We start from the raw sequence: 96505 nt of genomic DNA, 5'->3' as shown, positions 1-96505 counted from the left end.
CGGTGGATATTCAAGCAAAGCTGGCTGCCGGTAAGGGGCCGGGATATGAACGCTGGGCGAAGGTATTTAACATTAAGCAGATGGCCGCCGCTCTTGCCTATATACAGGACAATAACCTGACCGATTATGAGCAGTTGGCGAAGAAAGCCACCGAGGCGGCAGACCGTTTCCATGTTATTTCCGAACAGGTCAAGCAGACGGAGCAGGCCATGAAAACCAATGCCGGGCTAAAGGCCGCAACGGTTCAGTATGCCAAAACCCGCCCAGTCTTTGAGCAGTATAAGGCGACGAAGTACAGCTGGAAATTCCTTGCGGAGCATGAGGCCGACCTTGAACTGTACCGGGCTGCACAAGCGGAAATGCGCTCTCTGCTGGGCGGGGCGAAGCTCCCTAAAATGGATGTGCTGAAGGAGGAAGGCCGCAAGCTCACAGCAAAGAAAAAACAGCTCTATGGAGAATACCAGAAGGCACGACGGGATATGCAGGAGATCGTCACGATCAAGGCGAACATTGACACTCTGATGGGCTACACCGAGCCGGGAAGAAAGCAGGAAAAGGAGCGTTAAGGTTATGAAAATAAGGAGCAAAGCGACGCTGACACTTCGGGCCATGTTGGCCCGAAGATACGGGTTTGGGGCGAGCCCCAACAAGCCGCCTTTGTGCCACTTGTGGCCACAGAGGCATTGCTTGCCACTTAGCGGCAGCCCCTAAAATGGCGCAAAAAAACAGAGGCCCTTATTCTGGAACCTCCGTTTCTCTGGCTTTCTTAATGCCCTCGGCTGTGGCTTCTATTACGACAAGCTCTTTTTCATTCATGGAGTTTAGAAGCACATCAATGTGCTTTCTGCAAGAACTTGACCTTGCCCCTCCGTCCGCATGAATAAACTGGTCAACTGAAATGTCAAACATGGTAATGAGTTTAACAAAAAGGTCAAAGCTGGGATACTGACCCTTGTTCTCAATATTCATAATGGTACGGGAGTCACGGTCTACTAATTCCGCAACATAGGCTTGTGTCCAGCCCTTTTCTTCTCTGGCTCTTTTGAGAGCCGCCCCGAGGCCGTGAAAGTCAAACCTTCTTTCATCTTGGTTCATTCTCATATCACCCTATATCATTCTACATTTCGTGTTAGATTATGAGAATGTAATGAGATTTTACATTAAGTAGTATTTTATTTCGCTTAGACTTGCATACAAATTTTTATTAAGTTAAAGTTTACAAAAGAGAGCAGAAAAAGCGAGGATTAAATTTCTTATATCAGGTATGATGTCAAAAAGGAGGAATCTGTATGGAATGGTTGAAAAGAATAAACAACGCCATAGATTATATAGAGCATAATTTGGATAGTGACATATCTTACGATGAAGCTGCCCAGATAGCGTGTTGCTCAACTTATTACTTTCAACGGATGTTTTCTTACATTACAGGAATTTCATTAGCTGAATATATAAAACGCCGTAGAATGACACAAGCTGCTTTTGAATTACAACGAACAAATAAAAGAGTGTTGGAAATTGCCTTAAAATATGGGTACACATCTCTATCAGGGGCGGGATGTGAAGGAGGACAAGGACAGGTGCTTAAAAGACCAGATACTTGTTATCGCTCCCCACGAAGCACTCATTTCCTCTGACACATGGCTGAAATGCCGAAAAAAACTTATGGTAAATACCACCTTCCAGCAGGGACGGAAACCGAAAAATACTTGGCTGGCCGGAAAAATCAAATGCGGGCATTGTGGGTATGCTCTGAAAGCCACCCATGTACCAAACAGCACCGGATATTTCCGCTGTACCAAACGGACGGAAAACAAAGGCTGTCCGGGCTGCGGGAAAATCCGCAAAGAAGAATTTGAGCAATTCATTTTCTCGGCCATGCAGGAAAAGTTCAAAGACTTTCAGATACTCCACGGCAGAGAGGAAAAAGTCAATCCGAAACTGACCGCCTATCAAGTGGAGCTGGCACAGGTGGAGTCAGAAATTGAAAAGCTGCTTGATACGCTGACCGGAGCCAATGCGACCTTGCTTGCCTACGCTAACAAAAAAATTGAAGAACTGGACACCCGACGCCAGACCATTTCAAAGGCAATCGCCGAATTGAGTGTTGAAACCATATCGCCCCAGCAGATAAAGAAGTTATCCTATTATCTCGACAACTGGGACAGCATAGATTTTGACGACAAAAGAAAAGCCGCCGATGGTTTGATCTCTACGATCAAGGCCACCAGCGACCGTGTTCAGATAGAGTGGAAAATCTGACATTTCCGCTCTATCGCCCCTCATTTCTATTTTATCTTGTTTGTACCCCTTGTACACCGATGTTTTTCCCAATTTAAGGAAACCGGATATGAATTATTTGATAAAAAATTCCGCCAGAAAAAAACGTTTTGTCTTTCCTGACGGAATTTTCTGGCTATTTTTTAGCTGCAAAATGCTGCAAATGCCAGATATGTATTATAGATATCCAGTTTCGATGCCAGCTCAAATGGGGCATGCATGGATAAAATCGGAACACCCATATCCACAACATCTACATCCATGCCAGCCACAAACAGGGCAACCGTGCCGCCGCCGCCGACGTCTACTGCGCCCAGCTCGCCGATCTGCCAGTATACGCCTGCCTCATCCATGATCTGGATCACTTTCGCCATCGTCTCCGCGCTCGCGTCGTTGCTGCCGGATTTGCCACGCGCACCCGTATATTTCGTCAAAACGACACCCTTATTCAGATAGCAGGAGTTTTTTTCTTCAAATACGCTCGCAAACGTCGGGTCATACGCCGCATTGACATCCGCCGACAGGCACAGAGAATGCTTCAGCACTTTGCGGACATCCACATTTCCTGCCTTGCACAGTCCCTCGATATAATGCAGGGTAAAATCGGAATTTAAGCCGGTATTTCCAACGGAACCGATCTCCTCTTTATCTGCCAGAATCGTAACAGTCGTATATTCCGGGGACTTGACTTTCATCTCTGCGGTCAGTGCCGTGTACGCGCACACCTTGTCATCCTGTCCGTAAGCGCCGACCAGGCTGCGGTCCAGACCGACATCCGTTGCTTTTACTGCCGGCACAAATTCGATCTCTGCACGCAGGAAATCCTTCTCCGTCATGCCGAAGCGCTCATTTAAGATCGACAGCGCCAGCAGCTTGACCGGCTCCTTGATCGAGTCTTCTTCCTCGCACGGGTACGGCAGGGATCCAACAATGATATTTAATTCTTCGCCCTTGATGCCGTCTTTCAGTTTCCGCTCATTCTGCTGTGCGGCAAGATGCGGAAGCAGATCGGTCACGCAGAAGACTGGATCGCCCTCTTTTTCGCCGATGCAAATATCCATCGAGGTGCCGTCCTTTAAAATCACAACGCCGTGCATCGCCAGCGGGATCGTCGCCCACTGGTATTTGCGGATGCCGCCGTAATAATGGGTCTTGAAATATGCCGCCTCTGCCTTCTCATACAGCGGGTTCGGTTTCAGATCCAGGCGCGGGGAATCGATGTGAGCCACGTTAATGCGGACGCCGTCCTCCAGCGGACGTTTTCCGAACGTGCTCATCAGAAGCGCTTTCTTGCGGTTGATCTGGTATACCTTGTCGCCCGGCTGATAGATTTTTCCTTCTTCGAACTCCTCATAACCAGCCTCTTTCAGGCGGAGCACCGCCTCGCGCACAAATTCGCGCTCGGTCTTTGCCGCATTTAAAAACTCCTTATATCCCTCGCAATATGCAAATGCCTTTTCCTCCTGCTCCGGGGCTTTCTTTCCAATATTAGGAAATTCCCAGATCAGTTTTTCTCTCTGTTCTTTCGCTACTGACATATCCTTCCTCCTTTTGCAAATCATTTCTTTTTCACTATCGTATCACTATCCAGCAGAATCGTAAATGGTCCATCGTTTAAAAGCTCGACCTTCATATCTGCCCCGAAAATACCGTGCTCGACCTTCCGCACCTGTCCGGCGCAGCGCGCCAGCGCGTGTTCGTAAAGATGGTTCGCCAGTTCTGGATTTCCCGCACCCGTAAAGCCCGGGCGGTTTCCGTGGCTGCAGTCCGCGTACAAAGTAAACTGGCTGATCAGCAGGATCTCGCCATCCACATCCGCCAGCGAACAGTTCGTCTTGCCGTTCTCATCCTCAAAAATACGCAGCTTGCACATTTTATCCACCATTTTGTCGGTGATTTCCTCCGTGTCGGTGTCGCTGACGCCCATCAGCACCATATATCCACGGCCGATCGAGCCGATCAGCTCGCCGTCTACCTTTACACTCGCGTGTTTGACTCTCTGTAGTACAAATCTCATGTTTTTCTCCTGATTTTTATTTTTCCTGTAATCTTTCTTTACCGCAGCAGCGCCCTCAGCCGCGCCAGCAGATTCTCCGCATTTTCCTCGCCCAGAATGACCTCCCGCGCCAGGATCGGCCGGTCGGTGATGATGTTATCGACGCCGATCATCTTCATTCGCTCCAGTTCACTCTTTTTATTGACCGTCCAGACATGAACCTCCTTACCACAGGCATGGACGCGCTCGATCAGCTTCCGGTTCGCTGAACTGGAGATCAGGCTGATAAAATCGATCGCATCATCCTCGTAATAGCTTCCATATGCTGCCGACAGGATATAGCCCGTATAAATATCCGGATCCGCCGCCTTCACCCGCTTTAAATAAGAAAGACTCGTCGATGTCACGACGCACTGTTCTACGAAATCATTCTCCCGGATACAGTCCACGACCTTTTCCGGCAGATCGCTCGACGCGCCGGCATATTTGATCTCGATGTTCAGCATCATCCGTCCCCTGACATATTCGATAACGTCCTCCAGCTTCGGAATCCGCGTCCCGCTGTACTGCTCCGAATACCAGCCACCGGCATCTACCTGCTGCAGCTCATCCCAGGAAAGCGATCGGATCGTCCGCCGCGTCCCGTCGATCCGCTCCAGAGTGCTGTCATGGAACAATACCAGCACACCATCCCGCGTCTCCTGCACATCCAGCTCTGCAAAATCCGCCATCTGATCGACCGCTGCCTCCATCGCAGGCATCGTGTTCTCCGGTGCGCTCGTCGATGCGCCCCGATGCGCTGTGAGCTGCACTTCCCTCAGCTGATCCGCCGCCAGCACATTGCCCCGGTAAAAAGCGTCGTACATTGCTCCGGCGCTCAATGCCGTCAGAAGTGCCAGCGCCGCCATCCGGTTGCGGCGGCTCATCCACGGAAGACCCGCATGTTCGCCAGCTTCAAACTTCCAGCGCTCTTTGTTCTGACGTTTCCGGTCCAGCTGCACATATAACACCGTCAATGCGCCATAATTGACCGACATCAGCGCGATGCTCATGAGCGGCATCAAAACCATCTCGATCCGGTCGCGCGCCTCTAAAACCAGAATCAATTCCAGACGCCGGTCCGCAAACCAGACAGCAAACACCGCCACAATCACAACCGCAATCAGATAGAGCACCACCGTTACCGCCGTAACTGCCAGATTGCACAAAACAAGCGTCCCAACTACCTGTACCCGATTACCGCGCAGCAGCTCCCTGCTTCGCAGAAATCCGCCCCGAAACGACCGCTGCTCCAGCATACAGCCAAAACAGATAAAAATCGTCGGAAGTGAAATCACAACCGCGCCAACAATCACGCCAACCAGTAAAAGCCGCCCCCAGTTCTCCGCCAGAAGCGCTGGAAGGATAAATTTGACCGCCTTCACATGACATAACATCCGGTAAATCAAAAATGAATGAAGCACCAGGCCGTGAACCGCCAGCACCAGAAACAACCTCAGATTCCGCTTTCGGATCTCTGATACCGTCAGACGGATGCCTGCCGCAAACATCGAAAAAGCGCTCATTTTCCGCGAGAGTGCCGCCGCCTGATATGCCGCCAGAAGTCCCGCCGCCTCGATGGAAACTCCCACCAGTAGGATCGCTGCCATCAAAACCAGAATCGCGATCGTAACCGGCCGCAGCAGGTAGGAAACCAGATTGCTGACCGTCACATAACTGTAGCCAGACGCGCGCACCGACAGCCGGAACAGCGCCGCCACTGCCTGCAAAAGAAGCGGCAGCGTGAGCAAACGGAAAGCCAGCTCAAACAGCAGAATATTCCCCCCATTTACCTGAACAATCTGCTTTGTCTCACCCATCCGCCTGCGTATCTTCATTTTCTTCGTCTCTTACTCTCCGGCTTCTTTCCGGTTCCCGGACGCAGCTTCCCCGCTCCGTTTCCCGTCTTTCGGCTCCTGCTCGTTCCCCGCGGGCACATCCTCCCGCTCTGCTTTCTTCATTTCCTCCGCCACTTTCGCAGCTTCCTTCTCCTTCGCCTGTTCCTCCGCAATCTTCGTGATCGCCTGATTCAGGGAAAACATCTTATTATCCAGCATATCCGCCATATCCGCGCAGGCTTTCAGTTCCTGCTCCAGATAATCCGGCGCATTTCCTTCAAATTTATAATAAATCTTGTGTTCCAGACTTGCCCAGAAATCCATCGCTATCGTCCGTATCTGGATCTCCACCTTCGTATCCACCGGACCATCGCTTAGATAAATCGGGATCGTCACAACCATATGGTAACTCTTGTAGCCGTTCGGCTTCGGATTCTTGATATAATCCTTCACCACCAGCACTGTCACATCCGACTGACGCGCGATCATCTCCGCGATCCGGTAAATATCCGGGCTGAACGAGCAGATAATACGGATGCCCGCAATATCGCTCAGATGCTCAATCATGTTCGGGATCGTCACCTCATGTCCACCGCGTTTAAGCTTCTTGACGATACTCTCCGGTGTTTTCAGGCGCGATTTGATGTGCTCAATCGGATTGTAATTATATAAATGAATAAACTCGTTATTTAGAATTTCAATTTTCGTGTTAATCGCTTTCAGGGCAGAATTGTACAGAAACATGACTGTCGTCCACTGGTCAAGCTGATTATACGTCTCAGGGATATTCAATTTTCCCTCTCCTTTACTGCTATTTAGTCAAATTTAAAGCCCTTTAACAGCTCAGCAAACCCGGTTGTCGCCTCGCCTGACTCATGATAATTAAATACTTCCTCTTCCGGCGCTTCGTCCGGCTCTACCTCTTTCATGCTAAGGCTTAGTTTGCCATTTGCGGTAGACAGGATTTTCACCGTCACTTTCTGTCCCACCTTTACGACTGCACCCGGATTCTCCACGCGCTTTTTACTCATCTGGGAAACGTGTACCAGTCCGCTTAAGCCATTTTCCAGCAGAACAAACGCGCCGTATGGCTTGATTGTCTCGACCGTTCCTTCCATGATCGCGCCGGTCTCACAACGCGCAATCCGGCTCTTCTTCTCCGCATCCTGTTTTTCTCTCGCCAACTCTCTGCCGGACAGGACGAGACGTTTCTTCTCCTCATCCGCCTCAATCACCAGCACCGGAATCTTCTTTCCATTCCAGCTGTCCAGATCCTCGACATACGCTGCATCCAGTCTCGACGCCGGTATAAAGCCGCGCACGCCTTCCACCATCGCAACCGCACCGCCGTTTACGACCTCGGAAATAGTAACCTCAAGCGGTGTGCGCTCATCGAGCAGCTGACGGAAATGTTCCCACGTCATCCTGTCATTCGCCTCCTTGCGGGATAAAACGACATTGCCCTCGCCGTCGTCGGTCTGAATTACCGTTGCCGTGAGCAGGTCGCCCGGCTGAATCTCTTCTTTCATATTAAAATCCGGATCATTGCTCAGATTCTCACGGTCAATCACGCCCTGAGCAAAATATTTCAAATCCACCAGCACCTGGTCGTCCGTCACTGCAACAACCGTGCCAGTCACAATATCGCCCTCATGCAGACGCTTGAAAGACGCCTCCAGCTCCTCGGCATAGTCCTCCATTGTCTCTACCAACTCTTTATTCTCATCCATCCTGGTATTTCTCCTTTCCGTTCCTTCTACACTCTTTTGGGTGGCAAAACTCTATTGACTATTTAACCATATTCCACCCGATATTTCCAGAGTGAATTTGTGAAAATTATCTTAAAATCGATTCGCTACCGCCCGATTCACAGCCTCTGGTTTGCAAACATCCCACCGGAAACAAAAAACATACCTTGCTGAAACCGCACGAAGTTTCCTATGCCACAAAAGACCGCACATGCCTGCGCCTGTGCGGTCTACGTTTACACACACTTCACATCACAGTTTACACGTTATGTAAACTGCAATGCGAATTCATTCATCCAACACCCGTCTCCGCATCTTTCTCCAATCCATGGTTCTTCTGCCAGAATGTCACACCGCCAACCAACACAAGTCCCAGAAGATCCGTCCATGCGCCCGGATCCATCATGCACAGACCGCCCACGATCAAAACCAGCCGCTCTACAACGGACAGCCATCCAAACAGAAAACCGTTAAGCGCCGCCGCAATCCCGAAGATACCGAGCAGCGAGGTGATGCAGATCTGCACAACCTGCAGTGCATTCGTGTCGATGAATACCATCGCCGGGTTAAATGCCAGAATATACGGCACGATAAAAGCGGCAACCGCCAGCCGCGTCGCATTGAGCGCCGTTTTCATCGGAGGCGCTTTCGCGATCGCGGAACCCGCATAAGCTGCCAATGCCACCGGCGGTGTGATATCCGCCACGATTCCGAAATAGAAAACAAAGAAATGCGCGCAGACCAGATTGATCCCGATCTCCGGTGCAATCAGAATCGGCGCACAGGTCGCCGCCATAATACAGTAATTTGCCGTCGTCGGAACGCCCATGCCAAGCACGATACAGCATAACATCGTCAGGAACAGCGCGATCAGCGGTTTTCCCTGGGAAACTGCCACAATTGCCGTGATCAGCTTCGATGCCAGACCGGTCGATGTGATACATCCAGCCACCAGCCCCGCCATCGCACAGGCAACCGCCACCGTGATCGTGCCGCGTCCGCCTGCCTCCAGCGCATCCACAATCTTTTTCAGCGTGATCCGGTTATTCCGGTTCAGAGCACCGACCGCAATCGCGGCAAAGATCGCTACCGACGCAGAAAACTGCATCGTAAATGTATTTGTCGATACCAGCACCACCAGCACAATCAACGGTGCCAGCAGATAGATCTGTTTCATCAGCACCCGCATCTGCGGCAGTTCCTCCCGCGGAATTCCACGAAGTCCCAGTTTCTGTGCCTCCAGATGCACTGCGATATAAATACCCGCAAAATACAGCACTGCCGGAAGAATCGCTTTCAGCGCCACCGTCGCATACGGCACGCCCATATATTCTGCCATCAGGAATGCTGCCGCGCCCATGATTGGCGGCATGATCTGCCCGCCGGTCGAAGCAGCCGCCTCCACCGCTCCGGCAAATTCCGGGCGGTAACCACATTTTTTCATCATCGGGATCGTGACCGAACCCGTTGTGACAGTATTTCCAACCGAAGATCCCGATACCATCCCGCAGAGCGCCGAGGAGATAACCGCCACCTTCGCCGGACCGCCCGCCGAGGAACCGCAGAGACAGTTCGCCAGGTCGATAAAAAAATTCGAGATCCCCGTCCGTTCCAGAAACGCCCCGAAAATGATGAAGACCACAATATATTTTGCACAGACATTGATCGGCGTATTCATAACGCCGCTCGTCGTGTAAAATAAATCATAAATAACCTTTCCAAAGCGCACCGTCGCAAATGTATATACAAGCAGCGCACCGACCACACAGAGAATCGGGATTCCCACACAACGCCTGCAAAGTTCCATCAGCGAGAGCAGCGCCAGAATCGCCATCAGCACCATAACCGGATTCTTCGTGACCCGCGTCGCCAGCTTAATGATCGCATGCGAGTTCGCCGCAAAATAGAAAAATGGAACCGCCCCCACTGCCATCAGAACCCAGTCGTACCACGGCATATGGTTGATGCGTCCGTCTCCCTTCTGAACCGGATAATGCAGATACCCGAGAATCAGAATCATTCCCAGAAACATCGACAACCGGATTTCCGGCAAGGCGGTACTGAAAAGCGTCACATAAATGCTGTAAACGGAAAATAATACCGACAGCCACCGGATGATCGATGCTGGTTTCCCCTGCCAGACGCGCGTGTTGGACTCGCGGTCATATTTTTTCATGACTAACTCAACATCCGCAGCTGTCCCTGTGTCCGAATCGCCCTTTTTCAGGCTTTCACGTTCCAGGTATTTTAGATCTGGTGCCCTGTTTTTCTTTTCCTTCCATTCACCCATTCGTATAACCCCCTTTCATACTTCATTTCTGGGTTTCCCCCTTATTTCACCGGCACCTCCATCCCTTTCTCTGCGAAATAATCCGCTGCTCCCGGATGATACGGAACCGCTGTGACCGAAGTGGCAAATTCAAGGTTCAGCTCCGCTCCCTTCGCATGCGCCGCCTTGATGGAATCCATATTTTCAAAGACGCCATAGCAGAAGTTATAGATATCCTCTGCCGGAACGTCATCGCGCGCCACTACTACCGCACCGACAGCCACCGTCCTGATATCCTCATCCGTTCCATACGCGGACGCTGGGATCGTGTTTTTGCTGTAATATGGCGATTCTTTAATCAGCTGATCCATATGCTCATCGTCCAGGCTGACGAGATACACATCCTTCGTCGCTGCCAGGGAAGTGATTGCGGTCGTCGGCGCACCCGCTACGACAAATGCCGCATCAATCTTGCCATCCTGCAGCGCCTCTGCGCTGTCCCCAAAGGATTGATACGTCGGATTTATATCTTTTTCGATATCCAATCCATATGCTCCCAGCACATCCACCGCATTATAATAGACGCCTGACCCCGCCGCGCCGACCGAAACATTTTTGCCTTCCAGATCGGCTACCGACTGAATCGACGGATCCAGCGTAACAATCTGCACCTGCTCCATATAGAGCGCCGCCACGGTCGAGAAATCAGCAACTTTTCCATATTCTTCAAAGAGATTCGTACCATTGTAGGCATATGCCATGACATCCGACTGCACAAATCCCAAATCCGCATCATGTGCATCCAGCGCCTCGATATTTGCCTGCGAACCGCCCGATGTGATCGCCGTCACCGAAGTGCTGGTCGATTCCCCTATCTTTCCTGCAAGCACGCCGCCAAATCCATAATATGTACCCTGATCGCCTCCCGTCGTGAAAATGAGGCTGGTTCCGCCATCCTTTCCGCCCTTTTTCGTGTCTGTCACCTGCGCAGCGCCAGCCCCACTCTGACTTTCTTCCTGTCCGCCTGCTGTGTTACCGGCAGTATTCCTCCCGGCTTCATTTTTACCTCCCGCAGATGTCTCTGCCGATACTCCTGTCGTTCCGGTACTGCCGCATCCCGTCAGCGCCAGCCCTGCCGCCATCGCCATGGAAATTGCTACTGCCATGTGTCCCTGCATTCTCGTTTTTTTCGTCTTTTTTGTTCTTCTCATTCTCTCATTCTCCTCCCTGCTTGAACATTTACGTCTTAGATAGACTGTCAAAAATTACCATTACTATTTTATGTGTGGGAGGGAAGAATTATTCCTTGGGACGTTAGTGCCTTTTTGCGTAATAGGGAATTCCAAGGAATTTCCTATTACGCAAAAAAGACCGCTGAGCCGGACTTCCTGTCGCCAGGTTGTCCGAATCAGCAGTCTCTTTATGTAACTGCGTTATGCAATTATATTACTTATACATTCACTCCATATGGTATGGGGAACTACTGACTACCAGCAGATACCCTGAGCCATCATAGCATCAGCAACTTTCTGGAAACCAACGATGTTAGCACCAGCTACCAGGTTGTAGCCTAAGCCGTATTTCTCAGCTGCTGCTGCGGAACCGTCATGGATACCAGTCATGATCTGATGCAGTTTGGAATCAACTTCCTCTGCTGTCCAGCTGTATCTCTCGCTGTTCTGGCTCATCTCAAGACCAGATACAAGAACGCCACCTGCGTTAACAGCCTTGGACGGAGCTACTACCATGTTCTTCTGCTCCATTAAGAACTTAAGAGCTTCGTTGGTAGTTGGCATGTTAGCAACCTCGATGTAGTACTTAAGGCCGTTAGCAACCATCTTCTTAGCCTCTTCCATACGAACGTCGTTCTGAGTAGCAGCCGGCATAACGATGTCAGCCTTAACGCCGAACGGTTTCTCACCTGGGAAGAACTGTACGCCGAACTTGTCTGCGTAATCCTGAACTTTGTTACGTCCAGATGCTCTCATCTCCAGCATGTAGTTGATCTTCTCTTCAGTTACAACACCTTCCGGATCATAGATGTATCCGTCCGGACCAGACAGGGTAACAGCCTTAGCACCCAGCTCAGCCAGTTTCTTGCAGATACCCCAAGCAACGTTACCGAAACCAGATACAACAACGCTCTTGCCTTTGATGTCATCGTTCTCATGTTTCATAACTGCTTCTACATAGTAAACAGCGCCGTAACCAGTTGCTTCCGGACGTACCAGAGAACCACCGAAGGACATTCCCTTACCAGTGATAGTACCGTTCTCGAATGCACCACGGATCTTTCTGTACTGGCCATACAGGTAACCGATCTCACGAGCACCTACACCAAGGTCACCAGCCGGGATATCTACGTCCGGTCCGATGTGACGATATAACTCAGTCATGAAGGACTGGCAGAATCTCATAACCTCTGCATCGCTCTTGCCGTTCGGGTCGAAGTCAGAACCACCCTTAGCACCGCCCATCGGCAGGGTTGTTAAGCTGTTTTTGAAAGTCTGCTCGAAGCCTAAGAATTTCATGATAGACAGGTTTACAGAAGGAGCGAAACGTAAGCCTCCTTTGTACGGTCCAATAGCGCCGTTGAACTGTACACGATAGCCACGGTTTACATGAACAGCGCCGTTGTCATCTACCCACGGTACACGGAACTCGATAGTTCTCTCCGGCTCAACCATTCTCTCAAGAAGAGCAACCTTCTCGTACTCCGGATGTGCATCTACAACCGGACCCAGAGTGGATAATACTTCCTCTGCTGTCTGAAGGAATTCGGCTTCATGTGCGTTTTTCTCTTTGAGTTCTGCAAGAACTCTGTCAACATACTTGCTCATTGGATAATACCTCCTGATATGTATATAAGTTTGAATAGTTCACTGAACTATGGTTACCACAAATACTTGACGATGGTTTCATCAATCTTGTACATAATTCCCTCTGGTTCCAAATTGTTTTTGTGAACTTTTCTGTTTCTATAATGTATTATAGATCATTTCTTCGTCAGAATCAAATAAAAATAGTGTTATAGATGTTATTATTATTTGCTTATGGAGTTATATTGTTCCTGATTATAACTCGGAGATGGACAACGAATGTGTCCTGGCACATTCGGGCGTCTCGCGCGGTCGCTTGCGACATATTTCTGCTTCGTGTGAGTGCGCATCATTGGCACGTTAGCGCCTTTTTGTGTAATAGGGAATTCCAAGGAATTTCCTATTACGCAAAAAAAGAGGCCTGCCAAAAAGCAGACCTCTTGAAATTCGCATCTATTAGCCCAGGAAGCTGATGAATCCTGTCAGGATAGTTGCGTTTACAAAGTCGATGAATAAGGAACCTACCAGCGGAACTACCATGAATGCAGTCGGAGCCGGACCATATACGCCGGTGATTGCCTGCATGTTTGCCATAGCGTTCGGGGTAGCACCCATACCGAATCCACAGAAACCACTGGTCATAACAGCAGCATCGTAGGATTTGCCAAGTACGTTGAATACAACGAAGTTTGCATAGAAGAACATAAGTACTGTCTGTGCAAGAAGCATAACTACCATCGGTACAGCCAGCTCAGCTAACTGCCACAGCTTCATATCGATCATAGCCAGACCCAGGAATACGGAAAGGGAAGCACCGCCCAGTGTGCTGATCTCTTCCATCGGGATCTCTTTGTTCTGAACATCCATGATGTTACGGATGATAGCACCAACTAACATTGCGCCGATGTAGAACGGGAATGTCATAAACTTGCCAAGGAACATGGATACGATAGTACCAGCACCGATAGCAACGATTAAGTACAGAAGACCGTCAAGGATTCTAGCGGAATCGATTGCACCAGTCTCATCTGTCTCTACAGTCTCAGTCTTAGTAGCTGCCTCAGCAACTGCGGACAGTTTGTACTTACGGATCTTAGCAGTTGCAATAGGACCACCGATTACGCAGCCTGCAACCAGACCATAAGTAGCGGAAGCGATAGCTACAACGCTCGCATTTGCTACGCCTAATTCCTCAAGTAACGGTCCGAAGGAACCAGCAGTACCGTGACCACCTACCATCGGGATGGAACCGGTTGCCAGACCCAGACGAGGATCCAGACCAAATACGCTTGCCAGACCAGCACCCAGGACGTTCTGAAGAATTACCATAACAGCTGACAGAGCCAGGAATACAACTGTCTGAACGCCGCCCTTCTTCAGCATACGGAAGGATGCTGTAAAACCTACGCTACAGAAGAAAGCTACCATGAATACGTTTTTAAGTGTCATGTCGCAGGAAATTTCCAGAATGCCCATGCCTCTTACGATGGTATGAACAATTGCATAAAGGAAACCACCAACTACAGGTGCCGGAATACAATACCGACGAAGAATAGAAATTTTAGCTACCAGAATACGTCCCAGTAACAGTACAAGTGCCGCAACTGCGGTTGCCTGATACATATCAAGCTCGATTGTCTTCATACAACTACCTCCAACCTATTTTTTTTCTTGCTCGCAGGTGTATAATACTGTAGCCCCGACAAAAAACTACAAGATCCATCATAAAAACATAAAATTTTTATAACATTTTTTTAACTTATGATAAACAGATTGGAAATTTTTGTAAATCTACCCGTTATACCTCACGATCTACCGCCAGCATCAGGCTGTCGATGAACTTTTTGATGCTGACTTTGCCGCCGTAACGGCGTTTACCGCGAATGTGATCCATCTCTGCCCGGATTTCCTCGAATGGGAACAGGGTGCTGGAGTATGCAGTAAAGGTTTCATTCATGAAATCCTCAATACCCAAATGTGCCAGGTTCGACATGCCGACCGCGATCGCACGGCGGACACGCTGCTCCATGTTCTTCGGCGCATCGCTCAAAAGCTCGCAGAGCTGACCGATGCTGACCTGGGAGATCGGGCGTCCGTTGTTGTGCAGATACTCGCAGATCCGAAGGATATCGTCGCCGCCCTTCTCGCCGGACATGCCGAGACGGTTTAAAATGTAAAGCACCTTTCTGCCGTAACCGTCATCTTTTTTCTTCTCCTTCGGCATATCCGCGATCTCTGCCATGAACATTTTCTTAATATTCGTCAGTGTTTTCTCATTCTTGATCTGCTCATCCACATTACGGATGACCGATTTTACCTCAATGATATTGATTGGCTTGCTGATGAAGAACTCAATGCCCGCATCGTATGCCTTGCCGATCAATTCTTTTGCCGCCACCTGGGAAATCATGATGCATTTTGCCTTGCAGCCTCTTTCCCGCAGTTCGCGCATGACCTGAACACCGTCCTTTTCCGGCATCAGGAAATCAATCAGAACCATATCCGGATTCTTTGCCAGGATATCATCCACATCCGCCGGCTGTCCCTCTGAAGTTCCGCAGACAATTCCCAGATCATTATCTTCAATAATATCCTGCAGGACGCTGATCACTGACATATCATCTTCAACAATATAAATCTCCATTTACTCTATTTCCTCCAATTTCGCTATCGGTATCTCAATATGGAATTTCGTTCCTCTTCCCTCTTCCGAATCCACTGAAATACTACCTTCAAACTGCTCCTCTACCGCGTTTTTCACACCGCAGAGCCCGACGCCTCTATATATATTGCCGGTTTTTTCATCAAACTTCGTTGAATATCCCATATTGAAAATCCGTGGGAGATGTTTTTCTGAAATTCCCGGTCCGTCGTCCGCTACTTCAAACACATAATTGCCATCTTTTTTGTACTCCCGAATCCAGATCATCCCACTTTTTTTCGTCGATTCGATCGCTTCCACCGCATTTCCTACCAAATTTTTGAGAATCGTCATAAGCTGGTAGTGTTCCTGCGTCATAAAATTGTCCCGGCAGTCAAACATCAGACGGATATCCAGCTTTTTCTCCGCCATGGTCCGGTAGGTGGATGATTCCAGAATCCGAAGAAGATCCTGCAGGCTCATCGTTTCCTCGTTCGACTCTTCCTCGATCGCCTCCTCAATGCCCTGAATGATGCGGATGTAATCTTTCTTGATCTCATGGACATCCCGCGCTATCTCAAGTCCCATCTGCTGCATTTCCCGTGGAAGATCCTTTTCCAGAATCTGCTCATAGAGCTTGTATGCATTGCTCATGACGCGCTCGATCTCCTCGGTGTTCTTATGCATCAGGTAAATCTCAGTCTTGAGTCCCGTTGTCATAAGAAATAACCGCTGATAACGGCTCTCATGATCCGCTTTCGTAAGAAGAAGCCGGTACTGCTGTTCTCCGATCAGTGCCAGTGCCACAAAAAGTGTGCGGACTGCGGCGATCATAAAAAGCTTTTGAATTATATCCGGTCCCGGCATCGCATTGTTTTTAAGAAGCGCCGCCAGGAAGTTTTCGAATATATTCGAGCATAAGTCACAGAAAAATGCCGCCGCAATCACATTTTCCAGATTCGCGATATGTTTATTCCGGATCTGCAGCTTGAACATCATGCCGTACACGATATAAAAGAATGCTCCGGGCATCGCAAGCTGTACCAGCATCTCGGATGGCATTCCCTGCAGATAATATATCACAATTCGGAATAAAAAAACAATGATCGACGTCACCGTACAGATCGTCATCGTGTGAATCTGGCTTCCGACTGTCATAATCAGCACCGGAAGCAGGATAACCGACGCTGACACACGGAAATTGTTGACAAATACGTTCCAATAAAGCTGCGAAGTTATCGCTATGATAAAGCCTATCGCTAATGTTCGTCTCCAGGATTTCATTTCTGCCTTTCTCCCTCTTTAAATAGTACAATTTCACATAGCTTTTAGCCTGAGTAAAACAGTTTTTGCATATTTATATAGTATACTTAGTTTCATGAAATCTGTAAAGAATTTTATAGCAGATGTGAAACTCTCGTTACTGTTCACACACGTGTGCCCAGCAACGGGATTTTGCCGATGCTACGCATTCCAAATCGGCAAAATCTGCTGCCGGAACTGTATCGTACGGAATTTTCAGTTCAAAAAATTCCTACCTGTGAACAGTTACAAACTCTCCCAGTGACGCTGCCCTGCTTATAACGCCTCTTTACCTATATAATAGCGTCTCCCGGATTCTCTCCGCAAACGCATTCATCCGTTCCTCAATCCCCGGCAGCTGCATCGCTGCCCCGGCATTGTTTGCCGTCTCCATCATCGCAAAGTGCCCCGGCAGATAGAAGGTTTTGTTCATATTTAACGCCGCGATAAGCTGTTCCGCCACGATATCGCTTCCGGAATAGCCCGACACAACCACCGCAAACAGCGCTTTGTCATAAAACCGCGTCGTCCGGAACAGCGAAGTCAGGCGGTTGATGAACGCAGTCAGATTTGCCGACAGCGCATCGTTGTAGTTTGGACAGAGCATCACGATGGCATCCGCCTCGCGGACCGCCGGATAGACATCCTCGACCATCACTCCACCGTAGAAACAGCTTCCCTTCTCGCCAAAATGCAGACACATCTTGTAAGGGCATCCGGCACAGTCGGAAAGCGTACCGTTTCGAAGCCCTATCTCCCGGATCTCCATCTCCGGGAGCTGTTCTTTCACCCGGTTCCAGATCGCGTAGGTGTTGGAGGTCTTGTGGCTTGACGCGTGCAATACCAATACTTTCGGACATTTTTTCCTGACGCAATCCGTTCCCAGTACTTCTTTGACCAGCCCCGCCGCGCTCTCGCGGTATGCCCCCATCAGATCGGTTCCAAGATTATTGGAAACGATCGTGTAATTGGAAAGTGTCCGCGTGCCCTCGACGAGCGGGCGTCCCACGAACGCGCAGCCCGCACAGTTAGCGGCAAATACCAGATCCTTCGCCGCCGATTTGGAATAGAGGTCATTTTCACTGTCCACCAAAAGTCCGCCGACAAAACCGTTCAGAAAATCCGGATGTTCCCGCAGGAAACGAATCAGACGGTAAAGCTCCAGGTTGATGCCAGATGTGCCAAGCGGCACGGCAAACAGGATACGTCCCTGGACTGGATTTTTTCGATTCTGTGTCTTCTCCAGGCGCCTCCATCGGTTTACATAATCTTCAAAAGCACTGATTTCCATCGCTGTCTCGTAGGCGTAGCCGTCCAGCGCATAGGATAACACCTCCGAAAGGCGCGCATCCGCGCCTTTTTCCTCCTCGCGCAGATGGACGAGGAGGAGAGGCATTTCTTCTATATAGATATCTCCTTCTGAATTTGAATGAATCATTTATTTTCGCTTCCTTCCTGCGATAAGACTCATCGATCACACAATCTTTTTCAGATTTTCCTCCGCCGTCACAATCCGCTCATACAGCGCATCCGGCAGTGGCAGGATTTCTGTTTCCAGACCGTATTCAGTATAACGGTTTTTCACGCCCATGAAGATGCCGCCCATGAATACGGAACCGCAGTGCCATTCGCCGCGCATCATCAGAATCAGGGAGATCGCGCCGGAGGAATATGCCGGTGCGATAAACGGCTTGAAACCGATCGCACGCATATGCAGGTTTGCCGTTACCGTCAGCTGGGTCAGTTCTTTTGAAAGCTCGTCGTTGTAATTCTCAATGGAATCTGCGATGACGAGATCCTGTCCATGCGGTCCGAAGGAACGCCCCTCAGTCAAAAACTGTGAAAACCGCCCGTCGCGCTTCGCATAATAAGCCGCACGCGCATTCATAACGCCGAGTCCGAAGCCCTGTACCTGTTCCGGGCGGAGTCCCTTTAAATCAAGGATGCCGTTTTCGTCCTTGTTGCTCTCCAGCCATGCCGTCTTTGCCAGCGGGTCAACCGGATCGGAGACAACGGCAAATAAGCCTTTGAAATGCTCGGTTCTCGCCTGTCTTGCATACTGGGCAACGATCTTGGAGTTGTTTTCAAACTGGTACATCCGCACATCCTTGACACCGGAACCAACCGGCGGGATTCCCTTAGAAGCGACAAATACAAATACATCGCACTTGAAGAGGTCTTCCGGTTTTACCACATCGACCTCCGGCAGCGCGTCATACGCCCACGGGTAGGCAATCTGGTTTTCCTCAAATTCCCAGCGTGCGGTCACTTTATCGGAAATATCACAGATGCCGATCGAACTGATGCAGTCGCCGCCCAGAAGATGAAGCCCGGTCAACAGCGTACTTCCGACGTCGCCGATCGCCAGCACATGGACTCTTTTCTTCGTTTTCTGCGGTTTTTCTGCCAAAATAGCCTCAAAATCCGGATGCAGGCGGTTGACTGCACGCATCACGTCCTGAATGATCGCAGCTTTGACTGCCTCGTCAAGCTCACAATTCTTGTTTGCCGCCTGCAGCTCCAGCTTCCGGCTGCTCAGCCAGGAAACATTCTCTGCCTCCTGGAACAGCAGCAGCGGCGAGTTTACCTTAAAAGAATCTCTTCCGGTTCCCGGCTCGCGCTCGAATAAGAATGTGAGCGGCGTGCCCGGGTGCGGCATTTCTGCCTTTTCGTATGATAAATTTCCATTGAAGGAACAGCAGATTTTATCTCCAATTTTATAATAGTACATATTGCATACCCCCTGCTCTTTTTTGATATCTTATATGATATTATTTTTCTATTCCAGTAATTATCCTTGTGCTTCCACAAATTTCTCACTTCCGCGTCCGATACAGCATCTCCAAATCATTTTCCAGATACACCGACGCTGCCAGATTCGGATCGTAGCTGACGCACTCGCCTTTATCCGGGCAGAGCGGCAGGATGACCGCTTCAGACAGGCGGCTTAAGGTCAGGTTTCTCGCAAACAGCGCCCGATACTCGGATTCGAGCACCAGAAGAATGTTGCGCGCATTGCGGATGCAGCACGCAGAAAACTCAAACGCTGCTTCCGGCGTAGTTCCCTGTACAGGCGGTGCGGCATACGGCAGGATCATATTGATCGACGGCGTCAGTCCCGCCACCTTCACGGTATCGCGGCGCACCGTATCGCCTCCGATGAACGGGTACAGTGTGGACTCAACAAACCAGTTCCGCAGATTCGGAATGTAATAAATACTGTCTACCGGCACGCCCTTCGTCGCCATCGTGTCGCGCCCGTAGCCTGAAATCATACCTAACACCAATTTTTTGATTTCCACGCCCTCTTCGCGCAGCATCGGCTCCAAGGCCTCGAAACGTCCGCCGTGATGCAGCAGATCATCGACCAAAATCACCGGGCGGTCAAAGGACTTGATAGCCTTGATCTGGCTTCGCAGCGGCGAATAGTACGGGAACGCTTCGATCGACTTCTCTTTCAGCTCCGGATCGTATACTTTATCCGTATGCAGCGTCTTCGTCACCGTATTCGGAATGACTTTTCCACGCAGGATCTTGCCGAAGGGCACGCACATCGCCCCGCCGAGGCGTCTCGGCGTCACTGGGTCACGCGGCACACCATTTAACGCCGTGATCCGTTCCACCAGACGGTGGTAAATCACGCTCGCCGACATCGAAAGAACCAGCTGTCCCGGATAGAAGCGCGTCATCGCCATCTGCAATTCCCGATGCGCCTTGTAGATCGCATCCAGAACCCGCGGATTGCTGGAAAATGGTTCTTTTAACGTCGTTTCCAGATTCTGCACTAACACAAGCGGCGCATGCATATCGACCAGATAGAGCGGAGCGTCTTCCGGGGATTCCGGCGCCTTCACAAAGCCCTGGCGGACCACCGCCGACAGCACGCGCTCCGGGCAGTAGCCGTCTGCCGGGAAGAAAAGTGCATAGCCGCATTTATACTCAAAGGACCGTGCGATCGCCTCGGTTAAAAGCAGCTGTTCCGCGTCGTAGATCATCGGATCTCGCTCGACATAGATACCCGAAATCAGAAGAATCTCACCATAGGTATGGCGGCGCACCTGATCTGCCAGACTGACCTGTCCCAGGACGGCAAACAGCTCATCCGGCGCCAGATAACGAAGCCGTGCCACGCCGACCAGCCGGTTTTCCTGCACGGTATTCCTAAGAAGCAGCAGCCGGTCGCCCGACTCCTTCATCGAATTTAACAGGTTCTCGCGATCTTCTTCGTCCCGCAAAACGAAATTCGAAATTTCCGCCAGAAGCATTTCATCCGGCATCTCCACCTCCTCATAGGAGATCGCGCGCGCGCGGATATATGGTTTATATTCCGGCTCCCGCAGATACAGGCCATTGTAATAGATATATTCCTGCACAGACGGGTCAATCAGGTTCGAAATATCCCGGTTCAGATCGATATTTTCACGAATTCTCGTCGAACTGATGTCCTCCAGATGCTCCGGAAGCTCCAGCTCCACAACCTTGCCGCTGATCTGATCCATCATCTGACGGTTGTATTTATTGTCCGACTTGACATCACCCACGCGGCGGAACGCGATGTGGTTCATCGAATGAATCGAATTTTTGACCGGTTTCTTCTTATAAGAAGAGGCATTGGCAATGACATCGCTGCCGACCACGATATACAGCTCTTTTCCGGAAAACACCTCTCTCAGGCGTTTCAGATCCGCCGGATTGGCAATATTGACCGGAATCTCATCCGGGAACAGGTTCACATGGAACTCATTCGCCACCGACATACTCACAATCTGACGGCGGATCAGATGCGGCTGCGCCTTTTTCGACCAGGAAAATTCATCGACCGCCAGAAACACCTCATAGCCGCGGTCGCGAATCTCGCGGACAATCTCCTTGTGCGACAGCGTAAACGGGTCAAATGTGCCTGGGAAGAATGCCACCTGGTTTCGCTCTTTGATCTCTAAATTGCCCTCGGTCATATGGTACTGCGTGATGAACCGGTAAATATTAGAAAGGGACGCCGCACGATAAAATGCCGTCAGCTCATTTCCCTTATTTTCATTGAATAAGAACAGCATCTTGCGGAAGGACAGGGCGAACAGCTCTTTTTTCTCCCGGCACTCCATCCAGGATGAGCCGAAGACGGTCTGCCCCAGCACCAGCATCGCCTCCTGGCGCACCGACTCGCGGTAATTCGCCAGACCGCTGAGCAGGATGCCAAGCAGACGTCCGCGCCGTTCCTCGCATACCTCCTTTTCCTCCGCAAAGCGCTCTGGGTAGCACGAATACCGTTCCAGCAGCACGCCGACCGTATCAAGCGCAACCGAGACTATCTGGTCGTTTGCATTTGCCATCATGCCATGCAGGTAGGAAACGATCTCCTCCAGCTGTTCCGGCGGCAGCCACAGCGCCGCCTGCCCCAGATACTGCGGAATATATTTGGAAAATTCGTACTCACCGACTTCCAGCCCCTTCATCAGCTCAACCACGATCTCATTTCTCTGATCCGGTGTCAAAAGCCCGATGATGCGAAGCAGGGCGGTTCCGGCATCATGGCGCACGATCACGTGCTCGCTGACTTTTACAAGGTTTGAAAGATGCGCTGCGATATGCAGCATATGTTCCTGTTTACCATGCGCAATCTGATCGACGAGCAGCTTGATATTGGCCGACTTGATGACCCACGGCGTCGCTGTTTTGAGGTTATCCAGGAAAATATCGGAGACAACGTCACGGTCGTACAAAAGTTCCTGTTCTCTCGCCGTGTCCTCTCCGAGGTTATTTAACACGCGGTATTTGAGAAAGGTCATCGTGATATTGTCCTCAACCTGCGCCGCCTTCACGCACATGCCGATCTCGGCACAGCACGGATGATCCGGCTGGTACGCCGTCAGAAGCTTGAACGCGCGCCACGATGCAATCCGCACATCCGGTTCCCCGCTCTGCGACTCAATCAGGGCAAATTTTGCGATTTTCCCCAGTTCCTCTTCGCTCAGTTTATCAAACGGCATGAAATGCACCGTATCCAGCAGGGAAAATGCCTCGCCCGGATCCAGCTCCTCCGCCCGGTCATACCAAACCAGAAATGCCTCCAGAAATTCCCGCAGATCACCCGGCGTCGCATGATCAACCACCGATGCCAGCACATTTTTCAGGTGATAACGGATGCGCCGTTTCTGCTGCAGCATCAGCTTGTGATCCGGTCGGATGATCATTTCCAGATATTGCTTCCAGATCTCCATCACCCGCTCCTCGGCAATATCCGGCATGCCCGCCGGGCGCTCCTTGCGGTAACCGGCGTTGAACTGCGCGATCACGTGTCCGATCAGCCTCGCCGCCTGCGCGCGGATGTCGCCCTCACGGTGCATCAGAAGCTCATATAAAAAGCCCAGCGTCTGCTCTTTCTGTTTGTCGTTTGTGTATGTAAAATATTCACGGAAAATGTTTAAGTATGCGCGGACACTCTTCCAATCCTTCTCGCTGCGCGCCGCCTCGAGGAGATTGCCAAACTGGCGTTCTGCCCCCATCTGATGCATGACGCGGATATTATGCTCGATACCCATGAAAACGAGGGACTGCACCGTCTGCTCTGCATTCCGAAGGGAAATATCCGGCAGCACCTCCGGCTTTTTGGGGTGTCCATTCAAATCCACATCCACGCCGAGAGACCGCATATAATCCTCAAAATCATGCAGTTTGGAATAAACAAAGCGGTAACGGTTTAATTTCACCTCATCCACGTTGTCGAGTTTCGAGAGGATGACATTGAACGCCTCGTCCAGATTGGAAATATAGGTAATCTCACGCCCATCATCGCCGCGGCTCTGTTTTACACGGAAATCGGCATAGATCAGCACCAGGGATTCAACCGACAGGTTTTCCGGTTCCAGATCCCAGGTCGAATGGTTCGCCGCGATATGGCCGATGTATTCCATCGAATGGTTGTTGAACCACTGGTTTGTATAATAGTAATGAAGATACGGAACCCGCTCATTTGGCTTGCAGCCGAATTTGCCGAGATCATGACCTGCAGCCGCGCCCGAGGTCAGCGTCAGATCGATCGGAACACCCGCCTCGTAAAGCCCGCGTGCCACCGTCATCGCGACATAATGCACGCCCGCGATGTGCTCCAGCGTCCGAAACGGCGTCACCTCCGCATTGAGGCGCATCATCTCATAGATATATTCCTGTGCGAAAAACTTCTTGAAACGGCTGTATTCTGCCGCGCACTCAAAGCTTGAAGCTTCCTCATCATCCAAAAATGCAAAGTCCTCCATCGGTTTGTACGGAAGCACCGCCCGCTCGCGGTCAAACACGAACTGAAGCACTGCCAGATAGAACTCCGCACCGGCGGAAAAAGCGGCATTTTTCTTCTTAAACTCCGCATCCGGGTAGAGAATATGGCACACATACTGGTAGGTAAACTTCATCCAGCCCTCTTCCGGCTCATGCCCTAAAAGGCTTAACGGTTCCTCACAGATCTCGTAGACCGCCCGGCAGGAAATCCGCTTTTTGATCGGGAAAATATGGGCAAACTGTTCCTCCCAGTGATCCTTGTTCATGAGCATCATGACATTTTTCCGGCTCAGTCCCGACCGGTCTAAAAAGTCTTTTTCACAAAGGCGCTCGGTCAGTTCCGCAGCCGCCTGACGTACCTCTTTTTTACTCATCCACATCCCTCACATTCTCTGGATCTCTCAGATGGTTCTTTGCTATGCAAAAACCATCTGAGTCATTGCAAATATTCTTTTCATATCAAATTTTATAATACTTGAATTATACCACCAGGTGGGGAAGTGCGCTATACAAAATAACGGATAATTCATCGCCATACGGCACAGTAAAACCACAAAAGACGCCTGCAAAAATGCAGATAGCTCATCTACCTTCCATTTCTGCAAACGTCTTTGTTTTTACAAGTCAATCGTTTTATGGCTGCTCTTTCCGAATCTCCGGAATCTCAACTCCCAGCTGTTTCGCCATCGCATCCGCGATCACCTGATGGTCGTCCCAGTGTTCCATGCCGGATACCATCACATAGGCAAACGGACGGCTTCCATCTCTCATGAAAACCGGGATGCAGCCGCCGCACACGAAGAAGTTCTCCTCGCGCACTTTCCAGGATGCTTCCAGTTCTCCGGCTCTCGATGCCGTCAGCGCCCGCAGCGAGCTCATCCCCGTGAGCCGCGATGCTGCCAGCTTATTGGTCATCCACCAGTCTGCTTCCAGCGTCGCGCCCTCCATCTTGTAGGCAAAGACGGTCGTCTCGTCCTCCACGATGCGGACAGCGACCGAACCGTGATATTTTTTCTCCGTGACCTCTGCAATCAAAAGCCCCAGCTCAAGCGCCTGTTTCCGGGTAAATGTGTCGTAGCAAAGTACGGATTCCTGCTGTTTCAGAATTTCATTCCATTGTTCTTCCGTGTAGAAATTCTTCATGTGTTCCCCTCCTGTGTCGGTTTGTTTTCCCCTTGTGAATCAGGTTATGATCCCCCGGGGTTCATTATATCATACGTATTCTCACCCGTCCACTCACGAACCCGCGCTATCGCGCTCTACCGCCCTGCTTCGCATGGCTGTTCGTTCGTTAATGACGCAAGAAAAGAATATGTCTGCTTCGCAGCCGCATTCTTTTCTCCTGCGCTCATTATATTTTTTCATGAATACAGCTGTAAACACATTGGAATTTCATTTTGACTCGGCTTCATAAGGTATTTAGATAGAAGCCGCATCAATCAAACTTCGACCTAAATGTTCTTTTTACTGTCTGTCTTTCCCATCCCACACACCATTTTCATCTACATAGTAGCCGTCCGGTGTCAGACGTCCGACATACAGGATGCCTTTTCTTCCGTCTGAGGTCGGGTGGAAATAGTGCCATTTGCCGTCAATCAGGACCCAGCCGGTCTGCATGCCGTGTTCCGGATCGAGGTAGAACCAGCCGCCATAGTCTTCGTCGCGCATCCAGCCGGTCTTGATATAGCCGCTTTCATCGAACGCCCACCAGTTGCCGTTTACCTGCTCCCATGCATATGCAATGCCATTTGTACCGCGTTTTTCTGCCTTCGGGTAGCTGCTGTCTGCGAAGCGGAGCCACCAGCCGTGTTCATCCTGCATCCAGTGACTCTTTCCGTCATTGGCAGTGCTGTTGGCAGTTCCTGTGAGAATACCTATGCTGCTGTTGATTCTTCCCTTCACCGGATCCTGCCTGGTCGCTCCGCTGCCGGAAGATTTGTCACGTCCGGAGGAAGAGCTCTGGCTGCCTGATTGGTCTGGCTTGTCGGAGTTATCTGGCTTGTCGGAGTCTTCTGGCTTGTCGGAGTCTTCTGGCTTGTCGGAGTTATCTGGCTTATCCTCTGCCGGTGGAGCTGCCTTACTGATTTCAAATGTAAGGGATGCCTGAGCTGGTGTGTTGTATCTGGATTCCCACGTATCAAATTCACCAAAATCAAACTTGGCTTTGATCGAATGAGTGCCTACAAATGATTCTCCCGGCTTTGTCCACTTGAGTACAGCGGTTCCATCTTCTCCTACCGAAACTATATCTGCATCCGGGTTTTCATTATCATAGAAATGAACATAACCCTGCAGCTTGTCCTGGTAAACTCCCTGTACTCTGGCAATGATGTCGAAATCTTCTTTCTCTGTTCCGAGAATTCCTTTCGCAAGCTGTACTCCGGTCGTCCGGTTCACAGCTGTTAAGGTAAGAGTGGGGGTTCCTTTTTCAATGGTTATGGTTTCCTCTGCCGGTGTGCTTGTACCGAGATAATTCGTTCCCCCTGCCATGGTGATGCTTACCTTTGCAGAACCGGTTCCTTTAATGGTCACCTGTCCCTGTGCGTCCACGGTGAGAACCTTTTCATCCGAGCTTGTATAGTTCAGAGCTCCATCTCCCACTACATTCACACCTGTCAAGGAAAAGCTGTCGTCTCCATAGGTTTTTTCTCCGGTCCATGCTTGCGAATCGATTGAAACCAAACCCTGTATCTGATGGATCGTTCCGGTCTGGGCTGGATATATGATACGGTAATTCTGCAGATTCACTGCACTCTCGCCTGTCTCAACCTTTGCCTCTGAGGAATCAATGGTTACCGTCTTATCGATTCCGGCATTGGCATCTTCAAAGCGTCCTTTGAGACCGCTTATGGTATAGTTCTGACCCGGAGTTCCTATCGCTACCGTCGCCGCTAATGCGATGTCGGTATTTTCGTCATAAGGCTTTTCAATAGGTGTCGTAACAACTGCGGTTAACTCTTTCGGAGATATCTCCGGAATCACACTTCTTTTCAAACTATTTCCATACTGCCCTTCCGATGCTCCCTCCGGGCTAAATTCTACCTGATATGCAGTGGTTCCCTTTACCTCCGGATAAATGGAGGAAGCTTGCGTTCCTTTCTGCTCCTTACTGAAGCTCCATTCTCCAGAAACCTCCGTTCCTCTAGAATTAACAACCCGAAATCCATCTGCCAGCTGTACCGGAATCTCTGAAAGTGTCTGTCCATAGGTTCCATTCGCTTCAAAGGATACGTCGCCAGCGGGACCTTGGAACCGTAAGATATCCGGCGTTGTCACAGATAAGCGATCAGCCGACTTCGATGCAAAACTGTTGTCTGTTGCTTTCACACGAAGGGTTATATAATAGGTGTTAGCCGGCTTCCGATTCTTAAACCAAGTCCCTGACTGCCACTGAAGCTCGCCATCCACGGATTCTGAAATTCCGTACTCACAACCGGAAACGGCCGTCCCAGCCTTAATAAGGTAGCTGTCTTTCGTTACATTTGTTATCTGTATCGGATCCGGTTTTGCCGGTCTTACCGGAATCGTTATTGCGGCTGCTTCGCCTGCTGTGGAACCTGCGGCTGCCTTTCGCACATACAGGGTAATCTCTCTCGCATTCTCCGGCTGATTGTCCAGAATTTTCGTCAGAGAAGCTTCGCCTCCTGCCCGGATCTTTGTCCAAGATTCAGAATTCTCGGATTCCGCATATTCCAGATCATACAGAGCCGTATTTTTCAGGACTTCCCTTTGATAATCAATAGAGGTCTGTTTACGCTCCAATACATTTTCATCCGTGTCTGCCTTTACTGTTCCGGTAAATTCCACACCGCCAAAGGAGGCTTTCACTGCCTCCGATTCCGGAAGATACATATAGATCTTTCCGTTGGAATCTGTCCGGACATCCTGAAAGCCGTAGGAGCTTCCTTCACCTTCAATACCTGCTTTTTTAACCAGTGTATTATTCTCATAGATACCGGTCAGATCCGCTGTGGTATAATAAACCGGGTTATCCTTCCCGTCTTTTGCTGTATTCTTCTGCCAATTTCCATCTACCTGTTCCCAACCATAAAGCATAGGGATTTTTATATATGCACCCGCATTGATCAGATGGATCGTTCCTCCCGCAATCGTCACATCAGTTTGTGCCCGTGTAGAATTCGCAGCCCCCTTTCCAATATGGGCAGCGTCCCTACTCCATGCTTCTTTATTATTTAAGCATATAGTGCCGCCGTCAATCAGCACCTCCGATGAACTGTCTTTACCACTTCCGATGCAGGCTCCCTGTCCAGAATAGGCTGTAATCATTCCGCCATGAATCTCAATCTTAGCAGTTATCGCTGGGTCTCCAGGGGCATATCCATAACCGCTTCCAATTCCGGCACCACTCAACGAGCTTGCATTCACCGTTCCGCCTGCTATCACGATTTTGCCGGTTCTTTTCTTGCCAAAAGCACTTCCTGTTCCGATTCCGGCACCATTCGATTTTGTTTCTGCAGTTATCGTTCCTCCGCTAATCCGTATTTCTTTTACACTATTTCTTGCCGAAGCACCGATAGCCGCTCCGTTAGAATCGGAAGTTGCAATTACAGTTCCCCCCTTGATGTGAATGGTTCCTGCATCCTCTCCTCCATTTCCTCCAATTGCTGCACCAGTCCCCTTTACACCTGTATTATTGAGCACCTCGATGGAGCCCTGCTGTTCCGGCTCACTGTCAATCGTAAGCTTTGCATCTTTCGCCACGCTGATACCGGCAGGTGAAACTTTTTCCCCTGATTGATTAATCGAAATCTTGTTTTCCCCTTCCAGATAGGTGGTCACATGGGATTCTCCGTTTATCTGAATCGGTGCAGTAGCCTCTGCCGGTGTAATCGTAAGGCTCTTTAATACGAGCTTTAATTCCTCGGAAGCTGGGGTATCCACAGAGAGATGATAATTCTCTACCAGCTTAGATGAAGTGATCCGATAGCTTTTATCATAGGACTGGTCTATTAACTTTGCTGTAACCACCTTGCCGGAATCATCTGTTTTAGAATATAAAATTGTCAGCTTACCATCTGCCCCGGAAAAAGATATATTTCCAAGGGAAAGATCCAGCTCTCCCTCCAGCGCCTCTGCCTCATTTAATACGGTAATATCCGTTCCGGCAACCTCTGCCTTTACCGTTTCACTGTCCAGAGTAAAGCTTCCGCTGGATCCGCCTAATTCTGCAATACCTGTATTTATCACAAACCGGTAATTTCCGGCCGGAAGATATGCCAGGGCATATGCATGATTGCCTGCTGCTGCATCGATTGTCAGCTTCCCGTCAAAGGCAAACTGGCCTTCTTCCTGCTTCAATTCAACCGGAGTTTCTGAAGCAGCTCCAGCCAGTCGTCTGGCTGTTAGGGATACATTCTCTGCCGCCTGCACATTGGATGAATAGAAGTGGAACCGGACAGGATACAGGGGTTCTCCGATGGTGAGGGAAAGATTCGTTTCCTCCTCTGACTCCATCGTGAGGGATCCGGTTACTTTAAAGCTATCCGTATTTTCTCCTTCCCCTCCTTCTTCCTGTACCTGAACCGATACCGGAACCACTCCGGACAGGGGCGTATACCAGCTGACTGTATCGATCTTTATCTGATAACCGGAAGCTTTTTGAGATGAATAGATTACCACATCCGGTGCAGTACCGCCTTCGCTTGCTTCTTCCCCGATCTGAACCGTCAGTGTATAATTCTTATCATCCTTCAAACGGCCATCATGGATGGTCAGAGCCATTGTCTTCTGGTAAGCGGCTTCTCCAAGCGTGACGGAGATGGTTTCATCCGTTCCTTTGTTTAGAACAACCCTTCCCTCCATCGTCTTAACTGTCCCGCCATCGGAAGGCTTCAGCGCTACAACCATCTTCATATTCCCGGAATAGCCCATCCACTGGGTTATATCCGGTATCGTTCCCCTGAATCCGGAGACATTCATTTCTTCATTTGTTTGATAAACCGGGGTTGCTTTTTCTGTATCACTTTCCTGATACAGGGATATGTCAGCCTGATAGGTTCCATTTGAAAGCTGGTTATCATAAGCGGTGATCTGGAATATTTTTTTCCCGTAGATACATTTTCCCCTGGGCTCAATGGAGCTTTCAACCGGCAGCTCTAACTGCACCTCCTCGGAAATAGTGACACTGCCGCCTTTCATGCTATTTCCAGGAAGAGGCTTTAACACTCCATAACCAATATTTCCGCCCGTTACCTCCACAGATCCACTTAATATCCGGATATCGCCACAGGATAATTGTAAACCATTCACTCCATTCCATCCGCTGCCGATGGCAGCTCCCAGATATCCTGATTCGCCATTATTATAAGAAGATACGGTTATATCGGGAGCTTTGCCCCTCGCCCCGCCGATCACGATCTTGTCTACACTTCCACCAGCTCCGCCTCCGATTCCGGCTCCTGTCTCCCTTCCTCCTGCTGCGGTTATCCTTCCGCCCAGTATTTCAATGGTTCCGCCGATTCCATACAGACCGGTTCCGATTCCGGCTCCTCCATGATAATTATACGCATAAACCCAATAAGCTCCACCTTCAGCTTCGATGGTTCCGCCCTTAATTATAATTTTTCCTGTCCCGTATTCCTCTTTTGCACCTTCGTAACCTGTTGATCCGGCTTTTCCTCCGATACCAGCAGCACCACAGGCACCTCCCACTGCCTTCAGGCTTCCGGTACTCTGCTCCGTAATAACCAGTGTTGCATCTTTTTCCACCCCAATTCCAGCACCGCTGTATGTACCCGCTAATGAATTTTTCCCTTGTACTGTCAAATTTAATTTTGCTTTTCCTTTCAGAAGGATTCCGGCTGCATCATCTATGATATCAGTGCCATAGCCAACATTTACATTTTCAATTGTTAAATTTACTGTAACATTATCAATTACAATACCACCTTCGATTTTTCGACCTTCCGATAATCTCTCCGTCGGATGATAGGTACCAGTGATCGTCTTTCCATCAAGGCTAGACACATTGTCTTTATCAATCACCAGATAATTTCCATTCAAATCATACGGTGCATCTACCAGCAGCTCCACGCCCGCGTCCCCCACCATCACATAAATCTCCGGCAGGTCAGCCGTATCCGCTACTTCAAATTTGCTCAGTTCCTCCGGCAGAACCGGTGTATAGACATAGGCACAGCCGTTGTAGTTCTGGTTTGCCTCCTCATAGCCTGCCCAGGTCTTCGTCGAGGTCTCGACCGGCTCACCGTTTTCGTCAAATTCTTCGAAATAGTCTTTTTCGGAAATGCCGCCGTGGAACTCCGGAAGGTCACTCTGCTCTTCGTCCAGTTTCCAGGTTATGCCGGAAATCTGCCAGACTGCCGTTTCCGCATCTGTATCTTTCTCTGTGCCCTTATCCGCTGCTTCCACCAGATGCACGTTCTGGCTGTCTTCCGCCAGCGTTTCATCCGCCTCTTCCACCTCAACCTCCAGTGTATCCGGCAGGATGATATCGCTTTCTTTGGCACCCAGAGGGAGCTTCTGCACCGCAACTGCCTCATCTAACTCCGAAAATCCGATGATTGCCGGACCTTTTTCCTCCGGCAGCACCGTCACCTCGATGCGCGGCAAAAAGCCGGTATCCAGTTCATAGCGGCTGCTTTTCAATTCCGCATCAAACACATAGGTACCCGGTGTTTCTCCGTCGTATGTATCTTTCTCACTGAAGGTCTCATCCAGAACCCAGCGGACCTTTACTTCCTTCCAGTTTTTATCGGTTTTCGTCCCGTCCGCATCGGATGGGGATGCTTTCTGCTCAGTGTCATCCACCCCCCCCTATTTCCGATTTTTCTGTACCATCTGCCTCAGATGGGGATGCTTTCCGAACTGTACCATCTGTTTCAGATGAAGAAAGCGTCTGAGACTTTTTTTCTGTTTCCACTTTACCGTCTCCGCTTTGAAGCTCCGACGGCGTAGCAATCTTTTCCGCACCATCTTTATCTTCTGCACCGTCTTCTTTATCCGATGCTTCTTCTGCCAAAACCCGCACCTTCAGCTTGTCCGGCAGCTCCAGGTCCTTATATTTCGTTCCATACGGAACCTCCTGATGCAGGATTTCATCCGAAAGCTCCTTCACTTCCTCGATATACTGCACCGAACTGCCTGCCAGCACCTGCGGGTGCCAGTCACAGGTATTCCATATCATCACCGCCGCCAGCGCCGCTGCCAGGGCACGCTTATATTTCTTTTTCATGCTGTTTTCCTCCATTTATTCTGAGCGAATTTTTCTATTTCAGTCTGTTTCCCACTTGAACAAAATACTTTTTCTTCCGAACCAGCAGGCCTTCGCTGCACGCCGCCAGAAGTTCTTCTAATTCTTCTTTTTTCGTCGGAAATACCCCGAATGCAGTCACATGGATCCGCCAGGATTCAAGGGCATTATCCCGGTCGGAAAGCCAGATCAAGGACGCCGCCGGGTTGTTTTCCCGGATTTTTTCTACGATTTCCGCTCCCTGTCTGCCCTGGACGGACGCCAGCATAATGAGGTAGGGATTCCTCTTTACAAAGTGCAGATATGCGTCCAGATCGCTGATATACGTGTGAATCATCGGCCATCTGCGGTTTTCAGTCAATATTTCACGCAGCATCATTTCCAGACCTTCAATGTCGGTCGGCTTTTCTCCATATATCACTACCCGTACCATATCCCACCTGCCTTTTTTGATTTATCTGTAACAACATTTCATTTACATTTCGGGTCATAACTTTTATACTATAAGCATACCAAATGAGCGATTTAATGAAAACCACATCGACGCAAACGGTCAAACCTCGACCTAAATGGTCACGGTTTTGAATAAAGGAGAATATATTAAGTAATCGAATTTATTGACTAATATGATTAAATGTGTTTAAATATACTCAAAGGAGTAAATTATTATGAACACATCAAATATCACAAATTACAAGCCAAAAGATTTCGCTGAACTGTTAGGGGTATCCGTAAAAACATTACAGCGTTGGGATAGAGAAGGAACTCTAAAGGCAAACCGAACTCCAACTGATAGACGTTATTACACTTATGACCAATATCTGCAATTCAAAGGAATAAATACTGAAGATGACCAACGTCAGGTAGTTATTTATGCCAGGGTATCTACAAAAAATCAAAAAGATGATTTACAAAACCAAGTTGCATTTTTACGACAGTTTTGTAATGCTAAAGGTATTATTGTAGACCAGTGCATTGAAGATTATGGAAGTGGTCTTAATTACAATCGTAAAAAGTGGAACGAATTATTAGATGAAGTGATGGAACAAAAAATCAAAACCATAATCGTAACTCACAAAGATAGATTTATCAGATTTGGTTACGACTGGTTTGAAAAATTCTGTACGAAGTTTAATACGACCATCGTGGTAGTGAACAATGAAGAACTATCACCACAAGAAGAACTCGTGCAGGATATTGTTTCAATACTCCATGCGTTCTCTTGTAGGTTGTACGGACTTCGTAAGTATAAAAAACAAATAGAAAGGGATGTGGAAATTGCTAAAGAGCTTCAAAACGGAAATAAATCCGACAGAGGAGCAGAAAGTTAAGATCCGTAAAACAATAGGAACTTGTAGATATATTTACAACTTCTATCTCGCTCACAACAAAGAGCTTCATGACAATGGAAAAAAGTTTATGAGTGGTAAAAGTTTTAGTGTCTGGCTGAACAATGAGTATCTTCCCCAAAATCCAGATAAGCTATGGATTAAGGAAGTCAGTTCAAAATCTGTAAAGCGTTCAATCGAAAATGGTTGTGTCGCATTTACCAGATTTTTCAAACATCAAAGTGCTTTTCCTAATTTTAAAAAGAAAGGAAAATCTGATGTGAAGATGTATTTCGTAAAGAATAATCCAAAGGATTGCCGATGCGAAAGACACAGAATTAATATTCCATCACTTGGTTGGGTTCGTATCAAAGAAAAAGGATATATTCCTACGACAAAAGATGGGTATGTAATTAAAAGCGGTACGGTATCTATTAAAGCTGGTAGATACTATGTATCCGTTCTTGTAGAGATTCCTGATATGCTTATTGATAGCAGTAATAATGATGGCATTGGGATAGACTTAGGTTTGAAAAATTTTGCTATTGTTTCAAACGGAAAGACATACAAGAACATTAATAAATCAGCAAGATTAAAGAAACTTGAAAAACAACTACGAAGAGAGCAAAAATGTCTCTCTCGTAAATATGAATATTTAAAGAAAGGAGAGTCCACTCAAAGAGCAAATATACAAAAGCAAAAGCTCAAAGTACAGAAACTTTATCATAGACTGGATAATATCCATACTGATTACATCAATAAGATAATTGCTGAGATAGTGAAAACCAAACCATCTTATATAACGATTGAAGATTTGAATGTGTCAGGTATGATGAAGAACAGGCATCTTTCTAAAGCTGTTGCATCACAGAAATTCTACGAGTTTAGAACTACACTGAAAAGCAAATGTGATGATAACAATATTGAACTTAGGGTTGTAGATAGATTTTATCCATCTTCTAAACTATGTCATTGTTGCGGTTCTATAAAGAAAGATTTAAAACTTTCAGATAGAATCTACAGATGTGATTGTAGCTATGTTGCAGATAGGGATCTCAATGCGGCACTTAATTTAAAAGATGCTAAAACTTACAAGATTGCATAATGAAAAGCAAATGTAAGTATGTACCGAAGGCTATTTCGGGAATTAACGACTGTGGAGTATACAAGAACTTGTGAGTAGCATATCTGTTTACAGATTGTAAAAGCATATACGATGAAGCAGTAAGTAATGTTCGTGAGAACTTACAACATCTCGATGTGAGTATATTTACACACATTTTGAGTGGCAGGCGGTTGAGCTTTGATGCATTTTGCGATTGTTGAGGACTTGAAAATAGATCAGAATCATCTGATTCATTTGATACAGGAGAACTTGGAGAAGCACGGGGAAACGGCGCACTTTGACTGCTACGAGAGCGGCGAGGCATTTCTGGAAGCGTTCCGTCCGGGACTTTTTAATGCGGTTTTTATGGATATTATGCTGGACCGGAACGGGCGCAATGGCATTGACACGGCGCTGGAGCTTCGCAAGCGCGAAAAACGTCTCCCCATCGTTTTCACCACATCGGAACGCGATTATTCGCTGCAAGGCTACCGTGCCCATCCCCTTGATTATCTCTTAAAACCGGTTGAGGAAAAGGCGCTTGCCTGGTGTCTCGATGAGATCCGGACATTTCTTGCCGCGCCTGCCTACATCGAAATTCAGGCGGCGCTCGGACGGGGACAGTCATCCACGCAGCGGATTCTGCTTGATGATTTTCTGTATGCGGAGACGCAGAACCACCGGCTGATCATCCACACCAGTTCCGGTGACACCGCCACACGGATTTCTTTTTCGGAGCTAATGTCGCTGCTCCCGAAGGGCAGACGTTTTTACATGAGCGGACGCGGGCTACTTATCAATTTTTCACAGGTTGCCTCGGTGGACGAGGACGGTTCTGTCCATCTGAAAAACGGCAGCTGCTTTTTCTGCAGCCGCCGGAAGAAAAAAGAGACAAAAGAAGCATTTGCAACCTACTTGTTTGACACATTGCGGAAGGGAGGTACTCTATGAACTGGTCTGTGTTTGGCAAGGCATTTCTCGTTGAAACCGTCTATTCCATTCCTTTTTTTATTTTATCGATTCTGCCATTTAAAAAGCAGCTTCGATTTCCGATTAAAATCCTGATTCTGTTCATTTTTATCGGTCAGCTGCTCCAGTCCTCCCTGTATACCTACCTGATCAGCCACGGTAAACCGACCCGGGTCACCGACACGGTATTTGCCTTCGTTTCCCTGGCGATCTATTTTTTATGTGTGAAGGCTAATTTCTGGAAACTTCTGTTTCTGGGAAACTTCATCCTGAATTATTTTGTCACAGTCCGGGGCATCTGTTTCTTTCTGGAAAGCCGTCTGTTCTACGATCCCAGCATTACCTATTATTCACTCCGCGATCAAAGCCTGCTGCTCATCTCGATTCTTCTGCTTCTGACGCTCCCCCTCGGGCTCAAATTTATGAAAAATGCCACGGAACGCGTTTTTCAGGTAGACAGCTCCGCATTCTGGCAGAAAGTCTGGTTTATTCCATTTTCATGCACCCTGATTATCTGCGCTTATAACTTTGATTTAAACATTGATACCGTCCGCAAGTTCCGTTTTATCCTCACGCGCCTCTGGCTCTTTGCTATGACAATTCTCATCTACTATGTCCTTTTGGAAGCGCTCAATGCAGTCCGCCAGCAGGCGCAGTTGGAAGAACGCGCGGCACAGCAGGACACCCTCCTGGCGATGCAGTACACACAGTATCAGCAGCTTTCCCGCCACATCGAAGAGGTGCGGGAGGCGCGCCACGACCTGCGCCAGCACTTAAATCTCATCGAGCATTACCTGCAAAGCGGGAAAACGGAGGATCTGAATACCTACATCGAACAATACCGTATGACGCTTCCGCCGGACACTGCGCGGACCTGGTGTGAAAATTATGCGGTCAACACGATTATCAGCTATTACGGCGAGGAGGCACGCAAGGCGTCGGTCGATTTTTCGGTCCGCATCCAGCTTCCGCCCTCTCTCCCGCTGGGTGAGCCACAGCTCTGCTCGATCTTCGGCAATCTTCTGGAAAATGCCCTCGACGCCTGTCGGGAATGTACGGACAGCGCGCCGTTTATCCGCATCTGCGCTCAGGAGGATGCCGGTCACATCGTGATCGCCGTTGACAACACCTGCTGCCATCCGCCGATCGAGGAAAATGGGCGGTTCCGCTCGACCAAACATGACGGCTTCGGCACGGGAACCGCCTCCATCCGTTCGATCGCTGAGCGGTACCAGGGTCTGGTGGATTTCCGGTATGAGGACGGGATCTTTTATGCATCGGTGATGTTGAAATTTGACTCTAAAATTTCTCACGGAAATCTTTGAAAAAAGATTGACTTTCATCGCGTCAGGACGCATAATATAAATAATAATCATTATCAATATTATTTAGAAGGATTGGAGTGTCGCTTATGAAAACCTTAAAATACAGCCGTCAGCGCGAATCCATCAAAGCCTGCCTGATGAGCCGGAAGGATCATCCGACCGCCGACGCCCTTTACACCAGCATCCGGGAACAGTTTCCGAATATCAGCCTTGGAACCGTTTACCGCAATTTAAACCTGTTAGTTGAGCTGGGCGAGATCCGGAAGCTGTCCTGCGGCGACGGCACGGATCATTTCGATTATGATACATCCCCACATTACCACTACGTCTGCCGCCAGTGCGGACGGGTCATGGATATTCCGATGGAAGCAACCAAGGAGCTGGAGACAGCCGCCAAAGAATTTGCGCCGGGAACGATCGATGACCATACCGTGTTTTTCTATGGGATGTGCGATGAGTGTTTGAAAAGGGAAAAACACTAATAAGAATTATTTCTATTTTTTCATTGACAAACACAGGGATCTATGGTATCTTAATATCAGTAATCATTACTGATTTCATTCAAGCCAAATAAACGATTTCGTTTTAAAAGCTCCTATGAAACAGAATGGTTGCAAACAACTTTACTATCTATTTATTGTTTCTATAAAACACGAAATTAAAAATTTATTTTAGAAAAGGAGAATTGACTATGAAGAAATTTGTCTGTACAGTATGTGGTTACGTATACGAGGGTGAGGCTGCTCCGGAGAAATGTCCAGTATGCGGCGCTCCGGCTTCCAAGTTCAAAGAGCAGTCCGGCGAGATGACATGGGCAGCTGAGCACGTAGTTGGTGTGGCACAGGGTGTCAGCGAGGATATTCTCGAAGATTTAAGAGCTAACTATGAAGGCGAGTGCAGAGAAGTTGGTATGTACCTGGCGATGGCACGTGTAGCTCACAGAGAGGGCTATCCGGAGATCGGTCTGTACTGGGAGAAGGCAGCTCACGAAGAGGCTGAGCACGCTGCTAAGTTTGCAGAGCTTCTCGGCGAGGTTGTAACTGATTCCACCAAGAAGAATCTGGAGATGCGTGTAGAGGCTGAGCACGGCGCAACCGAAGGCAAATTTGACCTTGCAAAACGTGCGAAAGCTGCTAACCTGGATGCAATCCATGACACCGTTCATGAGATGGCTCGTGACGAGGCTAGACATGGCAAGGCATTTGAGGGTCTGTTAAAGAGATACTTCAACTAATCTGAGTGAATAAAAGAGAACGGATGAGGGCGTGTGAAAATGGGAAATTCCTTTTTCACACGCCCTGTTTATTTTATGCAGATTTGTTTTATGTCTCTGTTCAAAAAGACGCCAAAATCTTATCTACCGTCTCCTTCTCCATCTCCCCAATCGGAATCATCTCCGCCGGTACGTCCTCATATAGCAGCAGCGCTTTCTCATACCAGGTAACATCGTGCCATTTTCCGCTCTTATAACCGGTATTTTTGCACACGCCCATCGTCCGGAATCCGCATCCGTTATGCATCGCATCGCTCTTCACATTCGGACTTGTCACCAGACTGTAGACGGTGTGGACGCCCTGCGCCTTTAAAAGCTCTAAAAGCACCAGAAGCATCCGTTTGCCGATGCCCTTCGACGTCACCCGACTGTCCAGATATTCAGAAAGTTCCGCATTCCAACGGTACGCCGCGCGCTCAAGCTGCTTATGCCCATATGCATAGCCAATGATTCTGCCCGTTTCATCCTCGCAGACAATCCACGGATATTCTGCCGTGATCGCCCGGATGCGCCCCTCAAATTCCTCCAGGGACGGCAGCTCCGTCTCAAACGTGATCGGCGTGTCCATATATTGTGCATAAATTTCCAATATCGCAGGTGCATCGGCGATAGCAGCCAGACGCAGGCGGCAGGATGTATGGTCCATAAACTGGTTCCTCCCTATCATTTTCGGTCATTTTTCCTTTACAGGCAACTATATATGAATCTTCCCGTTTCGTCAACTATTCGCAACCAGATTCATGCCTGCCCGTGAACCCCCTCAATCCACCAGCTCATTCTGATGCCTCGATAAATGCTCATATGGCAGAATCAGCCGCCCCCGGTACAGCCCGCAGCCGTCATTGATTAGGTCATTGTTGATCGCCGAAAACATATTGACATCCACTTCAGCTAAATTGAGCGATACCAGGCGCTGACAGCGTTCATATGCTTCATCAAAATAAATACATGCACCTTCCGGTATCTCATCCCGCCTGGCCCGCTCGCCCTCCTGGCGCTTTTCATAGCTTAAATGATTGGCCACGCCGATCTCCGCGATATCGTCCATGTGCTTCGTGCGAAGCTGTACCTCCACATAGCTTCTGGAACAATTATCGTAAAACGTAATATGCAGAGACTGGTAATCATCCGAACTATTTCCGCAGACATAATCACGGTAGTACGGCCTTACCTCCTCATCCATCAACGGGGAGGTACTCTCCTTCACCCCGTAAGCCGGTTCCGCCGTAAACCCGCGTTCCTCCAGAAATCCCGGAAGTTCATTCGCAATCTGGTAGAGGTACCGGATATCTGCCTCCTGCTGCGATTCCCCCGGTTTCAGGTAACACTTCGGCAGTGAAATCACGATCCGGTACGCAATCAGGTCGCGGAAACAGCTCAATCTCTGCTTCAAATCGGAGATCGACGGAAATGCCTTATGTTCTGTATAACAGTCATAAATATATTCGACGATATATCCATTAAATTTCGCCTCCGAGCGGATCAGCGACTTGATTCTTCCCTTAAAGTTAAATGCCAGAAGCGGATATTCCTTTGCCATATGAATATAAAATTCCCGGATCTTCTGTGACTGGGTCGTCAGGAAATCATTGTGTTCCAAAAGCTCCCGGATCTGAATCAGAAAATTTGCATGTATCAGGTCTATCTCATTGTTTGTCTGTTTTGCCTCTGCTTTCAAATCCCGGCTGTAATTCTTTAAAATCTTAAACATCGTATCGCCGGAATACAGATAATCGTTTAAGGTCACCATGGTCCTCACCTCCCTGCTTCAGCAAAAAAGGGACGGTGCATAGGATAACAATGCCCCAGATGCACCAGCCCCCTCATTTATAAAATAGAGCTATTTATTTTCCGTAAACCTTCTTGATCCGCTCCATTGCCTCTTTTGTATTCGCAGTCGTACCAAATGCAGTCAGACGGAAGAATCCTTCTCCATTCTTACCAAATCCACTGCCCGGTGTGCCGACCACATTTGCCTTGGCAAGCAGATCGTCGAAAAACTCCCAGGATTTCATGCCGTTCGGGCACTGCACCCAGATGTACGGTGAATTTTCGCCGCCGATGTGCCAGATGCCAAGCTCTTTTAAGGTCTCGGTCATGATCTTCGCATTGGTGCGGTATACGTCCAGGTGCTCGCGGCACTGTGCCATGCCCTCCGGTGAAAGAGCTGCCTCTGCGGCGCGCTGTACCGGGTAGGAAACGCCATTAAACTTGGTTGTCTGGCGGCGCAGCCACATCTTGCGGATGGAAGAACCACCGCGCTCTAATTCAGACGGAACCACGGTATAGCCACAGCGGGTTCCGGTAAAGCTTGCCAGCTTCGAAAGGGAGCAGAACTCGATCGCGCAGGTCTTTGCGCCCTCAATCTCAAAAATACTTCTCGGAAGCGCCGGATCTGCTACGAAGGACTCATACGCCGCATCAAATAAAAGAATCGCATCCTGCTCGTTCGCATAGTCAACCCACTCTTTTAACTGCTCACGGTTGTACACACCGCCAGTCGGGTTGTTCGGGGAGCAGAGATAAATAATATCCGCTTTCTGTCCCTTCGGAGGCATCGGAAGAAAGCCATTTTCCACATTGGCATCCATAAATACGATCTTTCTGCCTGCCATCACGTTCGTATCCATGTAAACCGGGTATACCGGATCAGGGATCAGGACCGTGTTGTCCGCATCAAAGAGATCGAGGATATTTCCGACATCACTCTTCGCGCCGTCGCTGATGAATATATCCTCCGCCGCCACCTCAACCTGGAAGGACGCATAATACTTCTGAACTGCTACACGCAGAAAATCATATCCCTGCTCCGGACCATATCCATGGAACGTAGCCGCCTTGCCCTGCTCCATAGCTGCTTTTGCAAATGCGTCAGCTGCTTTCTGGCAGATCGGAAGGGTTACGTCACCGATACCCATTTTGATTACTTTTGCCTCTGGATGGGCTTTGGTGTACTCATCTACTTTTTTAGCGATAGTGGAAAACAGATAGCTTTCTTCCAGATTTTTATAGTTTTCGTTGATCTTCATACTTTATTTTCTCCATATTTTAAGAATTTTTTTCCTTTACCTCCAGAGCCGCTTTCACAAACTCCCGGAAGATCGGATGTGCGCGGTTCGGGCGGCTCTTGAACTCCGGATGGTACTGAACTCCCAGATAGAACGGATGTCCCGGAATCTCCATCGCCTCTACCAGCGTACCGTCCGGAGACTGTCCGGAGAAGACAGCGCCATGCTCCATATAAACTTCCCGGAACTTGTTGTTAAATTCATAACGATGGCGATGTCTCTCCTCGATCAGACCTTTTCCATAGGCTTTCATCATCAGCGTATCCGGACTGATGCGGCACGGATATGCACCCAGACGCATCGTTCCGCCCATGTCAGCCAGATCCATCTGCTCTTCCATCAGAGCGATGACCGGATGCTTGCTGTCCGGCGCAAACTCGGTTGAGTTCGCATCCTCATAGCCTAACACGCCTCTGGCAAATGCGATCGCCGCGATCTGCATACCAAGGCAGATGCCAAAGTACGGGATATTGTTTCTTCTCGCATAATCAGCTGCCGCAATCATGCCCTCGATGCCTCGGATGCCGAAGCCACCCGGCACGATGATACCGGTTGAACCGCCCAGAATTTCCGGCGCTGTCTCCGGAGTGATCGTCTCACTATCCACCCAGTTGATCTCCACCTGCGCGCCATTTTCCCATCCGGCATGGTGCAGGGATTCTACGATCGACAGATAAGAATCGTGCAGTTTGACGTACTTGCCGACCAGGGAAATCTTGACTGTCTTGCTGCTGTTCTTGATTCGGTCCAACATATGTTTCCACTCCGCCAGATCGCACTCTTGCGGCGCTTTCTCGATGCCAAGTTCGCGAAGCACGATCTTGGCAAGTCCTGCTTCTTCCAGCATGATCGGCGCCTCGTAGAGAACCGGAAGGGTCAGGTTCTCGATGACGCAGTCCTCTTTGACGTTACAGAACAGTGCGATCTTGCGGAAAATGGATGGATCGTCCACCGGACGGTCACAGCGCGCCACGATGATATCCGGCATGATACCAAAGGACTGCAGCTGTTTAACCGAATGCTGCGTCGGTTTTGATTTATGCTCGCCGGAAGATTCCAGATATGGAATCAGGGTTACATGGATGAAGAGGCAGTTGCTGCGTCCCGCCTCGCAGGACACCTGGCGGATGGCTTCCAGGAACGGCTGTGACTCAATATCGCCGGTCGTTCCGCCGATCTCTGTGATAACGATGTCCGCATCGGTCTTTTCCTGCACGGAATAGATAAATGATTTTATCTCATTTGTGATATGTGGAATTACCTGTACCGTCTCGCCCAGATATTCGCCGCGGCGCTCTTTATTTAACACATTCCAGTAGACCTTACCGGTCGTCAGATTAGAATAACGGTTTAAATCTTCATCTATAAAACGCTCATAATGTCCCAGATCCAGATCCGTCTCCGCACCGTCGTTTGTTACGAATACTTCGCCGTGCTGATACGGGCTCATGGTTCCTGGATCGACGTTGATATACGGATCCAGCTTCTGCGCTGCTACCTTAAATCCCCGTGCCTTCAAAAGACGGCCCAGAGACGCTGCTGTAATACCTTTCCCCAATCCCGATACAACACCGCCTGTCACAAAAATAAATTTTGCCATCTGCTTTTCCTCCTCTTCCTTTCTTTAAATATTAATCCACTTTTTCCGTCATATATGATTCTGTCAGATTTTGCCTTCGCAAAAGATTTCAGCCTGCACGGATTCCGCAACCCTCAAAACGCAGAATCCATGCAGACCATCGTTCTTTTTAGTCGTTTTCATGCTCCTGAAGCACATAACCCGGAATCTGGATTTCTTCCGGTTTTTCCATCTGGCTCAGCTCTTTTCTAGCCGCTGCACCATGTGCAATGTGCGCGATATCTACCAGTTCAACGTTGTCCTCGTTGTACTTGCTTTCCAGTGTCAGCGCCAGGACAGCCGCGGTATCAAGCGATGTCAGGCACGGAATACCAAGCTCGACTGCCTTTCTTCTCAGGCGGACACTGTCGCGTCCCGGCTGGCGTCCCGTCTTGGAAGTGGAAATTACGTAGCTTATCTTTCCTTCTTCCAGCAGGGAAATGGTCGTCTCCTCGCCCTCTTTGGCTTCCTTCGGCTTCTTGACTAACGTTGAAGAAATGCCGACGCTGTTTAACCGGCTTGCAGTACCGGAGGTCGCGTAGATGTGGAATCCCATCGCCACGTACTCTTTGACCAGCTCGCGCAGGTCGCTCTTGTCGGTATCGCGGACACTAATTAAGACGCCGCCCTCGCGCTTCATCGTATATCCGGCTGCTATCAGACCCTTGAACAGCGCTTCCTCCATCGTCCGGGCGATACCCAGTACCTCGCCGGTCGATTTCATTTCCGGTCCGAGCTGTGTATCTACGTTGGACAACTTCTCAAAGGAGAATACCGGAACCTTGACTGCGTAGTACGGAGAGCACGGATACAAACCTGTCTCATAGCCCATGTCAGCCAGCTTTTCGCCCATCATGATGCGGGTTGCCAGATCGACCATCGGCACTCCGGTTACCTTGCTGATGTACGGCACGGTACGGGATGAACGCGGGTTGACCTCGATGATATAGATCGTATCCTCATGCAGAACGTACTGGATGTTGATGAGTCCCTTCGTATTCATGGAAAGCGCCAGACGGATGGAATAGTCCACCAGACGGTCTTTCTGGCTCTCGGTCAGCATAAAGGCCGGATATACCGCGATGGAGTCTCCGGAATGGACACCCGCACGCTCGATGTGCTCCATGATACCCGGAATCAAAACGGTCTCGCCGTCGCAGATCGCGTCAACCTCCAGCTCGGTACCCATCAGGTATTTATCAATCAGGATCGCATTCTCAATCTTGTGTGAGAGAATAATCTTCATATACTCATGAATATCGGCGTCGTTGTACGCGATAATCATGTTTTGTCCGCCTAATACATAGCTCGGACGCATCAGAACCGGATACCCCAGATGATTTGCCGCCTGGATTGCCTCATCCTCAGTGTAAACGGTCTGACCCGCTGCCTGTTTCATATTTAATTTTTTCAGCAGGGCTGCGAAACGTCCGCGATCCTCCGCCATATCGATGCTGTCTGCCGGAGTGCCGAGAACCGGAATATTGTTCTCTACAAGGCATTTTGTCAGACGGATCGCTGTCTGTCCGCCAAAGGCCACAACTGCGCCGATCGGCTTCTCGATCCGGATAATATCCAGCACATCCTCCGGTGTCAGCGGCTCAAAATACAGACGGTCTGCTACGTTGAAGTCGGTGGAAACGGTCTCCGGGTTGTTATTTACGATGACAACCTCATAACCGGCTCTCTTTAACGACCATACGCAGTGAACAGAGGCGAAATCGAACTCGATACCCTGACCGATACGGATCGGACCGGAACCAAATACCATAACAACCGGTTTTCCGCTTGCATTCTCTTTAATAAATTCTTCTGCCTCATCTTCCTCGCCGAAGGTGCTGTAGAAGTAAGGGGTACTTGCCGTAAACTCAGCGCTGCAGGTATCAACCATGCGGTAGCATGCCGGAACATGCTTGATTTCCGAAAGCCCGGTCATCTCCTTGATGACTGCATCCGGGAATCCGTTCTGTTTGGCTTCCATATAAAGCGCATCGCTCAGAGCCTCAGACTGCATCCGGCGTTCCAGGGACAGGATATGCATCAGTTTATTTAAGAACCACTCGTCGATCTTGGTCAGCTCATGAATCTCGGCAACGGTCACGCCGCGCTTGAAGCTCTCATAGATTGCAAACAGACGCTCGTCATCCTGCGCCAGAATTTTTTCTCTCAGCTCTTCCACACTCATCGGCGCCAGTTTCTTCATGTTCAGGCTGTTCTGGGAGATCTCCGCGCCGCGGACTGCCTTCATGAGCGCCTGCTCAAAGTTGCGGCCGATCGCCATAACCTCGCCGGTTGCCTTCATCTGGGTACCCAGCTTCCGGCGTCCGTAAACGAATTTATCAAATGGCCATTTCGGGAATTTAACCGTTACATAGTCAAGGGCCGGCTCGAAGCATGCCATCGTCTCGCCGGTTACCTCGTTCGGGATCTCGTCCAGATGATAACCGATCGCAATCTTGGTTGCCACGCGGGCAATCGGATATCCGGTTGCTTTCGAAGCAAGGGCGGAAGAACGGGATACACGCGGGTTTACCTCGATAACGGCATATTCAAAGCTCTCCGGATTCAGCGCAAACTGGCAGTTGCAGCCGCCCTCGATGCCCATCGCCTGGATAATATTCAGCGCTGCGGAACGAAGCATCTGGTATTCCTTATCCGCCAGCGTCACAGCCGGTGCGATAACAATGGAGTCGCCGGTGTGGACGCCGACCGGGTCAAAGTTTTCCATCGAGCAGACCGTAATCTCGTTGCCGATGGCATCGCGCATTACCTCAAACTCGATCTCCTTCCATCCGGAAATACATTTCTCAACCAGAATCTGATTGATCGGTGACAGGCGGATACCCGCCTCCGCGATGTTGTAAAGCTCTTCTTTATTTGCCGCAATACCGCCGCCGGTACCGCCCAGGGTAAAGGCCGGACGCACGATAACCGGGTAAGAAATAACCTCGGCAAAATCAAGCGCATCCTCGATGGTTGTGACAACCTTGGACGGAATGACCGGCTCACCGATAGCTTCCATCGTGTCTTTAAAGCACTGGCGGTCCTCCGCCTTATCGATGGTCTCCGGGGACGCGCCGAGAAGCGTTACATTGTGGCTCTTTAAGAAACCTTCTTTGGCAAGCTCCATGGACAGTGTCAGTCCGGTCTGTCCGCCCAGGGTGGACAGGATGCTGTCAGGCTTCTCTTTTTCAATGATTCTCTTGACAAATTCCAGGGTCAGCGGCTCGATGTATACGTGATCCGCGATGGCGCTGTCCGTCATGATGGTTGCCGGGTTGGAGTTTACTAAAACGACCTCCAGACCTTCCTCTTTTAAAGCCCGGCACGCCTGCGTTCCTGCATAATCAAACTCTGCCGCCTGACCGATGACGATAGGACCGGAACCGATTACCATAACTTTTTTCAGGGATTTATTTAACGGCATGACGCGCCCTCCTTTTCCTTATAATCTCTCATCATCTGAATGAAACGCCCAAACAGCTCTTCCGTATCCTTCGGACCTGCACAAGCCTCTGGATGGAACTGGACGGTAAATGCCGGCATATCGTGGTAGGTGATGCCCTCGCAGGTGCCGTCGTTGACATTGATAAATGTCTCCTCCGCGCCCTCCGGCAGCGTATCGCGCAGTACCTCATAGCCGTGGTTCTGGCTGCTGATGTAGACGCGTCCGGTCGTCAGATCCTTGACCGGCTGGTTCGCACCTCTGTGACCGAATTTCATCTTTCCAGTCTTCGCGCCCTTGGCAATCGCCAGCAGCTGGTGTCCCAGGCAGATGCCGAACATCGGTTTTCCAGCCTTCGTAATCTTTCGGATCTCCTCGATGATCTCCGGGTTGTCCTCTGGGTTGCCTGGACCGTTGGAAAGCATGATTCCGTCCGGATTCATTGCCAGAATCTCCTCCGCCGTCGTACCTGCCGGAAGGTCAGCCACGCGGCATCCGCGCCTGGTCAGCTCGCGGATGATATTTTCCTTTGCGCCAAAATCCCAGAGCACAATCTGGAACTCTTCTTTCTCATCCGCCGGTTTGATCTCACATTTCTTTGGTGTAACGGTTTCAACCGCCTTTGTAATGTGGAAGTTTTTCACTTCCTCCAGCTTTTTCGCATCATACGGCGGCTTCACCTCGGTCAGCCAGCCGTTCATCGAACCGGATTCACGAATGGTTTTTGCCAGCTTTCTCGTATCGATTCCATAGACGCCCGGGATGTTTCTTTCTTTAAAAAAGGTGTCAAGATCCCCACTGCATCTGAAGTTGGAAGGTTCCTGACACCACTCTTTTACGATATAGGCTGATAAATATACCTCTTCATTCTCGAAGTCCTGCGGAATCACTCCGTAGTTTCCGATTAACGGAAATGTCTGAACGACAATCTGTCCAAAATAGCTGGGATCTGTGATCGTCTCAAGGTATCCTGTCATACCGGTTGTGAATACGACTTCTCCGGTCACTTCACGTAAAGGAGCGCCAAAGCTTTTTCCCTCAAAATAGTCGCCGTTTTCCAACAGAAGATATACCGGTTTCTCCATCTGGTCACCATTCCTTTCTCTCTCGTACCCTGCCTTCTCAAACCGCTTCGTCGCCAGACCGCTTTTTCTTGTATTTGGACGATTTACCGCTTCCGTTTACATAGGATGTATGCGGCAGCTGGCTCTTTTTACTGTCTGTTCCGGCAGTTTACTTTTTCATTCTCAATAACCTTACATTTGAGCAAATCTGTTTTCCTCAGATGCTTTTTTTACATCATTACAGACACATTTTATAAATTGTCTGATTATGCAGAAAAAGCGTCCATGAGCCTAAGCCCATGAACGCCCTTGTTCATATTCTGAAAGATTATAGCATAGTAAAGTTCTATGCGTCAAGAGATTTTTTATACATTTTTATGCTCTTTATGCGTTATTTATGTATTTTTATGCATTCCTGTGTTTCTTGCTTTAAATGTAATAGCTGGCTTCCGTATTTTTTTACTGCAAAAAATTAAAGTCTTGATGGGAGTCTTCTCGACTGAAATAAATGCTTGTTCTTATGCCTGTTTCTTTATATAATGATGTTAGGTCAAAAGGAATTTTGGCATTTTTGATTTAGGAGGTATTTTTTCATGGATAAAATCACCAGCTTTACTATCGATCATCTGAAGCTGCTTCCCGGTGTCTATGTTTCCCGCAAGGACCGCGCAGGGGATCAGGTGATCACAACCTTTGATATCCGCATGACACGCCCCAACTATGAGCCAGTCATGAATACGGCGGAGGTTCACACCATCGAGCACCTGGCTGCCACCTGGCTGCGAAATAACGAGGAGTGGAAAGACCGCGTCCTCTACTTCGGACCGATGGGCTGCCGCACCGGCTTTTACCTGCTTCTCGCAGGCGACCTGACATCCGAGGAGATCGTGCCGCTGATGAAAGGGCTCTTTACTTTCATGCGCGACTATAAAGACGAGGTTCCGGGTGCTTGTGCAAAAGATTGCGGCAACTATCTCGATATGAACCTGCCGATGGCAAACTGGCTGGCTGACCGCTTTCTGCGCGAAGTCTTAGATGGAATTGGTCCGGAGAGACTGGTTTATCCGGAATAAAAGACAAGAATAGCAGGCGGTATGCTTTGAAACACAAAACCCCCAGATGCTGCAGCATCTTAGGGGGTTTATTCTATTATTTTCTATTTTCCCTATTTTCTTGCATCCGCAGCCGCTGCATGTCCAGATAATCCTTCTCCATGCGCCATACGCGATACAAGCGGTGCGATCCGCGCGGATGCCTCCGGGGTCATGCTCTGATGGGTACAGGTCTTTAAGAATGTACCAACCCAGACACCGCCGGTATAACGTGCCGCCCGAAGAGTCGGAAGTGTGTGGTTGGTTCCGGAAGCATAATCACCAAATACCTCTGCCGTATTCTGACCGATAAACAGAGAACCGTAATTAACCAACTTCGGAATCAGTGCATCCGGGTCTTCCACGTTGAGCTCCAGATGCTCCGGTGCGTACTCATTCGCATACTGAACCGCCTCGTCCAAGCTGTCTACCACGCCGATCTCTCCAAACGTATCCCAGGACTGTCTCGCAATCTTTGCCGTATCCAGAATCTTCAGCTCTTCCTCTACCGCCTCAATCACGCTCTTTCCAAATGCCTCATCCGTTGTCAGAAGAATGCCTTTCGCATTGACATCATGCTCAGACTGTGCCAGCAGATCGGCCGCCACCACCTTCGCACTCGCTTTTCCGTCGGCGATTACCAGGACCTCGCTCGGCCCGGCTACGAAGTCGATGCCGACCTGCCCGTAGCACTGACGTTTCGCCTCGGTTACGAAGCGGTTACCCGGTCCTACAATAATATCCACCGGCTTGATACTCTCCGTTCCATAGGAAAATGCCGCGATCGCCTGTGCACCGCCCAGTGCATAGATCTCATCCACGCCAGCCAGATCCATCGCTACCAGCGTCCTGGCATTGATATGACCCGTTCCACGCACTACCGGAGAGCAGGCGGTGATACGTTTTACTCCCGCTGCCTTCGCCGGAGTCGCTAACATCAGTGCCGTCGAATACAGTGGATAATTGCCGCCCGGCACATAACAGCAGCAGGACTCCACCGGAATGATGCGGTGTCCTAAAAAGACTCCCGGCTCCGGGCTGAAATTGTCAAGGGGTTTCACTGTCTGCCTCTGCGCGTTCGCAAATGCCTCAATATTGTGATGCGCCGCTTTCAGATCCGCCAGCTCCTGCTCGCCCAGCTCCTTATAAGCCGCATCAATCTCCTCCCGGCTGACCCGCAGCGATTCACGGGTACATCCGTCAAACTTCTCATTGTACTCCTTCAGAGCCGCATCCCCGCGCGCCCGGATCTCACCAATAATCCCTGCCACGGTCTCCCGCAGATTCCGGTTATCTTCCTCGCTTCGAACCTGTGCCTCTTTTATAATCTTGATCATACATTCTGCCTCTCTGTATAAGTTTTATCATTTTTTCCAAGTATAGCACAAGTTTTTTTATTTTGCGATACAAAATAAACCCATTTCCTAACTCTGTTTTCCTTATATGTTACTGTTCTCGCATACGCGACCGGTAACGGAATATGCCGTGGCTTCGCATTTAAATACAGCAAATTCCTGCTGCCACCACGTTTTCTTACGGCACTTTCGGTTCCAAAAGTGCCTACACGTAAACAGTAGCCCTTATATGCGTCCACACATTACACAGACCGCACTTTATTTCGTCCGGGATCACGCTTTTCTCTTAGACAACCGTCTCAATATTCTTAACCACAAATCCCTCTTTTTCAACCGCTTCCTGCAGCTTCGCATCGTCCACGCCATTCTCATAGAACACTCGGGCAATGCCTCTGTCTACGTCCGCATCTGCACGGATGACGCCGTTCTGGGCGGTCAGGGCTTTTTCAACGGATTTCTTGCAGTTTGCACAGTGCATACCCTCGATCCGCATGATCTTGGACGGGGTACCCGCTGTAACCGCTTTCTTGGAAAGATCTTCGCCGCGCGCACCAGCATTCCCATCGCTGCCGCAGGAACCGCAGCTTCCACCGGAGCATCCGCAGCATCCGCCGCCCTTTCCCGTGTAATGACGGATCGCCGAACGTAATGCCAGCAAAAGCAAAATCGCTACTACAATTAAAATTCCAATATCAATCGGTCTCATACGTTATCGTCCTCTCTTCTCTGACTTTTCGATGAATGGCTTCGGAGTATCTTTTTTATTTTATCATACACACGACAGATAAAATATCCTACAAAATAAACTACCAGAAAACCAATCACACCATAAAACATGGATCCAGATGAATCCCCCATCTATGCTTTCTCCTTTTCTTTTTTGAAATCGAATAAAACTGCCTCCAAACAGCAGACTTTCATCCTGCTATCCGAGGCAGCCTTATAAAGGATTAATTTTATCACTTATGATTACAGGCACCTGCCGATGCCCGGTCAGCGGAAACGCAAAACCACCGGCCGGACGGCAGAACCTGTTTTATTTTTCATTTAGAAACTAACTTATGAAGCTGCCTCTACAGAGCTTCTTGTGTAGCTCTTCTGATCCTTGTATGGATCCGGACGAAACAGCATGAACAGCATGAGTACAAGAAGGACTGCTGCCACGATAGTCCATACGTTGAATGCAACTGCGCCAAGTACCAGACCACCTAACTGATATACAATCAGGGATACAGCGTAAGCGAAGAGATTCTGATACAGGATAGCGAACCAGAACCATTTTCTGGACTGGAGCTGCTGTGCCATCGTTGCGATAGCTGCCAGACACGGAGAGTCAAGCAGGTTGAACAGCAGGAATGTAAAGGCTGCGATGGTTGTCGGGAACCATGTCTGGATTGCTGCTGCTACGACATCGGTCTCCTCAGACAGATCCTCGGATACATTTGCCAGAACGCCCATGGTGGAAACGATAGCCTCTTTTGCTGTGAAACCAGTGATGGAAGCTGCAACCGGCTGCCACTCGCCGAAACCAAGCGGACGGAACAGGATTGCGATAGCGCCGCCCAGCATAGCCAGGATAGAATCAGCAGATTCTTCTACCAGACCAAATCCACCGTCTACAAATCCGAAGGAGGACAGGAACCACATAACAACGCAAGCCAGGAACAGGATTGTACCAGCCTTGATGATGAATCCCTTCAGACGCTCCCAAACATGAAGGAGAACGGTCTTAGCGGACGGAATGTGGTACGCCGGAAGCTCCATAACGAACGGAGCTGGTTTGCCGGAGAACGGTTTGGTCTTCTTTAACATGATCGCGGATACAAGAACCGCAACGATACCTACAAAGTACATGATCGGAGCCATCATAGTAGCCAGATCCATGTCGCCGCTCATATAACCAGCCATAACGCCGCCCATCAGAGCGATAACCGGCAGCTTCGCACCACACGGAACGAAGGTTGCTGTCATGATGGTAAGACGTCTGTCGTTGTCCTGCTCGATGGTCTTAGACGCCATGATACCAGGAACGCCGCAGCCAGAAGAAATCAGCAGCGGGATGAAGCTCTTACCGGACAATCCGAAGTGACGGAATACACGGTCCATAACGAATGCGATACGTACCATGTAACCACAATCTTCCAGAATGGAAAGGAAGAGGAACAGGATAGCCATCTGCGGAACGAAACCAAGAACGGCACCAACACCGCCGATGATACCATCCACTACAAGGCTTACAATCAGGTCAGAAGCGCCTGCTGCTGCCAGTGCATCGCCAGCCCAGCCCTGAATTGCGCCAACAAATGTATCATTGGTCCAGTCTGTTACGAATGTACCAACCGTAGTAACGGATACATAGTAAACCGCCCACATAACAAGAACAAAGATCGGAATACCAAGTAAACGGTTGGTTACGATGCTATCGATCTTATCCGAAAGACTCATCTTCTGAGCCGGTTTCTTTACGGTCTCCTCGATAACCTTCTGGATGTATACATATCTCTGGTCAGTGATAACGGACTCAGCGTCATCATCAAACTCTTTCTCCAGCTCCTTGGTGTAACGGGAGAAACGGTTGTCTGCACTAAGACCAAGCTGCTCTGCAACCTTGCTGTCGTTCTCAAGAATTTTGATTGCATACCATCTCTTCTCTGCATTCGGAATGCTGGACGGAAGCTCTGCCTCGATTGCGCTTACTTTATCCTCTACACCGCTCTCGAAAATAGCACTTACAGTGCCTGCAGCATGGCTCTTTGCAACCTTGATTGCCTCTGCAATGACTTCCTTCAGACCGGTTTTCTTCAGCGCAGAAGTCTCGATGATCGGGCAGCCAAGTTTCTTGGACAGTGCCTTTACATCAATGTTAATGCCGTTCTTCTTCAGAAGATCGCACATATTTAAAGCGATAACAACCGGAATACCTGTCTCGATCAGCTGTGTGGTCAGATACAGGTTACGCTCAATGTTGGTTGCATCGACTAAGTCTACGATGACATCCGGATTCTCTTTTAAGATAAAATCACGGGTTACAACTTCCTCCAGTGTATACGGAGAAAGGGAATAAACTCCTGGAAGGTCCGTTACATTTACCTCTTCTCCCGAAGCATCTTTTAATTTACCGGTTTTCTTCTCAACTGTAACACCCGGCCAGTTACCTACATACTGGTTTGCACCCGTCAGTGCGTTAAACATGGTTGTTTTACCGCAGTTCGGGTTACCCGCCAAAGCAATATGAATTGCCATTTTTCATCCTCCTGCTTTTTTAATCAAACTTATTAAACTGTCTGAACATCTACGCACTCAGCATCGGCTTTACGAAGTGAAAGCTCATATCCACGAATCGTAACCTCTACCGGGTCGCCCAGCGGAGCTACTTTTCGAATAAAAATCTCGCTTCCCTTCGTGATGCCCATATCCATGATGCGGCGTTTGTATGCGCCTTCGCCATGAATCTTGACAACTTTGACGGTAGATCCAACCTGTGCATCTTTAAGCGTCATTCTCTGTTCCTCCTAACCATTCCAATTTTTTACTCGGGATTCCGTCTGCTTTTCTACCATACAACCTGCTCCGGAATATCCCCATTCCCTTGTCTTAGACCAGAATGTGTCTTGCCTGATCCTTATTTATAGCCACTCTGGACTCCTTTACGTGAATAATCACGTCTCCGTCCAGCTGGGTTATCAATTTTACTTCGGTTCCCTCGTTAAATCCCATGGATTTTAAATGAGAACGAACCTCTGTGTTTCCGCTGATCTTTTTGATCGTATAGGCGGTTCCTACGGTTGCCATCGAAATCGGCATTGCTCCCTGCATACGATTCTCCTTCCTCTGTTTTTCCACCTTCTGCCCGTCATGATGTCTCACTTGGCGGAAACGGCTGTTTTCATCTGCCGGTAATCTAATTGATTCGCGTACATTAATTTTCATTAGTGCCTGCTAACAGTTGTTAGAGAGAGCTAATTTTCATTAGATGAGACTAATTTTCATTAGTTTCTCCTAACCCATACATAAGGTTAGCACATGCTAACTTTATTGTCAAGTTTTTTTGCCTGACCTGGAAATAAAAAAAGGGCGTGTTTTACGCCCGAAAATTGTCAAAAATTCCCATAGGATAAAAGTCATCCCAGCCATTTTCCCACAAAATACAGCGTCAAAAGATGCGCCGGATAATAGACATAAAAGAAGGAACGAAATCTGCTCCGACCTCTGGAGCCATCATATAACATGAAGCAGACGGCCGTGAGCGCCAGCACCCAGAGGGGTTCCTGCCACGCGAACGCTCCGATGAGGACGGCAACGATTATCTTCATAAACACCCCTGCCGTTTTCTCATGAAAAAGAATGTTCCTTGGCACGTTAGTGCCTTTTTGTGTAATAGGGAATTCCAAGGAATTTCCTATTACACAAAAATAAAATGCCAGCACCATTCCCATCCCCCATGCGCCGCCGTCTGCTCCCGCCGCTTCTGTCAGCGTACAGAACACTGCCGTTAGCACCAGCTTCTCCCAGATACCGTTTCCATACCGCTCTAACAGCTCCATCGCAACCAGCGCCAGAAAAAAGGTCAGGCAGACATTCTGGTGCTGTGCATCCATCCACCGTCCGGAAAATGCCAGATCATACGGAATCTCCGACACAACCGCCGCCAAAAGCAGCCTCCGTCCATAACATCTGCGATCCCGCGTGTGAAAAAAACCTTCTACTAATAAAAAGGCGAACAATGGAAACGCCAGATCCCCAAATGTCCGGAATCCCGGAACCGGTCTGCAGATCACCGCAATGTGGTCTGCCGTCATCGCCAGGAGTGCTAAATATTTAAGGGCGGAGGCGCTGAGATGGAGGCGGGTTAAAACCACTCTTTCCATCCCCTCTGATTTCTCATTCTGCTTTTCCTTGATTCGATCTTTTATCGCACTCTCCTCCCTTCGTTTCCTGTCCATTCTATCTCTATTCCATCAAATTATACTGAACATTTCACCCGCTGTCCATCCGCACTTTTCCATTCCCTTTTTCTCCATCTCCCCTATTTTCCCATTCTCATTTTCCACTCTTTCTCCCCATCTTTTTTCTTTATTTTCTCTAATAAAAAATGTAGTTTTTTCTTATAAATAAAGGCTTTTCGGCACTTTTCCGCGTCTTTTTTACACTAATTTTACATTTTATTTGACAAACGAAAAACCGTGTTATATTCTGTAAATGGTGCTGGTGCGAGATCCTGCTGAAAAAGCAAAAATCCCGCACCGCTCTTCATTTTAAATACTAAAAAATACACGGACAAAAGAGGTAGAATCTCATGGCAGGTTTAGATATTATTTGCATTGGCGCTATCAATTATGACTATATGTTTCACTGCACCGGGCTCGATCTGGTGGAGACATCCGCCGGTGGAGGCGACGAGAACTTAAGCAACCCGATTTCCGATGTGGAAAACGATATTCAGGAGCTGGCGATAAAAGGCAAGGAATACACAACCCAGATCGGCGGTTCTGCTTTCATCACCCTGAAAGTGGCAAAGCATATTCTCCCTAACCTGCAGGTCGCTTACGTCGGCGTGTGCGGCACGCCCAGTCCATTCGATCTGCGCTTCGGCAAGACAAATGACATTGACGCCGAGCTGGCGCACCTGGATAACCGTGACTGGCTGTTTACCACGCGCGAGCGCTTCGACGATCCATATTCCAAAGCGATTGCCAAATCGATTGTCCGCCTTTATAATCACACGCGCAATTGCATCAAGATCGCGCCGTGTGCCAACAACACTCTCTTAGACCGCATCCATGAACAGGAAGCCCGGACGGGAACCACACTGGCGGAGTACCTCGCGCAGGCCCGCTGGATCCACCTGTCATCCCTGTCTGATTTCGACCAATTCGAGGCAATCATGCAATCGGTCATCCAGGCAAAACATTTAAATCCTGCCATGAAAGTCAGCATGGATCCTGGTTTTGAGTATACATCGCTGCGCCGTGAGCGCTTACAGCCACTGATCGCATATGCCGATTATGTTTTCTTAAATAAATCCGAAAAGAAAAACCTCGGCTTCAATGCCCGCAGCGCCCGTCCGCTCTACGCGAACCTCTGTGAGTATTTTTCTGCGATCAACCCGGATCCCACCCGCACCCTCATTGTCAAGCACGATGACCGCCATGAGCTGATCCATTTTAAGGACGGCGTATGTCAGATCCGCACAGTCCGCCACAAAAAGCTCTACCAGTACCAGCTAAACAACGATACCGGCGCCGGTGATTCCTTTGCCGGCGGTTTCATCAGCGGTATGCTCGATGATCGGCTCAATTCGGATATCGCTGAGCCGATCCAGCTCGGTGTTCTGGCTGCCAAGGGACGGATGCGTAGTTTTGATTATGAGAACCCGTATCTGAATATACAGAAATTGACCGATGCTTTTTTCGAAGCTCTATAATATTTTTTTCAAGTGCTGTTAAATAGCGCAGAGTGAATTGCAGCCATCATTTCAGGAGAAAAGTACGTTACTTTTCTCCTGTTTATCCTTATATAATTATATATATAATGTCTGTACACATCTAAAAACTTCTTTCATATATTAATATCAATTTGATATTGATTTTGGAGATCCCATGATCCGCCTCAGCCTATGTATGATCGTCAAAAATGAAGAAGCCGTTTTGACGCGTGTTTTAGCATCTGCCATACAATTTGCGGATGAAATCCTCGTCGCCGACACCGGTTCCACCGATCGAACTGTAGAAATCGCCCGGCAATACACCAAACATATTTATCACTACCCGTGGAACGATGATTTCGCCGCCGCGCGCAATTTCATCTGTGAAAAGGTCACAACCGAATACTGGATGTGGCTCGACGCCGACGATGTCGTTCCCGCCAAATCGATTACAGCGATTTTAAAGTTGAAAGAAACTTTAAGCAAATCCCCGCAGCCCGACGTTGTCATGATGAAATACATCGCTGGATTCCAGCCGGACGGCACACCTGCATTTACCTACGATCGCGAACGGATTCTGCGAACGGACCGGCATTTTCGCTGGAAAGGACGCGTCCACGAAGCCATCGCGCCACGCGGCAGAATTCTCTATTCTCCTATTCAGATCGAACACCGGAAGCCTGCTTCCGCTCTCACCCATTCTGACCGGAACCTGAAAATCTATGAAACAATGCTTGCAGACGGCGAACTGCTCGATCCGCGCCATCAATACTACTACGCCCGCGAACTCATCGACCACAAACAATACGAAAAAGCCCGCCCGGTTCTGGAACATTTCCTAAACGAACCGGACGGGTGGTATGAAAATAAGGCGGACGCCTGTCTGCTTCTGGCGCGCTGCCATGAAATGCTCAGAAATACGGCTGCCAGCCAGCTTTCTCTGTTCCAGAGTTTTCTCTACGACCGCCCACGTGCTAAAACCTGCTGTGAGATCGGACGGTTGAAACTTTCCCTCGGAGAAATTTCCCAGGCTGTTTTCTGGTACCAGCTTGCCCTCAAAGACCGACCAGAATATCATCCAAATGCCTTTATCGAAGCCGATTACTATGATTTCATTCCTTTAATCCAGCTATGCGTCTGCTATGATCGGATGGGAAACTATGATAAGGCACTGTATTATCATAAGGAAACAAAAAAAATCCGCCCGGATTCTCCGGCGGTTTTGACAAATGAAGAATACTTTCAAACCATATCCTCAAACCATAAAACAAACGGATTACCTATCTTGTGACATTCGCTCCGACCTCTGCAGTGGTCTGAGCAGCGGACTGGGAGTCGTTCCATCCAGCGGCATCCACACTTTCTACATTCATTCTTACCGTCTTCCACACTTATAATATTCCACAGTTCCCAACCCTCAATTTCCCCGCCCCTTTCTGCTAATGCACATCTCTTTCATCGCACACATATACTACATCAGGATGGATGTCCTAAATCTGGAAAGGAGTTTTTTATGTTTCGTCATTCATGTAATTTTCCCTACTATTTTGATGATAGTGACTATGAAAATAACGGCTATGGGCGCTGCGGACGCGATCGCGGCTGTCCCGGTTCTTTTGAACCCTACAACTGCTGTCGTCCCGGTCCCATAGGACCACGCGGCTGCCCCGGACCGATCGGACCTGTCGGTCCCACTGGTGCTGCCGGACTCGATGGACTGGACGGCGCTACGGGTCCGGCTGGGCCGACTGGTCCGACCGGGCCGACCGGCGCTACCGGTCCTGCGGGTCCAGCTGGGCCGACCGGCACTACCGGGGCTGTTGGTCCGACTGGGCCGACCGGCGCTACCGGCGCTGCGGGTCCGGCTGGGCCGGCTGGCGCTGACGGGGCTGCGGGCGCTACGGGTCCGACTGGGCCGGCTGGCGCTGACGGGGCTGCGGGTCCGACTGGGCCGACCGGGGCTGACGGCGCTACCGGCCCAACTGGCGCTACAGGAGCTACCGGCGCTGCGGGTCCGACTGGCGCTACAGGTCCTACCGGCGCTGCAGGAGCTGTCGGCGCTACAGGAGCTACCGGCGCAACGGGTCCTACCGGCGCTACAGGTCCTACCGGTCCCGCCGCCACCGTTACCGCCGCTGCTCCCGTCGCAGATGCAACAAGTGCTGAAGATGTCGTTGAACGCTTCAATGAACTTCTTGCCAACCTGCGTGCCGCCGGACTTCTGGCAACCGACAATGCGTAAAAGGCTGAAATTCTGTGAAAAAGAATGTACCTTGACACATTCGGGCGTCTCGCGCGGTCGCTTGCGACATGTTTCTGCTTCGCGCGAGTACGCATCCTCGCGGAGCGTTTGTTGTTTCATAGAACGCAATTTCCTATGAAACAACAGAAAAACCCCGGAAACCTTACGGTTCCGGGGTATCTCTTACGTCTGGACACAATGCGCTTCCTGGAAGCGACTTTATAATATATATACGGTACATCTTCTTGCCTGCTGCGCATACAAGAAGCACCTTTGTTTAATTCATTGATTACTCGATGATAGTAGCAACTCTACCAGATCCTACTGTACGGCCGCCCTCACGGATAGCGAAACGAAGACCCTGCTCCATAGCTACCGGATGAATCAGCTCTACAGTCATCTCTACGTTGTCGCCCGGCATACACATCTCGGTACCAGCCGGTAACTCACAAACGCCTGTTACGTCAGTGGTTCTGAAGTAGAACTGCGGACGATAGTTGTTGAAGAACGGAGTATGACGACCACCCTCGTCTTTTGTCAGAACGTAAACCTGAGCAGTAAATTTCTTATGGCATTTTACAGAGCCCGGTTTAACCAGACACTGACCACGCTGGATGTCAGTTCTCTGAACACCACGAAGCAGAGCACCGATGTTATCACCAGCCTCAGCCTGATCAAGCAGCTTACGGAACATCTCGATACCAGTTACAACAGTCTTACGAGTCTCCTCGTGAATACCAACGATCTCAACCTCATCGTTCAGTTTCAGAGTACCACGCTCAACACGGCCGGTAGCAACAGTACCACGACCTGTGATGGTGAATACGTCCTCGATTGGCATCAGGAACGGCTTATCAGTAGCACGTACCGGATCCGGAATGTAGGAATCTACAGCGTCCATGAGCTCCATGATCTTGTCGCCCCACTCGCCGTTCGGATCTTCAAGAGCCTTCAGAGCAGAACCCTGGATGATCGGTGTGTCATCGCCCGGGAACTCGTACTCGTTCAGCAGGTCTCTGATCTCCATCTCAACCAGCTCAAGCAGCTCCGGATCGTCTACCATATCGCACTTGTTCATGAATACTACGATGTACGGTACGCCTACCTGACGGGAAAGCAGGATGTGCTCTCTTGTCTGAGCCATAACACCATCGGTAGCAGCTACAACCAGAATAGCGCCATCCATCTGAGCAGCACCAGTGATCATGTTCTTAACGTAGTCAGCATGTCCTGGGCAGTCAACGTGTGCGTAATGTCTCTTCTCTGTCTGATACTCAACGTGTGCAGTAGAGATAGTAATACCACGCTCTCTCTCTTCCGGAGCTTTATCGATATCCTCGAAGTTCTCAGCTGTGTTACCAGCTACTCTTGCAGCCAGAACTTTTGTGATAGCTGCTGTCAGGGTTGTTTTACCATGGTCTACGTGTCCGATAGTACCAATGTTACAATGCGGTTTAGTTCTTTCAAACTTTGCTTTTGCCATTTTAAGACGTCCTCCTTAATTTACACCCAATACGGGTATCTCAATTTATGTTAGGCTGACTCTAATTATATTCGATTAGAGCCGTTTTTTCAAGCCTAATATTGCTTTTCCGGGCAGTTATCTGCCCGGAAAAGGCAATATAGTTACATTTTTAATTATTTCTCAGCTTTTCCAGCAAGAACTTTCTCCTGAACGCTCTTCGGAACCTGCTCATATTTCTCAAAGAACATGGAGTAGTTACCACGTCCCTGAGTTCTGGAACGAAGGTCGGTAGAATAACCGAACATCTCTGCCAGCGGAACATAAGCCTTAACCAGCTTGCCGCCGCCGATGTCTTCCATACCCTCGATACGACCACGACGAGAGTTGATATCACCGATGATATCACCCATATACTCTTCCGGCATGGTTACCTCAACCTTCATGATCGGCTCAAGCAGTACCGGGTTACCTTTACGCATAGCATCCTTGAATGCCATGGAACCTGCGATATGGAAAGCCATCTCAGAAGAGTCGACCTCATGGTAGGAACCATCGTATACGTCAGCGTGAACGCCGAGTACCGGGAATCCGCCGAGGATACCTGCCTTAGCAGCCTCTTCGATACCTTCGCCTACAGCCGGGATGTACTCTTTCGGGATAGCACCGCCGACAACGCTGGACTCAAACTTGAAGGTCTCTTCGCCGTTCGGATCCATCGGAGTGAAGTGTACCTTACAGTGACCGTACTGACCACGACCACCAGACTGTTTTGCATACTTGCTGTCTACATCTACAGCCTTTGTGAAGGTCTCTTTGTAAGCTACCTGCGGAGCACCTACGTTAGCTTCAACGTGGAACTCACGAAGCAGACGGTCTACGATAATCTCCAGATGGAGCTCGCCCATACCAGCGATGATTGTCTGACCAGTCTCTTTGTTTGTATAAGCACGGAAGGTCGGATCCTCCTCTGCCAGTTTTGCAAGAGCCTCGCCCATCTTGTCCTGACCAGCTTTGGTCTTCGGCTCGATAGCGATGTCGATAACCGGCTCCGGGAACTCCATGGACTCCAGGATTACCGGATGCTGCTCATCACAGATAGTATCACCTGTGGTGGAGAACTTGAATCCGATCGCTGCTGCGATATCACCGGAGTAAACCTTTTCCAGCTCGTGACGCTTGTTGGCATGCATCTGAAGGATACGTCCAACACGCTCTTTTTTGTCCTTTGTTGCATTCAGTACATATGAACCGGAGTTCATAACACCTGAGTACACACGGAAGTAAGCCAGCTTACCTACGAACGGGTCGGTCATGATCTTGAATACAAGAGCGGAGAACGGCTCTTCGTCGGAAGAATGTCTTACAGTCTCGTTGCCATCCAGGTCAACACCCTTGATCGGCGGGATGTCAAGCGGAGACGGCATGAACTCGATGATTGCATCCAGGAGCTTCTGAACACCCTTATTTCTGTATGCAGTACCACAGCATACCGGGATTGCCTGACACTCGCAGGTTGCTTTTCTTAATACTTTCTTTAACTCATCTACAGACGGCTCTTCACCCTCAAGGTAAGCCATCATCAGATCGTCGTCCAGCTCGCAGATCTTCTCTACCAGCTCGGTGTGGTAAAGCTCAGCGTCATCCTTCATATCCTCCGGGATATCAAGGATGCTAATGTCCTCACCCTTATCATCATTGTAGATGTATGCTTTCATCTCGAACAGGTCGATAATTCCCTTGAAATCATCTTCCTTGCCGATCGGAAGCTGTAAACAGATAGCATTCTTACCAAGTCTGGTCTTGATCTGCTCTACACAGCCATAGAAGTTTGCACCCAGGATATCCATCTTGTTGATGAATGCCATACGCGGTACATTGTAGGTATCAGCCTGACGCCATACGTTCTCAGACTGCGGCTCTACACCACCCTTAGCACAGAATACACCTACAGCACCGTCCAGTACACGCAGGGAACGCTCAACCTCAACCGTGAAGTCAACGTGTCCTGGAGTATCGATGATGTTGATACGATGCTCCAGAGCGCCTGGTTTCGGTTTGCAGTTTTCCTGCAGAGTCCAGTGACAGGTTGTCGCTGCAGAAGTGATGGTAATACCTCTCTCCTGCTCCTGAGCCATCCAGTCCATGGTAGCAGTACCTTCATGAGTATCACCGATCTTATAGTTAACACCAGTATAATACAGAATACGCTCAGTAGTGGTAGTCTTACCAGCATCGATATGAGCCATAATACCAATATTTCTGGTTCTCTCTAACGGATATTCTCTTCCAGCCAAAGCTTTTTCCTCCTATTAGAATCTGTAATGAGCAAATGCCTTGTTAGCCTCTGCCATCTTATGCATATCTTCTTTCTTCTTCACAGATGCACCAGTGTTGTTAGCTGCATCCAGAATCTCTTTTGCCAGTCTCTCTTCCTGAGTCTTCTCGCCTCTCTTACGGGAGTACAGAGTGATCCAGCGAAGTGCAAGAGCCTGTCTTCTTTCCGGCTTAACCTCGATCGGTACCTGATAGGTAGCACCACCGATACGTTTTGCCTTAACTTCCAGAACCGGCATGATGTTGTTCATTGCCTCTTCGAAAACCTCTACAGCTTCCTTACCGGATTCTGCAGCGACACGATCAAACGCGCCGTATACGATCTTCTGAGCAACGCCCTTTTTGCCGTCCAGCATGATGTTGTTGATTAATTTAGTAACAACCTTATTGTTGTACAGCGGATCCGCTAATACGTCTCTTTTCTGAGTATGTCCTTTACGTGGCACGTTACTTCCCTCCTTAATATCTGCTCCGGCGGGGAGCCGCGGGAGCCATTCATTAGATCTTAGGTACTCGCATTATTCGCTTAGTGAGGTCTTTCACGAACTTAGCGAATAAGCACACCTGCGAAACGAACGCGTCTTTCAGCGCGCCACCACGCATGGTGCCTCTTTCTTGGCGACGAATTCAATTTCTTGAACAGCCGTCTTCTTCGCCTTTTCACGAAATTGCTCACCTAAGTCTTGTTGCGTCTCGTGCGCGGTTCTATGATTCCCTGCAACCTACAGGATCAATATCAAAGTCCGGCACATTCATTCTAAATCTAATAGAACTTCTACCTAATTAAAATTATTTCTTGTCTTTCGGTCTCTTAGCGCCGTATTTGGAACGCGCCTGTTTTCTGTTGGCTACGCCTGCAGTATCAAGAGTACCTCTGATGATGTGGTATCTGGTACCTGGTAAGTCTTTTACACGACCACCACGAATCAGAACAACGCTGTGCTCCTGTAAGTTGTGTCCCTCACCCGGGATGTAGCTTGTTACTTCGATACCGTTGGAAAGACGAACTCTGGCGATTTTTCTAAGAGCAGAGTTAGGCTTTTTAGGTGTTGCAGTCTTAACGGCTGTACACACGCCTCTCTTCTGCGGTGCAGAAACGTTGATAGCTTTCTTCTGTAAAGAGTTGTATCCCTTCTGCAGAGCCGGAGCTGTTGATTTCTTTTCAGATGTCTGTCTTCCCTTTCTTACTAACTGGTTAAATGTAGGCATCCTTTTCACCTCCTGTGATATTGTCTGTGGTTGCTTTTTTAAGCTTGTATTTCCGCGCAGAAATTCCTTGAATTTTGCACGCTTACTTATTATAGCTAGTTTGAGTTGCACTGTCAAGGTATAAAATGCAAATTTTTCCCGTAAAATAAAGGGTTTGTTACTGTTCACGCATACGTGCCCAGTAACGGAATTTGCCGTGGCTTCGCATTTAAATACGGCAAATTCCTGCTGCCACCACGTTTTCTTACGGCACTTTCGGTTCCAAAAGTGCCTACCTGTGAGCAGTAACAAGGGTTTTGCGCTGTAGACAGGTACAGTGCAAAACCCTCTATTGTCTCATCTGACTCTTTTTTTCTGGAAAATATCTTAAATATCCCGGAACTTCATTTCCGCTACTCCTGCGGTCCCATGTACTCCGAATCACCAAAACCAAGAATCAGCATAAAAAGCGGATTCAGGAAAAATAAACCAATAGTAAATCCTATCCCGTGACCATAGGCACACGCCAGCTTATAGAGTGCCACCACATTCATGAGTGCTGTTCCCAGAAGCGCAAGCGAACCGATAACTCCCACGATTCCGCCGAAGGAATTTAAAATACCTCCGCCGACCGCCAGTCCCAGTGCCACCCAGAAATACTGCACATCCCATGTCAGCCGGTACTGTACATAGCCATTGTAAATTGGAATGATGGATTTCCATCCTTCTTCCCCGGCTTTTGTAAAAATCTTCCAGTATGCAATTACCTGCAGAATATAAAAGATAAACGCAAATAATGCATATGCCATAATAAACGCCACCAATCCCATATGCTTTCCTCCTTTCAGTTTTTACTGTCCGAAGAACGTATTCACGCCAGCCAGCAATCCGTTCGCCAGCGTCTCAAGCGTCGCACCCGAATGATCGGACGCCTTATCTCCCAGCTCAATATCCACACTCGGAATCGTTGAATAGGAAGTCTGGGTCAAATCCATCTCCATGCTGCCTTTGGAATAAATCTTCACACCCGCGCTCTTTAAGCCGCTGATCAGCGACTCGCCCAGTTGGTTGTGCTGCTTCCAATGAGAGGCAACCGGCTCCATCGCACGGTAGGTTGCATTGCTTGGAACGCTCATGAAAAAGGCACCCTTGTTGCTGCTGGTTGAATCCCAGTGCAAGGCTATATGACAGTCCGCGTTGTTATTCGCAATGACCGTACGGGCTATATTATCCAGCTGTACATCATCTGATTCACGGATCATCAGTACATCATAGCCTGCATTCAGAAGTTTTGTCTTAAGCACCTTTGCCATAGCAAGTGTTACCTTGCTCTCTGCTGTTCCATCTGCAAAGGTCATACCGCTGGAAACTGCCACTGCTGAGGTAGCACCGGCTCCGGTTGTGCCGCCGGTTACTTTCGCACTTCCATCCGGATGACACTGGGTCTTGACGCTTCCGCCACCGTTTGTTCCATGTCCGGCATTGACACAGACCACTTTATTTTTCTTGTTGGAAGCAGTCGAGCGGTACAGGGTCGCAGTTCCGCTGTTGATCTTCGAATAATTTGCGTATTTATAATTAGAAGAAAGTGCGATCGCCGTGCCGCCGGATGTCTGCGCTCCCGCTGCTGTCTGGCTGGTTGTCTGGACAGCACCTGCAGATGCCGGTTTTTTGCTTGTCACATAGGCGGATGAAACGTAATACTTCTTTCCATTCAAAAGAATCATCGTCCACTGCCCGCTGGTTCCCACGCGCTCCAGCTTCTGACCGTAGGACAGATTGCCCGCGATATTATTGTCCTTGATCTGCGCCGATGTCCGGTAGCGCAGGGAAGACGTATTGACATACACCGAGTCACCTGCCAGCGCGATCTGCGACATACCGGCTGTCATCAGCAGAGCCGCCGCCAGTCCCAGTGTGTGTTTTTTGAGCCAATTGTGTCTCTTCATCTATATAATCTCCTTCCAATGTCTCTATTTTTAAAATAATTGTTTCTGTTTTGAAAGTCTAAAATCGTTAAATTTGTTCTTTAAATTTATACAATTTAATCACATTACTTTGGATTTTAAACATTTCCTTTATAAGTATAACGGATTTTCCCCTTCGATTCAACCAATCCCGCGCTTCTATTTCTTACGGTTTTCTGTCTATGATATGGCAGGAACGAATGTGCCTTGGCACATTCGGGCGTCTCGCGCGGTCGCTTGCGACAACCTACAGCTTCGCGCGAGTGCGCATCATTGGCACAAAAAAAGACCGCCGCATCTCTGCGGCGATCTCCAAAAAACGATTCCGTTTTTCATTTTTAATTATTCTTCACTCAGCTCATCCTCGTTGAGTACAATCTTGTCTGCCTCGTCCAGTTCAGCCGGCTCGTTGAAGTCGTCCTCTGCCAGATCGATATCATCCTCTTCCTCAACATCAGTGTTCAGCTTGATAGAGCGGTAACGCTTCATACCGGTACCAGCCGGAATCAGCTTACCAATCAGAACGTTCTCCTTCAGACCAATCAGCTTATCTACCTTTCCGTTGATGGCAGCCTCGGTCAGAACCTTGGTTGTCTCCTGGAAGGATGCAGCGGATAAGAAGGAGTCGGTTGCCAGAGATGCCTTGGTGATACCCAGCATAACCTGACGTCCGATCGCCGGCTCTTTGCCCTCGGCTTCCAGCGCCTCGTTCATCTCGTTGAAATCGAGTACATCCATGGATACGCCCGGCAGTACGTCGGAATCTCCACTTTCCTCAATCTTAATCTTCTTTAACATCTGGTGTACGATCATCTCGATATGCTTATCGTTGATTTCTACACCCTGTAAGCGGTATACACGCTGTACTTCCTGGATCATGTAATCCTGTACGGCGCGGACGCCCTTGATCTTCAGAATATCGTGCGGGTTCACGCTACCTTCGGTCAGCTCGTCACCAGCCTCCAGAACCGCGCCGTCCTGAATCTTGATACGGGAGCCGTAAGGAATCAGGTATGTCTTGGAATTGCCCGTCTCATTATCCGTGATAATGATCTCACGTTTCTTCTTGGTATCTTTGATGGTTGCCACACCGCCGAACTCAGCGATGATAGCAAGTCCCTTCGGCTTACGTGCCTCGAAAAGCTCCTCGACACGCGGAAGACCCTGTGTGATATCGCCACCGGCAACGCCGCCCGAGTGGAACGTACGCATGGTCAGCTGTGTACCAGGCTCACCGATAGACTGTGCCGCGATGATGCCGACTGCCTCACCGACCTGGACCGGCTGACCGGTTGCCATGTTGGCACCGTAGCACTTCGCACACACACCGATATGGGATTTACAGGTCAGGACGGTACGGATCTTGATGGAATCTCTGCCCTGTTTCTTCAATGCTGCCATAACAGCCGCTGCACGCTTCGGCGTACACATATGATTCTTCTCAATCACCACTTCACCTGTATCCGGGTCTGTGATTGTCTCAGCGATGAAACGTCCTGTGATACGCTCCTGCAATGTCTCGATGGTCTCCTGACCATCCATGAATGCCTTGATCTCCATATACGGAATCTCCGGCTTATCCCAGCAGCAGTCCTCCTCGCGGACGATCAGATCCTGGGATACGTCTACCAGACGTCTGGTCAGGTAACCAGAGTCGGCAGTACGCAGAGCCGTATCGGACATACCTTTTCGAGCTCCGTGTGCGGAGATGAAGTACTCCAGTACGTCCAGACCCTCACGGAAGTTGGACTTGATAGGAAGTTCAATCGTATGACCGGTCGTATCTGCCATCAGTCCTCGCATACCAGCAAGCTGTTTAATCTGCTTATCCGATCCTCGCGCACCGGAGTCAGCCATCATGAAGATGTTGTTATATTTGTCAAGTCCTGTCAGCAGGTCGTGAGTCAGCTGATCATCGGTTGCCTTCCAGGTCTCGATAACTTCTTTGTAACGCTCTTCCTCTGTGATAAGACCACGGCGGAAGTTCTTTGCGATATGGTCAACCGTTGCCTGCGCGTCAGCAATCAGCTTCGGCTTGCTTGCCGGTACGGTCATATCGGAAATCGATACGGTCATGGCTGCACGTGTAGAGAACTTGTAGCCAATCGCCTTGATATCATCCAGGGTGATCGCTGTCTGGGTTGCACCATGGACATTGATAACCTTCTCCAGAATCTGCTTTAACTGCTTCTTGCCTACGTGGAAGTCAACTTCCAGTTTCAGCTCGTTCTCTTTCTGGGAACGGTCTACGAAGCCCAGATCCTGCGGGATGATCTCGTTGAAGATGAAACGTCCAACGGTAGACTCGATGATACCAGTCTTCGTTGTGCCATCCGGCATCGTGCGGGTTACTCTTACTTTGACACGGGAATGCAGGGTAACAACCTTGTTCTCGTATGCAAGAATCGCCTCGTTGATACTCTTGAATGCCATGCCCTCGCCCTTGGCGCCCGGACGTTCCTGGGTCAGATAGTAAATACCAAGTACCATATCCTGAGAAGGAACGGCTACCGGACCACCATCGGACGGTTTTAACAGGTTATTCGGAGAAAGCAGCAGGAAACGGCACTCTGCCTGTGCCTCCACGGAAAGCGGAAGATGTACCGCCATCTGGTCGCCATCGAAATCGGCGTTGAATGCGGTACAAACAAGCGGATGCAGCTTGATTGCCTTACCTTCTACCAGAATCGGCTCGAATGCCTGGATACCCAGACGATGCAGTGTAGGAGCACGGTTTAACATAACCGGATGCTCTTTGATTACATCCTCGAGAACGTCCCAAACCTCCGGCTGAAGGCGCTCTACCATCTTCTTTGCATTTTTAATGTTATGAGCGGTTCCGTTGGAAACCAACTCTTTCATAACGAACGGTTTAAACAGCTCGATCGCCATCTCTTTCGGCAGACCGCACTGGTAAATCTTTAACTCCGGTCCTACGACGATAACAGAACGTCCGGAATAGTCAACTCGTTTACCCAGCAGGTTCTGACGGAAACGTCCCTGTTTACCCTTTAACATATCGGAAAGGGACTTGAGGGCACGGTTGCCAGGACCGGTAACCGGACGGCCACGGCGGCCATTATCAATTAATGCGTCAACTGCCTCCTGGAGCATACGTTTCTCGTTGCGCACGATGATATCCGGTGCGCCGAGCTCCAGAAGTCTTGCAAGACGGTTGTTACGGTTGATAATACGACGATACAGATCGTTTAAGTCGGAAGTTGCGAAACGTCCGCCATCCAGCTGTACCATCGGACGGATATCCGGCGGGATAACCGGGACAACGGTCATGATCATCCACTCCGGTTTGTTGCCGGAATTTCTGAATGCCTCTACGACTTCCAGACGCTTGATGATGCGGGCACGCTTCTGTCCGGTTGCATCCTGTAACTGGTTTCTCAGATCCTCAGAATCCTTCTCCAGGTCGATCGCCTTTAAAAGCTCCTGAATCGCTTCGGCACCCATGCCGACACGGAAAGAACCGTAACCGTATTTCTCGATCTCGTCACGGTACTCCTTCTCAGACAGAACCTGCTTCATCTGCAGTCCGGTCTGTCCCGGATCCAGCACGATATAGGAAGCGAAGTACAGAACCTTCTCCAGAGTTCTCGGAGAAATGTCCAGAATCAGACCCATGCGGCTCGGAATTCCCTTGAAATACCAGATGTGGGAAACCGGAGCTGCAAGCTCGATATGACCCATGCGCTCACGGCGGACGCTGGCTTTTGTAACCTCAACGCCGCAGCGGTCACAGATAACACCTTTATATCTGATTTTTTTATATTTACCACAGTGGCACTCCCAGTCCTTGCTCGGTCCAAAGATTCTCTCACAGAACAGGCCGTCTTTCTCCGGCTTTAATGTTCTGTAGTTGATGGTCTCCGGCTTTTTAACCTCGCCGTGAGACCACTCCAGAATCTTTTCAGGGGATGCCAAACCGATCTTGATTGCGTCAAATGTCAATGGTTGATATGTTTCATTTGTCTCTGGCATGAGCGGTACTCCCTCCTATCGATTATTCTTCGTCGTCAGATCCATTATCATCGGAAACGTCTGCATAGTCATCGTCCGTATAGCCGTCTGCCTCTGCTGTATACTCATCGTGCTCTACATCGGTCAGCTCACCATCTTTAAATTCCTGCTCCTGGTAACCGTAGTTGCCGAAGGACTCATTCTGAGAGTAACGCTTGCTGTCACCCTCGATGACGGAACGAAGATCGGTATCGCCTTCGTCGATGTTCTCCTTGAGCTCGATCTCGGAACCGTCTTCTGCCAGAACTCTGACATCCAGACCCAGGGACTGAAGCTCTTTTAAGAGTACCTTGAAGGACTCCGGAATACCCGGCTCCGGAATATTCTCGCCCTTGATGATTGCCTCGTATGTCTTCACACGACCTACCACATCATCGGACTTCACGGTCAGGATCTCCTGCAGCGTGTAGGATGCGCCATACGCCTCCAGAGCCCAAACCTCCATCTCTCCGAAACGCTGGCCACCGAACTGAGCTTTACCACCCAGCGGCTGCTGTGTAACGAGGGAGTAAGGACCTGTGGAACGTGCATGAATCTTATCATCAACCAGATGATGCAGTTTCAGGTAATGCATGTGTCCGATTGTAACCGGGCTGTCGAAGTACTCGCCGGTACGTCCATCTCTCAGGCGGACTTTACCGTCACGTCCGATCGGAACGCCCTTCCAGAGTTTTCTGTGCTCCAGATGGGTACCCAGATACTCCATAACTTCCGGATCTACAATATCTTTATATTTTGCTTCGAACTCTTCCCAGGAGGTGTTGACATAGTCATTTGCCATCTCCAGAGTGTTCTGAATATCTTTCTCGTCTGCGCCATCGAAAATCGGGGTGGATACATCAAAACCAAGTGCTTTGGCAGCAAGGCTTAAATGAATCTCCAGGACCTGTCCGATATTCATACGGGACGGTACGCCCAGTGGGTTCAGTACGATGTCGAGCGGGCGGCCATTCGGAAGGAACGGCATATCCTCAACCGGAAGTACACGGGAAACGACACCCTTGTTACCATGACGACCAGCCATCTTATCGCCGACGGAAATCTTTCTCTTCTGTGCAATGTAGATACGAACGGTCTTATTTACACCCGGAGCCAGCTCGTCGCCGTTCTCTCTTGTAAATACCTTCGCATCAATGATGATACCGTATGCACCATGCGGTACTTTCAGGGAGGTATCACGAACCTCTCTTGCCTTCTCACCGAAGATCGCACGTAACAGGCGCTCTTCTGCGGTCAGCTCGGTCTCTCCCTTCGGAGTAACCTTACCTACCAGGATATCACCGGCACGAACCTCTGCACCGATGCGGATGATACCGCGCTCGTCCAGATCTTTCAGTGCATCCTCGCCGACACCCGGAACATCTCTTGTGATCTCTTCCGGTCCCAGCTTGGTATCACGTGCTTCTGCCTCGTATTCCTCGATATGGACGGAGGTATATACATCCTCCTGAACCAGACGCTCAGACAGAAGAACGGCATCCTCGTAGTTGTAGCCTTCCCAGGTCATGAAGCCGATCAGCGGGTTTTTGCCCAGACCGATCTCACCGTTGCAGGTGGACGGACCATCTGCGATAACCTCGCCAGCTTCGACATGGTCATTCTTGTATACAATCGGTTTCTGATTGTAGCAGTTAGACTGGTTACTTCTCTTGAATTTTGTCAGATGGTATACATCGCGGTTTCCATCGGAATCTCTCTTGATGATGATCTCGTTGGAAGCGGAGCGCTCAACCACACCGGCATTCTTTGCAACGACACACACACCAGAGTCAACAGCTGCCTTCGCGGAAATACCGGTATCGACAACGGCTCTCTCGGTGGTCAGAAGCGGTACCGCCTGACGCTGCATGTTCGATCCCATCAGAGCACGGTTCGCATCGTCGTTCTGCAGGAACGGAATCATGGAAGTAGCTACGGAGAATACCATCTTCGGGGATACGTCCATCAGGTCGATTTTCTTCTTCTGGAACTCGGAGGTTTCCTCACGGAAACGACCAGATACGTTATTGTGGACGAAGTGTCCTTCTTCGTCTAACTGCTCGTTTGCCTGTGCAACAACAAAGTTATCTTCCTCGTCTGCTGTCAGGTATACAACCTCATCCGTAACAACCGGGTTGGACGGATCGGTTTTATCTACTACACGGTACGGGGCTTCGATGAAACCGTACTCATTGACACGTGCGTAAGATGCCAGGGAGTTGATCAGACCGATGTTCGGTCCCTCAGGTGTCTCGATCGGGCACATACGGCCATAGTGTGTGTAGTGTACATCTCGTACCTCGAATCCGGCACGGTCCCTTGACAGACCGCCAGGACCCAGGGCGGAAAGACGTCTCTTATGGGTCAGCTCGGACAGCGGGTTGTTCTGATCCATGAACTGGGACAGCTGGGAACTTCCGAAGAACTCCTTGACTGCTGCTGTAACCGGCTTAATATTGATCAGGGACTGGGCAGAAACACCTTCCATGTCCTGTGTTGTCATACGCTCACGTACCACACGCTCCATACGGGACAGACCGATACGGTACTGGTTCTGAAGCAGCTCGCCGACCGCACGGATACGACGGTTGCCCAGATGGTCGATATCATCTGGATTGCCGATGCCGCCTTCCAGATGCATGTTGTAGTTGATGGAAGCGATGATATCTTCCTTCGTAATGTGCTTCGGAATCAGGTCATGGATATCTCTGCGGATAATCTCTTTTAACTCCTCATCAGAAGCGCCGGCATTTTCTTCCAGAATACCCTGGAGAACCGGATAGAATACTAACTCTGTGACGCCTACTTCTTCCGGATCGAAATTCACATAAGCGCCCAGATCTACCATCATGTTAGAAAGAACCTTGTGATTCTTCTTCTCACCCTGAATCCATACAAACGGAACGCCTGCGTTCTGGATGTCAGTAGCAAGTTCCTTGGTAACCTTTGTTCCCTGCTCCGCCAGAATCTCTCCGGTAGTTGTATCAACCACATCCTCAGCCAGAACGTGACCTACGATACGGTTCTTAAAGTGAAGCTTTTTATTGAATTTATAACGACCTACCTTTGCCAGATCGTAGCGGCGCGGATCGAAGAACATGCTGTTTAACAGGCTCTCTGCGCTGTCTACGGAAAGCGGCTCACCTGGACGAATCTTCTTATATAATTCCAGAAGACCATCCTGGTAGTTGTTGGACGGATCCTTCTCAAAGCTCTTCTCCAGTTTCAGCTCATCGCCGAACAGGTCAATGATCTCGGCGTTAGTACCGTAACCAAGAGCACGGATCAGAACAGTAACAGGAACTTTTCTGGTCCGGTCTACACGCACGTAGAAAATGTCGTTGGAATCTGTCTCATACTCCAGCCAGGCACCCCGGTTCGGGATAACGGTGCAGCTGTATAACTCTGTACCGATCTTATCGTGCGCGATTCCATAATAAATACCAGGGGAACGAACAAGCTGGCTGACGATAACTCGCTCCGCTCCGTTGATAACGAAGGAGCCGGTGTCGGTCATAAGTGGAAGATCACCCATGAAAATCTCATGTTCATTGATCTCATCTTTATCTTTATTGCAAAGTCTTACCTTTACCTTCAGAGGAGCTGCATAGGTCGCATCGCGCTCTTTGCACTCTTCGATCGTATATTTGATATCGTTTTTACACAGTGTAAAATCCACAAATTCCAGACTCAAGTGACCTGCGAAATCCGTGATCGGGGAGATATCAGCAAACACTTCTTTCAGTCCCTCATCCAGGAACCACTGATACGAGTTTTTCTGAATCTCAATCAAATTCGGCATTTCCAGAACTTCTTTTTGTCTTGAGAAGGTCATCCTTACACCTTTACCGGTTTTTACCGGACGCATCCTGCTTTTCTCCATTCGATGTTTCACCCCTGTTTTCTTTCTATCTCTATGGTTTGCATTTTTCCATCTCCGAACCAGCCTTGTTTCATGCCGCCGGAGCTGCACTGTCATTTGGGCATACGAATACCCGGAAAACACAGTTTTCCACAATAGTGCATTCTCCATCTTAGCATGGGATTTGATGGGTGTCAAGTGGTTTTTTTGATAGATTTGGAATAAATTTGGAATGATTATGAAAAAGTTTTCTCAAGAAACGCCAGAATCCGGACAGACAACAGACGCCGCTTCCCAGATGATAGCGGCGTCCGATTTTTTATAGAAATTTTATGCAAAAAACACAATAAAAATCTGATTATCCGCTAAAACACAGTATCTATCAGCATTTTCAAGGAAACAAACACATCAATTTACTACTTATTTACTACCATTGAATGAGCCTTGATACGCAAGTTTTCCTAGATATGCAAAGATATGGTACAGCACATCAGTATTGAAACAAGAAAAATTGAATAACTCATAGACTATGGAACGCCTAAAATGACGTTCCTTTTCTATTTTCAGCCGTTCATTATGGACGGTTATTTTATTACCAAAAATGAAAGGAGCATTAGATTTATGAAAAAGATGTTAAAACGATTGTGTACGGGCTTCTTAGCTCTTGCAACTGTCGTTACTGCTTTGCCGACTACACCCGTTCATGCAGAAAGTAAGCAATACTGGACGGAGTCAAAAGAGCGTGTCGGTATCGTTGAAAAAGTAATGAATGACGGTTCGATTGGTTCTACCTTTAATGAGGGACATTTGACCGTTGAGGGCGAGGACGCTTACTGTATCGACATTAACACAGACTTTAAGAATGGCTACAAGACCAGAGCTGACGCAAGCACCCGTATGAGTGCCGACCAGATAAGCGACGTTGCCTTATCTATCGAATATGTAAAACAGTACACAGACAGCCACAACGGAATAAGCAAAAACCACGCCTACCTTTTAAGACAGCTTGTTGTCTGGCAGAGATTAAGCGTACATCTTGGCTGGCAATGCGATAACGTGCGAGCTTCTTATGATGAAATTCCAAAGGCAACGCAGGACGAAGTTTTCGCTGGTGCAAAAGCCTTTGTCAAAGAGAATAAAGGACGCTATGAATGTGGCGGTTATATCTACTCTGGCGAGGGGCAGGAATTGGGACAATTCTGGGCGAAACTCAATGTTGGAAATGCGAAACTTCAAAAGACTTCCAGTAATACCAGCATTACAGACGGTAACGGGAATTACTCTATCGCTGGTGCGACATACGGTGTCTTTGCTGATAAGGACTGCACGAAACAGCTTGCCACCCTTACGACTGATGAAAACGGAAATACAGATGTCGTAGAGGTAACGGCTGACACAGTCTATATCAAGGAATTATCCGCACCAGCAGGATATAAGGTTGATACAAATATATATTCCTTAAAGGTTGAAGCTGGAAAGACAGCGACCTTGAACGTATCAGATACACCAAAGGTAACAGACACTTTGATTGAACTCTTCAAGATTGATATGGAAACACAGAAAGACAATCCGCAGGGGAACGCTTCTTTAGCAGGTGCGGAATTTACATGGAAGTATTATACTGGCTTCTACAATAAAGACAATCTCCCTGCCGAAGCTACAAGAACATGGGTTACAAAGACAATCGCCGAAACAGACAGCGACGGTACAATCCACTATGTTACAAAATTAGCGGACGCATACAAGGTATCTGGCGACAGTTTCTATATGCAGGACGGCAAAGCCGTTCTTCCACTTGGAACACTAACCGTAGAAGAAACAAAAGCTCCAAACGGTTACTTGCTGGACGGTGCATATATGCAGGCTGGCGATAAGTCCGAACAGATTAAGGGCTTATATGTAACACAGATTACCGAGGACGGCGACCTTGCCGTATTGACTGGAAGTAACCAGTTTTCTGTATCAGACAAGGTTATCCGTGGCGGTGTGAAAATTCAGAAACGAGATTTAGAAACGGGCGATACAAAACCACAAGGAAGTGCCACTTTGAAAGATACTGCCTTTGACATCATTTCCTTAAATGATAATGCGGTACTGGTTGAGGGCAAGCTATACAAGAAAAATGAAGTGGTAAAGACAATCCATACAGACATTGAGGGTGTCGCTTCTACGTCTGCTGACCTTTTACCTTATGGAAAATTCCGTATCGTTGAGAGTGAAGCTCCAAACGGATATTTGACAGACGGTGCAAAACCGATTGATTTTGCAATCACAGAGAATGGAAAAATCGTTGATTTAACCGACGAAGCCCATTCTATCTACAATCAGATTAAGCGTGGAGATATTGAGGGCGTAAAAATCGGAGCAGGCACACACAAGCGTCTTGCTGATGTTCCCTTTAGGATCACAAGCAAGACAACGGGCGAAAGTCATGTTGTGGTAACTGATGATAACGGGCAATTCTCCACTTCTTCTGACTGGGCTTCTCATAAGCATAATACCAACGCAGGAAGCCGTATTTTTTCTTTCGGCTCTCTTGCCAGCAACGGCACTTCCAGCCACCGCACCAGCTACACCGCCCGAAATACCGCCAGCACTTACCGCCCTTGCAATACGGTGTTCCATACGCCTAGCCCGATGTCGCATAAACAGATACGGTCTGCGGAATATGCGTCGTCCCATGCTTTGACTGTCGCCAGCATTAAGTGAGAACATACTCATTAAGTCGCCCAGCTTCATGTAGATACCAGCGAAACATACTATCTGCAAGAACGCCACCATAAAGAATGGGTAGTCTGTGGAAATGTTGTAAAACATACTGGAAATACTAAATGCCACCGTTACAATGAGCGTTATTCCTGCCCGTGTCATTATGGTATTAAATACTCTCACGATTGCCTGCTTTGCCATGCTTTCATAGCTCGGTATCATGGAAAGTAAAAAACTGATAGGTAAAAACATTGCAAAGATAATAAAAAGTATCTGGCTGAACAACATCATGCCCGTAAGCAAGAATACAAATATCGTGATCAGTATCTGTTCCGCTTCTCCGCCCAGCACCAGGCACTCTCCCATCGGTCCATAGACGGCAGAATGTCCGCCGCACTTTGTATTTCCAGCCGTTCCGACCGAATTAGTACAGCATAAAAAGCTCTGACTTTCAATTGCCCTCGCCCTGTTCAAGGTATCCCAGTGAAGAAGTCTCGTATCCGGCCACTGTGCTACCACAAACTGGACTTTTGAACCCGCAAGCATCTCGGAACGAATCAGTTCCGGGAACCGGATATCATAACAAATTACCAGACTGCACGGGATTCCATCCAATTCAAAATTGCAGATGTTTTTTCCATGTTCAAAATACTCATGTTCGCCGGACGGGCTGAACAGATGCACCTTGTCATATTCCATCACCACTTCGCCGTCCCGGTTAAAGACAGCGGCTGTATTATAAATCTTCTCATCCCGGCAATTTGCCACGGAACCGGCAATTATATTGACACGGTATTCTTTCGCCAATCTGGAAAACAGCTTTTTGGTCTGTTCCAGATCTACATCCGATGCCTCTTTCAGATTTTCTCTCGGAAAAAATCCGGTGTTCCATGTCTCCGGAAGTGTAATCACATCCGGTTTCAGCTCTGCAGCCACCCGGACCAGCTTTTCTGCTTTCTCAAAATTCGCCTCCGGCTTTCCCAACTGCATATCCATCTGAATCATCGCAACTCTCATACCTAACCTCCAATTTTTTGCGATATTTGGTATTCGGTATTTGGTATACCATTTATTAGAATAATAACACCCTCCTCTTTTATCGTCAATTTACTCTTTTCACAAAAACCGCTGTCCTTTTTTGGATGATCTTCCAATTTTATCTGGCATTCCGCTCCATTGCATGATTCTGGTTGATATTTTTCTCTGTCTCCTCCATATGGATTTTCATCGCCTGAACTGCCGCTTCCACATTTTTCTGTTTCAATGCATCTAAAATTCCCTGGTGTTCATCGATCGTTGTCTGGCGCCGTTTATCCGTCCCCATCACCGCCTGCATTCCCATAAAACGGAACATGTCATAGTAATTGCTCAGCAATTTTAAAAGCTCCCTGTTCTGGCTCATCTGATAGATATAGGTATGAAACTCTCGATCCAGCTGAATAAATCTCGTTATATCATAATGTTCCAGGACTTCCTTCTGTTTCTCCTGAATCTCTTCCAGACATTTCAGATCATTCTCTGTGATATTTTTCGCAGCGTCCTCGATCGCAGATAACTCCAGCGCGCTTCTGACACGGGTCAGCTCCCACATATAATGCGGGTCAAACTCCCGTACCACCGTTCCCTTATAGGTTTCCATCTGAAGCCAGCCATCTCTGGCGAGCATCTGCATCCCCTCACGAATCGGTGTACGGCTGATTCCAAGTTCTTCTGACAGTTTTCTCTCATTCATCACAGATCCCGGCGGATAAATCCCCGTCATGATCCCCTTTTTTATCTCATTATATACCTGGTATTTATACCCCAGCTGTTTTTCTACCATGATTGCCCTCACATCTATTTATTTGAATCTAATTAGAATTCATCATCCCACATGTATCAACTATCATATGCATATCACACGGTCACTCTGATTGTCAAGCTATTTACCAGTTTTCCGATGGTGCCAGCACTTACAGATTCAGCTTTTTCTTGCCATTTCCCCACTCCAATGCTATAATACATAGTAATTGCGCGGTTATTTTCGTGTTCCATGCGAAATGGGATTGGATTTTCGTCCCGCCGCTATCTACAACGGAGGTATATATATGTCATTTTGGAATGTACTGCTAGTTATTATCGTCATTCTGGCTATCCTTCTTGTCGTACTGTATATTCTGGGTTCCCGGATGCAGAAACGTCAGGCAGAGCAGCAGACTATGATCGACGCTTCGAAACAGACTGTTTCGATTCTGGCGATTGACAAAAAGAAACTGAAAATCGGAGATTCCGGTCTCCCGAAGATGGTTATCGACCAGACTCCATGGTATATGAAGTGGGCGAAGCTCCCGATCGTAAAGGCTAAGATCGGACCGAAGGTTGTGACCATGATCGCGGATGAGAAGGTATTCCTTCAGTTACCGCTCCGCACCGAGGCAAAGGTTGTCATCAGCGGTCTTTATATCACAGAGATCAAGAGCGTGCGCGGAGGCATCCCGCCGCTGCCGAAGAAGAAAAAATTCTTTGACCGTTTCAAGAAAAATACAGAAGAGGCAGCAAAGAAAGAAGCTTCCAAGTCCAAGAAAAATAAATAATGGATCTTAAAATCCCGGAAATGTAACTGATTGCACGTTTCCGGGATTTTTGATTCATCGATTTTATTTCTTTGTTTCTATCTTCTTTTATATTTACTGCTCTTTCAGGTTCAATTTCGCCGTCGCCTTCGATTTCACATCAATTTCAATATGGCTCTGGCTGGTCTGCTCATAGTTGAGTTCCAGCGTATAATCAATCTGGATTTTCAGATGATCCGGACCTTCATTGATCTTGATGCGGTCGGTCGTGACACCCACGATCATCTGACCGTATGGAGTCACATAACAGCTGACATTCGGACGGTTCTCCTGAAAAATCATATGCGCCCGCGCATCGCCTCCCTTGATCATATCGACGCTGTCCGCATTGGCTTTGATGGTATTGCGGATGCTTCCTTCCTCGCCCTCCAGTATCTCATCATAGATGATATAATGCTTGCCATTTTTGAAATAATAGCTGCCTGCCGTGATAACCTCCAGGTTATTCGTCTCCCCGTCCGCAATATGGGCACCGCGCACGGATACAAGCACATCTTTCGTCATATTTTAATACTCCTCAATGTTAATCTGTTTCGTGTCTTTTACCTCTTTTGGCAGAATCGCCTTGGCAAAACGCGTGAAATTCTCCGCCCGGTCGCTGACAAAGAACTGATACTGGTCAAGAATCGGTTCCCCGGCAGCAGCGCGGCGGCTGTTTTCCTCCGAAAAACATTCCAGATCCTCCGAACTGCGTGTCAGATCCATGTCCCGCAGCAGAGTTTTAAGTTCAACCGCCGTCTCATATGCCGGATTTACCAAAGTCACCTCGTCGCCCATCAGCCGATGCAGCGTCGAACGCAGCAGCGGATAATGCGTACATCCCATAACCAGCGTATCAATGTATTTTTCTTTCAGCGAAGAAAGATACCGGGAGGCAATCTCGTCTGTTACCGAATCATGGAAGAGTCCTTCCTCCACCAGCGGCACAAAGAGCGGACACGGTTTTCCAATGACCTCAATATCCGGGCGCAGCTTCTGCATTTCTCTGGTATAAATACCGCTCCGGATGGTCGCCTCGGTTCCAATCACGCCAATCTTTCCATTATGGGTTGCCTCGGCGGCCGTGCGCGCGCCCGCGTAGATAACCCCGATGATCGGGATATCCAATTCCTGTCTGACCGTCTCCAGTGCACACGCCGAGGCCGTGTTGCAGGCAATCACGATCGCCTTGACTCCCTGTGTTTTCAGAAAACGGATGATCTGGCGGGAATAGCGCAGCACCGTCTCCTGCGATTTGCTTCCATATGGAACGCGCGCCGTATCTCCAAAGTATACGATACGCTCCTGCGGCATCTGACGCATGATCTCACGGGCTACCGTCAGACCGCCGATGCCTGAATCAAAAACTCCGATCGGGGCATTTCTATCCATGTTTACCTTCCTTTCGGCAAAATTCTTATGGTCATGTCTCCATTCTTTCCCGAACTTCTGTGTATATCGAATCATATAACGTCTAAAAGTAGATTCTCACACACTGTTTCAGGATTCTGAAACATTTTTATTTATTTCTAGGCTTCGTAGCGTTTCAGTCCGTGTTCAATCAGCTTTGTCACCATCTCCGGCTTCGGGATTCCGGCCGCCTCAAAGAGCATCGGGTACATACTGATCGCGGTAAAGCCCGGCATGGTATTGATCTCATTGAAGATAACCTCGCCGTCCTTCGTCACAAAGAAATCGACACGCGACAGACCATAGCCATCTACCGCCTTGAAAATACGTCTCGCCGCCTGACGCACACGCTCGGTCGCATCGCCCGGAAGCTCTGGATTTACCACGGTTCTGGACTCTGCGTTGTAATATTTCGCATCGAAATCATAGAAATCGGCTGCTGCCAGAATCTCACCAACACCGGAAGCGATGACCGGTTCTGTGCCATTTCCAAAGACCGCACATTCGATCTCACGACCGACGATCGTCTCCTCAACCAGAATCTTGCGGTCATGGTGCGCCGCCTCCTTTAAGCCTGCAATCAGCTCTTCGCGATCCGATGCCTTGCTGACACCTCTGGAAGAACCTGCATTGGACGGCTTGATAAATACCGGATATGCGAACCGGTTCTCGATGCGTGCCACAACCTCATCCATCTTTTCAAGTTCTTTGCGGATGACCAGCTCATATGCCGCCTGGCGCACGCCTGTGTGGTCAACGATCTGTTTTGTATACACTTTATCCATCGAAACGCTGGACGCCAGCACACCGCATCCGACATACGGGATTTTTGCCAGCTCAAAGATGCCCTGAATGGTGCCGTCCTCGCCCCAGAGTCCATGCAGAACCGGAAATACCACATCAATGCGGATCATTTCCGCCTTACCATCTTTCAGGACGATCACGGATTTCTCCGTTGCATCCGGGGAAAGGATCGCGGTCGTCGTGTTCTTTCTCCAACTCTCATCCTCGATCTGCTCGACCGAGTCAACCAGCAGCCATTTTCCCTCTTCGGTAATGCCGATCAGGGTTACATCATAGCGCTCTGTATCTATATTTTTAATGACATTGATTGCCGACATACATGAAACAATATGTTCCGAAGACTGTCCGCCAAATACCACAAGTACACTCTTTTTCATAATATCCGCCTTTCTGCCGGGTGTGGGAAGCGTCACCACACGCCGGAATGCTATTCCAAAATATAGTTTAGATTATACCATAACTGTCAATACTTGCGACAAGAAGATTCGATTTCTTTCAGTAAAAGGAGAGCCATTATGTTAAATCAAGTGATTTCGTTCCAGTCTGAAAATTCTCTGTCATCCGCATCCAGGATTCATCCACCTGTTACCAATAAATGCCGCCATTTTTCCACCGGTTCGTGCAAGTTTTCCCATATCTACGATGGAATACTCCCGCTTCTCGCATTATGTTCCATGCTCTTATTTCTGCTTTTCTGCCTGCCTCTTCTTACTTTTACCAGAAACCAGATTCAGCAGAAAGTCCTGGCGTACGCGATCGCCCCGCCGATCCTGCAGACTCATGTGATCGACAACTGGTGGGGTGTTCTCTATCCGCCGCCCGCCCTGTCCGGAGGTGTCATGCCGGAAGAAAACTCAAAAAATCAGAGCGCCGATTCCGTCTCTGACGCTCTGATTTTTGATAACGATATGAACTGGCTGTCGCAAAAGAAGCATATCATTTTTGATGTAAACAAGAAAGATACTGCTCTGATTTCCTCTAAAGCTGACCCGATGACTTGCTCCAATCACTCGGAATGTTCTGGAACAGCTTCAGCTTCCAAAATAACCACCGAACCGACAGAACCTTCTTCGAACTCAAAAATAACAGCCACGCACGCCGTTTCCGCTGACAGCAGTCTGCCGGATAAAGCTCATGCTTCCTCCGACAATTCGATTACTCTTCGGGTAACGTGTCGTTTTTTATCTTTCCTTCCCGGAGGCTCGGAGTAATGAAATTCTCATAGGAATAGTTCCACAGCGTCTCCGAGCCCTTGGCGGTATTCTTATTTCTTCCAAGAATCTGGCTCAGGTGCACGCCGCGCGTCGCCCACGCCTTTCCCTTGGAAGCATCATTGAGCATCGTCGGCTGGATGTTGTCCATCGTATGTGCAAACCGTGCTTCCGGCGTCTCCCCGGCTTCAAATTCATCCCAGAGAGCGCGCAGTTTTTCGCCCTGATCCGGCGGCAGCATTCCGAAAATGCGCTCTGCACCCTTTAATTCTCTCTCCCGCTGGGTTTTCTTCGCCTCCTCATCATAGGCATATGTGTCGCCGGCGTCGATCTCGACCAGATCGTGAATCAGAAGCATGGTAACCGTTTTCAGCACATCGATCGGCTCATTGGAATACTCCGCCAGAAGCACCGTCATGATCGCCATATGCCATGCGTGCTCCGCGTCATTTTCCTTCCGCTCGCCGTCTGTCAGATACGTCTGGCGACCGATAAATTTCTCCCTATCTATCTCCCGGATAAATGCAAACTGCTGCTCCAGACGTTCTTTCTGTTTCTGATTTATATCCATTGTTTCCGCCTCCCTGGTCTATTTCACCACATTTCTAGTTACTGTTCACGCATACGTGCCCAGTAACGGAATTTGCCGTGGCTTCGCATTTAAATACGGCAAATTCCTGCTGCCACCACGTTTTCTTACGGCACTTTCGGTTCCAAAAGTGCCTATCCGTGAACAGTTACAGAAAAATGCCTCTTGCATTTATCCTCTCTTTACAGTCTCTTCCCTGCAAGAACCTCTTTATAATCCTTATAATTCTCCTCCAAAAGCTTCGGCGTATCCAGACCATACGGGCACATCGACTTGCAGTGTCCGCAATGCAGGCAGTCCTCTATCTTCTTCATCTTCGCCTGTCCCTCCGGGGAGAGGTATCTCGCTGACGGAGAACGGCGCAGAAGCAGGGACATACGCGCACAGTTGTTGATCTCGATTCCTGCCGGACACGGCATACAGTAGCCGCAGCCCCGACAGAATTCACCTGCCAGCTCTTTCTGGTCTTTTTCAATAACAGCTTTCAGCTCGTCCGTCAGTTCCGGTGGATTGCCGATGTAGCTTAAAAATTCGTCCAGCTCGCTTTCCTTCTGTACACCCCAGATCGGCAGTACATTCTCAAACTGTGCCATATAGGCATAGATCGCAGCCGAATTGGTCAGCAGACCGCCCGACAGACCCTTCATTGCGATAAATCCCATTTCGTGCTCCGCACAGGCCTTCGCCAACGCGATCTCCCGCTCGGTGGAAAGATAATTAAATGGGAACTGCAGGGTATCGTAAAGCCCCGACTCGATCGCCTCCTCCGCAATGCTCATGCGGTGGTTCGTGATGCCGATGAAACGGATTTTCCCCTGCTCTTTTGCCTCGAGCATCGCCTCATAAAGACCGCTTCCGTCTCCCGGCTTCGGACAGACTGCCGGATTGTGGAACTGGTAAATGTCCACGTAGTCTGTTTTTAAATTATGTAAACTCGTCTCCAGATCCTTCCAGAAGCCTTCCGCCGTCGTTGCCGCTGTCTTGGTCGCAATATAGATATGCTCGCGCACGTCGCTCAGCGCATAGCCGATCTTCTCCTCACTGTCCGTATAAAAGCGCGCCGTATCAAAGAAACGGACACCCGCATCATACGCCTTGCGAAGCAGTACCTTCGCATCATCAAAAGAAATACGCTGGATTGGCAGCGCGCCAAATCCATTTTTATTGACGATAATATCCGTCTTTCCAAGGGTAACCGGCGTACCGGCTACCCTTTCTCTTGCGTCCAGCATCTCTTTCAGTGCCTCGTCGCTGTCATCGATCCAGACATCCTCCTCATCGGCGTTGAGACCGAGATATTTTGCCAGTGTCCGCTCATCATCCGACCGGTTCCAACGAGAAATATAGCGATCGATTTCCTCAAATGGAACCTGTCCGGACAGGTACAATTCTTTAAATGTCATACTTCCTTCCGCTCCTTTAAATTCTTAAGTACCGTGATTTCCTGGTTATCTATGTGCCCCCTGGCTACCGCCTTTGCCTCCGCCATATGGCGCAGACGCAGTGCCGCCAATATTTTTTCATGCTCTAACTGCAGAATCTGCCGTTTATCCTCGTCCTTGATGTATTCCAGACGGAACCGGTACATCTGCTCACGCAGGTTGTTCAAAATCTGCACCAGACGCTTGTTGCGGGTCGAATGGTAGATCACGTCATGGTATGCCTCATCCGTCTCCGCGATCTTCATCGCATCGCCCTGATCAATCGCCGCTTTAAATGCTTTCTGTGCTTCTTCCAATGCCTGCATATCTTCTTCCGTCATGCGCTGGCACGCCAGCTCAATCGCCAGTTCCTCCAGCGAACGGCGCACTTCCAGCACATCTTTCAGGCTTTTTTCCGAAATCCGCGCCACCTCCGCGCCGCGCCGCGGAATCATCAGAACGAGTCCTTCCAGCTCCAGCTTGCGGATCGCCTCACGGATCGGGGTGCGGCTGACGCCCAGCTTCTGTGCCAGCTGGATCTCCATCAGGCGCTCGCCCGGTGCCAGCTCTCCCTTTAAGATTGCCTGCCGGAGTGTGTTGAATACCACATCCCTGAGTGGGAGATATTCATTCATTTTAACCTCAAAATTGTTCCCCATCTGCGTGCCCCTTCCTGTTGTAAAAACTAGTCAGGTATACCTGTTTCGCCAGATCCTGGCTGCTGCCATAGCGGAGTTCCTCATACGCCGCCTGCGCCGCCGTCTGGTTCGTAAACAAGCCAAATACGGTTGGACCACTTCCGCTCATCAAAGAGCCGTCCGCGCCCATCTCCATCATCTTATCTTTGAGTGTCTGAATCACCGGATTTTCCGGGATCGTCACCGTTTCCAGCACGTTTCCAAGCTGTGAAACGACGCCGGAGAGGTCTTTTTTCTCGATCGCCGCCCGCATCGCATCAATATCCGGATGCGCCTCTGCGCCCAGAGATGGCAGGTTTAAGTTCTCGTACACATGCTTCGTCGAAACGCTGACCGACGGTTTGGCAATCAGCACGCGGCACTGCGGCATCGGTGGAAGCGGTGTCAGGATCTCCCCGATTCCCTCCGAAAGAGCCGTTCCCCGCATGATACAGTACGGCACATCCGCCCCCAGACGGACGCCGCGCTCCATCAGCTCCTGTTTCGAAAGCCCCAGTCCGAACATCTTGTTGACACCAAACAGGACTGCGGCCGCATCGCTGCTGCCGCCTGCCATCCCGGCTGCCACCGGGATAAATTTCTTCATCTTGATCTCCACACCGTCGCGGATTCCAAACTCATCCATCAGAAGCTTCGCCGCGCGGTAACCCAAGTTATTTTCATTGTCCGGCAGATAATAAAGGTTCGTTGAAAGACGGATTCCCTCTTCCTCCGTCCGGTTCAGTTCGATCGCGTCGTACACGCGCACCGTCTGCATGATCATCCGCACTTCGTGGTAGCCGTCTTCTCTCCGGCGGACTACATCCAGACCGAGATTGATCTTTCCATATGCTTTCAGCTCCAGATGCCTGATCATCGGTCATTCCTCCCATCGTTCCCTTAGTGTAATCACACTAGATTGTATTTTTTCATTATTTTGTATACAAGTTATTATATCCTCTTTGCATACAAAATACAATAGAATCCTTACAGAATGAAGGTACCTGAACGAATCCCATTTTTTCCGCCAATATCCGTGAAGCCGTGTTGGAACGCTTCGTGCAAATCCGGATCTTATCCAGCTCCAGCGTTTCAAACCCATATTTCACAATCGCCCGGCAGGCTTCCAGCGCATATCCCTGACGGCGGAACGGTTCATAAATATGATATCCCAGCTCTCCGTCCGTCAGCCCCGCCTTTCCAACCAGCACACCGTCCGCGCGGCGTTCCAGCGCCCACAAACCGCACTCGGCAAAGCGGTACTGGTGTTTCCGGTATTCCTCGCGCTTGTTCCAATCAGAAAAAGTTCCGTCGGCATCCTCAGCGGATGCCGGTTCCAACGGATCGTCCTGGGAAAATTCACGGATGATGAGGCGGTCAGTTTCAGCAATGAGCCACGGGAGAGCCAGGTGGCGGCGGACGACGCGTTCCAGGAATGTTTCATCGGCGTCTTCAGGGTCTGTAATAAGGTAAAGGCAAGATGAATAGTCGGCCGGCTGTTTTTCCTCGTTTTCCCTCCATAAGCCAACAATAGCTCTCCCGGCTGCTTTCGCAGCCTGAAGAGCTTCGTTTTCATCGGAGAGAATCACCGGGTATGTCTGTCCCGCAATGGTTACTTCTCGTTCGATTGTCATAGATTATCTTTCTTTTCCTTTTTCCGGCTCCGGGTACTCCTCGCCGAAGGTGTCAACGGTCATCTTTTTGATCTTCTGCTCTTTCAGCGGACGATCGCCCCAGTCGGTGCGGACGCCGGCAATCTTGTCCACGATATCCAGACCTTCAACTATCTTCCCGAAGGATGCATACTGACCATCCAGATGCGGGGAAGTCTCATGCATGATGAAGAACTGGGAACCTGCGGAGTTCGGGTCCATCGCACGCGCCATAGAGAGAACGCCCTTGGTGTGCTTGAAATTGTTCGTAAAACCATTCTGGCTGAACTCACCCTTGATGGTATACCCTGGACCGCCCATACCATTTCCATTCGGGCATCCGCCCTGAATCATAAAGCCCTTGATGACACGGTGGAAGATCAGACCATCATAAAAGCCCTTCTTGATCAGGCTGATAAAGTTGTTGACTGTGTTCGGCGCAATCTCTGGGTAGAGCTCTGCCTTCATGATATCACCATTTTCCATCTCAATGGTAACAACTGGATTTTTCATGTATGTTTCCTCCTGAATTTTAAAAAATACCTCATTAAGTGGTCACATTATACCATAAGAACGTTCGAAAATCGACTGTTTTTCGTTCCATATTTGTCCATTTTCTTTACATTTCGTAAGTTTCTCCTCACAATTCGTTCACATTTATGGCTTAAGATGTATAGCACAATGTCGAAATGGACATTCTATGCGAAAAGATGAATGTTGCGCTCAGGAATCATCATCTGTCCTGCATCATACATCTGTGAGCAAACTAAGTCAAAAGAAAGGTTGGTAATGTACTATGAAAAAAACATATTTTGCTATCCTGGGCGCGGCTGCGATCCTCTCGCTCGCAACCGCCTGCTCTTCCAAAAACGTGAATGAACCGACTGCTAATGAATCGTCCCAGTCCGCCTCCTCCGAGTCCAGCTCGAATGGCATGGACGAAAGCAGCCCGATGGATGATTTAAAAGAAGACGCCAAAGACGCCGTTCTTCCATCCGAAGGAACTGCCGATGCAAAACAGTCCACATTGACTGGTACGATCAGCGACATCAAAGACTTTATGTTTACGATCACCGCCGACGGAACCGATTATGAATTCAGCTTCGAGCAGGATCAGAAACCGGACGGGCTTTCTGATGTAAAAGATGGGGATAAAGTTACCGTAACGTATACGGGAACCGTCAGTGAAGTGGATGCATTCAGCGGAACCGTTTTATCAGTTAAAAAAGCGGAATAAGGATTGTTGACACACTTTATACCCGTATTTTTTATGGCAGTCTTGACAGACGAAGCACGCAAAATATCTGCGCTTCCTGCCCAGGCTGCCATTTTCGATCCTCTGAACATAAAACATACTTACCAGGATCATGGAATCCATGTTCCGCGTTCATATTTCGTTCACACTTCATTAAAAAACCTTTTACACAATTAACATGGTTTCTTCACGATTTTTCCCTATACTATAACCATAGCAACAAGCAATGCTTACAAATTTTTTTCATAATACCGAGCTGAGTTTATATCAGCTCTCCTCCCTTTTTCAATACCAAAAGACCTCTCACTGCTGGAGAGGTCTTTTGTTGTATCTGAATCCCTCAATTCTCTCACTGTTCCGGTCTTCGTACCTTCCTGCCAAGCACCACCAGCGCTGCAAGGTTTGGCACCGCCATCAGCCCATTGAAAATATCAGATACCGCCCAGACGGCCTCCATCCGGATGACGCAGCCGAGAAAGACCGAAACAAGATAACCCCCGTGATACAAAATACATATTTTGTCGGCGCGCTTCTGTGGGACATCCCGCATCAGCCATCCAAGGGCCTGATCGCCGATGTAAAACCAAGCAAGGATCGTGGCAAAGGCAAACAGCACCATGCACGCCGCCGTCACCATGCCGCCTGCATTCCCAAAACGGGCTGCCAGAGCCGCCGCCACCGCGCCGCTGCCGCCCAGGGAACCGATCTTCTCGGTCAGATTGTGTGGAAATACACAGAGCAGTAAAAAAGCGGTCAGGCTGCACCCTATGATCGTATCGAAAAACACCTCGAAAATCGCCCACATTCCCTGTTTCTGCGCTTCCTGCCTCTGTCTTAGCCTCCCCTTTCCCTCACTCATCCCATGCAGCACCGCCAGACTCCCCAGGCCCGCCTCATTGGAAAACACACCGCGCGATACCCCGCTCCGGATCGCCGCTGCCATTCCGTACCCGGTCATCCCGCCCGAAATTCCTGAAAAATTCAAAATACTGCTTCCATCCGTCTGTCCTGCATTATCTGCCAGTCCAAATGCCCCGCCCACAATGTTCCCCAATATTTCTGGTATCTGATCATAAAAGCTGAACACGGCGATTCCACCTGCCAGCAGATACAGCCCCGCCGATACCGGTACCAGCACCGAAGCCGTCCATCCGATGCGTTTTGCCCCGCCAAAGAGCACCACGGCAGTCAAAACTGCCAGTATGATACCGGTTCCAAGCGGCGGCAGGGACGCTGCATAGCGCAGACTATCCGCCAGAGCCCCCGCCTGTACCATACATCCCATTCCAAGCGACGCCAGCACGCAAAACAGGGCATAGCATTTTCCAGCGAAACAGCTTCCAACCCCATTTTCCAGATAGACATAAGGTCCGCCCCCATACAAAATTCCCAGATAAACCTCCGTATATGCCAGCGCCATCCCCAGAAATGCCGCCGCCCACATCCAGAACACAGCACCCGGACCACCGATCGCCAACGCGGCTGCCACGCCCGTGATATTTCCCGTTCCGACCGTCGCCGCCAGCGCGGTGCAGGTCGTCAAAAGCTGTCCTTTCCCGCCGCTCCCAACCGTCTCTCCCCACCAGACTCTGATATGACGGATCGGAAATCCCCGCAGACGCACCATGCAGAGGACTCCAACCGCCAGAAACAGTCCCAGAAGCCACGGTCCCCACACCATTTTCTGTACGATTCTGAGCGCTTCCATCCGAGCACCTTTCTATATCTATTTTCACTCTATCAAACCAATCTTATGATTTACTATGATATTTCATTCTCCAAGCCGTGATATTGCCTTCCGAGAACTCTCTTTCCATTCACGTTTTCTTACACTTTCTGTAAACATCCGCAAACCCCATGACAAACCAGACCGGCAGTGCTACAATAAGCATATCGGACAGGCGGACAAATTTCCAAATCTCTGTCCTTCTGGAAAGGATGAAAACAATATGCCAGGTTTTACCACGCACTATATATTCGGCATGAAAGCATACAACGATATGCCGTTCACACCCTTAAAACACACGATCGCCAAATACCGCTGGCTCTACCAGCTCGGTCTGCAGGGACCGGATATGTTTTTCTATAATATCCCGATCCTGCGCCACCGCGATTACCGCAACGTCGGTTCCTATATGCACGAACACAAGGTAAACGCCTTTTTTGAGTGCTGTCTGCGCCGTATTGGAACCATCCGCTCGCGCCAGCAGCAGGAGGAAGCCATCTCCTATCTGGCCGGATTTATAAACCATTACATTGCCGATTCGATCTGTCATCCTTACGTGTACGGGCGCATCGGCTATCCAGTGGATGCCCCGACCTCCATGCATCACGGGATGCACGCACATCTGGAAAACGAGCTCGACGCGATCCTGCTCTGGAAATATAAAAAAAAGAAGCCGTCCGAATTTAACCAGACCGCCACGATCTGTCTAAATGGACAGGAAATCCAGTTTATTTCCCATTTCCTGGCTTCCTGCATCAACGAAACCTATTATCCGATCACCTACCGCAACAACTTCCAGGTTACTCCGGCGATGGTGCACCGCTCCATCTGGGCGCTGCGCTTCGGCTGTCGGACACTCTCGGACAAGAACGGCAAGAAAAAATTCGGCATTGCACAGGTCGAATCCATCTTCGTCAACCACCCAGTTGCTTCCGCGAAAATGGTAACGGACTCCGTAACCGACTACCGGAGCAGCTGTAACCTAAACCACGAAGCATGGGGCAACCCGTGGGATCCGACCCGCGTCTCAACCGCCTCGTTTGTTGATCTCTTCCATGAAACATTGGACAAATGCAGCCGTGTCTATGCGCTTTTAAACAGCGCCGTCACAGACAACATGCCGTTAGATAAACAGGATTTATCGCCGCTTCTGGCTGAACTGGGGAATGAGTCTTATCACAGCGGACTACCTGTTGAGTGAAAACACGTACTTCGGTTCCTGGTAAATAAAAGCTGTCATATGAAGAACACTCATCTGTTTCTCATATGACAGCTTTTTTGATCACTTTTCTCTTAATTATACACAGAAAATATCCCGTGTCTGTGCAGACAACCTCTTATTCTGCGTTCTCTGTCTCTTCCTCCGCCTCAGTCGTATCGTACTCGCCTGCTGCTTCTTTCTCTTTCACCTTGGAAATCAGCTCTTTGGTATCCGGAAGTTTGAAATCTGCGCCAGCCTCATAGGAACCACTGATAAACCATGCGTCCTCGTTATCCTGGTCGCTCTCCGGAACGATGCTGTAGGACAGTGCATACTGTTTCCACAGTCCGCCGTAGGAATCTTCACCGGACATCTCAATCGAGAAGTCCTGGGTGTGGACAATGTCGTTGAATCCCTTGATTAAATCTTCCGCATAGGTTCCTATCTGATCATCCGGCAGATCATCTGCCACTACCCAGATCAGCATGATCTGTTTCTTGTTCGGCTCCATATAGAAATGGAAATCGCGGCCGTACTCGTAGGTACTTGTATCCTTGAACATGTCTTCCGCGTCCGTGCTGACCTGTGTCCAGTCGATCTCAACATTTTCCTGGGTCTCAAAATTCGGATCTCCGACTACCGTCTCAGAAGTCGGTTTTACAATCGTACTCTCCGTGCATCCGCTGAGCAGCGCCATACACGCAACCATCATTATCAGAAGTTTTTTCATTGTGTTCTTCTATCCCTTCATTCACTCATTCACAGCCGGAACCAGCCCGAACCGCATGGCTATTATATAATATCGCCTTTTGTTTTTGTAGTCATTTTAGAAAAATTCAAAAAATCTTCATACTTTCCAAAATTTCCCGTAAACAATCCATCTGGACCATTTTACCGCCATTTAGCGCATCCAGGTTGTCAATCCAAATCCTCAACCGTAAGCTCTGTGTCATCCTCCTGCACACCCTGCTGTGTTTTAGCATCCTCTGCCTCTTTCTGTGCAGGTTTTTCTTTCAGCGGCTTCTTTTCCGTGGAACCAGTTCTTACTTTTCCACTCTCTGCCAGCCGGGACGCGGCTGCATCTGCCGCCGGAACCTGTCCTGAACCAGATCGCACATCCATGTCAGACTCCGCCTGCTCTGTGCTCTCATCTGCCTCCGCTGTGCCAGGCGCCCTGTAGGACGCGCCCATCCGCTTTTCAAGCAGTTTTTCAAACTCTTCCCGCGAACAGCCGATCTCCTGCAGACGCTGTCTTCTCCGTTTTCTCCGCTCCTCCTGGCGTCTCTTTTCTTCCTGATGACGCTGGTAGAACAACCATACAAGCGCCGCACACGCCGCTGCCAGAAGCACACTGACGACCACAATCAGCACCGTTCTCACCGATACTTTCGGAAGTTTCGGCAGGGTCAGGTGGAACGAAGATTTCGCCTGCTTCGGTTTTCCGGACGCGCCTGTATTGGATGCTGCCGGATCCGATGCCGTATTTCCGTCATCCGGAGCCGTCTCCCCGTTTGCTGCCGCTTCTGCCGCCGATGCGCTGATCAGATACACCTGTCCGATCTTGCGGTCGTTGTATTTGTAAGAAAGCAGTGCCACCGCGCCCAGCGGTGCATCCTCTGGCAGATCCGTTACCACCGTCTTCTCCGCATCCGCAAACGAAGCATCCTTCGGGATCGTGATGACTGCCGACGTATCCATCGATAAATCGGACGGCTGATAGCTATTGTCTCCGATCTGCACCGGCTGATCGCCGCTTGTGTATGCCGTCTCATTTTCCGAAATATTTACATTTTCAAACCGTAGAAAGCCGAAATCCAGCAATGCAATCGTATCCTGATAATGGGTCGCCTGCGTACTCTTCATCGTGACCGCAATCTGGCGTCTGTCATCCTTGATCGCATAGGTAACAAGCGTCTGCCCCGCAACGGATGTGTAACCGGTCTTTCCGGCCACCGCATATGGATAATAGTTCGGACTCTCTGTGTCAGTCGTGATAAGAAGCTTGTGCTCCGGCTGGATGGTCACACCGTCCGGATTGTTCTTCGTCGCCGGTAATCGGTAGCTCTTATCCTTACTGATCGTTAAAAGCGTGTCATTTTTATACGCCGCCGATGCGATCAGCGCCATATCATACACCGAAGTGAGCTGTGTGTCGTCATTCAGACCGGACGGATTCGCAAAATGGCTGTTCTCACAGCCAAGCTCCGCCGTCTTCTCGTTCATCATCTTCACAAAACCGTCGCGGCTTCCGCCCACATGCTCCGCCAGCGCATTCGCCGCCTGGTTGGAAGAACGCATCAGCAGCAGGTAGAGACAATCGCGCACCGAAAGCGTGTCGCCCTCCTCGATGGCGTTCTTGTTTCCGCTGCCATCTTCCACGTTGTAAACGGCATCGTGGGAAAATGTGACCGTATCATCCAGACTGCTGTTCTCAATGACTACGAGCGCCGTCAATATTTTCGTGATACTTGCCGGCGCCTTCTGCACATGGATGTTCTGCCCAAATAAAACCGCCCCGGAGTCCGCATCCATGACAATGCCTGCCTCCGACTCGATCCCCGTATCCGAGGGCCAGTCCGGCTTTGCAAATGCCGTCATCGGCATTCCGGCAGCCATCAGTGCCGTGATCATCAAACTTATCAGTAAACGTCTTAATCTCTTCATACGATTCCTTCCTGTCAGCTTTCCTTTTCCGGAAATCCTTTTGTATCATGAACGATATAAATTGGACGATCCTTCAATTCTGTAAACAGGATCGCGATATACTCCCCGATAATTCCCACAATCACGAACAGCATCGCGAACATAAAGCATAAAAGCACTACGATCGTCGCGTAACCATTGGGCGTTCCTTTGACCGCCCACTCATAAATCGTTTCCAGCATCACGAGCAGCCCCAGAAAGCCCACGATAATTCCCGAGTAAATGCCGAGCTTTAGCGGCAGATCCGAAAAGCAGAGAATCGTATTGATCGAAAATTTAAATAATTTACGAATACTGTACTTGCTCTCGCCCGCCACCCTGGCTCTCGCCTCATACTCGATGGTCGTCCGGTTAAATCCGATATTCTGCACATAGCCGCGCAGGAAACGCACTTTTTCCCGGTAATTGGTCTTTAACACCTGCGCCGCATTGGCAGTCAGCGCAAAGAAATCGGATGCGTTATTTTCCAGCTTCACATCTGAAATCTTGTTCAAAAATTTATAAAAAGCAGAAGACGTCAGGTTTTTGATGAATCCAGCCGATTTATTTTTCGTCCGGACCATGTTGATAACCTCATAGCCCTCTTCGAATCTTTCGATTATCTGCGCCACACATTCCGGCGGATGCTGCAGATCGGCATCCATACACACGATGCCCTCCCCGATGCTGTGATCCAGCCCCGCAAGCATCGCCGCCTCATGGCCAAAGTTGCGGGAAAAGTTGATCACACGTACCCGCGGATCCGCTGCCGCCAGTTCTGCCAGAATCTGCCCCGAGGCGTCCGCACTTCCGTCGTTGACAAAAATCAGTTCGTAATTCCACGGCAGCGCCTCAAAAATCGGAGTTGCCTCCCGATAGAACTCATGCAGCGCCTTTTCCTCGTTGTAAACAGAAATCACGATCGAGATCGTCTTTGGTTTCTGTCCGTTCATATTTTCCATCCTGTTCTGCATGGTCGACTGTCTGGTTTCATTTTTCTTCTTATCTTCCATGCTGTCTGTCCGTTTTTTCTTATCTTTCTTACTCATATTTCATCTTTCAATTAAGCATCCGGGTCATCCAAAATTTCGATCGCTATCGAAGAATGTGCCGGAACCCGTTTTTCCACCGGCGGCAGCGTCATATAGTCGCCGTAAATCCACTCCAGCACATGCTCATAGCCCGCCGGCACCATCAGCTTTGTGTCCTCAAACGGCAGATCCACCGCGTGCTCGCACCATGCGCCCTCCAGCGTTACATAGAGATAATCCGGCTGGTAATTGCTGTAATACCAGTGTTTCGTTTTCTTTTTGCGATCCTTCGCCGCTGCAAGTCTCTGCAGCTTAAATAAAACCGGCATCGGGACAAGGTGTCCCACACCTGCCAGCACACCAACCCGCAGCTTATCCATCAGGCTGTATTTGCTGAAATCAATCTGATCACGGTGTGCGATCGCCATTCCATAAATAACCTTCTGAAGAAATTTTGCGTTCCACGCGCCCACCTTACTATCCGGCAGGCGGTCAAGGACGAACAGATCCACCCAGAGATGGTTTAATTTTCCCTCATAAAACTGCATCTGCTCATTGTCCTCATGGACGCGGCTGTTGTCATAGATGACGCGCGTTGTAAAATCATAAAACACCTTGCCACCCCGGATCTCCTCCGGGCGCAGCAGGGACATTCCCTCCGGCAGCTCCCGCGGCGCTACCTTCAAAAACATCTCATAATTGGCACGTGTAAATGCCAGATCGACATCATCATCCCACGGGATAAATCCCTCATGACGCACTGCGCCCAAAAGTGTCCCGGAATCCAGCATATAGGAAATCTTGTATTTCCGGCAGATCCGGTCTATCTCCTTCAAAAGGCGCAGATTCGCCCGGTGAACCTTCTCAAGCCCCGGATACGGCGGCAGTTTGACCGCCCTGCGGCTCTCTGATTTTTCCTCATTCATGATGGTTGTCCCCTCATTTTCTTCTGCAACTGCTCATTCTCTGTCACAGCTGCTCATTTTCACAGGCATTTTCTTACAGGCAGAGTATCTCCCCGCCTGTGAATTGCCGCGGTCCCCGTCCCTACTGACGGCATGCCTCACGAAGTGTCTTTGCCATATAATCAATCATTTCATCTGTCATGCCCGGATAAACGCCGACCCAGAAGGTATCGCGCATGATACGGTCGGTATTTTCCAGAGTTCCGGCTACGCGGTAGCCGCAGTTTTCTTTCCGCATCTCATCAAAGCACGGATGCTTGATCAGGTTTCCGGCAAAGAGCATACGCGTCTGCACGCCCTTTTCCTCGACATATTTGACTACCTTGTTCCGATCCACGCCCTCTTGGCAGGTCAGAAGGAAACCAAACCAGCTCGGATCGGAATGCTCACAGGCAACCGGCAGGATATATGCGTCCTCGGTTCCGGCAAGTCCCGCTTTCAGACGGGCGAAATTGTGTTTTCTGCGCTCCACGAAGGATGGAAACTTTTCAAGCTGCGCGCAGCCGATCGACGCCTGCAGGTCGGTCGCCTTTAAATTATATCCAAAATGGGAGTATACATATTTATGGTCGTAGCCAAGCGGCAGCTCACCATACTGGCGGTCAAATCGGTGACCGCAGAGGTTATCGCAGCCGGACGGGCAGACACAGTCGCGTCCCCAGTCGCGGAAGGAACGGATAATCTTGTTTAAAAGCGGATTGTCCGTGTACACGGCGCCGCCCTCTCCCATCGTCATGTGGTGCGGCGGATAAAAGCTGGACGTTCCGATATCTCCGATCGTACCGGTAAAATGCCACTCGCCGTTCAGCTCATAGCGGCTTCCGAGGGCATCACAGTTATCCTCCACCAGCCACAAGTCATGACGGTCACAGAATTCTTTTACCTTCTGTAAATCAAACGGATTTCCCAGCGTGTGGGCAATCATAACCGCTTTCGTCTTTTCTGAAAGCGCCGCCTCCAGTTTGTCGGCGTCGATATTGTACTGTGGAATCGTCACATCCACAAATACCGGAACT

At 49.3% G+C, this 96505-nt stretch carries 69 protein-coding genes and 6 pseudogenes (1 of these 75 cut by a window edge); 18 read left to right on the top strand and 57 right to left on the bottom strand.

Features of this window, described 5'->3' with window-relative positions; all coding sequences use genetic code 11:
- Positions 1 to 566, top strand: a pseudogene (locus DWY89_RS04150) (hypothetical protein); the annotation flags it as partial.
- A 169-nt stretch (positions 567 to 735) separates the two neighbouring features.
- Here the strand turns inward: DWY89_RS04150 and DWY89_RS04145 are convergent.
- Positions 736 to 1101: a helix-turn-helix transcriptional regulator gene (locus DWY89_RS04145; protein WP_173900632.1), complete on the bottom strand. Its 366-nt coding sequence runs from the start codon at positions 1099 to 1101 to the stop codon at positions 736 to 738.
- A gap of 188 nt (positions 1102 to 1289) precedes the next feature.
- Between DWY89_RS04145 and DWY89_RS04140 the strand changes: the two are divergent.
- Both DWY89_RS04140 and DWY89_RS04135 read left to right on the top strand, forming a co-directional pair.
- Positions 1290 to 1541 (top strand): annotated as a pseudogene (locus tag DWY89_RS04140) (AraC family transcriptional regulator); the annotation flags it as partial.
- Positions 1537 to 2259 (top strand): annotated as a pseudogene (locus tag DWY89_RS04135) (recombinase zinc beta ribbon domain-containing protein); the annotation flags it as partial. The pseudogenes DWY89_RS04140 and DWY89_RS04135, both read left to right, overlap by 5 nt.
- 161 nt (positions 2260 to 2420) lie before the next feature.
- On the opposite strand, the gene DWY89_RS04130 reads toward DWY89_RS04135, so the two are convergent.
- The 18 genes from DWY89_RS04130 to DWY89_RS04045 all read right to left on the bottom strand — a co-directional run bounded on the left by DWY89_RS04130 (position 2421) and on the right by DWY89_RS04045 (position 32864).
- Positions 2421 to 3815 (bottom strand): aminopeptidase, encoded by a 1395-nt coding sequence (locus DWY89_RS04130; protein WP_117796254.1) that lies wholly within the window; start codon positions 3813 to 3815, stop codon positions 2421 to 2423.
- Between the two features lie 20 nt (positions 3816 to 3835).
- The gene (gene dtd, locus DWY89_RS04125; RefSeq protein ID WP_022359969.1) at positions 3836 to 4294 is read right to left on the bottom strand and encodes a D-aminoacyl-tRNA deacylase; all 459 of its coding nucleotides are present in this window, start codon (positions 4292 to 4294) and stop codon (positions 3836 to 3838) included.
- Between the two features lie 38 nt (positions 4295 to 4332).
- A complete protein-coding gene (locus DWY89_RS04120; protein ID WP_117796255.1) occupies positions 4333 to 6150 on the bottom strand; it encodes a glycerophosphodiester phosphodiesterase family protein in 1818 nt (605 codons plus the stop codon).
- A gap of 12 nt (positions 6151 to 6162) precedes the next feature.
- The gene (locus DWY89_RS04115; RefSeq protein ID WP_333491423.1) at positions 6163 to 6894 is read right to left on the bottom strand and encodes a GTP pyrophosphokinase family protein; all 732 of its coding nucleotides are present in this window, start codon (positions 6892 to 6894) and stop codon (positions 6163 to 6165) included.
- Between the two features lie 71 nt (positions 6895 to 6965).
- Positions 6966 to 7880 (bottom strand): S1 RNA-binding domain-containing protein, encoded by a 915-nt coding sequence (locus DWY89_RS04110; protein ID WP_107000639.1) that lies wholly within the window; start codon positions 7878 to 7880, stop codon positions 6966 to 6968.
- Between the two features lie 310 nt (positions 7881 to 8190).
- On the bottom strand, positions 8191 to 10188 hold the full coding sequence (locus tag DWY89_RS04105) for a TRAP transporter permease (protein WP_182434486.1): 1998 nt from the start codon (positions 10186 to 10188) through the stop codon (positions 8191 to 8193).
- A 41-nt stretch (positions 10189 to 10229) separates the two neighbouring features.
- Entirely contained in the window at positions 10230 to 11378 is a 1149-nt protein-coding gene (locus tag DWY89_RS04100; RefSeq protein ID WP_233430208.1) for a TAXI family TRAP transporter solute-binding subunit, read from the bottom strand.
- Between the two features lie 276 nt (positions 11379 to 11654).
- Positions 11655 to 13007 carry an NADP-specific glutamate dehydrogenase gene (gene gdhA, locus DWY89_RS04095; protein WP_118524395.1) on the bottom strand — a complete coding sequence of 451 codons (1353 nt, stop codon included), beginning with the start codon at positions 13005 to 13007 and terminating at the stop codon, positions 11655 to 11657.
- Positions 13008 to 13442: 435 nt separating this feature from the next.
- Complete coding sequence (gene gltS, locus DWY89_RS04090) at positions 13443 to 14630, bottom strand: sodium/glutamate symporter (protein ID WP_107000641.1); 1188 nt, start codon at positions 14628 to 14630, stop codon at positions 13443 to 13445.
- Positions 14631 to 14784: 154 nt separating this feature from the next.
- On the bottom strand, positions 14785 to 15630 hold the full coding sequence (locus DWY89_RS04085; protein WP_022359963.1) for a DNA-binding domain-containing protein: 846 nt from the start codon (positions 15628 to 15630) through the stop codon (positions 14785 to 14787).
- Positions 15631 to 16911, bottom strand: coding sequence for an ATP-binding protein (locus DWY89_RS04080; protein WP_107000642.1), 1281 nt, complete (start codon positions 16909 to 16911; stop codon positions 15631 to 15633).
- Between the two features lie 307 nt (positions 16912 to 17218).
- On the bottom strand, positions 17219 to 18367 hold the full coding sequence (locus DWY89_RS04075) for an NAD(P)H-dependent oxidoreductase (protein WP_243022693.1): 1149 nt from the start codon (positions 18365 to 18367) through the stop codon (positions 17219 to 17221).
- Positions 18368 to 18403: 36 nt separating this feature from the next.
- The gene (locus tag DWY89_RS04070; RefSeq protein WP_118524394.1) at positions 18404 to 19660 is read right to left on the bottom strand and encodes a lactate dehydrogenase; all 1257 of its coding nucleotides are present in this window, start codon (positions 19658 to 19660) and stop codon (positions 18404 to 18406) included.
- Between the two features lie 85 nt (positions 19661 to 19745).
- Positions 19746 to 24575, bottom strand: a complete 4830-nt coding sequence (locus tag DWY89_RS04065) for a cytidyltransferase-related domain protein (protein WP_118524393.1) — start codon at positions 24573 to 24575, stop codon at positions 19746 to 19748.
- Positions 24576 to 24834: 259 nt separating this feature from the next.
- A complete protein-coding gene (locus DWY89_RS04060; protein WP_118469480.1) occupies positions 24835 to 25344 on the bottom strand; it encodes a heme-binding protein in 510 nt (169 codons plus the stop codon).
- A gap of 321 nt (positions 25345 to 25665) precedes the next feature.
- On the bottom strand, positions 25666 to 31989 hold the full coding sequence (locus DWY89_RS14720; protein WP_118524392.1) for a YDG domain-containing protein: 6324 nt from the start codon (positions 31987 to 31989) through the stop codon (positions 25666 to 25668).
- Positions 31982 to 32413, bottom strand: coding sequence for a hypothetical protein (locus DWY89_RS04050; RefSeq protein WP_118523896.1), 432 nt, complete (start codon positions 32411 to 32413; stop codon positions 31982 to 31984). Before DWY89_RS04050 ends, DWY89_RS14720 begins: the two co-directional genes overlap by 8 nt.
- A 34-nt stretch (positions 32414 to 32447) precedes the next feature.
- Entirely contained in the window at positions 32448 to 32864 is a 417-nt protein-coding gene (locus tag DWY89_RS04045) for a hypothetical protein (protein WP_118523897.1), read from the bottom strand.
- 250 nt (positions 32865 to 33114) lie between these two features.
- Between DWY89_RS04045 and DWY89_RS04040 the strand changes: the two genes are divergently transcribed.
- The 6 genes from DWY89_RS04040 to DWY89_RS04015 all read left to right on the top strand — a co-directional run bounded on the left by DWY89_RS04040 (position 33115) and on the right by DWY89_RS04015 (position 38392).
- Positions 33115 to 33762 (top strand): IS607 family transposase, encoded by a 648-nt coding sequence (locus tag DWY89_RS04040; protein ID WP_181986229.1) that lies wholly within the window; start codon positions 33115 to 33117, stop codon positions 33760 to 33762.
- Positions 33710 to 34864, top strand: coding sequence for a transposase (locus DWY89_RS04035; protein ID WP_333490958.1), 1155 nt, complete (start codon positions 33710 to 33712; stop codon positions 34862 to 34864). The genes DWY89_RS04040 and DWY89_RS04035 overlap by 53 nt, the downstream gene beginning before the upstream one ends.
- A gap of 201 nt (positions 34865 to 35065) precedes the next feature.
- The gene (locus DWY89_RS04030; protein WP_118523899.1) at positions 35066 to 35815 is read left to right on the top strand and encodes a LytTR family DNA-binding domain-containing protein; all 750 of its coding nucleotides are present in this window, start codon (positions 35066 to 35068) and stop codon (positions 35813 to 35815) included.
- Positions 35812 to 37158, top strand: coding sequence for a sensor histidine kinase (locus DWY89_RS04025; protein WP_107000648.1), 1347 nt, complete (start codon positions 35812 to 35814; stop codon positions 37156 to 37158). The genes DWY89_RS04030 and DWY89_RS04025 overlap by 4 nt, the downstream gene beginning before the upstream one ends.
- Before the next feature lie 86 nt (positions 37159 to 37244).
- Positions 37245 to 37640, top strand: coding sequence for a transcriptional repressor (locus tag DWY89_RS04020; RefSeq protein ID WP_118482568.1), 396 nt, complete (start codon positions 37245 to 37247; stop codon positions 37638 to 37640).
- Positions 37641 to 37849: 209 nt separating this feature from the next.
- Entirely contained in the window at positions 37850 to 38392 is a 543-nt protein-coding gene (locus DWY89_RS04015; RefSeq protein ID WP_022359001.1) for an NADH peroxidase, read from the top strand.
- A 100-nt stretch (positions 38393 to 38492) separates the two neighbouring features.
- On the opposite strand, the gene DWY89_RS04010 is transcribed toward DWY89_RS04015, so the two are convergent.
- The 6 genes from DWY89_RS04010 to DWY89_RS03985 form a co-directional block, all read right to left on the bottom strand.
- Positions 38493 to 39077, bottom strand: coding sequence for a GNAT family N-acetyltransferase (locus DWY89_RS04010; RefSeq protein ID WP_118523900.1), 585 nt, complete (start codon positions 39075 to 39077; stop codon positions 38493 to 38495).
- A gap of 114 nt (positions 39078 to 39191) precedes the next feature.
- Positions 39192 to 40181 carry a guanosine polyphosphate pyrophosphohydrolase gene (locus DWY89_RS04005; RefSeq protein WP_118523901.1) on the bottom strand — a complete coding sequence of 330 codons (990 nt, stop codon included), beginning with the start codon at positions 40179 to 40181 and terminating at the stop codon, positions 39192 to 39194.
- Between the two features lie 94 nt (positions 40182 to 40275).
- A complete protein-coding gene (locus DWY89_RS04000) occupies positions 40276 to 41460 on the bottom strand; it encodes an LL-diaminopimelate aminotransferase (protein WP_118523902.1) in 1185 nt (394 codons plus the stop codon).
- A gap of 19 nt (positions 41461 to 41479) precedes the next feature.
- Positions 41480 to 43099: a CTP synthase gene (locus DWY89_RS03995; protein ID WP_117796271.1), complete on the bottom strand. Its 1620-nt coding sequence runs from the start codon at positions 43097 to 43099 to the stop codon at positions 41480 to 41482.
- 148 nt (positions 43100 to 43247) lie between these two features.
- Positions 43248 to 46544: a carbamoyl-phosphate synthase large subunit gene (carB, locus tag DWY89_RS03990; RefSeq protein WP_118523903.1), complete on the bottom strand. Its 3297-nt coding sequence runs from the start codon at positions 46542 to 46544 to the stop codon at positions 43248 to 43250.
- Complete coding sequence (locus DWY89_RS03985; RefSeq protein WP_118523904.1) at positions 46535 to 47647, bottom strand: carbamoyl phosphate synthase small subunit; 1113 nt, start codon at positions 47645 to 47647, stop codon at positions 46535 to 46537. Before DWY89_RS03985 ends, carB begins: the two co-directional genes overlap by 10 nt.
- A 572-nt stretch (positions 47648 to 48219) precedes the next feature.
- Here DWY89_RS03985 and DWY89_RS03980 point away from each other — a divergent pair.
- On the top strand, positions 48220 to 48699 hold the full coding sequence (locus DWY89_RS03980) for an S-ribosylhomocysteine lyase (protein WP_118523905.1): 480 nt from the start codon (positions 48220 to 48222) through the stop codon (positions 48697 to 48699).
- A 92-nt stretch (positions 48700 to 48791) separates the two neighbouring features.
- Here DWY89_RS03980 and hisD read toward each other — a convergent pair whose 3' ends face one another.
- The 6 genes from hisD to DWY89_RS03950 form a co-directional block, all read right to left on the bottom strand.
- Positions 48792 to 50054, bottom strand: coding sequence for a histidinol dehydrogenase (gene hisD / locus DWY89_RS03975; RefSeq protein ID WP_333491422.1), 1263 nt, complete (start codon positions 50052 to 50054; stop codon positions 48792 to 48794).
- A 304-nt stretch (positions 50055 to 50358) separates the two neighbouring features.
- Complete coding sequence (locus tag DWY89_RS03970) at positions 50359 to 50778, bottom strand: heavy metal-associated domain-containing protein (protein WP_107000658.1); 420 nt, start codon at positions 50776 to 50778, stop codon at positions 50359 to 50361.
- Positions 50779 to 51131: 353 nt separating this feature from the next.
- The gene (feoB, locus tag DWY89_RS03965) at positions 51132 to 53315 is read right to left on the bottom strand and encodes a ferrous iron transport protein B (protein WP_118523906.1); all 2184 of its coding nucleotides are present in this window, start codon (positions 53313 to 53315) and stop codon (positions 51132 to 51134) included.
- 32 nt (positions 53316 to 53347) lie between these two features.
- Positions 53348 to 53572: a ferrous iron transport protein A gene (locus tag DWY89_RS03960; RefSeq protein ID WP_022359013.1), complete on the bottom strand. Its 225-nt coding sequence runs from the start codon at positions 53570 to 53572 to the stop codon at positions 53348 to 53350.
- A 94-nt stretch (positions 53573 to 53666) separates the two neighbouring features.
- On the bottom strand, positions 53667 to 54002 hold the full coding sequence (locus DWY89_RS14525; protein ID WP_242995768.1) for a FeoA family protein: 336 nt from the start codon (positions 54000 to 54002) through the stop codon (positions 53667 to 53669).
- 191 nt (positions 54003 to 54193) lie between these two features.
- A complete protein-coding gene (locus DWY89_RS03950) occupies positions 54194 to 55015 on the bottom strand; it encodes a TraX family protein (protein ID WP_118524391.1) in 822 nt (273 codons plus the stop codon).
- A 353-nt stretch (positions 55016 to 55368) separates the two neighbouring features.
- Here DWY89_RS03950 and DWY89_RS03945 point away from each other — a divergent pair, with 353 nt between their 5' ends.
- From DWY89_RS03945 to DWY89_RS14225, 3 genes are all read left to right on the top strand, one after another.
- Positions 55369 to 56496, top strand: a complete 1128-nt coding sequence (locus DWY89_RS03945; RefSeq protein WP_107000661.1) for a carbohydrate kinase family protein — start codon at positions 55369 to 55371, stop codon at positions 56494 to 56496.
- Positions 56497 to 56671: 175 nt separating this feature from the next.
- Entirely contained in the window at positions 56672 to 57787 is a 1116-nt protein-coding gene (locus tag DWY89_RS03940) for a glycosyltransferase family 2 protein (RefSeq protein WP_118523909.1), read from the top strand.
- Between the two features lie 222 nt (positions 57788 to 58009).
- A complete protein-coding gene (locus DWY89_RS14225; RefSeq protein ID WP_147353111.1) occupies positions 58010 to 58738 on the top strand; it encodes a hypothetical protein in 729 nt (242 codons plus the stop codon).
- Between the two features lie 289 nt (positions 58739 to 59027).
- Here DWY89_RS14225 and tuf read toward each other — a convergent pair whose 3' ends face one another.
- From tuf to DWY89_RS03895, 8 genes are all read right to left on the bottom strand, one after another.
- Positions 59028 to 60221, bottom strand: a complete 1194-nt coding sequence (tuf, locus tag DWY89_RS03930) for an elongation factor Tu (RefSeq protein WP_107000672.1) — start codon at positions 60219 to 60221, stop codon at positions 59028 to 59030.
- 155 nt (positions 60222 to 60376) lie between these two features.
- Positions 60377 to 62497 (bottom strand): elongation factor G, encoded by a 2121-nt coding sequence (gene fusA / locus DWY89_RS03925; RefSeq protein WP_107000673.1) that lies wholly within the window; start codon positions 62495 to 62497, stop codon positions 60377 to 60379.
- Between the two features lie 15 nt (positions 62498 to 62512).
- A complete protein-coding gene (gene rpsG / locus DWY89_RS03920; RefSeq protein WP_022358473.1) occupies positions 62513 to 62983 on the bottom strand; it encodes a 30S ribosomal protein S7 in 471 nt (156 codons plus the stop codon).
- A 343-nt stretch (positions 62984 to 63326) separates the two neighbouring features.
- Positions 63327 to 63746, bottom strand: a complete 420-nt coding sequence (gene rpsL / locus DWY89_RS03915) for a 30S ribosomal protein S12 (RefSeq protein WP_022358472.1) — start codon at positions 63744 to 63746, stop codon at positions 63327 to 63329.
- A 392-nt stretch (positions 63747 to 64138) separates the two neighbouring features.
- On the bottom strand, positions 64139 to 64555 hold the full coding sequence (locus tag DWY89_RS03910; RefSeq protein WP_022358471.1) for a DUF5684 domain-containing protein: 417 nt from the start codon (positions 64553 to 64555) through the stop codon (positions 64139 to 64141).
- Positions 64556 to 64576: 21 nt separating this feature from the next.
- The gene (locus DWY89_RS03905) at positions 64577 to 65674 is read right to left on the bottom strand and encodes an N-acetylmuramoyl-L-alanine amidase (RefSeq protein WP_118494279.1); all 1098 of its coding nucleotides are present in this window, start codon (positions 65672 to 65674) and stop codon (positions 64577 to 64579) included.
- 360 nt (positions 65675 to 66034) lie between these two features.
- A complete protein-coding gene (rpoC, locus tag DWY89_RS03900) occupies positions 66035 to 69685 on the bottom strand; it encodes a DNA-directed RNA polymerase subunit beta' (protein WP_107000676.1) in 3651 nt (1216 codons plus the stop codon).
- 22 nt (positions 69686 to 69707) lie between these two features.
- Complete coding sequence (locus DWY89_RS03895) at positions 69708 to 73586, bottom strand: DNA-directed RNA polymerase subunit beta (protein ID WP_107000677.1); 3879 nt, start codon at positions 73584 to 73586, stop codon at positions 69708 to 69710.
- Between the two features lie 600 nt (positions 73587 to 74186).
- Between DWY89_RS03895 and DWY89_RS03890 the strand changes: the two are divergent.
- Positions 74187 to 76076, top strand: a pseudogene (locus DWY89_RS03890) (SrtB-anchored collagen-binding adhesin); the annotation flags it as partial.
- On the opposite strand, the pseudogene DWY89_RS14340 reads toward DWY89_RS03890, so the two are convergent.
- The 3 genes and pseudogenes from DWY89_RS14340 to DWY89_RS03880 form a co-directional block, all read right to left on the bottom strand.
- Positions 76074 to 76595, bottom strand: a pseudogene (locus DWY89_RS14340) (YtxH domain-containing protein); the annotation flags it as partial. The pseudogenes DWY89_RS03890 and DWY89_RS14340 sit on opposite strands and share 3 nt — an antisense overlap.
- 9 nt (positions 76596 to 76604) lie before the next feature.
- A pseudogene (locus DWY89_RS14335) lies at positions 76605 to 77279 on the bottom strand (carbon-nitrogen family hydrolase); the annotation flags it as partial.
- 151 nt (positions 77280 to 77430) lie between these two features.
- Complete coding sequence (locus DWY89_RS03880) at positions 77431 to 78096, bottom strand: GntR family transcriptional regulator (RefSeq protein WP_118482412.1); 666 nt, start codon at positions 78094 to 78096, stop codon at positions 77431 to 77433.
- Positions 78097 to 78361: 265 nt separating this feature from the next.
- Between DWY89_RS03880 and DWY89_RS03875 the strand changes: the two genes are divergently transcribed.
- Positions 78362 to 78847 (top strand): hypothetical protein, encoded by a 486-nt coding sequence (locus DWY89_RS03875; RefSeq protein WP_022360091.1) that lies wholly within the window; start codon positions 78362 to 78364, stop codon positions 78845 to 78847.
- Between the two features lie 93 nt (positions 78848 to 78940).
- On the opposite strand, the gene DWY89_RS03870 is transcribed toward DWY89_RS03875, so the two are convergent.
- The 3 genes from DWY89_RS03870 to DWY89_RS03860 form a co-directional block, all read right to left on the bottom strand.
- Complete coding sequence (locus DWY89_RS03870) at positions 78941 to 79390, bottom strand: DUF1934 domain-containing protein (RefSeq protein WP_022360090.1); 450 nt, start codon at positions 79388 to 79390, stop codon at positions 78941 to 78943.
- A 3-nt stretch (positions 79391 to 79393) separates the two neighbouring features.
- A complete protein-coding gene (murI, locus tag DWY89_RS03865) occupies positions 79394 to 80257 on the bottom strand; it encodes a glutamate racemase (protein WP_118524390.1) in 864 nt (287 codons plus the stop codon).
- Positions 80258 to 80394: 137 nt separating this feature from the next.
- Positions 80395 to 81456: a D-alanine--D-alanine ligase family protein gene (locus tag DWY89_RS03860; RefSeq protein WP_022360088.1), complete on the bottom strand. Its 1062-nt coding sequence runs from the start codon at positions 81454 to 81456 to the stop codon at positions 80395 to 80397.
- A gap of 462 nt (positions 81457 to 81918) precedes the next feature.
- Here DWY89_RS03860 and DWY89_RS14220 point away from each other — a divergent pair, with 462 nt between their 5' ends.
- Entirely contained in the window at positions 81919 to 82290 is a 372-nt protein-coding gene (locus DWY89_RS14220) for a hypothetical protein (protein WP_147353326.1), read from the top strand.
- On the opposite strand, the gene DWY89_RS03850 is transcribed toward DWY89_RS14220, so the two are convergent.
- The 6 genes from DWY89_RS03850 to DWY89_RS03825 form a co-directional block, all read right to left on the bottom strand.
- Positions 82235 to 82861, bottom strand: a complete 627-nt coding sequence (locus DWY89_RS03850; RefSeq protein WP_118523695.1) for an HD domain-containing protein — start codon at positions 82859 to 82861, stop codon at positions 82235 to 82237. The two genes, DWY89_RS14220 and DWY89_RS03850, sit on opposite strands and share 56 nt — an antisense overlap.
- 200 nt (positions 82862 to 83061) lie before the next feature.
- Entirely contained in the window at positions 83062 to 84282 is a 1221-nt protein-coding gene (locus DWY89_RS03845; RefSeq protein WP_117796283.1) for an aldo/keto reductase, read from the bottom strand.
- Positions 84279 to 84959: a GntR family transcriptional regulator gene (locus DWY89_RS03840; protein WP_107000683.1), complete on the bottom strand. Its 681-nt coding sequence runs from the start codon at positions 84957 to 84959 to the stop codon at positions 84279 to 84281. Before DWY89_RS03840 ends, DWY89_RS03845 begins: the two co-directional genes overlap by 4 nt.
- Positions 84943 to 85854 carry a 4-(cytidine 5'-diphospho)-2-C-methyl-D-erythritol kinase gene (gene ispE, locus DWY89_RS03835; protein ID WP_118471402.1) on the bottom strand — a complete coding sequence of 304 codons (912 nt, stop codon included), beginning with the start codon at positions 85852 to 85854 and terminating at the stop codon, positions 84943 to 84945. The genes DWY89_RS03840 and ispE overlap by 17 nt, the downstream gene beginning before the upstream one ends.
- A gap of 55 nt (positions 85855 to 85909) precedes the next feature.
- Positions 85910 to 86611 (bottom strand): GNAT family N-acetyltransferase, encoded by a 702-nt coding sequence (locus DWY89_RS03830; protein ID WP_118471404.1) that lies wholly within the window; start codon positions 86609 to 86611, stop codon positions 85910 to 85912.
- A 3-nt stretch (positions 86612 to 86614) separates the two neighbouring features.
- Positions 86615 to 87142 (bottom strand): peptidylprolyl isomerase, encoded by a 528-nt coding sequence (locus tag DWY89_RS03825; protein ID WP_022360081.1) that lies wholly within the window; start codon positions 87140 to 87142, stop codon positions 86615 to 86617.
- Between the two features lie 283 nt (positions 87143 to 87425).
- Between DWY89_RS03825 and DWY89_RS03820 the strand changes: the two genes are divergently transcribed.
- A complete protein-coding gene (locus DWY89_RS03820; RefSeq protein WP_118471406.1) occupies positions 87426 to 87866 on the top strand; it encodes a hypothetical protein in 441 nt (146 codons plus the stop codon).
- Between the two features lie 367 nt (positions 87867 to 88233).
- Here DWY89_RS03820 and DWY89_RS03815 read toward each other — a convergent pair whose 3' ends face one another.
- Positions 88234 to 89592 (bottom strand): amino acid carrier protein, encoded by a 1359-nt coding sequence (locus tag DWY89_RS03815; protein WP_118471408.1) that lies wholly within the window; start codon positions 89590 to 89592, stop codon positions 88234 to 88236.
- Positions 89593 to 89833: 241 nt separating this feature from the next.
- Between DWY89_RS03815 and DWY89_RS03810 the strand changes: the two genes are divergently transcribed.
- On the top strand, positions 89834 to 90811 hold the full coding sequence (locus DWY89_RS03810) for a zinc dependent phospholipase C family protein (protein WP_117796288.1): 978 nt from the start codon (positions 89834 to 89836) through the stop codon (positions 90809 to 90811).
- 136 nt (positions 90812 to 90947) lie between these two features.
- Here DWY89_RS03810 and DWY89_RS03805 read toward each other — a convergent pair whose 3' ends face one another.
- From DWY89_RS03805 to rfbH, 5 genes are all read right to left on the bottom strand, one after another.
- On the bottom strand, positions 90948 to 91541 hold the full coding sequence (locus DWY89_RS03805; protein ID WP_181357194.1) for a hypothetical protein: 594 nt from the start codon (positions 91539 to 91541) through the stop codon (positions 90948 to 90950).
- A gap of 188 nt (positions 91542 to 91729) precedes the next feature.
- Complete coding sequence (locus DWY89_RS03800) at positions 91730 to 93475, bottom strand: D-alanyl-D-alanine carboxypeptidase family protein (RefSeq protein WP_117796289.1); 1746 nt, start codon at positions 93473 to 93475, stop codon at positions 91730 to 91732.
- Between the two features lie 14 nt (positions 93476 to 93489).
- Positions 93490 to 94446 (bottom strand): glycosyltransferase family 2 protein, encoded by a 957-nt coding sequence (locus DWY89_RS03795; RefSeq protein ID WP_118471767.1) that lies wholly within the window; start codon positions 94444 to 94446, stop codon positions 93490 to 93492.
- Between the two features lie 110 nt (positions 94447 to 94556).
- Positions 94557 to 95450, bottom strand: a complete 894-nt coding sequence (locus tag DWY89_RS03790) for a LicD family protein (RefSeq protein WP_118471410.1) — start codon at positions 95448 to 95450, stop codon at positions 94557 to 94559.
- A gap of 121 nt (positions 95451 to 95571) precedes the next feature.
- Positions 95572 to 96505: the 3' portion of a lipopolysaccharide biosynthesis protein RfbH gene (gene rfbH, locus DWY89_RS03785; RefSeq protein WP_118471412.1), read on the bottom strand. It continues 422 nt past the right edge of the window; only the last 934 of its 1356 coding nucleotides appear in the window; the start codon falls outside the window, past its right edge; it ends in the stop codon at positions 95572 to 95574.

This window comes from Clostridium sp. AF27-5AA, assembly GCF_003478415.1.
GTDB classification, from domain to species: Bacteria; Bacillota; Clostridia; order Lachnospirales; family Lachnospiraceae; genus Otoolea; species Otoolea fessa.
Note: the sequence above shows the minus strand (reverse complement) of the source record. Positions and strands in the feature narration are given on the sequence as shown.

What these genes read in the sequence shown, in the direction of transcription:
- DWY89_RS03895 (WP_107000677.1), bottom strand. Translation starts at nt 73,586, where the DNA reads ATGGAGAAAAGCAGGATGCGTCCGGTAAAAACCGGTAAAGGTGTAAGG.
- DWY89_RS03905 (WP_118494279.1), bottom strand. Translation starts at nt 65,674, where the DNA reads ATGAAGAGACACAATTGGCTCAAAAAACACACACTGGGACTGGCGGCG.
- rpsL (WP_022358472.1), bottom strand. Translation starts at nt 63,746, where the DNA reads ATGCCTACATTTAACCAGTTAGTAAGAAAGGGAAGACAGACATCTGAA.
- DWY89_RS04115 (WP_333491423.1), bottom strand. Translation starts at nt 6,894, where the DNA reads ATGTTTCTGTACAATTCTGCCCTGAAAGCGATTAACACGAAAATTGAA.
- DWY89_RS04145 (WP_173900632.1), bottom strand. Translation starts at nt 1,101, where the DNA reads ATGAGAATGAACCAAGATGAAAGAAGGTTTGACTTTCACGGCCTCGGG.
- DWY89_RS03845 (WP_117796283.1), bottom strand. Translation starts at nt 84,282, where the DNA reads ATGACATTTAAAGAATTGTACCTGTCCGGACAGGTTCCATTTGAGGAA.
- DWY89_RS03875 (WP_022360091.1), top strand. Translation starts at nt 78,362, where the DNA reads ATGTCATTTTGGAATGTACTGCTAGTTATTATCGTCATTCTGGCTATC.
- DWY89_RS03790 (WP_118471410.1), bottom strand. Translation starts at nt 95,450, where the DNA reads ATGAATGAGGAAAAATCAGAGAGCCGCAGGGCGGTCAAACTGCCGCCG.
- rpoC (WP_107000676.1), bottom strand. Translation starts at nt 69,685, where the DNA reads ATGCCAGAGACAAATGAAACATATCAACCATTGACATTTGACGCAATC.
- DWY89_RS03795 (WP_118471767.1), bottom strand. Translation starts at nt 94,446, where the DNA reads ATGAACGGACAGAAACCAAAGACGATCTCGATCGTGATTTCTGTTTAC.
- DWY89_RS03840 (WP_107000683.1), bottom strand. Translation starts at nt 84,959, where the DNA reads ATGGGGAACAATTTTGAGGTTAAAATGAATGAATATCTCCCACTCAGG.
- murI (WP_118524390.1), bottom strand. Translation starts at nt 80,257, where the DNA reads ATGGATAGAAATGCCCCGATCGGAGTTTTTGATTCAGGCATCGGCGGT.
- DWY89_RS03815 (WP_118471408.1), bottom strand. Translation starts at nt 89,592, where the DNA reads ATGGAAGCGCTCAGAATCGTACAGAAAATGGTGTGGGGACCGTGGCTT.
- gdhA (WP_118524395.1), bottom strand. Translation starts at nt 13,007, where the DNA reads ATGAGCAAGTATGTTGACAGAGTTCTTGCAGAACTCAAAGAGAAAAAC.
- dtd (WP_022359969.1), bottom strand. Translation starts at nt 4,294, where the DNA reads ATGAGATTTGTACTACAGAGAGTCAAACACGCGAGTGTAAAGGTAGAC.
- DWY89_RS04045 (WP_118523897.1), bottom strand. Translation starts at nt 32,864, where the DNA reads ATGGTACGGGTAGTGATATATGGAGAAAAGCCGACCGACATTGAAGGT.
- DWY89_RS04015 (WP_022359001.1), top strand. Translation starts at nt 37,850, where the DNA reads ATGAAGAAATTTGTCTGTACAGTATGTGGTTACGTATACGAGGGTGAG.
- tuf (WP_107000672.1), bottom strand. Translation starts at nt 60,221, where the DNA reads ATGGCAAAAGCAAAGTTTGAAAGAACTAAACCGCATTGTAACATTGGT.
- DWY89_RS04065 (WP_118524393.1), bottom strand. Translation starts at nt 24,575, where the DNA reads ATGAGTAAAAAAGAGGTACGTCAGGCGGCTGCGGAACTGACCGAGCGC.
- DWY89_RS04120 (WP_117796255.1), bottom strand. Translation starts at nt 6,150, where the DNA reads ATGAAGATACGCAGGCGGATGGGTGAGACAAAGCAGATTGTTCAGGTA.
- DWY89_RS03960 (WP_022359013.1), bottom strand. Translation starts at nt 53,572, where the DNA reads ATGACGCTTAAAGATGCACAGGTTGGATCTACCGTCAAAGTTGTCAAG.
- DWY89_RS03810 (WP_117796288.1), top strand. Translation starts at nt 89,834, where the DNA reads ATGCCAGGTTTTACCACGCACTATATATTCGGCATGAAAGCATACAAC.
- DWY89_RS03825 (WP_022360081.1), bottom strand. Translation starts at nt 87,142, where the DNA reads ATGAAAAATCCAGTTGTTACCATTGAGATGGAAAATGGTGATATCATG.
- DWY89_RS14220 (WP_147353326.1), top strand. Translation starts at nt 81,919, where the DNA reads ATGCCGGAAGAAAACTCAAAAAATCAGAGCGCCGATTCCGTCTCTGAC.
- DWY89_RS03985 (WP_118523904.1), bottom strand. Translation starts at nt 47,647, where the DNA reads ATGGAGAAACCGGTATATCTTCTGTTGGAAAACGGCGACTATTTTGAG.
- DWY89_RS03820 (WP_118471406.1), top strand. Translation starts at nt 87,426, where the DNA reads ATGAAAAAAACATATTTTGCTATCCTGGGCGCGGCTGCGATCCTCTCG.
- DWY89_RS03980 (WP_118523905.1), top strand. Translation starts at nt 48,220, where the DNA reads ATGGATAAAATCACCAGCTTTACTATCGATCATCTGAAGCTGCTTCCC.
- DWY89_RS04075 (WP_243022693.1), bottom strand. Translation starts at nt 18,367, where the DNA reads ATGATTCATTCAAATTCAGAAGGAGATATCTATATAGAAGAAATGCCT.
- DWY89_RS04100 (WP_233430208.1), bottom strand. Translation starts at nt 11,378, where the DNA reads ATGAGAAGAACAAAAAAGACGAAAAAAACGAGAATGCAGGGACACATG.
- DWY89_RS04000 (WP_118523902.1), bottom strand. Translation starts at nt 41,460, where the DNA reads ATGAAGATCAACGAAAACTATAAAAATCTGGAAGAAAGCTATCTGTTT.
- feoB (WP_118523906.1), bottom strand. Translation starts at nt 53,315, where the DNA reads ATGGCAATTCATATTGCTTTGGCGGGTAACCCGAACTGCGGTAAAACA.
- DWY89_RS04050 (WP_118523896.1), bottom strand. Translation starts at nt 32,413, where the DNA reads ATGAAAAAGAAATATAAGCGTGCCCTGGCAGCGGCGCTGGCGGCGGTG.
- DWY89_RS03995 (WP_117796271.1), bottom strand. Translation starts at nt 43,099, where the DNA reads ATGGCAAAATTTATTTTTGTGACAGGCGGTGTTGTATCGGGATTGGGG.
- DWY89_RS03950 (WP_118524391.1), bottom strand. Translation starts at nt 55,015, where the DNA reads ATGGACAGGAAACGAAGGGAGGAGAGTGCGATAAAAGATCGAATCAAG.
- DWY89_RS04025 (WP_107000648.1), top strand. Translation starts at nt 35,812, where the DNA reads ATGAACTGGTCTGTGTTTGGCAAGGCATTTCTCGTTGAAACCGTCTAT.
- hisD (WP_333491422.1), bottom strand. Translation starts at nt 50,054, where the DNA reads ATGATCAAGATTATAAAAGAGGCACAGGTTCGAAGCGAGGAAGATAAC.
- DWY89_RS03880 (WP_118482412.1), bottom strand. Translation starts at nt 78,096, where the DNA reads ATGGTAGAAAAACAGCTGGGGTATAAATACCAGGTATATAATGAGATA.
- DWY89_RS14525 (WP_242995768.1), bottom strand. Translation starts at nt 54,002, where the DNA reads ATGAAAATTAATGTACGCGAATCAATTAGATTACCGGCAGATGAAAAC.
- gltS (WP_107000641.1), bottom strand. Translation starts at nt 14,630, where the DNA reads ATGAAGACAATCGAGCTTGATATGTATCAGGCAACCGCAGTTGCGGCA.
- DWY89_RS03870 (WP_022360090.1), bottom strand. Translation starts at nt 79,390, where the DNA reads ATGACGAAAGATGTGCTTGTATCCGTGCGCGGTGCCCATATTGCGGAC.
- DWY89_RS03830 (WP_118471404.1), bottom strand. Translation starts at nt 86,611, where the DNA reads ATGACAATCGAACGAGAAGTAACCATTGCGGGACAGACATACCCGGTG.
- DWY89_RS03805 (WP_181357194.1), bottom strand. Translation starts at nt 91,541, where the DNA reads ATGAAAAAACTTCTGATAATGATGGTTGCGTGTATGGCGCTGCTCAGC.
- DWY89_RS04085 (WP_022359963.1), bottom strand. Translation starts at nt 15,630, where the DNA reads ATGGAGATTTATATTGTTGAAGATGATATGTCAGTGATCAGCGTCCTG.
- DWY89_RS03800 (WP_117796289.1), bottom strand. Translation starts at nt 93,475, where the DNA reads ATGAAGAGATTAAGACGTTTACTGATAAGTTTGATGATCACGGCACTG.
- DWY89_RS04110 (WP_107000639.1), bottom strand. Translation starts at nt 7,880, where the DNA reads ATGGATGAGAATAAAGAGTTGGTAGAGACAATGGAGGACTATGCCGAG.
- DWY89_RS03850 (WP_118523695.1), bottom strand. Translation starts at nt 82,861, where the DNA reads ATGGATATAAATCAGAAACAGAAAGAACGTCTGGAGCAGCAGTTTGCA.
- DWY89_RS04030 (WP_118523899.1), top strand. Translation starts at nt 35,066, where the DNA reads ATGCATTTTGCGATTGTTGAGGACTTGAAAATAGATCAGAATCATCTG.
- DWY89_RS14225 (WP_147353111.1), top strand. Translation starts at nt 58,010, where the DNA reads ATGTTTCGTCATTCATGTAATTTTCCCTACTATTTTGATGATAGTGAC.
- DWY89_RS03940 (WP_118523909.1), top strand. Translation starts at nt 56,672, where the DNA reads ATGATCCGCCTCAGCCTATGTATGATCGTCAAAAATGAAGAAGCCGTT.
- DWY89_RS03910 (WP_022358471.1), bottom strand. Translation starts at nt 64,555, where the DNA reads ATGGGATTGGTGGCGTTTATTATGGCATATGCATTATTTGCGTTTATC.
- DWY89_RS03860 (WP_022360088.1), bottom strand. Translation starts at nt 81,456, where the DNA reads ATGAAAAAGAGTGTACTTGTGGTATTTGGCGGACAGTCTTCGGAACAT.
- DWY89_RS04080 (WP_107000642.1), bottom strand. Translation starts at nt 16,911, where the DNA reads ATGAAATCCTGGAGACGAACATTAGCGATAGGCTTTATCATAGCGATA.
- carB (WP_118523903.1), bottom strand. Translation starts at nt 46,544, where the DNA reads ATGCCGTTAAATAAATCCCTGAAAAAAGTTATGGTAATCGGTTCCGGT.
- DWY89_RS04060 (WP_118469480.1), bottom strand. Translation starts at nt 25,344, where the DNA reads ATGAAGAATTTCTACACGGAAGAACAATGGAATGAAATTCTGAAACAG.
- DWY89_RS04005 (WP_118523901.1), bottom strand. Translation starts at nt 40,181, where the DNA reads ATGGTGACCTTAAACGATTATCTGTATTCCGGCGATACGATGTTTAAG.
- DWY89_RS03945 (WP_107000661.1), top strand. Translation starts at nt 55,369, where the DNA reads ATGGCAGGTTTAGATATTATTTGCATTGGCGCTATCAATTATGACTAT.
- DWY89_RS04070 (WP_118524394.1), bottom strand. Translation starts at nt 19,660, where the DNA reads ATGTACTATTATAAAATTGGAGATAAAATCTGCTGTTCCTTCAATGGA.
- DWY89_RS03970 (WP_107000658.1), bottom strand. Translation starts at nt 50,778, where the DNA reads ATGAGACCGATTGATATTGGAATTTTAATTGTAGTAGCGATTTTGCTT.
- DWY89_RS04020 (WP_118482568.1), top strand. Translation starts at nt 37,245, where the DNA reads ATGAAAACCTTAAAATACAGCCGTCAGCGCGAATCCATCAAAGCCTGC.
- DWY89_RS04130 (WP_117796254.1), bottom strand. Translation starts at nt 3,815, where the DNA reads ATGTCAGTAGCGAAAGAACAGAGAGAAAAACTGATCTGGGAATTTCCT.
- DWY89_RS04105 (WP_182434486.1), bottom strand. Translation starts at nt 10,188, where the DNA reads ATGGGTGAATGGAAGGAAAAGAAAAACAGGGCACCAGATCTAAAATAC.
- DWY89_RS04010 (WP_118523900.1), bottom strand. Translation starts at nt 39,077, where the DNA reads ATGGACCATACATCCTGCCGCCTGCGTCTGGCTGCTATCGCCGATGCA.
- ispE (WP_118471402.1), bottom strand. Translation starts at nt 85,854, where the DNA reads ATGATCAGGCATCTGGAGCTGAAAGCATATGGAAAGATCAATCTCGGT.